Annotated in this window: 102 protein-coding genes and 5 pseudogenes (2 of these 107 only partly in view); 57 read left to right on the forward strand and 50 right to left on the reverse strand. The window is 72.1% G+C overall.

Going from position 1 to position 113405, the window contains the following annotated elements:
* Both murC and AB0F13_RS04750 read right to left on the reverse strand, forming a co-directional pair.
* Nucleotides 1-406 carry the start of a UDP-N-acetylmuramate--L-alanine ligase gene (murC, locus tag AB0F13_RS04745; protein ID WP_362075173.1) on the reverse strand. Its footprint begins 989 nt before the window's first position, so the window shows 406 of its 1395 coding nt (coding positions 1-406); it begins with the start codon at nt 404-406; its stop codon lies off the left edge, out of view.
* 90 nt (nt 407-496) lie between these two features.
* The gene (locus AB0F13_RS04750) at nt 497-1021 is read right to left on the reverse strand and encodes a helix-turn-helix transcriptional regulator (protein WP_362075175.1); all 525 of its coding nucleotides are present in this window, start codon (nt 1019-1021) and stop codon (nt 497-499) included.
* A gap of 53 nt (nt 1022-1074) precedes the next feature.
* Between AB0F13_RS04750 and AB0F13_RS04755 the strand changes: the two are divergent.
* Both AB0F13_RS04755 and AB0F13_RS04760 read left to right on the forward strand, forming a co-directional pair.
* A pseudogene (locus tag AB0F13_RS04755) lies at nt 1075-1134 on the forward strand (hypothetical protein); the annotation flags it as partial.
* Nucleotides 1135-1407, forward strand: a complete 273-nt coding sequence (locus AB0F13_RS04760; protein ID WP_362075178.1) for a hypothetical protein — start codon at nt 1135-1137, stop codon at nt 1405-1407.
* On the opposite strand, the gene AB0F13_RS04765 is transcribed toward AB0F13_RS04760, so the two are convergent.
* The gene (locus tag AB0F13_RS04765; protein WP_362075181.1) at nt 1359-1853 is read right to left on the reverse strand and encodes an indole-3-glycerol phosphate synthase; all 495 of its coding nucleotides are present in this window, start codon (nt 1851-1853) and stop codon (nt 1359-1361) included. The genes AB0F13_RS04760 and AB0F13_RS04765 overlap by 49 nt on opposite strands.
* A 159-nt stretch (nt 1854-2012) precedes the next feature.
* Nucleotides 2013-2795, reverse strand: coding sequence for a pyrimidine reductase family protein (locus AB0F13_RS04770; RefSeq protein WP_362075184.1), 783 nt, complete (start codon nt 2793-2795; stop codon nt 2013-2015).
* 129 nt (nt 2796-2924) lie between these two features.
* Between AB0F13_RS04770 and zapE the strand changes: the two genes are divergently transcribed.
* On the forward strand, nt 2925-4001 hold the full coding sequence (gene zapE, locus AB0F13_RS04775; protein WP_362076020.1) for a cell division protein ZapE: 1077 nt from the start codon (nt 2925-2927) through the stop codon (nt 3999-4001).
* A 70-nt stretch (nt 4002-4071) separates the two neighbouring features.
* Nucleotides 4072-4920 carry a polysaccharide deacetylase family protein gene (locus AB0F13_RS04780; RefSeq protein WP_362075187.1) on the forward strand — a complete coding sequence of 283 codons (849 nt, stop codon included), beginning with the start codon at nt 4072-4074 and terminating at the stop codon, nt 4918-4920.
* A 136-nt stretch (nt 4921-5056) separates the two neighbouring features.
* Here the strand turns inward: AB0F13_RS04780 and treY are convergent, their stop codons facing one another.
* Together treY and glgX are read right to left on the reverse strand one after the other, a co-directional pair.
* Complete coding sequence (gene treY, locus AB0F13_RS04785) at nt 5057-7459, reverse strand: malto-oligosyltrehalose synthase (RefSeq protein ID WP_362075190.1); 2403 nt, start codon at nt 7457-7459, stop codon at nt 5057-5059.
* A 58-nt stretch (nt 7460-7517) separates the two neighbouring features.
* A complete protein-coding gene (gene glgX / locus AB0F13_RS04790; protein WP_362075193.1) occupies nt 7518-9644 on the reverse strand; it encodes a glycogen debranching protein GlgX in 2127 nt (708 codons plus the stop codon).
* 271 nt (nt 9645-9915) lie between these two features.
* On the opposite strand from glgX, the gene AB0F13_RS04795 reads away from it, so the two are divergent.
* Together AB0F13_RS04795 and AB0F13_RS04800 are read left to right on the forward strand one after the other, a co-directional pair.
* Nucleotides 9916-11166, forward strand: a complete 1251-nt coding sequence (locus AB0F13_RS04795; protein WP_362075196.1) for an SAV2148 family HEPN domain-containing protein — start codon at nt 9916-9918, stop codon at nt 11164-11166.
* A 103-nt stretch (nt 11167-11269) separates the two neighbouring features.
* The gene (locus AB0F13_RS04800; RefSeq protein WP_362075199.1) at nt 11270-11986 is read left to right on the forward strand and encodes a 3'-5' exonuclease; all 717 of its coding nucleotides are present in this window, start codon (nt 11270-11272) and stop codon (nt 11984-11986) included.
* A 469-nt stretch (nt 11987-12455) separates the two neighbouring features.
* Here the strand turns inward: AB0F13_RS04800 and AB0F13_RS04805 are convergent, their stop codons facing one another.
* From AB0F13_RS04805 to AB0F13_RS04875, 15 genes are all read right to left on the reverse strand, one after another.
* On the reverse strand, nt 12456-13328 hold the full coding sequence (locus AB0F13_RS04805; protein ID WP_362076023.1) for an aminoglycoside phosphotransferase family protein: 873 nt from the start codon (nt 13326-13328) through the stop codon (nt 12456-12458).
* 452 nt (nt 13329-13780) lie between these two features.
* Nucleotides 13781-14239 carry a hypothetical protein gene (locus AB0F13_RS04810; RefSeq protein WP_362075202.1) on the reverse strand — a complete coding sequence of 153 codons (459 nt, stop codon included), beginning with the start codon at nt 14237-14239 and terminating at the stop codon, nt 13781-13783.
* Nucleotides 14240-14349: 110 nt separating this feature from the next.
* A complete protein-coding gene (locus AB0F13_RS04815; protein ID WP_362075205.1) occupies nt 14350-15099 on the reverse strand; it encodes a sirohydrochlorin chelatase in 750 nt (249 codons plus the stop codon).
* Between the two features lie 9 nt (nt 15100-15108).
* Nucleotides 15109-15993 (reverse strand): ABC transporter permease, encoded by an 885-nt coding sequence (locus AB0F13_RS04820; RefSeq protein ID WP_362075208.1) that lies wholly within the window; start codon nt 15991-15993, stop codon nt 15109-15111.
* Nucleotides 15980-16780, reverse strand: coding sequence for an ABC transporter ATP-binding protein (locus tag AB0F13_RS04825; RefSeq protein WP_362075211.1), 801 nt, complete (start codon nt 16778-16780; stop codon nt 15980-15982). Before AB0F13_RS04825 ends, AB0F13_RS04820 begins: the two co-directional genes overlap by 14 nt.
* A 56-nt stretch (nt 16781-16836) precedes the next feature.
* Nucleotides 16837-17946: an aliphatic sulfonate ABC transporter substrate-binding protein gene (locus AB0F13_RS04830; protein WP_362075214.1), complete on the reverse strand. Its 1110-nt coding sequence runs from the start codon at nt 17944-17946 to the stop codon at nt 16837-16839.
* Nucleotides 17947-18157: 211 nt separating this feature from the next.
* On the reverse strand, nt 18158-19486 hold the full coding sequence (locus AB0F13_RS04835) for a GTP-binding protein (RefSeq protein WP_362075217.1): 1329 nt from the start codon (nt 19484-19486) through the stop codon (nt 18158-18160).
* 2 nt (nt 19487-19488) lie between these two features.
* Nucleotides 19489-20397, reverse strand: a complete 909-nt coding sequence (gene cysD, locus AB0F13_RS04840) for a sulfate adenylyltransferase subunit CysD (protein ID WP_362075220.1) — start codon at nt 20395-20397, stop codon at nt 19489-19491.
* Complete coding sequence (gene cysC, locus AB0F13_RS04845; RefSeq protein WP_362076026.1) at nt 20394-20936, reverse strand: adenylyl-sulfate kinase; 543 nt, start codon at nt 20934-20936, stop codon at nt 20394-20396. The genes cysD and cysC overlap by 4 nt, the downstream gene beginning before the upstream one ends.
* Before the next feature lie 14 nt (nt 20937-20950).
* On the reverse strand, nt 20951-21634 hold the full coding sequence (locus tag AB0F13_RS04850) for a phosphoadenylyl-sulfate reductase (RefSeq protein WP_362075223.1): 684 nt from the start codon (nt 21632-21634) through the stop codon (nt 20951-20953).
* Complete coding sequence (locus AB0F13_RS04855; protein ID WP_362075226.1) at nt 21621-21797, reverse strand: hypothetical protein; 177 nt, start codon at nt 21795-21797, stop codon at nt 21621-21623. Before AB0F13_RS04855 ends, AB0F13_RS04850 begins: the two co-directional genes overlap by 14 nt.
* 91 nt (nt 21798-21888) lie before the next feature.
* Complete coding sequence (locus AB0F13_RS04860; protein WP_362075229.1) at nt 21889-23586, reverse strand: nitrite/sulfite reductase; 1698 nt, start codon at nt 23584-23586, stop codon at nt 21889-21891.
* A 118-nt stretch (nt 23587-23704) separates the two neighbouring features.
* A complete protein-coding gene (locus AB0F13_RS04865) occupies nt 23705-23788 on the reverse strand; it encodes a putative leader peptide (protein ID WP_362076029.1) in 84 nt (27 codons plus the stop codon).
* Nucleotides 23789-23910: 122 nt separating this feature from the next.
* On the reverse strand, nt 23911-24507 hold the full coding sequence (locus AB0F13_RS04870; RefSeq protein WP_362075232.1) for a GNAT family N-acetyltransferase: 597 nt from the start codon (nt 24505-24507) through the stop codon (nt 23911-23913).
* A 27-nt stretch (nt 24508-24534) separates the two neighbouring features.
* Nucleotides 24535-25791 (reverse strand): GAF domain-containing protein, encoded by a 1257-nt coding sequence (locus AB0F13_RS04875; RefSeq protein WP_362075235.1) that lies wholly within the window; start codon nt 25789-25791, stop codon nt 24535-24537.
* 235 nt (nt 25792-26026) lie between these two features.
* Here AB0F13_RS04875 and AB0F13_RS04880 point away from each other — a divergent pair, with 235 nt between their 5' ends.
* From AB0F13_RS04880 to AB0F13_RS04895, 4 genes are all read left to right on the forward strand, one after another.
* The gene (locus AB0F13_RS04880) at nt 26027-27211 is read left to right on the forward strand and encodes a YihY/virulence factor BrkB family protein (protein WP_362075239.1); all 1185 of its coding nucleotides are present in this window, start codon (nt 26027-26029) and stop codon (nt 27209-27211) included.
* A gap of 230 nt (nt 27212-27441) precedes the next feature.
* Nucleotides 27442-28539: a ribosome small subunit-dependent GTPase A gene (gene rsgA, locus AB0F13_RS04885; RefSeq protein WP_362075242.1), complete on the forward strand. Its 1098-nt coding sequence runs from the start codon at nt 27442-27444 to the stop codon at nt 28537-28539.
* Between the two features lie 89 nt (nt 28540-28628).
* Nucleotides 28629-30116, forward strand: a complete 1488-nt coding sequence (locus AB0F13_RS04890; RefSeq protein ID WP_362075245.1) for an AlkA N-terminal domain-containing protein — start codon at nt 28629-28631, stop codon at nt 30114-30116.
* A 1-nt stretch (nt 30117) separates the two neighbouring features.
* Complete coding sequence (locus tag AB0F13_RS04895; RefSeq protein ID WP_362075248.1) at nt 30118-30615, forward strand: methylated-DNA--[protein]-cysteine S-methyltransferase; 498 nt, start codon at nt 30118-30120, stop codon at nt 30613-30615.
* A gap of 31 nt (nt 30616-30646) precedes the next feature.
* Here the strand turns inward: AB0F13_RS04895 and AB0F13_RS04900 are convergent, their stop codons facing one another.
* Together AB0F13_RS04900 and AB0F13_RS04905 are read right to left on the reverse strand one after the other, a co-directional pair.
* Nucleotides 30647-31129 (reverse strand): DUF456 domain-containing protein, encoded by a 483-nt coding sequence (locus AB0F13_RS04900; protein ID WP_362075250.1) that lies wholly within the window; start codon nt 31127-31129, stop codon nt 30647-30649.
* A 90-nt stretch (nt 31130-31219) separates the two neighbouring features.
* A pseudogene (locus tag AB0F13_RS04905) lies at nt 31220-31852 on the reverse strand (helix-turn-helix transcriptional regulator); the annotation flags it as partial.
* Between the two features lie 207 nt (nt 31853-32059).
* Here AB0F13_RS04905 and AB0F13_RS04910 point away from each other — a divergent pair.
* Nucleotides 32060-33847, forward strand: a complete 1788-nt coding sequence (locus AB0F13_RS04910; protein WP_362075252.1) for a protein phosphatase 2C domain-containing protein — start codon at nt 32060-32062, stop codon at nt 33845-33847.
* A 30-nt stretch (nt 33848-33877) separates the two neighbouring features.
* On the opposite strand, the gene AB0F13_RS04915 is transcribed toward AB0F13_RS04910, so the two are convergent.
* A complete protein-coding gene (locus AB0F13_RS04915) occupies nt 33878-34423 on the reverse strand; it encodes a DinB family protein (protein WP_362075255.1) in 546 nt (181 codons plus the stop codon).
* 315 nt (nt 34424-34738) lie between these two features.
* On the opposite strand from AB0F13_RS04915, the gene AB0F13_RS04920 reads away from it, so the two are divergent.
* Nucleotides 34739-35194: an ATP-binding protein gene (locus tag AB0F13_RS04920; RefSeq protein ID WP_362075258.1), complete on the forward strand. Its 456-nt coding sequence runs from the start codon at nt 34739-34741 to the stop codon at nt 35192-35194.
* A 35-nt stretch (nt 35195-35229) separates the two neighbouring features.
* Here the strand turns inward: AB0F13_RS04920 and AB0F13_RS04925 are convergent, their stop codons facing one another.
* Nucleotides 35230-36288, reverse strand: a complete 1059-nt coding sequence (locus tag AB0F13_RS04925; protein WP_362075261.1) for a DUF2637 domain-containing protein — start codon at nt 36286-36288, stop codon at nt 35230-35232.
* A 193-nt stretch (nt 36289-36481) separates the two neighbouring features.
* Complete coding sequence (locus AB0F13_RS04930) at nt 36482-37339, reverse strand: (2Fe-2S)-binding protein (RefSeq protein WP_362075263.1); 858 nt, start codon at nt 37337-37339, stop codon at nt 36482-36484.
* A 117-nt stretch (nt 37340-37456) separates the two neighbouring features.
* Between AB0F13_RS04930 and AB0F13_RS04935 the strand changes: the two genes are divergently transcribed.
* Nucleotides 37457-38203 (forward strand): GntR family transcriptional regulator, encoded by a 747-nt coding sequence (locus AB0F13_RS04935; protein ID WP_362075266.1) that lies wholly within the window; start codon nt 37457-37459, stop codon nt 38201-38203.
* A gap of 126 nt (nt 38204-38329) precedes the next feature.
* On the opposite strand, the gene AB0F13_RS04940 is transcribed toward AB0F13_RS04935, so the two are convergent.
* Nucleotides 38330-39115, reverse strand: a complete 786-nt coding sequence (locus AB0F13_RS04940) for a hypothetical protein (protein ID WP_362075269.1) — start codon at nt 39113-39115, stop codon at nt 38330-38332.
* A 276-nt stretch (nt 39116-39391) separates the two neighbouring features.
* Nucleotides 39392-41071, reverse strand: coding sequence for a PucR family transcriptional regulator ligand-binding domain-containing protein (locus tag AB0F13_RS04945; protein WP_362075272.1), 1680 nt, complete (start codon nt 41069-41071; stop codon nt 39392-39394).
* A gap of 230 nt (nt 41072-41301) precedes the next feature.
* Here AB0F13_RS04945 and AB0F13_RS04950 point away from each other — a divergent pair, with 230 nt between their 5' ends.
* The 10 genes from AB0F13_RS04950 (at nt 41302) to AB0F13_RS04995 (ending at nt 55712) form a co-directional block, all read left to right on the forward strand.
* Nucleotides 41302-42192 (forward strand): xanthine dehydrogenase family protein subunit M, encoded by an 891-nt coding sequence (locus AB0F13_RS04950; RefSeq protein WP_362075275.1) that lies wholly within the window; start codon nt 41302-41304, stop codon nt 42190-42192.
* Entirely contained in the window at nt 42183-42662 is a 480-nt protein-coding gene (locus AB0F13_RS04955; RefSeq protein ID WP_362075278.1) for a (2Fe-2S)-binding protein, read from the forward strand. The genes AB0F13_RS04950 and AB0F13_RS04955 overlap by 10 nt, the downstream gene beginning before the upstream one ends.
* Before the next feature lie 3 nt (nt 42663-42665).
* Entirely contained in the window at nt 42666-45050 is a 2385-nt protein-coding gene (pucD, locus tag AB0F13_RS04960; protein WP_362075281.1) for a xanthine dehydrogenase subunit D, read from the forward strand.
* Between the two features lie 131 nt (nt 45051-45181).
* Nucleotides 45182-46642: an NCS2 family permease gene (locus tag AB0F13_RS04965; protein WP_362075284.1), complete on the forward strand. Its 1461-nt coding sequence runs from the start codon at nt 45182-45184 to the stop codon at nt 46640-46642.
* Between the two features lie 10 nt (nt 46643-46652).
* The gene (locus tag AB0F13_RS04970; protein ID WP_362075287.1) at nt 46653-47831 is read left to right on the forward strand and encodes an XdhC/CoxI family protein; all 1179 of its coding nucleotides are present in this window, start codon (nt 46653-46655) and stop codon (nt 47829-47831) included.
* A 283-nt stretch (nt 47832-48114) separates the two neighbouring features.
* Nucleotides 48115-48921, forward strand: a complete 807-nt coding sequence (locus tag AB0F13_RS04975; RefSeq protein WP_362075290.1) for an MgtC/SapB family protein — start codon at nt 48115-48117, stop codon at nt 48919-48921.
* Between the two features lie 444 nt (nt 48922-49365).
* Complete coding sequence (locus AB0F13_RS04980) at nt 49366-49584, forward strand: hypothetical protein (RefSeq protein ID WP_362075293.1); 219 nt, start codon at nt 49366-49368, stop codon at nt 49582-49584.
* 131 nt (nt 49585-49715) lie between these two features.
* Nucleotides 49716-50522 carry an HlyD family efflux transporter periplasmic adaptor subunit gene (locus tag AB0F13_RS04985; protein ID WP_362075296.1) on the forward strand — a complete coding sequence of 269 codons (807 nt, stop codon included), beginning with the start codon at nt 49716-49718 and terminating at the stop codon, nt 50520-50522.
* Nucleotides 50519-52807, forward strand: a complete 2289-nt coding sequence (locus AB0F13_RS04990) for an NHLP family bacteriocin export ABC transporter peptidase/permease/ATPase subunit (RefSeq protein ID WP_362075299.1) — start codon at nt 50519-50521, stop codon at nt 52805-52807. The genes AB0F13_RS04985 and AB0F13_RS04990 overlap by 4 nt, the downstream gene beginning before the upstream one ends.
* A 1-nt stretch (nt 52808) precedes the next feature.
* Nucleotides 52809-55712, forward strand: a complete 2904-nt coding sequence (locus tag AB0F13_RS04995) for an NHLP bacteriocin export ABC transporter permease/ATPase subunit (protein ID WP_362075302.1) — start codon at nt 52809-52811, stop codon at nt 55710-55712.
* Nucleotides 55713-55750: 38 nt separating this feature from the next.
* Here the strand turns inward: AB0F13_RS04995 and AB0F13_RS05000 are convergent, their stop codons facing one another.
* Together AB0F13_RS05000 and AB0F13_RS05005 are read right to left on the reverse strand one after the other, a co-directional pair.
* Nucleotides 55751-56920: a CorA family divalent cation transporter gene (locus AB0F13_RS05000; protein WP_362075305.1), complete on the reverse strand. Its 1170-nt coding sequence runs from the start codon at nt 56918-56920 to the stop codon at nt 55751-55753.
* Nucleotides 56921-57127: 207 nt separating this feature from the next.
* Entirely contained in the window at nt 57128-57751 is a 624-nt protein-coding gene (locus tag AB0F13_RS05005; RefSeq protein ID WP_362075308.1) for a TetR family transcriptional regulator C-terminal domain-containing protein, read from the reverse strand.
* 66 nt (nt 57752-57817) lie between these two features.
* Between AB0F13_RS05005 and AB0F13_RS05010 the strand changes: the two genes are divergently transcribed.
* A complete protein-coding gene (locus AB0F13_RS05010) occupies nt 57818-58294 on the forward strand; it encodes a DUF1453 domain-containing protein (RefSeq protein ID WP_362075311.1) in 477 nt (158 codons plus the stop codon).
* 169 nt (nt 58295-58463) lie between these two features.
* Here the strand turns inward: AB0F13_RS05010 and lysA are convergent, their stop codons facing one another.
* Nucleotides 58464-59840, reverse strand: coding sequence for a diaminopimelate decarboxylase (gene lysA / locus AB0F13_RS05015; RefSeq protein WP_362076032.1), 1377 nt, complete (start codon nt 59838-59840; stop codon nt 58464-58466).
* A gap of 8 nt (nt 59841-59848) precedes the next feature.
* Nucleotides 59849-60250 (reverse strand): SAV_915 family protein, encoded by a 402-nt coding sequence (locus AB0F13_RS05020; protein ID WP_362075314.1) that lies wholly within the window; start codon nt 60248-60250, stop codon nt 59849-59851.
* A 288-nt stretch (nt 60251-60538) separates the two neighbouring features.
* On the opposite strand from AB0F13_RS05020, the gene AB0F13_RS05025 reads away from it, so the two are divergent.
* The gene (locus AB0F13_RS05025; protein WP_362075317.1) at nt 60539-62242 is read left to right on the forward strand and encodes an AMP-binding protein; all 1704 of its coding nucleotides are present in this window, start codon (nt 60539-60541) and stop codon (nt 62240-62242) included.
* Nucleotides 62239-63888, forward strand: a complete 1650-nt coding sequence (locus tag AB0F13_RS05030) for an AMP-binding protein (protein ID WP_362075320.1) — start codon at nt 62239-62241, stop codon at nt 63886-63888. The genes AB0F13_RS05025 and AB0F13_RS05030 overlap by 4 nt, the downstream gene beginning before the upstream one ends.
* A 232-nt stretch (nt 63889-64120) precedes the next feature.
* On the opposite strand, the gene AB0F13_RS05035 is transcribed toward AB0F13_RS05030, so the two are convergent.
* The 4 genes from AB0F13_RS05035 to AB0F13_RS05050 form a co-directional block, all read right to left on the reverse strand.
* Entirely contained in the window at nt 64121-64843 is a 723-nt protein-coding gene (locus AB0F13_RS05035; protein WP_362075323.1) for a hypothetical protein, read from the reverse strand.
* Between the two features lie 173 nt (nt 64844-65016).
* The gene (gene gcl, locus AB0F13_RS05040; RefSeq protein WP_362075326.1) at nt 65017-66738 is read right to left on the reverse strand and encodes a glyoxylate carboligase; all 1722 of its coding nucleotides are present in this window, start codon (nt 66736-66738) and stop codon (nt 65017-65019) included.
* Nucleotides 66735-67622, reverse strand: a complete 888-nt coding sequence (locus AB0F13_RS05045) for a 2-hydroxy-3-oxopropionate reductase (protein ID WP_362075329.1) — start codon at nt 67620-67622, stop codon at nt 66735-66737. Before AB0F13_RS05045 ends, gcl begins: the two co-directional genes overlap by 4 nt.
* A 296-nt stretch (nt 67623-67918) precedes the next feature.
* Complete coding sequence (locus AB0F13_RS05050; protein WP_362075332.1) at nt 67919-68752, reverse strand: TIM barrel protein; 834 nt, start codon at nt 68750-68752, stop codon at nt 67919-67921.
* A 180-nt stretch (nt 68753-68932) separates the two neighbouring features.
* Between AB0F13_RS05050 and AB0F13_RS05055 the strand changes: the two genes are divergently transcribed.
* The 8 genes from AB0F13_RS05055 (at nt 68933) to AB0F13_RS05090 (ending at nt 76203) form a co-directional block, all read left to right on the forward strand.
* On the forward strand, nt 68933-69202 hold the full coding sequence (locus tag AB0F13_RS05055; RefSeq protein ID WP_362075335.1) for a hypothetical protein: 270 nt from the start codon (nt 68933-68935) through the stop codon (nt 69200-69202).
* 44 nt (nt 69203-69246) lie between these two features.
* The gene (locus tag AB0F13_RS05060) at nt 69247-69585 is read left to right on the forward strand and encodes a helix-turn-helix domain-containing protein (RefSeq protein ID WP_362076035.1); all 339 of its coding nucleotides are present in this window, start codon (nt 69247-69249) and stop codon (nt 69583-69585) included.
* 129 nt (nt 69586-69714) lie between these two features.
* Entirely contained in the window at nt 69715-70245 is a 531-nt protein-coding gene (gene uraD / locus AB0F13_RS05065; protein WP_362075338.1) for a 2-oxo-4-hydroxy-4-carboxy-5-ureidoimidazoline decarboxylase, read from the forward strand.
* On the forward strand, nt 70242-70598 hold the full coding sequence (uraH, locus tag AB0F13_RS05070; protein WP_362075341.1) for a hydroxyisourate hydrolase: 357 nt from the start codon (nt 70242-70244) through the stop codon (nt 70596-70598). The genes uraD and uraH overlap by 4 nt, the downstream gene beginning before the upstream one ends.
* A 4-nt stretch (nt 70599-70602) precedes the next feature.
* Entirely contained in the window at nt 70603-71499 is an 897-nt protein-coding gene (pucL, locus tag AB0F13_RS05075) for a factor-independent urate hydroxylase (protein ID WP_362075344.1), read from the forward strand.
* Between the two features lie 13 nt (nt 71500-71512).
* A complete protein-coding gene (locus AB0F13_RS05080) occupies nt 71513-72904 on the forward strand; it encodes an 8-oxoguanine deaminase (RefSeq protein ID WP_362075347.1) in 1392 nt (463 codons plus the stop codon).
* A gap of 196 nt (nt 72905-73100) precedes the next feature.
* Nucleotides 73101-74411 (forward strand): nucleobase:cation symporter-2 family protein, encoded by a 1311-nt coding sequence (locus AB0F13_RS05085; protein WP_362076038.1) that lies wholly within the window; start codon nt 73101-73103, stop codon nt 74409-74411.
* A gap of 268 nt (nt 74412-74679) precedes the next feature.
* A complete protein-coding gene (locus tag AB0F13_RS05090; protein WP_362075350.1) occupies nt 74680-76203 on the forward strand; it encodes a YfcC family protein in 1524 nt (507 codons plus the stop codon).
* Nucleotides 76204-76226: 23 nt separating this feature from the next.
* Here the strand turns inward: AB0F13_RS05090 and aceB are convergent, their stop codons facing one another.
* Nucleotides 76227-77825 carry a malate synthase A gene (gene aceB, locus AB0F13_RS05095; RefSeq protein WP_362075353.1) on the reverse strand — a complete coding sequence of 533 codons (1599 nt, stop codon included), beginning with the start codon at nt 77823-77825 and terminating at the stop codon, nt 76227-76229.
* Between the two features lie 150 nt (nt 77826-77975).
* Nucleotides 77976-78596, reverse strand: a complete 621-nt coding sequence (locus AB0F13_RS05100) for a nucleotidyltransferase family protein (RefSeq protein WP_362075356.1) — start codon at nt 78594-78596, stop codon at nt 77976-77978.
* A gap of 168 nt (nt 78597-78764) precedes the next feature.
* On the opposite strand from AB0F13_RS05100, the gene AB0F13_RS05105 reads away from it, so the two are divergent.
* Entirely contained in the window at nt 78765-79184 is a 420-nt protein-coding gene (locus AB0F13_RS05105; protein WP_362075358.1) for a DUF5955 family protein, read from the forward strand.
* 29 nt (nt 79185-79213) lie between these two features.
* Here AB0F13_RS05105 and AB0F13_RS05110 read toward each other — a convergent pair whose 3' ends face one another.
* On the reverse strand, nt 79214-80002 hold the full coding sequence (locus AB0F13_RS05110) for an IclR family transcriptional regulator (protein WP_362075361.1): 789 nt from the start codon (nt 80000-80002) through the stop codon (nt 79214-79216).
* A gap of 195 nt (nt 80003-80197) precedes the next feature.
* Here AB0F13_RS05110 and allB point away from each other — a divergent pair, with 195 nt between their 5' ends.
* Both allB and alc read left to right on the forward strand, forming a co-directional pair.
* Nucleotides 80198-81553: an allantoinase AllB gene (allB, locus tag AB0F13_RS05115; RefSeq protein WP_362075364.1), complete on the forward strand. Its 1356-nt coding sequence runs from the start codon at nt 80198-80200 to the stop codon at nt 81551-81553.
* On the forward strand, nt 81550-82698 hold the full coding sequence (alc, locus tag AB0F13_RS05120) for an allantoicase (protein WP_362075367.1): 1149 nt from the start codon (nt 81550-81552) through the stop codon (nt 82696-82698). Before allB ends, alc begins: the two co-directional genes overlap by 4 nt.
* A 208-nt stretch (nt 82699-82906) precedes the next feature.
* On the opposite strand, the gene AB0F13_RS05125 is transcribed toward alc, so the two are convergent.
* The 3 genes from AB0F13_RS05125 to AB0F13_RS05135 are packed head-to-tail and all read right to left on the reverse strand — an operon-like array spanning nt 82907 to nt 84343.
* The gene (locus tag AB0F13_RS05125; RefSeq protein ID WP_362075370.1) at nt 82907-83575 is read right to left on the reverse strand and encodes a transcriptional regulator; all 669 of its coding nucleotides are present in this window, start codon (nt 83573-83575) and stop codon (nt 82907-82909) included.
* Nucleotides 83576-83597: 22 nt separating this feature from the next.
* Nucleotides 83598-83738, reverse strand: a complete 141-nt coding sequence (locus AB0F13_RS05130) for a DUF6126 family protein (RefSeq protein ID WP_362075373.1) — start codon at nt 83736-83738, stop codon at nt 83598-83600.
* Nucleotides 83735-84343, reverse strand: a complete 609-nt coding sequence (locus tag AB0F13_RS05135; protein WP_362075376.1) for an XRE family transcriptional regulator — start codon at nt 84341-84343, stop codon at nt 83735-83737. The genes AB0F13_RS05130 and AB0F13_RS05135 overlap by 4 nt, the downstream gene beginning before the upstream one ends.
* A gap of 151 nt (nt 84344-84494) precedes the next feature.
* On the opposite strand from AB0F13_RS05135, the gene AB0F13_RS05140 reads away from it, so the two are divergent.
* From AB0F13_RS05140 to AB0F13_RS05190, 11 genes are all read left to right on the forward strand, one after another.
* Complete coding sequence (locus AB0F13_RS05140; protein WP_362075379.1) at nt 84495-84902, forward strand: ribonuclease domain-containing protein; 408 nt, start codon at nt 84495-84497, stop codon at nt 84900-84902.
* A 93-nt stretch (nt 84903-84995) separates the two neighbouring features.
* Entirely contained in the window at nt 84996-85460 is a 465-nt protein-coding gene (locus AB0F13_RS05145) for a TetR/AcrR family transcriptional regulator (protein WP_362075382.1), read from the forward strand.
* Nucleotides 85461-85492: 32 nt separating this feature from the next.
* Nucleotides 85493-86089: a DUF4865 family protein gene (locus tag AB0F13_RS05150; RefSeq protein WP_362075385.1), complete on the forward strand. Its 597-nt coding sequence runs from the start codon at nt 85493-85495 to the stop codon at nt 86087-86089.
* A gap of 114 nt (nt 86090-86203) precedes the next feature.
* A complete protein-coding gene (locus AB0F13_RS05155) occupies nt 86204-86839 on the forward strand; it encodes a 2-dehydro-3-deoxyphosphogluconate aldolase (RefSeq protein WP_362075387.1) in 636 nt (211 codons plus the stop codon).
* A 178-nt stretch (nt 86840-87017) separates the two neighbouring features.
* Nucleotides 87018-88229, forward strand: coding sequence for a cytochrome P450 (locus AB0F13_RS05160; RefSeq protein ID WP_362075390.1), 1212 nt, complete (start codon nt 87018-87020; stop codon nt 88227-88229).
* Nucleotides 88230-88335: 106 nt separating this feature from the next.
* Nucleotides 88336-89085 carry a GntR family transcriptional regulator gene (locus tag AB0F13_RS05165; RefSeq protein ID WP_362075394.1) on the forward strand — a complete coding sequence of 250 codons (750 nt, stop codon included), beginning with the start codon at nt 88336-88338 and terminating at the stop codon, nt 89083-89085.
* Nucleotides 89086-89409: 324 nt separating this feature from the next.
* Nucleotides 89410-90381 carry a sugar ABC transporter substrate-binding protein gene (locus AB0F13_RS05170; protein ID WP_362076041.1) on the forward strand — a complete coding sequence of 324 codons (972 nt, stop codon included), beginning with the start codon at nt 89410-89412 and terminating at the stop codon, nt 90379-90381.
* Entirely contained in the window at nt 90378-91430 is a 1053-nt protein-coding gene (locus tag AB0F13_RS05175) for an ABC transporter permease (protein WP_362075397.1), read from the forward strand. The genes AB0F13_RS05170 and AB0F13_RS05175 overlap by 4 nt, the downstream gene beginning before the upstream one ends.
* Complete coding sequence (locus tag AB0F13_RS05180; RefSeq protein ID WP_362075400.1) at nt 91427-92248, forward strand: ATP-binding cassette domain-containing protein; 822 nt, start codon at nt 91427-91429, stop codon at nt 92246-92248. The genes AB0F13_RS05175 and AB0F13_RS05180 overlap by 4 nt, the downstream gene beginning before the upstream one ends.
* 445 nt (nt 92249-92693) lie before the next feature.
* Entirely contained in the window at nt 92694-93815 is a 1122-nt protein-coding gene (locus tag AB0F13_RS05185; RefSeq protein ID WP_362075402.1) for an ROK family glucokinase, read from the forward strand.
* 5 nt (nt 93816-93820) lie between these two features.
* Nucleotides 93821-94399: a hypothetical protein gene (locus tag AB0F13_RS05190; RefSeq protein ID WP_362075405.1), complete on the forward strand. Its 579-nt coding sequence runs from the start codon at nt 93821-93823 to the stop codon at nt 94397-94399.
* Nucleotides 94400-94923: 524 nt separating this feature from the next.
* On the opposite strand, the gene AB0F13_RS05195 is transcribed toward AB0F13_RS05190, so the two are convergent.
* Nucleotides 94924-95016 (reverse strand): hypothetical protein, encoded by a 93-nt coding sequence (locus AB0F13_RS05195; RefSeq protein ID WP_362075408.1) that lies wholly within the window; start codon nt 95014-95016, stop codon nt 94924-94926.
* A 459-nt stretch (nt 95017-95475) separates the two neighbouring features.
* Between AB0F13_RS05195 and AB0F13_RS05200 the strand changes: the two genes are divergently transcribed.
* The 6 genes and pseudogenes from AB0F13_RS05200 (at nt 95476) to AB0F13_RS05225 (ending at nt 99562) form a co-directional block, all read left to right on the forward strand.
* The gene (locus AB0F13_RS05200; RefSeq protein ID WP_362075411.1) at nt 95476-96807 is read left to right on the forward strand and encodes a wax ester/triacylglycerol synthase domain-containing protein; all 1332 of its coding nucleotides are present in this window, start codon (nt 95476-95478) and stop codon (nt 96805-96807) included.
* A 5-nt stretch (nt 96808-96812) separates the two neighbouring features.
* Nucleotides 96813-97994 (forward strand): acyl-CoA dehydrogenase family protein, encoded by a 1182-nt coding sequence (locus tag AB0F13_RS05205; RefSeq protein WP_362075414.1) that lies wholly within the window; start codon nt 96813-96815, stop codon nt 97992-97994.
* 44 nt (nt 97995-98038) lie between these two features.
* Nucleotides 98039-98110: pseudogene (locus tag AB0F13_RS05210) on the forward strand (SDR family oxidoreductase); the annotation flags it as partial.
* Nucleotides 98111-98181: 71 nt separating this feature from the next.
* Nucleotides 98182-98850 carry a beta-ketoacyl synthase N-terminal-like domain-containing protein gene (locus AB0F13_RS05215; RefSeq protein ID WP_362076044.1) on the forward strand — a complete coding sequence of 223 codons (669 nt, stop codon included), beginning with the start codon at nt 98182-98184 and terminating at the stop codon, nt 98848-98850.
* Nucleotides 98766-99098, forward strand: a complete 333-nt coding sequence (locus AB0F13_RS05220; RefSeq protein WP_362075417.1) for a hypothetical protein — start codon at nt 98766-98768, stop codon at nt 99096-99098. The genes AB0F13_RS05215 and AB0F13_RS05220 overlap by 85 nt, the downstream gene beginning before the upstream one ends.
* On the forward strand, nt 99062-99562 hold the full coding sequence (locus AB0F13_RS05225) for an acyl carrier protein (RefSeq protein WP_362075420.1): 501 nt from the start codon (nt 99062-99064) through the stop codon (nt 99560-99562). Before AB0F13_RS05220 ends, AB0F13_RS05225 begins: the two co-directional genes overlap by 37 nt.
* 85 nt (nt 99563-99647) lie before the next feature.
* Here AB0F13_RS05225 and AB0F13_RS05230 read toward each other — a convergent pair whose 3' ends face one another.
* Nucleotides 99648-100616 (reverse strand): NAD-dependent epimerase/dehydratase family protein, encoded by a 969-nt coding sequence (locus AB0F13_RS05230; RefSeq protein ID WP_362076047.1) that lies wholly within the window; start codon nt 100614-100616, stop codon nt 99648-99650.
* 10 nt (nt 100617-100626) lie between these two features.
* Nucleotides 100627-101997, reverse strand: coding sequence for a glycosyltransferase (locus AB0F13_RS05235; protein ID WP_362076050.1), 1371 nt, complete (start codon nt 101995-101997; stop codon nt 100627-100629).
* Between the two features lie 1277 nt (nt 101998-103274).
* On the opposite strand from AB0F13_RS05235, the pseudogene AB0F13_RS05240 reads away from it, so the two are divergent.
* Nucleotides 103275-103434 (forward strand): annotated as a pseudogene (locus AB0F13_RS05240) (Na+/H+ antiporter NhaA); the annotation flags it as partial.
* Nucleotides 103435-103643: 209 nt separating this feature from the next.
* Here the strand turns inward: AB0F13_RS05240 and AB0F13_RS05245 are convergent.
* Nucleotides 103644-104318 (reverse strand): response regulator transcription factor, encoded by a 675-nt coding sequence (locus AB0F13_RS05245; RefSeq protein WP_362075423.1) that lies wholly within the window; start codon nt 104316-104318, stop codon nt 103644-103646.
* Nucleotides 104315-105463 (reverse strand): histidine kinase, encoded by a 1149-nt coding sequence (locus AB0F13_RS05250; RefSeq protein ID WP_362075426.1) that lies wholly within the window; start codon nt 105461-105463, stop codon nt 104315-104317. Before AB0F13_RS05250 ends, AB0F13_RS05245 begins: the two co-directional genes overlap by 4 nt.
* A 371-nt stretch (nt 105464-105834) precedes the next feature.
* On the opposite strand from AB0F13_RS05250, the gene AB0F13_RS05255 reads away from it, so the two are divergent.
* Nucleotides 105835-107124 (forward strand): glycosyltransferase family 4 protein, encoded by a 1290-nt coding sequence (locus AB0F13_RS05255; protein ID WP_362075429.1) that lies wholly within the window; start codon nt 105835-105837, stop codon nt 107122-107124.
* Nucleotides 107125-108113: 989 nt separating this feature from the next.
* A complete protein-coding gene (locus tag AB0F13_RS05260) occupies nt 108114-110513 on the forward strand; it encodes an MMPL family transporter (protein ID WP_362075432.1) in 2400 nt (799 codons plus the stop codon).
* Between the two features lie 26 nt (nt 110514-110539).
* On the opposite strand, the gene AB0F13_RS05265 is transcribed toward AB0F13_RS05260, so the two are convergent.
* From AB0F13_RS05265 to AB0F13_RS05275, 3 genes and pseudogenes are all read right to left on the reverse strand, one after another.
* Nucleotides 110540-111634 carry a ferritin-like domain-containing protein gene (locus AB0F13_RS05265; RefSeq protein WP_362075435.1) on the reverse strand — a complete coding sequence of 365 codons (1095 nt, stop codon included), beginning with the start codon at nt 111632-111634 and terminating at the stop codon, nt 110540-110542.
* A gap of 286 nt (nt 111635-111920) precedes the next feature.
* Nucleotides 111921-112484: pseudogene (locus AB0F13_RS05270) on the reverse strand (SDR family NAD(P)-dependent oxidoreductase); the annotation flags it as partial.
* Between the two features lie 2 nt (nt 112485-112486).
* Nucleotides 112487-113405, reverse strand: the 3' portion of a protein-coding gene (locus AB0F13_RS05275) for a hypothetical protein (RefSeq protein WP_362075437.1). 470 nt of this gene lie beyond the right edge of the window; the window shows 919 of its 1389 coding nt (coding positions 471-1389); its start codon lies beyond the right edge, outside the window; its stop codon occupies nt 112487-112489.

Here is a 113405-nt window from a genome sequence, read left to right on the forward strand (position 1 = left end):
CGAGGGCGTCGAGGGAGACGGCGAGCATGGACGTCGTGGTCGTCTTGCCGTGGGTGCCGGCGACGGCGATCGGGCGCAGCCCGTCCATCAGGCGGGCGAGCGCGTCCGAGCGGTGGACGACGGGGATGCCGCGCTCGGCGGCGGCGGCCAGCTCGGGGTTGTCGGCGCGGATGGCGCTGGAGACGACGACGCAGCTGGCGTCCTCGGCGAGGTGGCCGGCCGCGTGCCCGATGTGGACGGTCGCCCCGAGCTCGCGCAGGGCCTCGGCCGTCGCGGACTCCTTGGCGTCGCTGCCGGCGACGGCCGCGCCGCGCTGGGCGAGGATCTTCGCGATGCCCGACATGCCGGCGCCGCCGATGCCGATGAAGTGCGGTCGGTCCATCGTCGTGGGGACGGCCGGTGCCATGTGCGGTGCTCCCTGGGGGTTGTCCAAAGGCAGGTACCTGTTTACGCCCCTGATTGTTGCACCCGCCGCCGACAGCCCGGTCCGCGCCCGTCACACCGGACGGATCAGCCCCGCCGCCAGCCCCGCCGCGACGGCCGCGGTGCGGCTGTCGACGCCGGGCTTGCCGTAGATGTGCACGAGGTGCGTCTTGACCGTGGCCTCGCTGATGAAGAGGCGGCGGGAGATCTGCCGGTCGGCCGGCCCTTCGGCCGGCCCTTTGGCCGGCAGGCCCAGGATCTCGCTCTCGTGCGGCGACAGGGCGGGCCGGCCGCCATGACCGATCCGCTGAACGGCCCGCTGAACGGCCCGCTGAACGGCCCGCTGAACGGCTTGCTGAACCGCCCGCCCTCCGGGCCCGCCGCAGGCCCCGGCCCCGCCCTGTCGCTCCGGTCCGTCACCCTCACCTACCCCGACGGCGACCGCAGGCCCACCGCCCTGGACGAGGTGTCCCTGTCCGTGGCCCCCCGGCGAGCTGGTGGCGGTCGTGGGCCGTCCGGGGCCGGGAAGTCGAGCCTGCCGGCGGTGAAGCACTTGCGGGGCGGCCGGATGGGGTACCGCCCCTGCCGTTCGGGCCATGGGGGAGTGCCGCCGCGCGGACGCGCGCCGCGGAGCTGCTGGAGTCGGCCGGGCTGGACGGGGCGAAGCGGCGCCGCCGCCCGCGCCAGTCGTCGGGCGGCGAGCGGCAGCGCGTGAACATCGCCCGTGCGCTGTCCGGTGGTCCGTCGGTGCTGCTGGTGGACGAGCCGGCCTCGGCGTTGGACCACGAGCGCGGCGAGCGGGTCGTGGAACTGCCGGCCGACGTCACCCGGCGGCACCGGACGGCGACGGTGCTGGTCACCCACGACCGGCGGCTGCTGGGCCGCGCGGACCGGGTGCTGGTGATGAGCGACGGCCGGCTGGGCGCCGGCCCGGCTCACTCCCCGACCGCCTCCCCGGCCGGCTCCTCGTCGTTGTGGGCGTAGAGCTTGAGGACGGGCACGCCGACCTTGTGGCGGGCGCGTGAGGCCCAGTCGCGGTGGAAGAACTCCTCGACCAGGTGCGGGGCGGTCAACACGATCACCTCGTCGGCATGGGTCTGCTCGACGACGGACCGCAGCAGGTCCAGCGGATGCTTGTCGATGATCTGGCCGACGGCCTCGCAGCCCGCTGCCCGCAGGCTCTGGAGGGAGTGCTCCAGAGCGAGGGCGGCGGGCCGCAGGGCCTCCTCGCCCTCGGGCTCGTCGGCCTCGTGGACAGCCTGCTCCAGCTCGCCGAGAGCCACGTCGTCGATCGCGCGCAGCAGCCGGTCCTCGTCCCCGCGGGGACGCATGAGGACCACGAAGGACATGTCGTCGTCGTGAAGGGTCGTGACGAAGTCGACATCCGCGGCGGACAGCGGCTGCTCGATCATCAATACGCTCGTGAACACGGTCAGGGCCCTTCTCCTACGTGGGCCACCGGGCCCAACAGAAACCATCCTGCGCGTGCTCCCCATGAGCCCGCCTGTTTTGATCCTGTGCCCTCGGGGGAGCGTCTGACTCAATTCTGCCCAGCAGAAGCGAACCGGAACGGCAAATTCCGCCGATTGTCAGATCCTTCGGTAGCGGGTGAAGAGAAACCCGCCGTCCTCCAGCACGGAACCGAGAGCGAACCGTTCCGGCACCGCCAGCGGCGGACCCGCCATGATCCGCGGTGCCGCGCCCGTGGCGACCACCGGAGCCAGCGACAGGCACATCTCGTCCAGTACCCGGGCCGAGGCGAACTGTCCCAGCAGCCGGGGCCCGCCCTCCGTGAGCAGCCGCCTCAGCCCCCGCGCGGCCAGCACCTCCGGTACCCGGGCGGCCTCCACCCCGGGCCCCTCCCCGGCCACGATCACCTCGGCGCCCGCAGCGCGCGCCGCGGCCACCCGCTCCGCAGGCGCGTCCCCGCCCGTCAGCACGACCGTCGGCACGAGCGGCGAGGTGAAGAGGGGGAGTGAGAAGTCCAGGTCGAGCCCCGCGCTCACCACGGCCATGGCGGGCGCGGGCTGCTGCCCGAGCGCCGCGCGGCGCGCCGCGAAGGCCTCACGGGCCCGCGCGGGCCGGTAGCCCTCCTGCCGTACGGTCTCGGCCCCCACCACCACCGCGTCGGCGAGCCCCCGCAGGGTGCCGAAGATCCGCATGTCGGCGGCTGAGGACAGCGGCTGCGAGCGCCCCTCGTGGTGGGCGGCGCCGTCGAGCGAGGAGACCATGTTGGCCCGCAGCCACGCCCCCCCGCCGCCGGCGCCGGTGACCGCCTCCGGGTAGGCGTAGAGGTCTGCGAGCTCGTCCAGCCCCCATTCGCGGTCTTCGAGGTCGGAGGGGCTCAGCGGAGAGGGGAACAGGCGTCGCATAGGCCGCAGTGTGACATGGCTCGCCCCGCGCGCGACGGCCTCCTCCCGCTTCCCGGGCTACGCTGGACAGCTGTGTCGTCCTCCACCGCATCACCGTCCGTCGCCGCAGGCTCCGCCGCCCCCGCTCCCATGCCCGGGCAGGGCGAAGCCGTGCGGCAGCCCCTCGCGCTCACCTCGCGCGCCCCGCACGTACCGGCCGACCGCCTGGTCGCCGAGATGGTGCCCCCGCCGCGGTTCGGCTCGGTGCAGTTCGACAACTACATCCCGGACCCGAACCAGCCCAGCCAGGCCGAGGCCGTCACGGTCCTCAGCGGCTTCGCAGCCGGGCTCGGCGGCGAAAACGCGAGCGGCGCCGGCCGCAGGCGCTGGTTCCGGCGCGAGGCCGGGCCCGCCGCCCCCACCGGCCCCCGCGGCGTCTACCTCGACGGCGGCTACGGCGTCGGCAAGACCCACCTGCTGGCCTCCCTCTGGCACGCCACCGCGGCCCCGCCCGAACGGAAGGCCTTCGGCACGTTCGTCGAGCTGACCAACCTCGTCGGCGCACTGGGCTTCCAGCAGACCGTTCAGACGCTCAGCGGCCACAAACTCCTGTGCATCGACGAGTTCGAGCTGGACGACCCGGGGGACACGGTGCTCGTGTCCACCCTGCTGGGCAAGCTGGTCGACGCGGGCGTGGCCCTGGCCGCCACCTCCAACACGCTGCCCGGCAAGCTCGGCGAGGGCCGGTTCGCCGCCGCCGACTTCCTGCGGGAGATCCAGGGCCTGTCCGCCCACTTCCGCCCGCTGCGCATCGACGGCGAGGACTACCGCCACCGCGGCCTGCCGCAGGCCCCGGCCCCGTACGACGACGCCACCGTCGAGCGTGCGGCGCACGCGACCGAGGGCGCCTCGCTCGACGCCTTCCCCGCCCTGCTGGACCACCTCTCCAAGGTCCATCCCAGCCGCTACGGCGCCATGTGCGACGGCGTCCGCGCCGTGTGCCTGACAGGTGTCGAGCCGGTGCCGGACCAGTCGACGGCGCTGCGGCTGGTGGTGCTCGCCGACCGGCTGTACGACCGCGAGGTGCCGGTGCTGGCGGCGGGGCGGCCCTTCGACGAGCTCTTCAGCGAGGAGATGCTGAACGGCGGCTACCGCAAGAAGTACTTCCGGGCCATCTCCCGCCTGACGGCGCTGGCGCGCGACGCGAAGTCTCTGGTTGCGGTGTAGGGGCTTGAGCCCGTCCGGGGGCGGAGCCCCCGGTGAGGGGAAGGGGCGGGGCCGGGGGAAGAATCGGCTCATGCCCCGACCCTCGCGCGCCGCACTCACCGCGGCCCTCCTGTGCTGCGCCCTGACCGCCTGCGGCGGCAGCGGAACGGCCAAGTCCAAATCCACCGGACCGGCGAGCCCCAAGGCTTCCGCCCCGGCCCCGGCCCCGTCCGTAACCCCCGTCCCCACCCTCCCGCCCGGCCCCGGCGGCACCACCCCCGTCTTCTCGCACGGCAGGCGGGACGGCGGCAAAAGGGTGGCGCTCACCTTCGACGCCGACATGACGGCCGAACAGGGCCCGCGCGCGGCACGCGGCGAGCACTTCGACAACCCCGCGCTGATCGAGACCCTGCGCCGGCTGAAGATCCCCGCGACGGTCTTCATGACCGGCAAGTGGGCCGAGCAGTACCCGGACCAGGCCAAGTCCATCGGCACCGACCCGCTCTTCGAGGTCGCCGACCACTCCTACAGCCACCACGCCTTCTCGACGCCCTGCTACGGCCTGCCGACCGTCCCGCGCGGTGAGGCCCGCGCCGATGTGGAGCGCGCCTTCACGTCCTTCCGCCGCGCCGGGGTCGAGCGGATCGTCCCCTACTTCCGCTTCCCCGGTGGCTGCCACAACGACGCCGTCCTGCGGGAGCTCGCCCCGGCGAAGGTGACGGCCGTGCAGTGGGACGTCATAAGCGGCGACGCCTTCGCCAAGCAGGCCGCTCCCGTGGCCACCCAGGTCCTCTCGCAGGTCAAGCCCGGCTCGGTCGTGGTGATGCACTGCACGCGCAGCGCGGCGCCCACCACGGAGGAGGCGGTGAGGCGGATCGTGCCGGAACTGCGCGCGAAGGGGTACGAGTTCGTGCGGGTCTCGGACCTGATCGCACCATGAGCCCGTCCGGCGCTTGAGGAGGCAGCACAACCAGCCCGTCCGGCGCTTGAGGACATGAGGCCACCTCTCAGCGGTAACTCGGGGAGATCAAAGCCCGGGACAGGGGCAAGGCAAGGCAAGGCCCACCGGCCACGGCCTATATCCGCACCAGCAGCGCCACCGGCCACGCCGCCCCCAGCAACTCCTCCAGCGCCACCCGCTCCTCCCACACCTCACCCGTCAGCAGCTCCCGCCACGCCCCACCCCCCGGCAGGCCCAGCACCGTTTCCCGCCACCCCCCGGCCGCGGCCAGCCGGCGCGGAAGCCGCGTCGCGGCGGCGACCACCTGCCCCGCCCGCGCGAACGCCACGCAGTGCTCCGCCCCCGGCCCGGCCGCCGTCAGCGGCTCGTACGCTCCCTGCGCCCCGAACCACTGCGGATGCGCCCGTCGCAGGCGCAGCGCGGCACGCGTGAGCTGCGCCTTCCGGCCGGAAAGCTCCTCGAGGGCCTCGTCGTGGGCATCGCCGGGGGCGCTGTCGGGAGCCTCGTCCGCGCATGCGGGCGGGCGCCGGTTGTCCGGATCGACCAGCGCGCGGTACGTGCGCTCGGTGCCCATGTACACATCCGGCACGCCCGGCATCGTCAGGTGCAGCAGCGCCGCGCCGAGGACGTTGGCCCGCACGGTCGGCGCGGCCTCGCGGGCGAGGGCGGTCAGGTCGTCGTGCGCGGGCCCGCACGGGCCGGCGGCGACGAAGGCCTCGACCGCCGCCTCGTACGCGGTGTCCGGCTCCGTCCAGGTCGTCAGCAGTGCGGCCTCACGGACGCTCTTGAGCACCGCCGGGGCGAGCCGCCCCGCGTCGGGCGTGCCGAGGCCGAACGCGCTCTGCCAGGCCACCCACGCCATGTGCGGGTCGGGGGCGGTGGCCTGCGGCCACAGCCGGTCCATCAGGCCGGCCCACCGGCCCGGGTACTCGCTCAGCGCGGCGATCCGCGCCCGGGCGTCCGCGCTGCGCTTGGTGTCGTGGGTGGACAGCACGGTGCCGCCGGCGGGCCAGTCCCGCTGCAGGCGGGCGCAGTAGGCGTGGAACTCGCCCGGCGTGAGCGCCGGCCGGTCCGGGGTGCCGCCGACCTCGGTGGCCGACAGCAGGGGCGCGTAGCGGTAGAACGCGGTGTCCTCGACCGACTTGGCGCGCAGCGCGGAGGCGGTCTGGGCGAACCGCGCGCAGAAGTCCCGCTGGTCCGGCCCGTCCCCGAGCCGTCCGAGGGCCGCGTCCCGTACGAGTTCGACCGCCCGGGCCTCCTCCGGAACGGCGAAGGCGGTACGGGCCCCTTGGGCGGCCTCGTCCAGCAGCGCGGCGTCCGCCGGTGCGGAGGGACGGCCGGGCACGGCGTACGGGCGGTAGACGGGCAGCCGGACGAGGATCTCGCACAGGGCGGTGCGCAGGGTCCAGGGGGCGTGGTCGCGCAGCCGGTGGGAGGTCTCGCACAGCCGCGTGGCGGTGCGCACCAGCCGTTCGACCTCCGCCGCCAGTTCATGGGTGACCACCCGGTAGGCGGCGCGGCGTACGGTCGCCGGCCAGTCGCCGCCCCGGTCGGGTGGTGCGCCGGTGAAGGCGCGGTAGGCGGCCGTCAGTTCGGTGGCGCCCTCCGCGTCGGTGAACAGCCCGTCGAGGTGGCGCAGGGCGTCGTAGCCGGTGGTGCCGGCGACGGGCCAGCCGGCGGGCAGCCGTTCGTCGCCGCTCAGGATCTTCTCCACGACCGTCCAGCGCCCGCCGGTTGCCTCGTGCAGCCGCCGCAGATAGCCGGGCGGGTCCGCGAGGCCGTCCGGATGGTCGATCCGCAGCCCGTCCAGTACCCCTTCGCGCAGCAGCTGGAGGACCTTGGCGTGCGTCGCGGCGAAGACCTCGGGGTCCTCCACCCGCACCGCGATCAGCTCGGAGACGGTGAAGAAGCGCCGGTAGTTCAGCTCGGTGCGGGCCAGCCGCCACCAGGCGGGCCGGTACCACTGGGCGTCCAGCAGTTCGGCCGGCGGCAGCCGCTCGGTGCCGGGCCGCAGCGGGAAGGCGTGGTCGTGATAGCGCAGCACGCCGTCGGACACGGTGAAGCGGGACAGTTCGTCGCCGAGCCGTCCGGCCAGCACCGGCAGCAGGACCTTGCCCCCGTGCTCGGCCCAGTCGATGTCGAACCAGCGGGCGTACGGGGAGGCCGGGCCGTCCCGCAGCACTTGCCACAGCGGCCCGTTGAGCCGCTCGGGCGCGGGTACGGCCATGTGGTTCGGCACGATGTCCAGGACGAGCCCCAGCCCGTGCGCGTGGGCGGTGCGGGCGAGCGCCCGCAGGCCCTCCTCGCCGCCCAGTTCCGCGCGGACGGCCGTGTGGTCGACGACGTCGTAGCCGTGCGTGGAGCCCGGCACGGCCTCCAGGACGGGGGAGAGGTGCAGATGGGACACACCGAGGGCGGCGAGGCGGGGCACGGCCCGCTCGGCCGCCGCGAAGGGGAAGGCGGGCTGGAGCTGGAGCCGGTAGGTGGCGGTCGGCGGGGAGCAGCTGTCGCGCGTCACGGGAACATACGTACCCGCAACTCGCCGCCATGCCGCAGCCCGTTTCCCGTCACTGCCGTTAAGCGGGCCGCTGCAGCACCGCGAGGCTGCGGTCGGTGAGCGTGAGCCGCTCGCCGGCGTGCACCTTGGGGCCGTCGGCCGCCGCGCCGTCGGCGCAGGCGGTGTCGACGACGACCTGCCACTGCCGGCCGTGGTTCATGGGCACGACGAAGTCGAGGGGCCGGTCGTGCGCGTTGAACATCAGCAGGAAGGAGTCGTCGACGACCGGCTCGCCGCGCGGCCCCGGCTCGGAGATCGCGCCGCCGTTGAGGAAGACGGTCAGTGACCGGGCGTGGGCGGCCTGCCAGTCACCGTCCTGCATCTCCTCACCCTCAGGGGTGAACCAGGCGATGTCCGAGAGCCCGTCGTGGGTGCCCTGCACCGGGCTGCCGTGGAAGAAGCGGCGGCGCCGGAAGACGGGGTGGTCGCGGCGCAGCCACACCAGGGAGCGGGTGAAGTGCAGCATGCGGTGCGCCGGCGCGGCGGACTCGTCGTCCGGGCCCGGCCAGTGCACCCAGGAGAGCTCGCCGTCCTGGCAGTAGGCGTTGTTGTTGCCGTGTTGCGTGCGGGCGAACTCGTCGCCGTGGCTGAGCATCGGCACGCCCTGCGAGAGCAGCAGTGTGGCGATGAAGTTGCGCATCTGCCGCTCGCGCAGTTCGAGAACCCCGGGGTCGTCGCTCTCGCCCTCGGTCCCGCAGTTCCACGAGCGGTTGTGGCTCTCGCCGTCCTGGTTGTTCTCGCCGTTGGCCTCGTTGTGCTTGTCGTTGTACGAGACCAGGTCGTGCAGGGTGAAGCCGTCGTGGCAGGTGACGAAGTTGATGGAGGCCAGCGGGCGCCTGCCGTCGTGCTGGTAGAGGTCGGAGGAGCCCGTCAGACGGGAGGCGAACTCCGCGAGGGTGGCGGGCTCGCCGCGCCACAGATCCCGGGAGGTGTCGCGGAATTTTCCATTCCACTCCGTCCACAGGGGCGGGAAATTGCCGACCTGGTAGCCGCCCTCGCCCACGTCCCACGGCTCGGCGATCAGCTTCACCTGGCTGACCACCGGGTCCTGCTGCACCAGGTCGAAGAAGGACGACAGCCGGTCGACCTCGTGGAACTGCCGGGCCAGTGTCGCCGCCAGATCGAAGCGGAAGCCGTCGACCCGCATCTCGGTCACCCAGTAGCGCAGCGAGTCCATGATGAGCTGCAGCACGTGCGGGCTGCGCATCAGCAGCGAATTGCCGGTACCGGTGGTGTCCATGTAATAGCGCGGGTCGTCCGCCAGCCGGTAGTACGAGGCGTTGTCCAGCCCCCGGAACGAGAGCGTCGGCCCCAGGTGGTTGCCCTCGGCCGTGTGGTTGTAGACCACATCCAGGATCACCTCGATGCCCGCCTCGTGCAGGGCCCGCACCGCCGACTTGAACTCCAGGACCTGCTGCCCCCGGTCACCCCACGAGGCGTAGGCGTTGTGCGGGGCGAAGAAGCCGATCGTGTTGTAACCCCAGTAGTTCGCGAGCCCGGCATCCACCAGCCGGTGGTCGTTGACGAACTGATGGACCGGCATGAGCTCGATGGCCGTCACCCCCAGCTCCGTCAAATGCTCGATCACTGCCGGATGCGCCAGCGCCGCGTACGTACCGCGCACCTCCTCCGGCAGCGCCGGATGCAGCATCGTCAGACCCTTGACGTGCGCCTCGTAGATGACGGTGCGGTGGTAGTCCGTGCGCGGCGGCCGGTCGTCGGCCCAGTCGAAGTACGGGTTGACCACCACCGAAGTCATCATGTGCGGCGCGGAGTCCATGTCATTGCGCTTCTCCGGCCGCGCGAAGTGATACCCGTAGACGTCCTCGCCCCAGCCGATCCCACCGCTGACCGCCTTCGCGTACGGGTCGAGCAGCAGCTTGGCCGAATTGCAGCGCAGCCCCCGCTCCGGCTCGTACGGGCCGTGAGCACGGAAGCCGTACCGCTGGCCCGGCATGATCCCGGGCAGGTAGGCATGGCGCACGAACGCGTCGCTCTCGCGCAGCTCCACCGCCGTCTCCGAGCCGTCCTCGTGCAGAAGGCACAACTCGATGCGCTCGGCGGCCTCGGAGAAGACCGCGAAGTTGGTCCCGGCGCCGTCGTACGTGGCACCGAGCGGATACGCCTGTCCCGGCCAGACCTGCATGAGCGCAAGTCTTCCACCCCGGACGGCTCTTTCCGCAGATCTTCCCCAAAACCCCAGCAGGAAGCCGCCACCGGCCCTTCCCGGCTCCTCCAACCGGGTGACCGCCACCCTTCCGGCTATGAATCAGCTCACTCCCGCCGCCGGGCTCCCGGACAACAGGCTCGTCCAACGGCTGAGTTGGCCGGAAGGGGCTGCGGAGGCGCGTGCACCGCCTCCCGCCCGCACAGTACTCTGCCTTGATCGTTGGACGGGGGCGGAAGGCGGTGCACAGGTGAGCTCGGGCGGGCTGGAGCTGCCCCCTGGAGACGGAAGTCCCGGGGGAGACGGCTCGACCGACACGCCACCGGGCGTGATGTCCCTGACCCGCCCGAGGGAGATCGGCGCGGAACTGGACTGGGACGCCGGGGCCTGGGGCGAGGTGCGCACCCGCGCCCGCCGGGCTGGCCGGGCCTACATCTGGCTGAACCTGGTCGAACAGCGGCTGCGGGTCGTCGTGGCCGCCGTGCTGCGCCCGGTCTACGAGCCGGTGCACGGCGAGGAGGAGTGGGTCGTCGCCGCCGCCGGCCCCGCAGGCCAGGAGTGGGCGCAGCGGGCCGTGGCCGTACGCGAGGTCAGCCGCCGCAAGGGCTATCTGCTGGACCCCGCCGACGACAACGTCCTCAGCTTCCTCACCCTGCCGCAGCTGCGCGAGCTGCTCGTCCAGCACTGGCCCTGCTTCGAGCCGTACCTGGACGACCGGCGCGAACTCGAACTCGTGCTGGACGAGCTGGAGGTGGCCCGCAACGTCGTCTCCCGCAACCGCGCGCTCTCCCGGACCGTCCTGGCCCAGGCAGAACGGGCCTCGGCCCGCCTGCTGGACATCCTCGGCGGCGGCAGCGGCACCGGTGCCCCCTCCGCCGACCGGCTGCCCATCGACGCCGTCGAGGACCTCGTGGGCGACCGCTACGCCGACGTCGTCGGCGTCCACCCCGACCGGGTCCGCCTGCAGCGCCAGCTGCCCGTGGAGGACCTCTTCGGCAGCGCCCGCCGCCTGGACGCGGTCGGCATAGGCCTGAACCTTCTCGTACAGAACTACTCCGGGCGGCGCATGGTCCGCCTGGCCGAGTCCGGCTGCCGCGCCCGCCTGCTCTTCCTCAACCCGGCCAGCAGTGCGGTGCGCCGCCGCGAGCGGGAACTGGGGCTCAAGAAGGGCGAGATGAGCCGGTCGGTGGAGATGAACATCATGCACATGCGGCGGGTGCGGGACCGGCTGCGCGACACCGCCGCCTTCGAGATCCGCGTCTTCGACGAGACGCCGCGCTTCACCGCCTACCTCGTCAACGGCGACGGCTCCGACGGGCTGGCCGTGGTGCAGTCGTACCTGCGCAAGGCGCGCGGCATGGAGTCGCCGGTGCTGGTGCTGCGCGGCGGCAGCCGGGACGTGCTGCGCGAGGGCCGGCCCTGCGACGACACCGGCGGGCTCTTCGAGACCTACCGCGAGGAGTTCGAGGGCATGTGGAGCGACTCACGGCCCGTCTCGTGACCCTCTCCTGACGGCCCCTCGGGGCCGGGGCCGGCCGGTTGTCAGTGGTGCGTGGCACGCTGGGGAACCAGACGGGGGAAGCACCACCGAAGGGGGAACCGCCATGGCGTGGCACGAGGAGCTGCTGATCGGCTTCGACCTGGAGACGACGGGCACGGATCCGGCGCGGGCGCGGATCGTCACGGCGGCCGTCCTCGAGACCAAGGGCGGCGACCTCGTGCGCGGCCGGCACTGGCTCGCCGATCCCGGAATACCCATCCCCGCCGAGGCCGCCGCCATCCACGGGATCACCAGCGAGCGCGCGGCGCGGCAGGGCCGGCCCGCCCGCGACGTGGTGGAGGAGATCGCCGACGCGCTGGCCGGACACTGGTCGCTGGGCGTGCCCGTCGTCGCCTACAACGCCTCCTTCGACCTCAGCATGCTCCAGGCGGAGCTGCGCCGCCACGGGCTGCGCCCGCTCGGCGAGCGACTGGGCGGCGTGCCCGGCGGGGCCGCCCCGGTGGGCCCGGTCGTCGACCCCTACACCATCGACCGGGCCGTCGACCGCTACCGCAAGGGCAGGCGCACGCTGGAGGCGGTCTGCCAGGAGTACGGCGTGGTGCTGGACGGGGCGCACGAGGCGGGCGCGGACGCCCTCGCGGCGGTGCGCGTGGCCCGGGCGATAGCCGGCCGCCACCCCCGCATAGCGGAGGCGCAGCTGTGGGAGCTCCACCGCGACCAGGTGCGCTGGTACGAGGAATGGGCCGCGGGCTACGAGAAGTGGCTGCGCCGCCAGGGTGATCCGCGAGCGGTGGTCGAGACTGCGTGGCCGCTGCGCTGACGCGGCTGCAGGCGCCTGCGGCATGGCCGGCGGGGTCGTCGGGCGACGCGCGCCGTCGGTGCGGTGTGCAGGCCCGCCGAGTCGGCCGGGTGCTCCTGGCGGGGCGTCAGGCACCTGTGTGCTCGGCACGGTACGGACGCGGGGCCTCTCGGTGGCCGGGGGCGAACCGCTGGTGGACCCCCGCGTACTCGGCGCCCGGCGGCGCGGTGCCGGGCGACTCGGGGTGACCTCCGGCGGGGCGTCAAATGAGCCGCACTTTGGCGCCGTGTTGACCCGGGGCCCTGGGCGACCGGGGTGCACCCTTGGCCGGGGCGTTCAGGCCACGGTGTGCGCGCGGGCCGGGTGTTCCGTGTGGACGCCACGTCCGTGGTGCGCGCGGGCCGGGTGTTCCGTGTGGACGCGCGATCGACGGCCCCGTGGAGAGCCGGGCGGGGCGGCCGGCCTTGCGCAGCGGTTGCGGCCGGCCGGCTCAGAAGGGGTACCACCGCACCGCCGGGTCGCCGTCCCGTAGGGACGCCACCCGGCGGGTGAACTCCGCGCGGGCGGCGGGGTTGCCCGGCGCGTGCTGGGCCACCCAGGCGCAGCTCGCCGTCTCGCGGGCGCCGCGCAGCACCGCGCAGCCGTCCCACTCGCGCACGTCCCAGCCGTAGGTGTGCACGAAGGCGTGGTAGCCGTCCGGGTCCAGCCCGTACCGGTCCCGGCTGAGGGCCATCACCACCAGGTCGTGCTCGCGCAGGTCGGCGGCGAAGGTCTCCAGGTCGACCAGGACCGGCCCGTCCGGCCCGATGTGCACGTTGCGGGGGAGGGCGTCACCGTGGACCGGCCCCGGCGTCAGATGCGGCGTCAGGGCTGCGGCCGCCGCGGCGAAGCCGTCGCGGCGCTCCCGCAGATAGTCGGCGTCGGCCGGATCGATGGCGTCGCCGGCCAGCCGCAGCCACCGCTCGACACCCCCGAGCAGCTCGCGCCGGGGCAGCCCGAAGCCGGGTGTCCGGAGCTCGTGGATCTGCCGCAGCAGCCCGGCCAGGTCGGCGGGGCCCGCCGGGCGTACGGCCTCGGGGAGCCGGTGCCAGAGCGTCACCGGGTGGCCGTCGGCGTCCAGCACCTCGGTCTCCGCCGCCCGCACGGCGGGGATGCCGCTCTCCGCGAGCCAGGTGGCGATGCGTAGTTCACGGTCGGCGCGGTCGCGCAGCGAGGCGTCCCGGCCCACCTTGGCGACGAGGCCGCCGGCGGCGAAGACCGCGTTCTCGCCGAGGGCGAGCAACTGCGCGTCCGCCGCCGGCACCGGTGCCCCCGCCGCGGCGAGGAGCTCGCGTGCCCGCCGTTCCGTGAATGCCGCGTCCACCACGTCGTACCTTCCCTACCTTCAGGGCCGTCGTTCCCGCTGCCCGCGGCCCGCTGTTTCCCGGGCCGGTCACGGCAAGTGTCCCCTTCGGCGGGGAGGAGGCCGGCAGGGGGTCTGCCAGTGGCGCGCCAAAGACATGGAACGACACGCCTCGCCCCGCCTCAAAGCGACGGCGACGGCGCTGTGGGAGGGCCGTGCCGGCCCGCGCCGGCGACCCCGCCTGGCCGGGCGCTCGGCGGCGCTGCGGGCCGGGTCCCGGCGGAGGCAGCACTCCCCATGCGGCCGAGCCTGCCGAGTCGGAGGTTCGGTCTGCCCGGTGACCCCTGGTACGGTCCCGTGCCAACGGCCGCCGCGCCCAACCCCCACGGGGCGCGGCGGCCGGTCGCGCTCCACGGGGCCGTGCGACGGCGCCCCTGCCCGTGCACGCGCCGCCGCACGGCCTTCGCGGCGCCCTACTGGTTGTACCGCTCGACCTTCAGCACCCAGTTCTGCAGACCGGCCGTGCCGATGTTGTCGCTGGGGCTCACGCGGACCTGCGCGCTCACGTCCTTCTGGTTGAACTGCGGGGCGAACCTGATGACTCGCAGCGTGGTGTGGGACGACCACTCCGCCGAGGACGCCGCCGAGGAGAAGCGGTGGTTGTCACTGACCGGGTTCGGGCTCTCCCCGCCGAACAGGACGTCCAGCCACAGGACGCTGTTGGCGTCCGCGGAGCCGACCAGCGTCTCCGCGCTGAACGTCACCACGAAGATGGCGCCGTAGGAGGGCGAGTCCGGGCCGCCGACCTGAAGGTTGATCTTCGCGCCGGGCAGGTCCTGCCAGCCGGGGCTCTTGGTCTCCCAGCGATCGGCGTCCCATGCCCAGTACGTGCGGTCCGCCGAGCGCTGGACCCACTCCGATGCAACAGTCAACACTGTTCCCCTTTCCGTCATGCCGGTCATGGGCTGTGTTACTGCTCATAGCCAAGCAAAACGGCAGCACTGGATGGGGTGGAATCCGGGTATTGCCCTACCAAACGCCTTTATCCCGCCGAAAGCGAGACGGGCACCGACGTATCAGACGCCTCGTCGTACCGCCGCATCAGCAACGCGACCACCTCGGGCGCCGCTCCGAGCACCTCCGCCAGCACGTCCGCCCCCGCCGCCCGGGCGCCCTGCGCGATGCGGTCCGGCAGCCGTCCCGGAGCGAGGGCGTACGGCGCCACCGCCACCCGGCGTATGCCCTCCGCGCGCAGTGCGCGCACGACGTCGTCGGTGCGCGGTGGGGAAGCGGAGGCGAACGCGGGCCGCACGGCGCACCAGCCGGTGTGCCGCCACTCCCGCGCGATTTCTGCGATCACCGCGTTCGCCTCCGGGTCGGAAGAGCCCGCCGAGGCCAGGACGACCCCGGTCGAGCCCCGGTCGCCGGGGCGCACCCCGGCCTCGTACAGCCGCCGTTCCAGCGCGGCCGTCAGCAGCGCGGAAGGGCCCAGTACCCCCGCCTGGCGCACCCTCAGGCCGGGCAGCGCGGCCATGGCCCGGGCCAGGACGGCGGGAATGTCGGACTTGGCGTGGAAGGCGCGGGTCAGCAACAGCGGGACCGCCACCACCTCCCGTACGCCCTCCGCCGCCAGGCGGGCCAGCACCTGCTCCACGCCCGGCGCGCAGAAGTCCAGGAAGCCCGCCTCGACGCGCAGCCCGGGCCGCCGGGCCGCGACCCGCGCGCGCAGGGCGGCGACCGTCGCCGCGTGCCGCGGGTCGCGGCTGCCGTGGGCGATGATCAGCAGGACCACGGCCCGCCCCTACCGCGTCGCCAGGCCGCGCGTGCGCAGCACACGGCGTTCCAGCGGGCTGAAGACGATCAGGTCGATGGCGATGCCGACGAACAGGATGAGGAGGATGCCCAGCAGCACCCCCGGCATGTCGGAGTCGGTGCGCGCGTTCTCCAGGTACTGCCCCAGCCCCAGGCCCAGGTCCGGGGAGGAGGCGATGAGTTCCGCCGCCATCAGCGACCGCCACGAGAACGCCCAGCCCTGCTTGAGCCCGGCGAGGTACCCCGGCAGGGCGGCCGGCAGCAGGACGTGCCGCGCCCCGCGCACCCCGGTCGCCCCCATCGTGCGCCCCGCCCGCAGATACAGCGGCGGCACCTGGTCGATGCCGGAGACCAGGCCGTTGGCGATGGACGGCACCGCGCCCAGCAGGATCACGGCGTACATCGCCGAGTCCGTGATGCCCAGCCAGATCACGGCCGCCGGCACCCAGGCCACCGACGGCAGCGACTGCAGCCCCGACAGGATCGGCCCCAGGGCCGCCCGTACGACCGGCACCCGGGCCACCAGCAGCCCGAGCGGGGTGCCGAGCGCGAGGGCGGCGAAAAAGCCGAGCAGGCCACGCGAGACGCTGGTCCAGACGATGGACAGCAGCGTGCCGTTCAGCCACAGCTCACGCAGGCCGTGCCAGACCGCGGACGGGTCGGGCAGCTTGTAGTCGTCGGTGACCCGCGCCAGTACCAGGAGCTTCCACACGGCCAGTACCAGCACGACGGCCACGACGGGCGGCAGCACCTTGTGCAGCAGCACCTGCCGCAGCGGCGTGTGCCCGACCTGGACCGCGTCCAGCGCGTCGAGCCCGGCCTCCAGGCCCGCGAGGTCGCCTTCGGCGGCCTTGGTGGTATCAGTGCCGGCCATGGCGGCGGATCTCCCCACGCAGTTCTTCGGTTATCTCCACCGACAGATCGGCCACCGCCGCGTCCTCGATGCGGCGCGGCTGCGGAATGCCGACCTCCCACTCGCGTACGACCCGGCCCGGCCGGGACGACAGCAGCACCACCCGCTCCCCGAGCCGCACCGCCTCGCGGACGTTGTGCGTGACGAACAGCACCGACAGCCGCGTCTCCGCCCAGATCCGGGTCAGCTCGTGGTGCAGCACGTCCCGGGTGATGGCGTCCAGCGCCGCGAACGGCTCGTCCATCAGCAGCACCCGGCTGTCCTGCGCCAGCGCCCGCGCCAGCGCGACCCGCTGCCGCATGCCGCCCGACAGCTCGTGCACGCGCTTGCCGTACGAGCCGCCCAGCCGTACGAGCTCCAGCAGCCGCTCCGCCTCCGCCCGCCGTCCGGCCCGCGGCACCCCGCGCAGCCGCAGCGCCAGTTCAATGTTGCGGCCCGCCGTCAGCCACGGGAACAGCGCGTGCTCCTGGAACATCAGTGCCGGCCGGCCGCCGGGCACCTCGATGGTTCCGGCGGACGGCCGGTCCAGCCCGGCGACCAGGTTGAGCAGCGTGGACTTGCCGCAGCCGGAGGCGCCCAGCAGGCAGACGAATTCCCCGGGACGGACATCGAGCGTGATGTCGTCGAGCACCGGCCGGTCCGTGCCCGGACGGCCGTAGCTCTTGTGGACGTGGTCGATCCGGACGGCCGCCGGTATGTCGTCGTCGACGGCCGTGCCGGAGGTCGCGGTGGTCAGCGCCGGGATCATCCGGTCACCTCCTGGAATGCGGACGGGCATGCGCGCCCCTACTGCCGTGTACACGGTCACTGCCTGCCGAGCTTCGCGGCGTCGACCGCCGGCTTGCCCTCGGCCCTGAGCACCTTGTTGAGCAGGGCCAGGTCGTAGATGCCGGACAGGTCCGGCTGTTCCAGCAGCCCGGCCCTGACGGCGTGGTCCGCCTCGGCCCGCAGCGTCGTGGCCAGCGGATCGTCCGTCGTCGCGAGGGACTGCCACGCGGGGTCGAGCACGTTCGCCGGCAGTTCCTTGCCGGAGAGCTTCTTCAGCGCCGCGTTGGCCGACGCCTTCGCCTTCTCAGGGTTCGCCGCGATCCAGGCGTTGGTCCGCACCGAGCCGCGCAGCACGGCCTCGACCACGTCGGGGTGCTCGTCGAGGAACTTCTGCGACACGATCACATTGGTGATCACGAACTTCCTGTCCGGCCACAGCGTGCTCTCGTCCAGCAGCACCTTGCCGCCCTCCGAGACCAGCTTGGAGGCCGTCGGCTCGGGCACCCAGGCGCCGTCGACGGAACCGGCCCTGAAGGCATCGGGTGTCACCTTGTTGTCCGTGCGGACGACGGAGACGTCGCCCTTGCCGCTCTGCGGGTCCACCTTCCAGCCCTTGCCGGCGATCCAGTTCAGGAAGGCGACGTCCTGCGTATTGCCCTTCTGGGGCGTGGCGATGCGCTTGCCCTTGACGTCGTCCAGTGAAGTGATCTTCTTCGGGTCGACGACCAGCTTCACCCCGCCGGACGCGGAGCCGGAGATGATCCGCAGGCTCTTGCCCTTGGACTTCACATAGCCGTTGACCGCGGGCGAGGGGCCGATCCAGCCGATGTCGACGGAGTTCGCGTTCAGCGCCTCGATCTCCGACGGCCCGGCGTTGAAGGTGGTCGACCTGACCTTGGTGCCGCCCAGCTCCCTCTGCAGGATCCCCTCCTGCTCACCGACCAGGGGCGTGGCGTGCGTGATGTTGGGGAAGTAGCCGATCCGCACGGTGCCGGCCGAGAGCTTCCTGCCCTCCGCCGCGGCGTTCGCGCTGTCGTTCTTCTTCTGCGACCCGTACCCGCAGGCCCCGAGGGCACCTGCCAGCAGCGGAAGAGCGGCCGCGGCCGCGAGGACGCGGCGGCGGGCGGGATGAGCGGCGGCAGACATGAGGGGGTTCCTCTCTGCGGGCCGGGTGCGTACGGCGAAGGCACGCCCGGCGGGTCACAAGGGACTGGGGGGACGGGGAAGCGGCGGAGGTACGGACGTCAGCACGCACATCGCCCGACGCCGCCCTGGCCGCTGCCGAGGGCGCCGCTGCCGATGCGGCCGCCCTCCTTGTCGAAGGTCGAGAACACGTCCCGGATCAGGTCGGCCACGGTCAGAAGTCCCAGCCCTCGTCGTCGGCCACCGGCTCCGCGACGCCCGCAGCGAAGGCCGCGCCCGCCATTCCCGCCGTCAGCGTCGTCCCGTCGGCGGGATCGATGAGCAGGAACGAGCCGGTGCGCCGGGAGTCGGCGTACGCGTCGAGCGCCAGCGGCTCGGCGGTGCGCAGCACCACGCGCCCGATGTCGTTGGCGGCCAGCTCGCCCGGGTAGGGGTGCTGCGACAGGTCGTCCAGGGTCAGCCGGGACGGCAGCGCCTTGACGAGGGCCTTGACCGTGCGGGTGGTGTGCTTGAGCAGCACCCGGTCGCCGACGCGCAGTGGCCGGTCCGCCACGTGGCAGACGGTCGCCTCGACGTCCCGGGTCGTGCCCGGCGCGCCCGCGGTGGGGGCGATGAGGTCGCCGCGCGAGACGTCCACGTCGTCGGTGAGGCGGACGGTCACCGACTGCGGCGCCCAGGCCACGTCCACCGGTTCGCCCAGCGCGTCGATGCCCGCGACCGTGCTCGTCCGCCCCGACGGCAGGACCGTCACGCTCTCGCCGACGCGCAGCACGCCGGAGGCCAGCTGGCCCGCGTAGCCGCGGTAGTCGGGGTGGGCGGCGGTCCGCGGGCGGATGACGTACTGGACGGGGAAGCGGGCCGGGTCGCCGGTGGGATCGGCGACCACGGGGACGTTCTCCAGGTGCTCCAGCACGGTCGGGCCGCCGTACCAGTTCATGTGCGCGGACGGCGTCACCACGTTGTCGCCCGCGAGCGCGGAGACCGGAATCGCGGTGACCTCCGGCACTCCGAGCGAGGCGGCGTACGCGGCGAACTCCTCGGCGATCGGGGCGAAGACCTCCTCCGCGTAGCCGGCCAGGTCCATCTTGTTGACGGCCAGCACCACGTGCGGGACCCGCAGCAGCGCGGCGACGGCGGCGTGCCGCCGGGTCTGCTCCACGACGCCGTTGCGTGCGTCGACCAGCACCACGGCCAGCTCGGCGGTGGAGGCGCCGGTGACCATGTTGCGGGTGTACTGCACATGGCCGGGCGTGTCGGCCAGGATGAACCGCCTGCGGGGGGTGGCGAAGTAGCGGTAGGCGACGTCGATGGTGATGCCCTGCTCGCGCTCCGCGCGCAGCCCGTCGGTCAGCAGGGCGAGGTCGGGTGCCTCGTGGCCGCGGCTGCGCGAGGCGTGCTCGACCGCCTCCAGCTGGTCGGCCAGGACGGACTTGGAGTCGTGCAGCAGCCGGCCCACCAGCGTGGACTTCCCGTCGTCGACGGAGCCGGCGGTCGCGAAACGCAGCAGCGAGGTCGCGGACGTATCAGGGATGGCGCTGGTCATGGCTAGAAGTACCCCTCGCGCTTGCGGTCTTCCATAGCGGCTTCTGACACCTTGTCGTCGGCCCTCGTCGCACCCCGCTCGGTGAGCCGGGACGCGGCGATCTCGGCGATGACGGCCTCGATGCTCACCGCGCCGGAGTCGACGGCACCGGTGCAGGACATGTCACCGACCGTGCGGTAGCGCACCAGCCGTCTCTCCACCCGCTCCCCGTCCCGCGGGCCGCCCCAGTCGCCGGGTGCGAGCCACATGCCGCCCCGGGTGAAGACCTCGCGTTCGTGCGCGTAGTAGATCGAGGGCAGTTCGATCTTCTCGCGGGCGATGTACTGCCACACGTCCAGTTCGGTCCAGTTCGACAGCGGGAAGACGCGGACGTGCTCGCCGGGGGAGTGGCGGCCGTTGTAGAGCTGCCACAGCTCGGGGCGCTGGCGGCGCGGGTCCCAGCCGCCGAACTCGTCGCGCAGGGAGAACACCCGCTCCTTGGCCCGGGCCTTCTCCTCGTCGCGCCGCCCGCCGCCGAAGACCGCGTCGAAGCGGTGGCGTTCGATGGCGTCGAGCAGCGGCACGGTCTGCAGCGGGTTGCGGGTGCCGTCGGGACGCTCGCGCAGCTCGCCCCGGTCGATGAAGTCCTGGACGGAGGCGATGTGCAGGCGCAGGCCGTGCTCGGCGGCCGTCCGGTCGCGGTAGGAGATGACCTCGGGGAAGTTGTGACCGGTGTCCACGTGCAGCAGCGCGAAGGGCACGGCCGCGGGGGCGAACGCCTTCAGCGCCAGGTGCAGCATGACGATGGAGTCCTTGCCGCCGGAGAAGAGGATCACCGGCCGCTCGAACTCGCCCGCCACCTCGCGGAAGATGTGCACCGCCTCCGACTCCAGCGCGTCGAGGTGGGACAGCACGTACGGGCTCTCGCTCACGGTCGCACCAGCCCCTTCTCACTCAGCAGCGCGTACAGCGCCGCCGCCGACTCCTCGACGCTCTGCTCGTGCGCCGCGATCCGCAGGTCGGGGCCGGCCGGGACCTCGTACGGGTCGTCCACGCCCGTCAGCCCCGATATCTCCCCCGCCGCCTGCCGGGCGTACAGGCCCTTCACATCGCGTACGGAGCACACGTCCACCGGAGTGGCCACATGCACCTCCACATAACCGGTGCCCCGTGCCTGGTGCCGCTTGCGCACCGCCTCACGGGAGTCCGCGTACGGCGCGATCACCGGGACCAGCACCGTCACGCCGTGCGAGGCCAGCAACTCGGCCACGAAGCCGATGCGCTGCACATTGGTGTGCCGGTCCTCGCGGGAGAACCCGAGCCCCGCGGAGAGGAACTCCCGGATCTCGTCCCCGTCCAGCACCTCGACCCGGTGTCCCTCGCCGTGCAGCCGCCGCGCGAGCGCGCGGGCGATCGTCGTCTTGCCCGCGCTCGGCAGGCCGGTGAGCCACACGGTGGCGCCCACGCTCATGTCCGTCTCCCAGGTCATCCGTGCAGTCCGCACTCGGTCTTGCCGCTGCCCGCCCAGCGGCCGGCGCGCGGGTCCTCGCCGTCGAGAACCTGGCGTGTACATGGAGCGCATCCGATGGAGGCGTAGCCTTCCGTCAGCAGCGGGTTGGTGAGCACACCGTGCTCGGCGACGTAGGCGTCCACGTCCTGTTGCGTCCAGCGGGCGATCGGCGAGACCTTCACCTTGCGCCGCCCGGCGTCCCAGCCCACGACCGGGGTGCCGGCCCGGGTCGGGGACTCGTCGCGGCGCAGGCCCGTCGCCCAGGCGTCGTATGAGGCGAGCCCCTCCTCCAGCGGCCGCACCTTGCGCAGCGCGCAGCACAGGTCCGGGTCCCGCTCGTGCAGCCTCGGCCCGTGCTCGGCGTCCTGCTCGGCGACGCTGCGGCGCGGGGTGAGCGTGATGACGCGGACGTCCATCACGGCCTCGACGGCGTCGCGGGTGCCGATGGTCTCGGGGAAGTGGTAGCCGGTGTCCAGGAAGACCACGTCAACGCCGGGCCGTACGCGGGAGGCGAGGTGGGCGACCACCGCGTCCTCCATGGAGGAGGTGACGCAGAAGCGCTCACCGAAGGTGCCGGCCGCCCAGCGCAGGATCTCCAGCGCCGGGGCGTCCTCCAGTTCGCGGCCCGCCCGTTCGGCGAGCTGCTCAAGTCCGGTCATCGGCTCCGCCCTTGGTCAGGCCGCGGGCGAGGAGCCCGAGGAACGACAGTGTGAAGGCCCGGTTGCAGGCACCGCACTCCCAGGCGCCGTGGCCCGCCTCGCCGGGGCGCAGGTCCTCGTCGCCGCAGTACGGGCAGTGGAAGGGCGCGGCACGCTCACTCATGCCCGCTCCTCCTTGTTCGCTTCTCCGCCCGCGCGGCGCGGAGGTGCGGCCATCGTCGTCGTCCGCGGCCCGGCGGCCGCGCGTGCGTCGCTCATGACAAGTCCTCCTCGCTCGCCCGGGACGCCCACTGCGCGAACCGTTCGCCGTCCGCGCGCTCCCGCTGGAAGCGCCGCAGCACCCGTTCCACGTAGTCCGGCAGCTCCGCCGATGTCACCTTCAGCCCCCGCACCTTGCGGCCGAAGCCCGCCTGGAGGCCCAGCGCGCCGCCCAGGTGCACCTGGAAGCCCTCGACCTGGTTGCCCTCGTCGTCGACGACCAGCTGGCCCTTGAGGCCGATGTCCGCGACCTGGATGCGGGCGCAGGCGTTCGGGCAGCCGTTGACGTTGATGGTGAGGGGCTCGTCGAAGTCCGGGAGACGGCGCTCCAGTTCGTCGATGAGAGAGGCGCCGCGCGCCTTGGTCTCCACGATCGCGAGCTTGCAGAACTCGATGCCCGTGCAAGCCATCGTGCCGCGCCGGAAGGGCGAGGGGGTGACCCGCAGGTCCAGTGCCTCCAGGCCCGCCACCAGCGACTCGACCTGCTCCGGCGGCACATCCAGCACGATCATCTTCTGCTCGGCGGTGGTTCGCAGCCGGCCGGAGCCGTGCTCCTCGGCCAGTGCCGCGATCTTGGTGAGGCCGGCGCCGTCGACGCGGCCGACGCGCGGGGCGAAGCCGACGTAGAAGCGGCCGTCCTTCTGCCGGTGCACGCCGACGTGGTCGCGCCAGCGCTCCACGGGCTGCTCGGGGGCCGGGCCGTCGGCGAGCCGGCGCCCCAGGTACTCGTCCTCCAGCACCTGCCGGAACCGCTGCGCGCCCCAGTCGGCGAGGAGGAACTTCAGCCGGGCGCGGTTGCGCAGCCGGCGGTAGCCGTAGTCGCGGAAGATGCCGATGACCCCGCCGTAGACGTCGGCGACGTCCTCCAGCGGCACCCAGGCGCCCAGCCGTACCCCGATCCTGGGGTTGGTGGACAGGCCGCCGCCCACCCACAGGTCGAAGCCCGGGCCGTGCTCGGGGTGGTGGACGCCGACGAATGCCACGTCGTTGATCTCGTGCACCACGTCCAGCAGCGGGGAGCCGGACACCGCCGACTTGAACTTCCGGGGCAGGTTGGAGAATTCCGGGTTGCCGATGAAGCGGCGGTGGATCTCCTCGATGGCCGGGGTGCCGTCGATGATCTCGTCCTCGGCGATCCCCGCGACCGGCGAGCCGAGGATCACCCGGGGCGTATCGCCGCAGGCCTCGGTGGTGGACAGGCCGACGGCCTCCAGCCGCCGCCATATCTCCGGCACGTCCTCGATCCGGATCCAGTGGTACTGGATGTTCTGCCGGTCGGTGAGGTCGGCGGTGCCGCGCGCGAACTCCTGGGAGACCTCGCCGATGACGCGCAGCTGCCCGGTGGTCAGCCGGCCGCCGTCGACGCGCACCCGCAGCATGAAGTACTCGTCGTCCAGCTCCTCCGGCGCCAGGATCGCGGTCTTGCCGCCGTCGATGCCGGGCTTGCGCTGGGTGTAGAGCCCCCACCAGCGCATACGGCCGCGCAGATCGCTGGGGTCGATCGAGTCGAAGCCCGCCTTGGAGTAGATCGTCTCAATGCGTGTCCGTACGTTGAGACCGTCGTCGTCCTTCTTGAACTGCTCGTTGGCGTTGAGGGGGGTGAAGTGGCCGACGGCCCACTGGCCCTCGCCGCGGTGGCGGCCGGTTTTGCGCCGTGGTGGCGCGGCAGGGGAGTGAGAAGCGGGGTCAGCCATGGCGAAATGTCCTTAAAAGTCCGCATGCGTGCGTGGGAAGGGCATGGGAAACGGTGCAGGAGACGCCTCGTCGGCAGCGGCGGCGACGAGGGGAGGAACGGCGGTGGTGCTGTGACTGTCAGCCCGCCGGACAGATGGCGCTGGACATGCGGCAGAAGTCGACGTGACGCCGACTCACCAAGGCGATTCCAGCACGGGACATGGGGGAAGCGTGGCACGGCGCTCTTCGGCCAGTCCAGAGCCGTCCGTATTATGAGACATGCCGTCCCATGAAATGGGACGGCATGTGGTCTCTTGCGGGAGCGCCGCGCGCTGGGGCCGGCGCTACCGGGCGCCGCCGGGGTGGGCACCGGGCCAGGGGCCGGGCGCGGGGGTGTCCGGCTCCTCGGCGACCTCGGTCCCGCACACCCGGAAACCGCGCCGCTCGTAGTTGGCCAGCGCGTGCGGCCCGTCCTTGCTGCAGGTGTGCAGCCACACCCGCTCGGTCGGCTCCCGCTCCGGCCACCGCTCGGCCAGGTCCCAGGCCCGTGCCGCCCCGTACGTCAGCAGGTGCCCGCCGATGCCGCGGCCCTGGAACTGCTTGATCAGGCCGAAGTAGACGATCTCGACGGTCCCCTCCGGCTGGGGGTCCAGCTCGAGGTACCCGGCCGGCGTCCCGTGCTCGTACGCCACCCACGTCTCGACACCCGGCCGCTCCAGGTGCGCGCGCCACTGTTCGTACGACCACGGCAGCCGGTCGGTCCACGTCACGTCCCCGCCCACGGCCGTGTAGAGGAAGCGGCTGAACTCGGGCGAAGGCACCTCCGCCCGTTCGATCCGGATCCCGGACGAGGCGTCCGGAACGCGGGCGGGGAGGAGATCGGCGGGTGAGGTCTGCTCCATGGACCACGTGGTCACGGTCGTCGTCGCACAGTTGCTCATGGCCGAAAGCCAATCACGAACCGCGCCCTAGCCGTCCGGCAGCCCCCGCCGTGCGGCCACCACCACCGGTGCCGTCGAGGCGGGCAGCAGATCCCCCGCGTGGTGCGGCGCCAGCAGCCGGACCTCCAGGTTGTCGGCGAAGCGGTACGGGCGATGGCTGAGCACCCCCGCCAGCGTGCGCCGTATCCGCGACAGCTCCGCCCGCACCGTCACCGTGCGCGTGGGATCCCCGAAAAGATCCGCCGCCAGCTCCGCGGCCGTGCGCCCCGCCGGGTGCCGGGCCAGCACGTACAGCAGCTCGGCATGGCGCGGGCTGAGCTCGTGCGACCAGTCACCGGCGGCGCCGGAGACAGTGACCGTCCAGCTGTGGGGCAGGCGCAGGTCCAGCACCAGCCGGCTCGGCGGGGCGTCCTCGCCCCGGCCCTCCTCGATCCGCACCAGCCAGCCGTCCGGCAGCGGTTCGAGCATGCACGGCCCCAGCGACGGCAGCCACGTCCGGCCCGGCCGCACGGCCCGGGGCAGCACCACCCGGCTCACCGGTGCCATGCCCGTCACCGCCGCCGTCCAGCCGTCCCGGTCCACGGCCAGCGCCCGGCCGCCCAGCCGCGCCAGCATCGGCGCGGCCACCGTGCGCAGCCGGTCGACGGACTCCCAGTGCCGGGCGCGCAGCTCCGCCTCGGAGACCTTGGCGACGGCGGTCACCAATGCCAGCGTCGCCGGGTTGAACGCCGGCGCGGGCCCGCTGACGTTCAGCACCCCCAGCAGCCGCCCGTCCCGCGGGTCGTGCAGCGGGGCCGCCGCACACGTCCAGGCGTGGTGGGCCCGTACGAAGTGCTCGGCGGAGTGCACCTGCACCGGACGGCGCTCCACCAGCGCCAGGCCGATGCCGTTGGTGCCCACCATCTCCTCCGTCCAGGAGGCCCCCACCTCGAAGCCCAGCCGGTCGGCGCTCCTGCGCACCCCCTGGCTGCCCTCCCGCCACAGCAGCCGGCCGTCCGCGTCCGTCACCACGATCAGATGGCGCACGGCGTCGGCCGCCTCCAGCAGGCCCTCGCGCAGCTGCGGCAGCAGCTCGCCCAGCCGGGACGTGTGGCGGCGGTGCTCCACCTCCTCGGCCGAGATCAGCGGAACCGGCCGGCCGCTGTCCGGATCCACCCCGTGGCGGCACGCGCGGTGCCACGACTCCCCGATCACCGGCCGCGGCCGCGCCGGAGGCCGCGCGCCGGCGAGGGCCGCCTCCCGGATGGCGGGAAGCAGCCCCGCATCGATTGGTATGCGCTTCACGCAGCAATGGTGCCTGGCGGAGGACCCTGTGCGCCGGGGCATCGAGGATATTGCAACGCCTTGCAACCATTGCGAACACCCCGGCGCCCGGCGGAAAGTGACGGTGAGCGGCCGGAGGGTGGTGCCGAGTCGGCGCAGCACCACCCTCCGCGGCCTCCCCACCAGCGGTGTCCGCGCTCCCGCCCGCCCGAACCGCGGGATGAACCGACCCGCCCGCGGCCGATACGGTTAGGGCGTGCAGGCAGCAAAAGAACATTCGGCCCGGCAGGTCGGCCGGCTCCACAGGGCCAGGGCCCTGTACCGGAACGTCTCCAAACGCAGGATGACGTGGCTGCTCCTGAAGGACACGGTCAACTCCTGCATGGAGTACCGCGTCACCGGGCTCGCCGCGGAAGCCGCCTTCTTCACCCTGCTGTCGCTGCCGCCCCTGCTGCTCGGTCTCCTCGGCCTGCTCCGCTACCTGGACGACTGGACCGACACGGACACCATCGGCAGCATCCAGCAGAACATCCTCACCGCCTCCGCGGCCGTCCTGTCGGACAAGGGCACCCAGGAGATCGCCCAGCCACTGGTGCGGGAGGTCATCAAGCTCGGCCGCCCGGACCTGATCTCGGTCGGCTTCGCCGTCGCCCTGTGGTCCGGCTCCCGGGCCGTGAACGTCTTCGTCGAAACCATCACGATCATGTACGGGCTGGAGGGCAAGCGCGGCATCGTCAAGACCCGGCTGCTGGCCTTCCTCCTCTATGTGGCGGCGCTCGTCGTCGGAGCGGTGGCGCTCCCGCTGATGGTGGCCGGACCCGAAGCCGTGGTCGACATCGTGCCGTGGAGCGCTGACGTCGTGCGGTTCCTGTACTGGCCCGTCGTCATCGTCCTGTCCATCGCCTTCCTCACCACGCTCTACCACGTGTCCGTGCCGGTGCGCTCGCCGTGGGCCGAGGACATCCCCGGAGCGCTCATCGCCCTCGCGATGTGGGTACTGGGCAGCTTCCTGCTGCGCCTGTACCTGACGCACACGGTCGAAGGCGTGACGATCTACGGCTCCCTGGCCGCCCCCGTCGCCGTGCTGTTGTGGATCGGCGTCTCGGCCTTCGCGGTGCTCGTCGGCGCCGCGGTCAACGCCGCCCTGGACCGCGTGTGGCCGTCCGTGGCCACGGCCGCCGCCCGCGCCGAGGTCGACCGGCTGCGCGAGGCCGCCGCCGCCCAGGCGGCCGCCGAACGTGCCGCGATGGCGCTGGTGCACGAACTGGAGGACGACCCCTTCGAGGAGCCGGAGGACGACGGCCCCATCGGCCGGGACCGCGAGCCCCCTTCGGAGTTCCCCGAGCGCTGGGCCCAGTTCCTCCCCCACGCGGACGTCCGCTCCCGCATCCACAAACCGGAGGCCGGACCGAAACACGCGAAGCACAACCGGCGCGACTAGGGGTCCTCAATCGCCGGACGGGCCGGGTCTTCCCAGCCCGTCCGGGATACGGGAAGGGGCGGGGCGGGGTAAAGAAAACCCTTGGCGGCCCGGCACCCGGAGTGCCTACGATCGCCCCGCAGACGCACAAAGGTCCCCCACAGGAGGTGAGTACGCGATGACTGCCACAGCAACGGGCACCGCCCGCACTCGCAAGCAGATCCATCCCACCCTCCTGAAGGACCCCACTCTTGTCCGAGCTCACCACTGCTCACCCCCTCTCCGGCTACGGCTGGGACGCCGGCTTCGCTGACAGCTTCGCCCCGCACGCCGCCCAGGGGCTCGTCCCCGGCCGGATCGTCCGCGTCGACCGCGGCCGCTGCGACCTCGCCGTCGCCGATCGCGCCGGGGTACGGACCGTCCTGGCCGACACCTCGCTCGTCACCACCGGCGACCCGCTGAACATCATGTGCACCGGCGACTGGGCCGCCGTGGACCTCGCCGGGGGATACGTACGGGCGCTGCTGCCCCGCCGTACCGCCTTCGTACGGTCCACGTCCTCCAAGCGCTCCGAGGGCCAGGTCCTGGCCGCCAACGTCGACCTCGCCGTCGTCGCCGTCTCCCTGGCCGTCGAGCTCGACCTCGGCCGGATCGAGCGGTTCCTGACCCTGGCCTGGGAGAGCGGCGCCGAGCCGCTCGTCGTGCTCACCAAGGCCGATCTCGTCCCCGGCCCGGAGGTCCTGGTCCACCTGACCGCCGACACCCGGGCGGCGGCGCCCGGGGCGCGGGTGCTGGCCGTCAGCTCGCGGACCGGGCAGGGCGTCGGCGCCCTCGGCGCCGCGCTGGCCGGCGGCACGGCCGTCCTGCTCGGCCAGTCCGGCGCCGGGAAGTCCACGCTCGCCAATGCCCTGGTCGGCGCCCGCGTCCAGGATGTCAAGGAGGCGCGCGACCGCGACGGCAAGGGGCGGCACACCACCACCACGCGCAACCTGCTGCCGCTGCCCGGCGGCGGCGTCCTGATCGACACCCCGGGCCTGCGCGGCGTGGGCCTGTGGGACGCGCGTGGCGGCGTCGCGCAGGCGTTCTGCGAGATCGAGTCCCTCGCGGCGGACTGCCGCTTCCACGACTGCGGCCACGAGGCCGAGCCGGGCTGCGCGGTCCTCGAAGCACTTGCCGGAGGCGAGCTGTCGCAGCGCCGCCTCGACAGCTACCGCAAGCTGCTCCGCGAGAACGCGCGCACAGCGGCCCGTACGGACGCCCGCATGCGGGCGGACATGCGCCGAGACTGGAAGCGGAAGCAGGCGGAAGGACGGCACATGGCGGCCCGCAAGCGGGGCGGCGCCCGCTAGCCGCACTCCCGGACACGGCCCCCGCCGCCGCGAGGGCCATGTCCGTTTTCCGCCAGTCCGGCGCCCGCGCGTGCCGCAGACTGGAACGCATGACGGACCTTGCGGTACAGCTCGAGGACTCCCGCTACCAGGCGGTGAGCAGCCGGGACGCGCGCTTCGACGGAGTGTTCTACTTCGCCGTGGCGACGACCGGCATCTACTGCCGGCCGAGCTGCCCCGCCGTCACCCCCAAGCGCGTCAACGTGCGTTTCTACCCCTCGGCCGCCGCGGCCCAGGGGGCCGGCTTCCGCGCCTGCCGCCGCTGCCGGCCGGACGCGGCCCCCGGCTCGGCGGAGTGGAACGTACGGGCCGACCTGGCCGGCCGCGCGATGCGGCTGATCGGGGACGGCGTCGTCGACCGCGAAGGCGTCCGCGGCCTCGCCGACCGCCTCGGCTACAGCTCCCGCCAGGTGCACCGCCGGCTCACCGAGGAACTGGGCGCGGGCCCGGTCGCCCTCGCCCGGGCCCAGCGCGCCCACACCGCCCGGGTGCTGCTGCAGACCACGGACCTGCCGGTCACGGAGATCGCCTTCGCGGCGGGCTTCGCGAGCGTCCGGCAGTTCAACGACACCATCCGCGAGATTTACGCGCTCACCCCCCGCGAGCTGCGGGCCCGCCCCGCCCACCGGCGCGGCGGCACACCGGGCGGCATCCCGCTGCGGCTCGCCCACCGCGGCCCGTACGCGGCCCGCGAGGTCTTCGGCTTCCTCCAGCGCCGGACCATCACCGGCATCGAGGAGATGCTCGGCACCCCCGGCGTCCGCCGCTACCGCCGCACCCTGCGGCTCCCGTACGGCACGGGCATCGCCGAGGTCCGCGAACCGCGCCCCCGGCACGGCGACTGGCTCGACTGCCGGCTCCACCTCACCGACCCGCGCGACCTGTCGACGGCCGTGCAGCGCCTGCGCCGGCTCTTCGACCTCGACGCGGACCCCTACGCCGTCGCCGAGCGGCTCGGCGCCGACCCGCGGCTGCGGCCGCTGGTCACGACCCGTCCGGGGCTGCGCTCACCGGGAGCGGCGGACGGCGAGGAGCTGGCGGTACGGGCCGTCCTGGGCCAGCAGGTGTCGGTGGCCGCCGCCGCGCGGCTCGCCGGCACGCTGGTGGCCGCGTACGGAAAGCCACTGGCCGCACCGGACGGCGGGCTCACCCACGTCTTCCCCGAGCCCGGCACCCTGGCCGCCGCCGCCCTGGACGAGCTCGGCATGCCCGATGCGCGCAGGCGCGCCCTGCGCACGCTCGCCGCCGCGCTGGCCGACGGCACGGTCCGGCTCGACGCCGGCGCCGACCGGGACACCGCCGAGCGCGACCTCCTCGCCCTGCCCGGCATCGGCCCCTGGACGGCCGGCTACATCCGGATGCGCGCGCTCGGTGACCCGGACGTCTTCCTGCCGGGCGACGCGGGCGTACGCCACGGGCTCGCCGCGCTGGGCGCCACCGCCGGCGACGCGGAGGCCTGGCGGCCCTGGCGCTCGTACGCCCTGCACCATCTGTGGAACGCCCCCGGCCACACGCCGGATACCCCGAAGGACATCTGACATGCTCTACACCGACATCGACAGCCCTCTGGGACGGCTGCTCCTCACGGGCCGGCCCTCGGCCACCGCACCCGGCGGCACCGCCCTCACGTCCCTGACCGTTCCCGGACAGAAGAACGCCCCGGCCGTAGGGCCGGACTGGCGGCGCGAGCCGGCCGCATTCGTGGAAGCGGAGCGCCAACTGGCGGCCTACTTCGCGGGGCAGGCCACGGACTTCACGCTCGAATTCGCAGTCGGGGGAACCGAGTTCCGCCGCAAGGTGTGGGACGCTCTGGACGACGTCCCGTACGGCGGGACCACCAGCTACGGCGCGCTGGCCGCCGTCATCGGCGCACCCCGTGCCGCCGTTCGCGCCGTGGGCGGGGCGATCGGAGCGAACCCGCTGCTCGTCCTGCGCCCTTGCCACCGGGTGATCGGCGCGGACGGCTCCCTGACCGGTTACGCGGGCGGCCTGGAGCGCAAGAGGATGCTGCTGGCACTGGAGGGCTCCGCGGCCTGAGTGCGCGCCCCCGGCCCCGCCCACGGCCACCTCACCCCGCGACAGCCGCACCGATCCACGCCCCCACCACCAGCAAGCAGGCGAACAGCTCGACGAGCACACTGGTCCCCAGGGCCCGCATCACGCTCCGCGTGGACGCCCACGCGTCGCCGCGCCCGCCCAGCCGCTGCCGTTCCACGCCGTAGATCCCGGCCAGAAACCCCGGCACCGCGCCGACCAGCGGAACGACGAAGAAACCCGCTATCCCGGCCGCGCCGGCCACGAGGAACGCACGGCGGGTGACCCCCGCGCCCTTGCGCCGGCGGGGTGGCAGCAGCCAGATGACGGCCTGGTTCAGCAGAAGGATCCCGCTCGCCCCGGCGAGCACCGCCCAGGACAGGGCGGTACGCGCGGCCGTCGACCACCACAGCACCCCGGCCCAGACGATCAGCGGCCCGGGCACGCCCGGCGTCACCACGCCGAGCAGGCCGAGCAGCATCACGAGGCCGACGAGGAGCAGCTGCCACGTCCCCATGGACCAAGGTTGCCCGAACCCGGGCAGCCGCGCTTCCGGACGATTCCGGCCACGCGGGCCGGTACCTTTCGCCGGCGTCCCGGCCGCCCGTCAGCGGTGGCAGCGCGTGGTCCAGCCGCGCTCGGCCGCGTGCCAGCCCAGCTGGAGGCGGGTGGTCACCCCGGCCAGTTCCATCAGCCGCTTGACCCTGCGCTGCACGGTCCGCAGGCCGAGCCCGAGCTGCTTGGCGACGCTCGCGTCCGTCAGCCCGGCCAGCAGCAGGCCGAGTACTTGGAGGTCGGTGGCGTCGGGCCCGGCCGGCTCGCCCGCGTATCCGGCGGCGGGCGCGGCGGGGCGCAGGGGGCGGCCCTCGTGCCAGACGTCCTCGAAAAGGTCGACCAGAGAGTCCAGCAGCCCGCCGCCGTGGACGACGAGAGCCGCGGATCCGTCGGCGCCACGGGCGGCCAGCGGCAGCAGCGCCACCCGGCGGTCGGCTATGACCAGCTCAGCGGGTATGCGGTCGACCACCCGGAACTGTCCGCCGCCGGCCGGCCGGACGGCGACAGGGTGTTCGACGACGGTCCGGTGGGGGGCCGCGCACTCCTCGTCCGCGGCGGCAGCCCAGAGTCTCTCCGTCAACGCCCCGGGCCCGCCCGTCAACATGGCGCACACCTCTTCCGCCGCGCCCAACCGCAGTCGCAGCAGCCGCCGGGCGACCGCTCCGGCGCCCGTCACCACCTCCACCGGGCTCTGTCCGACGGGCCGCCCGGCCCGCCTTTCCCCGTGTGCCGTCTGCCGGATGGCGTCCACACCCATGGAACCGAGCACGCGCGACTCCCCTCCCCATCACCGCAACATCCCCGCAACCGCGTTGCGACTCGGGACATCATCCCTGGGGTGGTGTTCGCCGTGCACTCTTCCCGTATGCCCCGCAGTGTGGACAATAAGGGCATGAGTCAGCAGGGGGACCATTACGCCGAACAAGAGGACGCCTGGTGGCGCGAGTTGTACGGCAGGAGTGAACCCGACACGGGATCCGTCGCCGGGGGCGACAGCCTCGACGAGAGGTTCTCCTCCGCCTCGGCGGTGGTCGGACCGGAACCACGGCCGAGGGCGGAGCCCAGGCGGCCGAGAGCCGCCGAGCCGCCCGCCCGGCCCGACCAGCGCGTGCTGCCGGGTCCGCCGGCGGCCTCTTCGTCCGGGCTCTCGCCCGCGCTCTCGCGCGGGGTGCCGCGGCAGACCAAGCGCTGGGTGGCGCCCGGCAACGGCTCCCTGCCCGTCCCCGCCGACCCGGCCGGCCCGCAGCCACCGTCCCCGCCTCCCGGTGATGCGGGTGCCCCCGAACTGCGCCCGCCCGTCGGCCCGGCACGGATGCCCGAGGGCCCGCCGCCCCCCGACCCCCGCACCCGGGTCTCGCCACCGCCGCCCGCCCCGGCAGCCGCGGACGTGCCTGACGCGCCGGAGGTACCTCAGTCCCCCGAGCCTGCCGGCCTCTCGTCGCGCGCGGACATCGCCGGGATCGCAGACCTGGCGGACCCCGCAGCGGCCAGCGACACCACAGCGGTACGCCGGGCAAGGGACGCCGCAGGGATCCGGGAGGCCGCAGAGATCAGGGAACTCGGGGAGGTCACGGACGTCGTAGACGTCACCGGCTTCCCCGAGGTCACCGACCTCGCCGATTTCTCCGAGGCGCCCGGGACCCCCGGCGCCGCCGAGATGTCCGAGGTCCCCCCACCGGTGCCCGGGCACCGCCCCACGCCCGCGCGCAGGAACGGGACGCGGCTGCGCGCCGCCGACTTCGTCGGCCGGCGTCCCCCCACGTACGAGGCCGAGCCGACCGCCTGGCCGCCCGCCGACCCCGGTGCCCTCCAGGACCTCGTGCCCGACACCGTGCTGGACGGCGCGCGGTACGGCGCGATGATCCTGCGGGCCGTCTCACTGCGCGGGGACTCCGCGCGCTACCGGGGCGAGCCCAGGCGGGACGCCCTGCTCACGGCCCGGTTCGGGACAGGTGAGGACGCCCTGCTGCTGGTCGCCATGGCGAGCGGGGCCCGCGCCGCGGAGGGCGCCCACCGCGCCGCCCGCGAGATCTGCGAGTGGATCGGCGGCGCGGTGGGGCGCAGCCACGCCCGGCTGGCCGAGGACATCCACGCGGGCCGCCGCGACGAGCTGAAGTCCGGCCTGCACCGGCTGACCGACCGCACCTACGGGCGGCTGCGCGACCGCGCGGCCGACCTCGGCATGCGCCCGGCCGAGTACACCGCGGGCCTGCGCTGCCTGCTGCTGCCTGCCGATGTCCGCTGCCGCACCCGCGTCTTCTTCGGCGTCGGCGTGGGCGGCCTCTTCCGGCTGCGCGACGGCGCCTGGCAGGACCTGGACCCGGAGCCGCACGAACCGGACCCGGCGGGCGAGCCCGCCGCCGGCTACGGCACCGGGGACCGCATCACCGTCGATCTCGGCATCCCCACCCCCGGCACCACGCCGGTCATAGACCCGGCCGAGGTGCCCAGCGAGCCCTTCCGCTTCCGGGCGTCGGTCGCACGGCCCGGCGATGCCCTGCTGCTGTGCACCGCGGGCCTGGCCGACCCGCTGCGCGGCGAGCCGGAGCTGGGCGTCCGGCTCGCCGAGCGGTGGGCGCGTGAGGAGCCGCCGGGGCTGGCCGAGTACCTCGCGGACGTGCAGCTGCGGGTGAAGGGATATGCCGACGACCGCAGCGCGTGCACCGTCTGGGAGGGATAGCCGGCCGCGCCGCCGCGGGCGCACCCGCGCTCAGTACCCCGTGGCGCCGTCGATGCGCTCGCGCAGCAGGTCCGCGTGGCCGTTGTGGCGGGCGTACTCGGCTATGAGCCTGACCAGGACGACCCGCAGCGAGATGGGCTCCCCGGTCCGTATCACCCGGCCGGTGTCGTCCAGTGAGGGTGTGGCGGCGACGATCTCGCGGGCCCGCTCGCACTCCGCCCGCCATACCGCCAAGGCCTCGGCGGGGTCGCCGTCCAGCGAGGCGAAGTCCTGGTCCGGGTCGTCGTCCGAATAGTGGAGAACAGGCACGTCCTCACCCGCGAACTGCATGCGGAACCACCAGCGTTCCACCGCGGCCAGGTGCCGGATCAGGCCGTGCAGGCTCATGCCGGAGGGCGGCACGCCCTTCTCGGAGAGGCGCTCCCGGGGGACGCCCGAGCATTTGAGCGCGAAGGTCTCGCGGTGCCAGTCGAGGAAGGCGGTCAGGACCTCGCGCTCGTCGCCGACGGTGGGCAGGGCGGCCCGTGAGTCGTCCGTCCAGGCCGGGGCATAGTTCTCTGCGGGAATCTCCGTCATGCGGCCAGTCTCGCAGTGGGCACTGACATTCGACGCCGGCGGCCCGTGGGCGGATCCCTGAAGCCCTTCGCGGAGGGCGCGAGACGCACTCCCCATCCGGTCGTATAAACATGTTGATACGTCAACAGGCGTCGATCCATCGGGCGTTGGGCATGCACTTGCCGTGAGCGTGTTCGATGCCGGGGCGCCGGGGAGGGGTCGGGGCGGCAAAGGATGAAGCGGCGGACTGCACACTGGGCGGGCGCGGAGCGGCATGAGGAGAGGGGAGGATCCGCGGACGGCACCGCCCGGGAGGGTACGGGGGAGAGCGGGCCGGTGACCCCGGAGCCGTGCTGGGAGAGACGCCTGCGGCGCAACGAACTGGCGGCCGTCGCGGACGTGCGTTCCGAGCTGCGCGAACTGCTCGCCCAATGGGGCGCGCCCGGGCGGGCGGAGGCGGCCGAACTCCTGCTGAGCGAGCTGGTCACCAACGCGCTGGTGCACACCGACGGCGGCGCGGTGGTCACGGCCCGGCTCGGCGGCGGCTCCGCGGCATCGGTCAAGGGACGGCTGCACGTGGAGGTACGGGACCTCCTCTCACGGCACCCGACGCTGCGCCCGCCCCCGGCCGGTACCCGGCACGGCGACGGCCCGGGCGCTGCCGGGCCGGAGGCGGCCGCCACGTCGGGACGAGGACTGCTGCTCGTCCACGCCCTCGCCGACGTCTGGGGCGTCCGCGCCCACGGCGTGGGCAAGGCCGTGTGGTTCGAGCTGGACGCGCAAGAGCCCTGAGCCGGTCGTGTGCGACGGCTCAGGGCTCTCGGGCGTCAGCCGAACTGGCGCTCGATCTGGGCCAGTTTGGCCTCCAGCGAGTCGAGTCGCGGGATGGCCTGGGTGTCGTCCTCGGCGGTGAGGTCGATGGGGTCTGGCTTGCCCACCGCCTGGAGCGGGCGGGAGCGTACCGGAAGCTGACCCGGCTCGACTATGGAGGGCTCCGACCCCGCCTGCGAGCCGATCTGGGCCGGCTGTGCGGCCGACGGCATGGCGGGCCCGGTCACTTCGACCTGGCGGCCGCCGCGGGCCCGGCCCCACACGCGGTGCTGCCGGTTGTAGGCCTTGATGCGGGCCCGTTCCAGCTTGCCCGCCTCCCGGCGGCGCATCCGGTGCTGCGCCTGCTGGCGTTTGTCCTCGCGTACCTCCTCCACTGCTTCGTCCAGCGTGCGCACGCCCTCCAGGAGCATCAGCGACCAGGCGCCGAAGGTCTCGCGGGGCGCCCGCAGCCAACGCACTATCCGGATCTGGGGCAGCGGGCGGGGCACGAGTCCCTGCTCGCGCAGTGCCGCCCTGCGGGTCTGTTTGAGCGCCCGGTCGAAGAGCACCGCCGCCGACAGCGACATGCCGGCGAAGAACTGCGGCGCCCCGGCGTGGTCCAGGCCCCGCGGGGCGTGCACCCAGTTGAACCAGGCGGCCGCGCCCGCGAACGTCCACACCAGCAGGCGGGAGCCGAGCGCCGCGTCACCGTGGCTCGCCTCGCGCACCGCCAGCACCGAGCAGAACATCGCGGCGCCGTCGAGGCCGAAGGGCACCAGGTACTCCCAGCCGTCCGTCAGGCCCAGGTTCTGCTGGCCGAATCCGACCAGGCCATGGAAGGACAGGGCCGCGGCGACCGCGGCGCAGCAGAAGAGAAGTACGTACGATGCGCTGCCGTAAATGGCCTCCTTGCGGCGTCTGCGCTCCTCATTGCGCTCCCAGGAGTCCGTGCCGGCCGCCGTGTCCTCCGAGCCGGATTGCCGGCCGCGCGCGTACACCGTCACCGCCACCACTGCCCCGATGAGTGCCACGGCACTGGGGAGCACCCAATTCAGCGGTATGTCGGTCACTCTCATCTTGCGTCCCTTGCGTGCAGTACGGTTTCGCGCGCCATCCTTACGGAATCGCGCCGGACGCCAAGGGGTTTCGCGGCAACTCCCGCGAATGGACGGCAAGGATATACGGAGAGCGACGATGTATTTCGAACGCCCTTCATCGAAAAGGTGCTTGAGTTCTATTCAATCCACCCGATCGGGTGGCTTAGGTGATTCACTGCGCTGACAGCCGGCCGATGCGGTCGGAATCGCTGGTCCGGGGGCAGGTGACGCAGGTGTCCTCGGGGCGCAGGGTGTAGAGGAAACAGCAGCTCGCGCGGTCGCGGGTGGGCCACGAACCGCCCTGGGGGCCGCTCAGTTCGCGGAAGGCGGCGCCCCCGGCGAACGGGGCCGTGGCCCCCGGCAGCAGCAGCGCCAGCTCGTGCCGGGCGCGCCGCTCCTCGCCGAGCAGCCGACCCACGTGCCACAGCCCCTCGGCGGTCTCGTCCGTCGCCATGCCCCACAGGGCCCGCGCCCCGCGCCGCATGCGCGGCCGGAAGCCCTCCAGCACGGGCGTCAGGTGCTCGGCCACCGCCGAGCGCACCCGTACGCGCAGCCCCTGCGCGTCCGCCACCGGCCGGGCCCCCGGCAGCGCCGCGGCCGGGTCCTCGGGCAGACAGGCGAACTCCGGGACGTCGGCGGTCATCCGGCCCGTCTCCCGGTGGAACGAAACGGCCTCCGCCGGCAGCCGTGGCACGCGACGCGCCAGGAACCACGGAACGGTGATCAGCAGGCACGCGTGCCAGGCGTAGCGGTGCAGGCCGAACGTGGCGACGACGTCCGGGCGGGCCCGCTGCCCGTACTCGCGCAGCACCTGTTCGTCGTCCCACGCCAGGAAGGCGTCGAGCCCGGGGCCGCCGGCCGCGAGCTCCGCCCCCGTCACCCAGCCCGCACCGTGCCGCGGCGGACCGCAGAGGACGGTCAGCGCCGGAAGGGCCTGCGTGAGCCGGGCGTACGTATCCGCGAAAGGGCCGGCGGCCGGGGGGACCGCGGGGAGACCGTGCGAGAGCGGGGCAGCCGAGGCAGCGGACATGCGAGGACCACCGAATCCCGATCGTCAACAGGTAAGGCTTACCTTGCCCAGGCTGCCCGGGGTTTGAACTGCCGGAGGCGCCGCCTATGGTTCCGATGGACACCAGGAGGAACCCCAATGGAGCAGGGCAGATCCCACGGCGCGGTATCAGGGCCGGGCGCCGCGGTACCCGCGCAGGCCACGCCGTCCGCACGGGGGGAGCACACCCACGACGCGAGCGAGTACGACTACGGTCGCCCGGCCGGGTCACGCCGGGTGCCGCAGCGCTACTCCGTTCGGGGGCAGGTGCTCGACGCGCTGCGCAAGGCGCTCGTCAGCGGGGAGCTCGTACCGGGCGAGGTCTACTCCGGCCCCGCGCTCGGCGAACGGTTCGGCGTCTCGGCCACGCCCGTGCGCGAGGCCATGCAGCAGCTGGCCCTCGAAGGCGCGGTCGAGGTCGTCCCCAACCGCGGCTTCCGCGTCACCAGCCGTACCCCGCGCGACCAGGCCGAGCTCGCCGAGGTCCGCGCCCTCATCGAGATACCCGCCCTGCTGCGGCTGGCCCGTACCGTCCCCGCCGGGCGCTGGAGCGAGCTGCGGCCGCTCGCCGAGACCGCGGCCGTCGTGGCGGCGGGCGGCGACCGTGCGGCTTACGCGGAGGCGGACCGGGCCTTTCACCGGGCGCTGCTCGCTCTCGCGGGCAATCAGCAGCTGGTGCTGGTTGCGGATGAACTCCACCGGCGGGCGCAGTGGGCTGCGCCGGTGCGGGCCGACGGGCTTGTGGCCGATGCGGCCGAGCACTTGCGGCTGCTCGACGCGCTAGGCGCGCGGGATGCTGCCGAGGTTGAGGCCCTTGCCCGCAGGCACTGTGGTTCTTGCCCCTGACCCGCCCTTTCACCTTTTCTTGTCCTCAAACGCCGGACGGGCTGGATGTTCCAGCCCGTCTGGGGGCACCTCCCAGCGGTAGCTGGGGGAGTTTGAGGACCGGGGTCCGGGGCGGAGCCCCGGGGGTCAGCGGAGTCGCTCCGCCAGCCAGGTGGGCACTCCGCCCAGGAGCCGTACCAGCCGGCCCGCCTCCTCGCACAGGCGGTCCGCCTCCGCCGGGTCGTCCACCACCGCCGCGAGCGAGACCAGGGCCGGGGCCATGCCGACCAGGTAGCCCAGTTCCTCCCGGATGCGCAGGGACTCGGCGTAGCCGTGCCGGGCCTCGGCGGGCCGGCCGTCGTGCTCGGCCATCGCCGCGATGTGCCGCCAGGTGAAGGAGAGCAGGAGCTGGTGTCCCTGGGCGGTGGCGCCTGTGTGTGCCCGCTGGAAGGCGGCGGTCGCGTCGGAGGGATTGTCGGACAGGTGCTGGGCGATCAGGCCGCGCCGGAAGTCCAGCAGGGGCCGCGTCGGCGAGTGCGGCGTGAGCAGGGCCGCCGCGCGCCCGAGGGCGGAGCGTGCCTCGTCGGCCCGGTCCTGTACCCCCAAAAGAGTGGACGCGTACGCGAGGTGACCACGCTCGCACGCCGCCGCCCCGCGCTCGTCGTCCTCCGTGGCCAGGGCCTCGGTCGCGCGCAGCGAGTCCTCGGCCGCGCCCCAGCCCCCGGCGGTGAACACGCACCGTTCGATCAGCACCGCCGTCCGCTGCAGCGCCGCGCCCGGCTCGGTCGCGGCGCGCGGGGCGAGCAGCGCCGCCGCGTCGTCCCAGCAGGCCCGCGAGCGCAGCCGCCAGACGGCCTGGTCGAGCGGATCGTCCCCCTGCGGGTCCAGTGGTTTCCGTGGTCCTGGTGGCTCCGACAACCCAGAATTCCGCATGGCGGTATCCGCCACAGTGCCCTCCCCAAGCGCGCCGTCGAGCTGGAAGCCTGCTCCGATCACAGCACGAAGAGGCGGGCGCGGCCAAGGGGCAGGTGTGAACCAATTCACAAACCCGGAACCCGTGCGGGGGGCGAGCCGATGCGTGCGAAGTGGGGGGTGAGCGCCGACGCGGCCCGCGACTCCTGCTGGTGGGCGCACATTACCCAAGAGCGAACTGCCTCATGAGTGAGCGCAGCGCCCGCTCATGAGGTGCGCGCGAGGTTCCGACGGCCGTCAGCTCATGCGCAGCGCAAGGAAGAAGTCCAGTTTGTCCTCCAGGCGGGACAGGTCGCGCCCCGTCAGCTGCTCGATGCGGCCCACCCGGTACCGCAGCGTGTTGACGTGCAGATGCAGCCGGGTCGCGCAGCGCGTCCAGGAGCCGTCGCAGTCCAGGAACGCCTCCAGCGTCGGGATGAGCTCCGCGCGGTGGCGGCGGTCGTAGTCGCGCAGGGGGTCCAGGAGGCGGGCGGTGAAGGCGCGCCGGACGTCGTCGGGGACGAAGGGCAGCAGCAGGACGTGGGAGGCCAGCTCCTGGTGGCCCGCCGCGCACACGCGGCCCGGACGGGCGGCGGCCACGCGACGCGCGTGCCGGGCCTCCTCCAGGGCGCCGCGCAGGCCCTCCGCGGAGTGGACGGCGGCGCTGACGCCGAAGGTCAGGCGTCCGTCGTCGGCGAGGCCCTGCGCGAGCGGGTCGCGCACGGCCGTCAGGAGCGTGTCGGCGTGCAGGCTCGGGACGGTGGGCTCCTCGGCCCCGGTCAGCAGGGCCGGCAGCGGCACGAGGGCCACGGCCTCGTCGCCCGTATGGGCGACGGCGATGCGGTCGGAGGGCTCGGGCCCGGACGCGTCCGGGTCGACCAGCACCTCCTCCAGCAGCGCCTGGGCCACCGGGCCGCCGGGGATGTCGCCGCCCTCCCACTCGACGCGGGCCACGACGACCTGCCAGTGCGGAGCCGTGCCCAGGCCGGGCAGCAGCACGGGCGCGGCCACCCGCAGCCGGGCCGCGATCTCGGCGGGCGCGGCGCCCGCCTGGACCAGTTCGAGGACCTCCTGGGCGAGGCGGCGGCGCACCGTACGGGCCGCGTCGCGCCGGTCGCGCTCGACGGCGATCAGCTGCGTGACGCCGTGCAGCAGGTCCAGCCGCTCCTCCGGCCATTCCCCGGCGTCCGCCTCGACGGCCAGCAGCCAGTCCGACAGCACCGTCTCGCGCACGTCCCGGGCGGACGCGGCGCGGCCGCTGCTGCGGATGGGGAACAGCGAGTACGTGCTCCCGGCCACCGTCACCCGGTGCGGGCCGCGCCGGCCCGTGCGCGAGGCCGCCAGGTGCTCGCCGGCCAGGGCCGCGCCGGCCGCGGCGGGCAGGCCGGGCCCGGCGTCCGCAAGCGACGAGCCGGCGATCTGCCGGCCGGTGGGGGACAGCAGCCAAGCGCGCAGGTCCAGGTCGGAGCCGAGCAGGTCCAGGACGACCTCGGGGCCGCCGCCCGCCGGGCCGCCCGTCATCAGGCGGCGGTGCCGGTCCACGACGGCCGCCAGGTCCCCGGCCCGCTCGCCGGAGACCTGCCGCACGACGTGCTCGGTGATGGAGGCGAAGGAGACCTTCTCGTTCACCGAGAACAGCGGCATCCGGTGCCGGGCGCAGGCCTCGATCAGGTCGTCGGGGGTCGAGGCGATCTCCGCCTCGCCCGCGGCGAGCCCGGCCACGCCGGCGGCCGTCAGGATGCGGACGAACCGCTCGGAGTCCGCCGGCTCCCGCCGCCAGGCCAGGCCGGTCAGGACCAGCTCGCCGCCGGAGAGGTAGCGGCTGGGATCGCGCAGGTCGGTGGTCATCACCCCGCGCACGGTGCGGTCCAGCTCGTCCTCGCCGCCGAGCAGCCGAAGGCCCAGCGCATCGGTCTCCAGCAGTGCGCGCAGCCGCATCGTCGTCGCCGCCGATCTGTCTTCTTGTAACCAGTGGAATGCAGTGAGGTTTCTGAACCCCGTCTTTCGTTCGAATCTACAAGACATGGGCCCTGGCCAGCCAACCGCTTCATGGTTTCGGTGACTGCACCGGTGGGTCCATACGTCGCTCTACTGGCCCCACGCCGCGAGAAACCGTCCCGGAACCGCCATGAACGACCCGCCGCAACCCCCCTCGAGAAGAGACATTCATGGACTTCCTGCGCCCCGCCAGCTGGGAGGAGGCTCTGGCCGCGAAGGCCGAGCACCCCACGGCCGTGCCCATCGCGGGCGGCACGGACGTGATGGTCGAGATCAACTTCGACCACCGCCGGCCCGAGTACCTGCTGGACCTCAACCGCATCGGTGAACTCCACGACTGGCAGACCGGCGAGCGCGACGTCCGCCTCGGCGCCGCCGTCCCGTACTCCCGCATCCTCGACCACCTGCGCACCGAGCTGCCCGGCCTCGCGCTGGCCGCCCACACCGTCGGCTCCCCGCAGATCCGCAACCGCGGCAGCGTCGGCGGCAACCTCGGCGCCGCCTCCCCGGCCGGTGACAGCCACCCGGCGCTGCTGGCGGCCGGCGCCGAGGTGGAGGCGGAGTCGGTGCGCGGCACCCGCCTCATCCCGGTCGAGGAGTTCTACACCGGCGTCAAGCGCAACGCCCTCGCGCCCGACGAGCTGATCAGGGCCGTGCGCATACGCAAGGCCACCGGCCCGCAGCAGTTCTCCAAGGTCGGCACCCGCAACGCCATGGTCATCGCCGTGTGCGCCTTCGGCATCGCCCTGCACCCCGGCAGCCGCACCGTCAGGACCGGCATCGGCTCGGCCGCGCCCACGCCCGTACGGGCCCGCGCCGCCGAGGAGTTCCTCGGCGCCGCGCTGGCCGACGGCGGCCTGTGGGACTCCGGACGGCCCGTCCCGCCTTCCGTGGCCGGACAGTTCGCCGACCTCACGGCCGGCGCCTGCAGCCCCATCGACGACGTGCGCGGCAGCGCCGCCTACCGCAGGCGCGCGGTCGCCGTCATGGCCCGCCGCACCCTCGGCTGGGTCTGGGACGCCTACCGAACCGGTGAAGGGAGGGAAGCACTGTGCGCGTGAACTTCACCGTCAACGGCCGGCCCCAGGAGGCCGACGACGTATGGGAAGGCGAGAGCCTGCTGTACGTCCTGCGTGAACGCATCGGCCTGCCGGGCTCCAAGAACGCCTGCGAGCAGGGCGAATGCGGCTCGTGCACCGTCCGTCTCGACGGCGTCCCGGTCTGCGCGTGCCTGGTGGCCGCCGGCCAGGTGGAGGGCCGCGAGGTGGTCACCGTCGAAGGGCTCGCCGGTCCGCAGGAGGGCGCACTCTCCGGCGTGCAACAGGCGTTCGTCGACGCCGGCGCCGTCCAGTGCGGCTTCTGCACCCCCGGCCTCCTCGTCGCCACCGACGAGCTGCTGGAGCGCAGCCCCGCACCCTCCGACGCCGACATCCGCGAGGCCCTCTCGGGCAACCTGTGCCGGTGTACCGGCTACGAGAAGATCCTCGACGCCGTGCGCCTGGCCGCGGCCCGCGCCGGAGAGGCGGGCTGAACGATGCGCGACATCTCCCGCACCCCCACCGGCCTCACCCAGAGCAGCGGCACCAAGGGCGGCATCGGCGAATCCACGCTGCGCCCCGACGGCACGCTCAAGGTCACCGGCGAGTTCGCCTATGCCTCCGACCTGTGGCACGAGGACATGCTCTGGGGCTTCACTCTCCGCAGCCCCCACGCCCACGCCCGCATCCGCTCCGTCGACGTCTCCGCCGCCCTGGCCACGGCCGGCGTCCACGCCGTGCTGACCCACGACGACCTGCCCGCCGCGACCCGCTACGGGCTGGAGATCCAGGACACGCCCGTCCTCGCCGACGGCGTCGTCCGCCACCACGGCGAACCCGTGGCCCTCGTCGCCGCAGACCACCCCGAGACCGCACGCCGCGCCGCCGCCAAGATCAAGGTCGACTACGAGCAACTCCCCGTCGTCACCGACGAGGAGAGCGCCACGGCCCCCGAAGCACCGGTGCTGCACCCCGGCCGGACCGACGACCACGCGGCTCACGTCCCGCACCCCAACATCGTCCACCGCCAGCCCGTCGTCCGCGGCGACGTCGCCGCCGCCAAGGCCCGTGCGGACGTCGTCGTCACCGGCGAGTACGAAGTCGGCATGCAGGACCAGGCCTTCCTCGGCCCCGAATCGGGTCTGGCCGTGCCCGCCGAGGACGGCGGCGTCGACCTCTACATCGCCACCCAGTGGCTCCACGCCGACCTGCGCCAGATCGCGCCCGTCCTCGGCCTGCCCGAGGACAAGGTCCGCATGACGCTCTCCGGTGTCGGCGGCGCCTTCGGCGGCCGCGAGGACCTCTCCATGCAGGCGCACGCGTGCCTGCTCGCGCTGCGCACCGGCCGGCCCGTGAAGATCGTCTACAACCGCTTCGAGTCCTTCTTCGGCCACGTCCACCGCCACCCCGCCCGGCTGCGCTACGAACACGGGGTCACCCGCGACGGCAAGCTCCTGTACATGACGTGCCGCATCGTGCTGGACGGCGGCGCCTACGCCTCCTCCTCCCCGGCGGTCGTCGGCAACGCCGCCTCGCTCTCCGCCGGCCCCTACGTCATCGACAACGTCGACATCGAGGCGGTCGCCCTCTACACCAACAACCCGCCCTGCGGCGCGATGCGCGGCTTCGGCGCGGTGCAGGCGTGCTTCGCCTACGAGGCCCAGATGGACCGGCTCGCCGCCGCGCTGGAGATGGACCCGGTGGAGTTCCGCCGCCGCAACGCCATGTCGCAGGGCTCCACCATGCCCACCGGCCAGGTCGTCGACTCGCCCGCGCCCGTCGCCGAACTTCTGCGCCGCGTCAAGGCGATGCCGCTGCCCCCGCAGCGGCAGTGGGAGAGCGCGGGCGGCGCCCCGGACATCCGCGCGCTGCCCGGCGGGCTGTCCAACACCACCCACGGCGAGGGCGTGGTGCGGGGCGTCGGCTACGCCGTCGGCATCAAGAACGTCGGATTCTCCGAGGGCTTCGACGACTACTCGACCGCCCGCGTACGCCTGGAGGCCGTGGGCGGCGAGCCCGTGGCCACCGTGCACACCGCGATGGCCGAGGTCGGCCAGGGCGGCGTCACCGTGCACGCCCAGATCGCCCGCACCGAACTCGGCGTGGACCACGTCACCATCCACCCCGCCGACACCCGCGTGGGCTCCGCCGGCTCCACCTCCGCCTCCCGCCAGACCTACGTCACCGGCGGCGCGGTGAAGAACGCCTGTGAGGCGGTGCGCGAGAGGGTGCTGGAAAGGGGGCGGGCCAGGTTCGGCACGTACCACCCGGCGTGGGCGTCGGCCGAACTCCGCCTGGAGGCGGGCAAGGTGGTCACCGACGGCGGCGAGGTCCTCGCCGACCTCGTGGACGTCCTCGAGGACAGTTGCGTCGACATCGAGCTGGAGTGGCGCCACCGCCCCACCGAACCCTTCGACCTGCGCACCGGTCAGGGCTTCGGCCACGTCCAGTACTCCTTCGCCGCCCACCGCGCGGTCGTCGAGGTCGACACCGAGCTGGGCCTGGTCAAGGTCGTCGAGCTGGCCTGCGCCCAGGACGTCGGCAAGGCCCTCAACCCGCTGTCCGTCGTCGGCCAGATCCAGGGCGGCACCACGCAGGGCCTGGGCCTCGCGGTCATGGAGGAGATCGTCGTCGACCCGGTGACCGCGAAGGTCCGCAACCCCTCCTTCACCGACTACCTGATCCCCACCATCCTGGACACCCCCGCCATCCCCGTGGACGTCCTCGAACTCGCCGACGACCACGCCCCGTACGGCCTGCGCGGCGTCGGCGAGGCGCCCACGCTCTCCTCGACACCGGCCGTCGTCGCGGCCGTACGCCAGGCCACGGGCCTGGCCCTGACGCGCGTACCGGTCCGCCCCGAACACCTCACGGGCACCTGACGCGTACGCCCGCACGCGCACCCGCCGCGCACCGGCCGCGCGCCCCCCAGCCGCCGGTGTCGCGGACACCACCGTCTCGGGCCGTCCCCCGGGTCCTGCAGCCCTCACCCGCGATTCCTGGAGCAGGCACCATGACCCATGCATCCGTACGGCCGGAGACCACGGCGGACGACGCGGGCGCGGGCTCGCGTCCGCCCGCCGGACGGTCCCGGCTCGACCGGTACTTCCACATCGGCGACCGGGGGTCGACCGTCGCGCGCGAAGTGCGCGGCGGCATCACGACCTTCATGGCCATGAGCTACATCCTGCTGCTCAACCCGCTGATCCTCTCCGGCCCCGACGTGGCGCGGCACACGCTCGACCGGCCCGGGCTCATCACCGCCACCGCCTCCGCCGCGGCGGCCTCCACGCTGCTGATGGGGCTGGTCGGCAAGGTGCCGCTCGCGCTCGCGGCCGGGCTGGGCGTCTCGGGTGTGGTCTCCACCCAGGTCGCGCCCCACATGACGTGGCCGCAGGCGATGGGCATGTGCGTGATCTACGGGGTGGTGATCATGCTGCTGGTCCTCACCGGGCTGCGCGAGCGCGTCATGAACGCCATTCCGCTGGAGCTCAAGCACGCCATCACCATGGGCATCGGCATGTTCATCGCCCTGATCGGCCTGGTCAAGGCCGGTTTCGTGCACGCCTCGAAGGCCGGTGGCCCGGTCACGCTGGGGCCGGCCGGCGAACTGGCCGGCTGGCCGGTGCTGCTCTTCTGCGTGACCCTGCTGCTGATCTTCATGCTGCAGGCCCGCGAGGTTCCCGGCGCGATCCTCATCGGCATCGTGGCGGGCACCGTCCTCGCGGTCGTCGTCAACGCCGCCGCCGGCCCGGGCCCCGGCACCTGGCAGAACGGCGCCCCCGAACTCAAGGGCAGCGCGGTCTCCATGCCGGACTTCTCGCTCTTCGGACAGGTCGAGTTCGGCGGCTGGGGCGCGGTGGGCGGGATGACCGTCGCAATGATCGTCTTCACGCTGGTGCTGGCCGGCTTCTTCGACGCCATGGCCACCATCATCGGCGTGGGCACCGAGGCGGGCCTGGCCGACGGGAAGGGCCGCATGCCCGGGCTGAGCAGGGCCCTGCTCGTCGACGGCGCCGGCGGCGCGATCGGCGGCGCGGCGGGCGCCTCGGGGCAGACGGTCTTCATCGAGTCCGCGACGGGGGTGGGCGAGGGTGCCCGCACCGGCCTGTCCTCCGTCGTCACCGGCCTGTTCTTCGCCGCGTGCCTCTTCTTCACCCCGCTCACCCGGGTCGTCCCCGGCGAGATCGCCGCGGCGGCGCTGGTGGTCATCGGCGCCATGATGATGAGTCACGCCCGGCACATCGACTGGACGGACCGGGCCGTGGCGATCCCGGTCTTCCTCACCGTGGTGCTGATGCCGTTCACCTACTCGATCACCGTGGGCGTCGGCGGCGGTGTCATCGCCTACACGGCCATCAAGGCCGGACAGGGCAAGTGGCGCGAGCCGGGCGCCTTCATGTGGGCCCTGAGCGTCGTCTTCGCGGGCTACTTCGCCCTGCACCCCATCGAGCACTGGCTCGGCGTGAAGTGAGGAGAGCACTGTGCTGGACATCGCCGAGGACCTGCACCGCTGGTGCGCGGAGGGACGCGACTTCGCCGTCGCGACGGTGGTGACCGTCAGCGGCAGCGCCCCCCGGCAGCCGGGCGCCGCCCTCGCCGTCGACGCGGCCGGCACAGCCGTCGGCTCGGTCTCCGGCGGCTGTGTGGAGGGCGCGGTCTACGAGCTGTGCCGGGCGGCCCTGGAGAGCGGGGAGCCGGTGCTGGAGCGGTTCGGGTACTCCGCCGACGACGCCTTCGCTGTCGGCCTGACCTGCGGCGGCGTCATCGACGTCCTCGTCGTGCCGGTCCGCGCGGGCACCCCGGTACGGGCCGTGGTGGCGGCCGCTGTCGCCGCGGCCGTCCACGGGGAGACGGCCGCCGTCGTCCGCGTCGTGTCCGGCCCGCCCGGGATGCCGGGCCGCACCCTGCTCGTGCGGCCCGACGGCACGTACACCGGCACCCTGGGCGGGCACGGCACGGCCCTGGACCGCACGGCGGCCCGTGAGGCGGCCGCCCTGCTGGACGCCGGCCGCACCGCCACCGTGGAGACCGGGTCGGACGGCGCGCGGTGCGGGGAGCCGGTGGTGCTGCTGGTCGAGTGCAGCGTCCCACCGCCCCGCCTGATCGTCTTCGGGGCCGTCGACTTCGCCGCCGCGCTGGTACGGGCCGGCAGGTTCCTCGGCCACCACGTCACCGTCTGCGACGCCCGGCCCGTCTTCGCCACCCCCGCCCGCTTCCCCGGGGCGGACGAGGTCGTCGTGGACTGGCCGCACCGCTACCTCGACTCCCAGTCCCTGGACGGCCGCACAGCCCTGTGCGTCCTGACGCACGACGCCAGGTTCGACGTGCCGCTGCTGGAACGCGCCCTGCGGCTCCCGGTGGCCTACGTCGGCGCGATGGGCTCACGCCGCACGCACGAGGACCGGCTGGCCCGCTTGCGGGCCGCGGGCCTGACCGAGACCGAACTGGCCCGCCTGCATTCCCCGATCGGGCTCGACCTGGGAGCCCGCACACCGCAGGAGACGGCCCTGTCCATCGCCGCCGAGATCGTCGCGGTACGCCGCGGGGGATCGGGGGTCCCGCTCTCCCGGGTGCGCACACCGATTCATCACGACGCCGGGAGCATGCCCCGCTTCCTTCCATGCCCCGTGCCCGTGTACGGCGGCCACCCCAACGGGTAACCGCCGAACCTCCTGTTCGGCTCCGGGAGGCCGTCTCCTGCGCCGAGCCGGTCGGTCTCCTACGCCGAGCCGGTCGGTGCGGGTGGCCGGCGCTCCAACGCCCCCGGACGTGCCGTAACTGTGCGCCCTCCGCATGGCTTCGCGCCGCCCGTACGGTTTCAGGACGTCACAGCGGTGGCTGCCGGGACGCCGCCGGCGTCCGGGAACCGGTGCGTCCGCCGGTTCAGCCCCCGCCTGTGACCGGCCGATAGAGAACGAGACACAGGTACCAGGAGGGTGCGGCATGGTGAGGGTGAACGAATGGCACATGGCGGCCAACATCGGGGCCGGCCTGGGCTTCGGCGCGATCATCGGGCTGGAGCGCCAGTGGCGCGCGCGGATGGCGGGGCTGCGGACGAACGCGCTCGTGGCCGCCGGTTCCGCCCTCTTCGTGCTGCTGTCGACCTACGGCTTCGCCGACGCCACCAGCTCCGCGGGCTATGACGGCTCGCGCGTCGCCGCGCAGATCGTCTCCGGCATCGGCTTCCTCGGCGCGGGCGTCATCATGCGCGACGGCCTGAGCGTGCGAGGCCTGAACACCGCCGCCACACTGTGGTGCTCGGCCGCCGTCGGCGCCCTTGCCGGCACCGGCCTGTACGTGATCGCCATCCTCGGCACGATCGGTGTGGTCGGCGCCAACACCCTGCTGCGCCCGCTGGCCCGGGGCCTGGACCGGGGACCGCACGGCGGCGCGGAGGTGGTCACCGACTACCACTTCGAGGTGGTGTGCACCGAACCCGAGGAGGCCCACGTCCGCACCCTCGTGGTGCAGGCCGTCACCCGCCCCGGCTTCCGGCTTCGCTCGGTGGACAGCCGCGACGCGGAGACCGCGGGCAAGGTGACCGTATCGGCCGAGCTCACCACCGAGCGCCGCGACGACAGCCTCCTGGAGGAGGCCGTCAGCAGGCTCTCCCTGGAACCCGCCGTCTCCGCCGTCGGCTGGACGGCGCTGCACGGCCCGGACGACGACGACAACGACGATCCGGACGAGGACTTCCGCGCCGGCCGACGGGCACGCCGGCGGGTACGGAACCTGTTCACAGGGCGGTGAGGGGTGCGGCGCCTCACCATGCGTCCTGACGCGGTCACGCGGCGTCGCTGCAGAAAATCTTCACACTGTGCGGGCAACGGTGGCGCCCTTCCTGCGCCGGTCCTCGATATGCCGGTTATGCCCCGGGCGCTTGATGGGCGTGTGTCCATTTATCTTCCCCGGGCGCGGTGGGCCCCTCATATCTGTTACTCGATCCTGTGAAGAAGTTGTAATGATCAGGTGAATGAATCGGAAAGCCAGTCGCTTCCGAGGCCACCTCATGCGCCCTGAGGCGTCAACACGGTTGGCTGCGTAACCCGTTCGCATGCTTATATCTGCGCACCGCAGCGGTCCTAAGAACGGTGGTCGATTCCGGCCGGGCCGCCGCGGTACTGGATGGGCTGTTTTGTTGCGGCCTGCCCGACCTCTTGATAAACAGTCAGACAAACGAAGGGTGCGCACATAATGCGTGACAACCTCGAGACCCGTGAGATCGCCGACGCCGAGCTGGACGCCGTTTCCGGCGGTGTCAGCCTTTCCGGTGGCCTCCTCGGCGCCGTGACCGGCGACGTCCACCACGTGCTGGGCACCGTGACCTCGCTGCACACGGTCCAGGCCGCCACCGCCCTGCCCGGTCAGGTCGAGGGCATCGTCGGCGTCCACGCCGGTGTCGCCGGTCTCTGAGCGATATCTGCTGCCCGTGAACCCCGGAACTCCTTCGTTCCGGGGTTCACGGCTGCCCACGGCCCGGCCGCGCGGGATTTCGGCCGCACAATTCAGCACCCGTGTCACGAATGCAGTCGAAGGAATAGTTCGTGCAGTTCCGCCAAAAGGCGCTTTCCAAGCTGCAATCGCCCGAAGAGCTCGACCTGCCCGTACGCTTCGCGCGCCCGCAGGGCCGGCTGGTCCTGGCCGTCACGGTCGTCGTCATGGCCGCCGCGAGCTTCTGGGCCTTCACCGGATCCGTGTCCTCCAAGCTGAACGTACCCGGCGTCCTCACCCACGCCGAGGGCAGTTACATGCTCCAGAGCCCCTTCGCGGGACAGGTCACCGGCGTCCACGCCAAGGAGGGGCAGCTGGTGACCCCGGGCGCTCCCCTGCTCGACGTCACTACGGACCGGGGTGTGCGGGTCGTGCGGGCGGTGGCAGGGGGGCGGGTGACGACCCTGGTCGCGAAGACGGGTTCGGTCGTCACGACCGGTGCGGACGTGGCGACCGTGGAACGCGTGCAGGATCCGGACGACCCACTGGTGGCCATGTTGTACGTGCCCGGCGGCAGCGGCTCGGCGATCCCCGTGGGCGCCCTTGTCGACCTGAGCGTCCAGTCCGTGCCCCAGCGGCGGTTCGGCGTGCTGCGCGGCCGCGTCAAGGCAGTCGGCCGCGCGCCCCAGACGCCGGCGCAGATCGGCGGTTTCCTCGGCGACAACCGGCTCGCCGCCCAGTTCTCCCGGCAGGGGAACCCCGTGGCGGTGCTCGTGCAGCTGGAACGTTCCTCCGCCACCAGGTCCGGCTACCGGTGGTCCTCGGCGGACGGGCCCCCGTACGCCGTCGACTCCACGACGCCGGTCACCGGATCCGTCCACCTCTCCGCACAGCGCCCCGTCGACTGGCTGCTGCCATGACCGCGCCGCAGCGACACGCCCCGGAGCGGCCCCAGGCCCCGGCCCTCCGGCTCCCGCCCGCCGGACGCCGGCGCCACCGCCCCGCGCCCCAGGGCGGAGCGCGCCGACGCTCACCCGCGCCCCGAGCCGGCAGGCAGAAGACCGTACGCACCCCCACCGTGCTGCAGATGGAAGCGGTGGAGTGCGGCGCCGCCGCGCTGGCCATGGTGCTCGGCCACTACGGCCGCTTCGTCCCCCTGGAGGAGCTGCGCATCGCCTGCGGCGTCTCCCGCGACGGCTCCCGTGCCAGCAACCTCCTCAAGGCCGCCCGCTCCTACGGGCTGACGGCCAAGGGCATGCAGATGGACCTGGCCGCGCTCGCCGGGGTGAGCGCCCCGGCCGTCCTCTTCTGGGAGTTCAACCACTACGTCGTCTACGACGGCACGGGCCGCCGCTTCGGCCGCCGCGGCGTGTACATCAACGACCCGGCCAAGGGCCGGCGGTTCGTCCCCATGGAGGAGTTCGACAGCAGCTTCACCGGCGTCGTGCTCACCTTCGAGCCCGGCGAGGGCTTCCGCCGCACCGGCCGCAGGCCCGGCGTCATGGGCGCCCTGCCCGCCCGCCTGCGCGGCACGTCGGGCACCATGCTCGCCGCCGTGCTCTCCAGCCTCCTGCTGGTCGCCGTCGGCGCTGCGGTGCCCGCGCTGAGCCGTACCTACATCGACATGTTCCTGATCGGCGACCAGACGTCCGCGCTGGGCGTGCTCTTCGCGTCGATGGCGGTCACCCTGGTGCTCACCGCGACGCTCACCGCGCTGCAGCAGGCCAACCTGCTGCGCGGACGCATCATCTCCTCCACGCTGGGCAGCGCCCGCTTCCTGCGGCATCTGCTCAGACTTCCGGTCACCTTCTTCTCCCAGCGCAACCCGGCCGACCTGGTCCAGCGGCTGCAGTCCAACGACGCGGTCGCCGAGACGCTGGCGAGGGACCTCGCGGCCGCCGGTGTGGACGCGGTGGTGGTGGTCCTCTACGCGGTGCTGCTGTGGACGTACGACCCGCAGCTCACCGTCGTCGGCATCGGCATCGCGCTGCTCAACGTGGTCGCCATGCGCATCGTGATCCACCTGCGGGCCACCGGCACCCAGAAGCTGCGCGCCGAGAGCGCCCGGCTCACCAACACCTCCTACAGCGGCCTGACGCTCATCGAGACGATGAAGGCCACCGGCGGCGAGAACGGCTTCTTCCGCCGCTGGGCCGGACAGCACGCGATCACCCTCGACGTGCAGCAGCGGCTCGGCGTGCCCAGCGCGTGGCTGGCGGTCGTCGCGCCCACGCTGGCCGCGCTCAACAGCGCGCTCATCCTGATGATCGGCGGCCTGCGGGCGGTGGAGGGGCACCTCTCGGTCGGTCTGCTCGTGGCCTTCCAGGCCCTGGTGACCAGCTTCACCGCGCCGATCACCCGGCTCAACGGCGTGGCCGGACGGATCCAGGACTTCGCGGCCGACGTCGCCCGCCTCAAGGACGTCGAGAACTTCCCCGTCGACCCGGTCTACTCGCGGCGCGAGCCCGCCGCCGGTACCCGCCGCCTCAAGGGCCACGTGGAGCTGGACGGCGTCACCTTCGGCTACAGCCCCCTGGACGCCCCGCTGCTGAAGGACTTCTCGCTCTGCGTCGGCCCCGGGCAGCAGGTCGCGCTCGTCGGCGGCTCCGGCAGCGGCAAGTCCACCGTCTCCCGGCTGATATCCGGCCTCTACGCCCCCTGGGAGGGCACCATCCGCATCGACGGCATGCGGCTGGAGGACATCCCGCGCGGCGCGCTGGCCGCCTCCGTCTCCTTCGTCGACCAGGACGTCTTCCTCTTCGAGGGCACCGTCCGCGACAACGTCGCACTGTGGGACCCCTCCATCCCGGACGAGGACGTCATCGCCGCCCTCCAGGACGCCGCCGTCCACGACGTGGTCGCCCGGCGGCCCGGCGGCATCCACAGCCGCGTCGAGCAGGACGGCCGCAACTTCTCCGGCGGCCAGCGCCAGCGCCTGGAGATCGCCCGGGCGCTGGTGCGCCGCCCCAGCGTCATGGTCCTCGACGAAGTGACCAGCGCCCTGGACGCGGCGACCGAACAGGTCGTCATCGACAACCTGCGCCGCCGCGGCTGCGCCTGCGTGGTCATCGCCCACCGGCTGAGCACGGTGCGCGACAGCGACGAGATCGTCGTGCTCGACCGGGGCACGGTCGTGGAACGCGGCCGGCACGAGTACCTGATCGCCGCGCAGGGCGCGTACGCCGAACTGGTCAAGGAGCACTGAGGTGACGTCCCCTTCCGTTTCGAATTCTCTTTCGAATGCCCATGCTTCGGCTCCCGATTCGGTCGTGGCGGCCCTGGGCGGGCTCGGCTCGGCCGTCGACTGCACGGGCCTGCGCAGCCTGTCCCTGGAGGGCCCGCTCGTGCTGTGGCTCGTCGAGGACGGCGAACTGGACCTGTTCGCCGTCGACGCCGCGCAGGTGGGGCACTGGCACTTCCTGGGCCGGCTGGAGGCGGGCACGCTGCTGCTGGGCCCGGCCGAGGGCCCCGCGCACACCCTGGTCGGCCGGCCGGTGCAGGGCTGCCGGCTGCGCCGCATCGAGCTGCGCGAGCTGCACCGGCCGGAGCACGGCGACCAGTCGTACGAGGGTCAGTGGTACGAGGGTCAGTGGTACGACGGCCAGTGGTACGACGGCCAGTGGCAGTCCGGTACCGCCGACGGAGCGCTGAGCCCCCTGGAGGGCGCCTTCGCCCTCGGCATCGGGCGGGGCCTGCGCGTGCTCTACCAGGCACCGTTGGAGAGCCGGGCCACCACCGGCCGGGGCGGGGCCGACGACGACATCCTGTGGATGCAGATCACGCCGGGCAGCGTGCAGTACGGCGCCGTGTACGAGGGGCACCAGGCGGGAACAGCCGGCACCCTCCTCGTCGACCCGGCGATGTGGCAGGGCATGGTCGACCAGCAGTACCGGTTGCTGTACGCCCTGGACCACTGGATCGAGCAGCTCGAGCGCGCCCACGAGGACCGCACGGCAGCCGGCATCGAGGCCGGCGAAGCCGCCCGTACCCAGGCGGACCGCGCGTTGCTGGCCTCCATCGGCCGCTCCGGCAAGGACTCCCGCCGTGGCGCGAGCGACGACGCGACCCTCGCCGTGTGCCGCCTCGTCGCCGACGAAGCGGGCATCACCCTGTCCGAACCGGGCGGAACGGGCGACGCCGCACGGATGGACCCCGTCGAACGCATCGCGCTCGCCTCGCGCGTGCGCACCCGCACCGTCAGGCTCGGCGGGCGCTGGTGGCGGGAGAACGCCGGGCCCCTGGTGGGCCGGCGCGAAGAGAGCGAGGCGCCGGTCGCACTGCTGTGGCGGCGCGGCGGATACGAGGCCGTCGACGCCACCGGCGCGCGGGAGCGCATAGGCAAGGACAACGAGGCCGCCTTCGCACCCCGCGCCGTCATGTTCTACCGCCCGCTGCCGGACCGGAAGCTGGGCCTGCTGCCACTGCTGCGCTTCAGCCTGCGCGGCACCCGGCGGGAGCTGGGCGGCCTCGTCCTCGGCGGGCTGGTCGCGGTCGGCCTGGGCGCGCTCGTACCGATCGCCACCGGCAAGGTGCTCGGCCAGTACGTACCCGACGCCGAGAACAGCCTCATCGTGCAGACCGCCCTGGCGCTCATCGCGACCGGTGTCGTCTCGGCGGCCTTCATGCTGCTGCAGAACATCTCCATCCTGCGCATGGAGGGCCGCATCGAGGCCACCCTGCAGCCGGCCGTGTGGGACCGGCTGCTGCGGCTGCCGGTGAAGTTCTTCGCCGGCCGTTCCACCGGCGAACTGGCGAGCGCGGCCATGGGCATCAGCTCCATCCGCCGCGTGCTGTCCGGCATCGGCTCGGTGTCCGTGCAGGCGGGCACCGTCGGCACGATGAACCTCGTCCTGCTGCTCGTCTACAGCGTGCCGCTGGCGATGGCGGCGGTCGCCATGCTGCTCGTCATCGCCGCGGTCTTCCTGGGCCTGGGGCTGTGGCAACTGCGCTACCAGCGGCAGCTGATCAAGCTCGGCAACAAGCTCAACAACCAGGCGTTCCAGACCCTGCGCGGACTGCCCAAGCTGCGCGTCGCCGCCGCCGAGAGCTTCGCCTACGCCGCCTGGGCACGGGAGTTCGCCCGCACCCGCGAACTGCAGCAGCGCATCGGCCGCATCAAGAACGTCATCACGGTGCTCAACGCGGTCTACCTGCCACTGTGCACGCTCGTGATGTTCATGCTGCTGGCCGGACCGGCCCGGGGCAGCATGTCCGCCAGTGAGTTCCTCACCTTCAGTACCGCCGTGACGATGCTGCTCTCCTCCGTCACACAGCTGACCGGCGCACTCCTGTCGGCCGCCGCCGTGCAGCCGATGTTCGAGCAGGTCAAGCCGGTCTTCCAGGAGATCCCGGAGGTACGCGGCTCCAGCGCCCAGCCGGGCGAGCTGAGCGGCGGCATCGAGGCCCGGCAGCTGTCCTACCGGTACACCGACGACGGCCCGCTGGTACTCGACGACGTCACCTTCCAGGTGCGGCCGGGCGAGTTCGTCGCCGTCGTCGGGGCCAGCGGCTGCGGCAAGTCGACACTGCTGCGGCTGCTCATCGGCTTCGACAAGCCCCTTTCCGGCAGCGTCCTGTACGACGGCCAGGACCTGGCGGCACTCGACCAGGCGGCCGTGCGCCGCCAGTGCGGCGTCGTCCTGCAGAACGCCCAGCCCTTCTCCGGCTCGATCCTCGACTGCATCTGCGGCACGGGGATGTTCTCGCTGGAGGAGGCGTGGGAGGCCGCCGCGATGGCGGGCCTGGCCGAGGACATCAAGGCCATGCCCATGGGCATGCACACCATGCTGTCCGACGGCGGCGGCACCGTCTCGGGCGGCCAGCGCCAACGCCTGATGATCGCCCAGGCCCTCATCCGCAAGCCGCGCGTCCTCTTCTTCGACGAGGCCACCAGCGCACTGGACAACGAAGCCCAGCGCGTGGTCATCGAGTCCACCCGCGCCCTGCGCGCCACCCGCATCGTGATCGCCCACCGGCTCTCTACGGTCATGGACGCCGACCGGGTGATCGCCATGTCGGAAGGCCGGATCGTCCAGCAGGGCCGGCCCGCCGAACTGCTCGCCGACACCAACGGCCTCTTCCACGAGCTGGTCCGCCGTCAGCTGAGGTGAGCGAGCGCGTGCATTGCCCGCCGCCGTCCCCTTCCGCCTCAGAGCCAGTCGCGGCGCTTGAAGACGAAGTACAGGCTGACGCAGACGACGGCCATCAGCAGGATCGCGAAGGGGTAGCCGAAGGCCCAGTGCAGCTCGGGCATGTGGTCGAAGTTCATGCCGTAGATCGTGCCGACGAGGGTGGGGGCGAAGAGGATGGCGGCCCAGGAGGAGATCTTCTTGATCTCCTCGTTCTGCTCGAAGCCCGCCTCCGCCAGGGCTCGCATCTCCGCGTTCTGTTGCTGGGTGACGAGGGTGGCGTTGACGGCGAGGATGTCGGCCAGGGCCGACCGGAAGCCGTCGACGCGTTCGCTGGTGTGGGTGACGTGGTCGGCGACGTCGCGGAGGTAGCGCTGGAGCTCGTCGTCGGTGCCGTACTTGGTGAAGCCCGCCATGAGGCCGTGGAGCATGCCGACCAGGGGACGGGTGGCCCGCTGGAATTCCACCATTTCGCGGGCGAGTTCGTAGATGCGGCGGGAGACGGCGGGGTCGCCGCCGAAGACCTCGGTCTCGATCTCGTCGATGTCGTTCTGCACGCCCGCCACGACCGGGGCGTAGCCGTCGACGACGGCGTCGAGGATGGCGTAGAGCACGGCCTCCGGGCCCAGGGCCAGGAGTTCCGGTGTGGCTTCCATGCGGCTGCGTACGGCCGAGAGGTCGGGAGCCGCGCCGTGCCGGACGGTGATGAGGAAGTCTGGGCCGACGAAGACGTGCAGTTCGCCGAAGTCGACCTCCTCGGGGGCGTCCAGGTAACGGGCGGCGCGCAGGACGACGAAGAGGGTGTCGCCGTAGCGCTCCAGTTTGGGGCGCTGGTGGGCCTCCAAGGCGTCCTCCACGGCCAGCTGGTGGAGGTCGAACTCGTCGGCCAGGGAGAGCAGTTCCCCCTCGGTGGGGCGGTAGAGGCCGATCCACGCCATGCTCTCCGGGTGCTCGCGCAGGTGCCGATACGTTTCGGCGAGGGAATCCGGAGTGGCGACGCGGTGCCCGTCGCGGTATACGGCGGCGCGGACGACGCTGCCCTGGGTGCCGGCCGGGTCGCCGTCCGGATCGCCGGTGGGACCGGGGGCGCGGTCCGGGGGAGTGGGCGGGGTGGCGGTGCGGCCGTTCGGGGGACGCAGCCACGAGTGCTTCCTGGGCGCGGACCGGTGGCGGGGAGGGCGCTCGGGCATGTTCCTCTTCCCTCTCGCTCGGCACTGGACCGCAGAACAGGATATACGGCCTCATATGAAACGTCCGGGGCGTCGTGGGGCGCTGTCAGTGCCCGCCCGTACCGTGAGGGCATAGCCACCATCGCGGCAGCGGCGCCCGTAGTGACCGGGCGCGAGCTCAATCGCGCCCTTGCTGGAACGCCGGCTGCTGCTGCGCCGGTGCAAGGCCTAGTGCCTCTTCGGCCGCAGCGAATCCAGGTGCCCGCGCAGCACCTTCCGCATGGTGTCCGGGCGGACGGCGTCGGGGCGTAGCACGGCCTGCAGCGCCAGGCCGTCGAGCAGTGCCGACAGGCGCAGCGTCTCCACCGCGATGTCCAGGCCCTCGGCCAGCCCGCCCGCCCGCTGTGTCTCGTTCAGTACGCGGGTGAGCAGTTCGTGCATGCCATCGTGCAGCTTCTCCGCGCGGGGCCGCAGCTCGGGCCGTGTGCGGGCGGCCGTGGTGAAGGTCAGCCAGAGCGCGGCCTCTTCATGGCGTGCCCGGTCGAGCGGCAGGAACTCGGCCAGCAGCTCTTCGACGCTGTCGCGGCGGTCCGCGACGTCCGTGGCCGGGTCCAGGATCCTCCCGGCGTGGTCGCGGACCCGCCGGTCGATGCGGCGGGCCAGCTCGTCCATGGCGAAGAGCATCATCTCGCCGTGGCCGGCGAAGTAGTGCCGGACCGAGCCGATGGCCAGCCCTGCCTCCTCCGCGACGTTGCGCAGCGAGGCGTTCTCCAGGCCGCCCCGGCCGGCCACGCGCAGGACGGCGTCGGCCACTGCTTCGCGGCGCGCCTCGCGGTCGACGATCTTCGGCATGTTGCCGTTTATAGCACGGCTCGGCTAAATTCTATTTAGCACGATCGAGCTATTTAAGGGGTCCGAATGAACGTCTGGCTGCTGGGCGCTGTCATCGCGGTGGTGGCCGTCGCCGTCGTGATCAAGCGGCTGATCGGTGAACCGCTCAACGCACGCGACCTGTTCGTGCCTCCTCTCGTCCTTACTGGACTCGGCGTCTGGACCCTGACCGAAGCGCAGGACCTCACCGGAGCGGATCTTGCCTGGGTGGTGGCGGGAGCTGCCCTGGGCATCGCCCTCGGGATGCTGCGGGGCACGACCGTCCACGTCTTCGAGAAGCGGGGTGTGCTGTGGCAGCGCTATACCGGCCGCACGTTTCTTGTTCTGGTCGTGTCGGCGGTTGTGATGGTGGGTTTCGGTCTCCTCGCGGTGCACATGGGGATGCGGGAGGAGGCCCGGCCGGTGCAGCTGTCGATCGGGGTCGGGTTCCTTGGTGAGGCGCTGGTGATAGGGCGGCGGGGGCTGGTCAGCGGGGTGCCGTTCGCGCCGGAGCGCTTCCGCTAGGCGCTGGGCGGGGGAGTTCGCCCCTGTCCCGCCCTTTCACCGTTTCCTGTCCTCAAGCGCCGGACGGGCTGTTGGTCCCGGGCAGGCTGTGTGCGCCCGGACGGCCTGGCTGCGCCCGGACGGCCTGGCTGTGCCCGGACCGGCTTGTTGTGCCCGGACGGGCTGTCGTTCACTCCCCGACGTCGCGGCTCCGCAGGTCCGCCAAGGTCTCGCGGCGTACGAGCAGACGGGCCCGGCCGTCGGACACCGCGGCCACCGGGGGGCGGCCGACGAGGTTGTACGCCGAGGCCATCGAGACGTGGTACGCCCCCGACGCCGGGACCGCCAGTACGTCGCCCGGGCGGATGTCGCCCGGCAGCGCCACGTCCTCCGCGAGGATGTCGCCCGCCTCGCAGTGGCGGCCCACCACGGTCACCGGCCGTGCGGGCGCCGCCGAGGCGCGGCCCACCAGGCGGACCGTGTAGCGCACGCCGTACAGCGCGGGGCGCGGGTTGTCGCTCATGCCGCCGTCGACGGCCACGAAGACGCGGTTGCCCGTGGACTTCACGGCGAGCACCCGGTACAGCGCCACGCCCGCCGGGCCCGCGATCCAGCGGCCGGGCTCGACCGTGAGGCGGGGGACCGGCAGGCCGGCGTGGGCGCACTGCAAGGAGAGCTCGCCGGTGATCCGGGCGGCGTAGGCGTGCGGGTCCAGCGCCGGATCGCCGTCGCGGTAGGCGATGGCGAAGCCGCCGCCCAGGTCGAGTTCGGGGAAGGTCACGCCGTGCAGGTCGCGGAGGCGGGCCAGCAGCGGGACCAGGCGCCGCACGGCGGTGACGTAGGGCTGCACGGAGGCGATCTGGGAGCCGAGGTGGCAGTGCAGGCCGACGAGTTCGAGGCGGGGCTGGCCCAGGATGCGGGCCACCGCGTCCTCCACCTCACCGCCCGCGATCGGCAGCCCGAACTTCTGCCCCTCGACCCCGGTCCGTACCGCCGCGTGCGCGCCGGCCTCGACGCCCGGCACCACGCGGACCAGGACCCGCTGGCGGGCGCCGGGCGGGACCAGGGCGGCGAGCCGGGGGATCTCGCCGGTGCTGTCGACGACGATCCGGCCCACGCCCAGCCGCAGCGCCGTGCGCAGGTCGTCGGGGCTCTTGGCGTTGCCGTGCAGGACCACGCGCTCGGCGGGAAAGCCCGCGAGTGCGGCGAGTTCGAGTTCGCCGGCCGAGCAGACGTCGAGGCAGAGCCCCTCCTCCTCGATCCAGCGGATCATCGTGCGGGACAGGAACGCCTTGCCGGCGTAGGCGACGTCGGCGTCCGGCAGGGCGGTGCGCCAGGTGCGGGCCCTGGCCCGTACCTCGTCCTCGTCGACGACGTAGGAGGGGGTGCCGAAGCGGTCGGCGAGCTCGGCGAGGGCGACGCCGCCGACGGCCAGGTCGCCCGAGGGCAGGGCGCGGGTGGAGGCGGGCCACACGGGGCCGGGCGAGGGCTCCTCGGGCAGAGGCGGGAGGGCGGCGGGGGCCAGGGGAAGGGACACGGATGACCTCCTTCGAGGGAACGATCGGATGCGAGGAGTCAGCCGGGGAACGTCGGCAGGAGGGGCGTGGTGTCCTCGGGGAAGGGCCGCACGGGCGGCGCGGTCAGCTGGGGGTCGACGGAGACCAGTGCGACGCCGAGCGGCGCGGCCAGGGCCCGGACGGCCGGCAGCGCGAGACGGACCGATGTGACGTCCGGGCCCAGGCAGTCGGAGAGCCGCCGCACGGTGGTGAAGGCGACGACCGCGCGGGTGCCGAGCGGGGAGCGGTAGACGCGCAGGGCGAAGCCGGCGGGGCAGGGCCGTACGGGTACGTACAGCAGGTTCGCCCGGACCGGATGGGAGGGCTCTCCGTCGTCGGCCGGGTGGCTTTCGAGGCTGTTGGGACTGTCGTGGCGGGTGACAGCGGCAACGGCCGCAGCTTCGGCGGGGGTACGGCTCACATGCATGACGGTCCTCGGAAGGTGTCGGGAGGGAGATGCGTCGGTCACGTTATGCCCGGCGCACGCCCCCGCGAGCGCCTCCTTGACAGCATGTTGACCCCTCCCGACGGTCCCTTGACGGCTCGTTGACGGGCGCGACCTCCGCGCGCCCCCTTCGTCCCCCCCCCGCACCCCCGGCGCACGCCGTATCTTCACCCCGCCGCGCACCACGGCCCGCACACCCCTGGCCCCGGCCCGCCGACTTGAGATATTGGGAAGTATCGCGAACCAGGGTCAACCGGAGGACAGATGACGGCAACGAACCCGACCGGAACGGCGGCCACGGCCGGTCAGGCGAGCGGATTCCGGGCGGCCCGGGACTTCCTGCTCGCGCACCGTGAGGACTACGAGAGGGCGTACGAGGGCTTCGACTGGCCCCGGCCCACCACCTTCAACTGGGCGCTGGACTGGTTCGACGAGATCGCCCGGGACAACGACCGCACCGCCCTGTGGATCGTGGAGGAGGACGGCAGCGAGACCCGCCTGACCTTTGACGCACTGCGCCGGCGCTCGGACCGGCTCGCCAACTGGCTGCGCGTCCGGGGCGTACGCCCCGGGGACCGCCTCCTCGTCATGCTCGGCAACCAGACCGAGCTGTGGGAGACCGCCCTCGCCGCGATGAAGCTGCGTGCCGTCGTCATTCCGGCCACGCCGCTGCTGGGCCCCGCGGACCTCGCCGACCGCATCGGGCGCGGCCGGGCCCGCCATGTGCTCGTACGGGCCGAGGACACCGCCAAGTTCGCCGGCGTACCCGGTGACTACACGCGCATCGCCGTGGGCGGCACGGACGAGGCGGGCTGGCTCGCCTACGAGGACTCCCAGGGCGCCGACGAGGTCTTCACCCCCGACGGGCCCACCCTCGCGGACGACACCCTCCTCCTGTACTTCACCTCCGGTACCACCGCCCGCCCCAAGCTCGTCGAGCACAGCCACATCTCCTATCCCATCGGTCACTTGTCGACCATGTACTGGATCGGGCTGCGGCCGGGCGACGTCCACCTCAACATCTCCTCTCCCGGCTGGGCCAAGCACGCCTGGTCCAACCTCTTCGCGCCCTGGAACGCCGAGGCCACCGTCTTCGTCCACAACTACACGCGCTTCGACGCGGCCCGCCTCATGGCGGAGATGGACCGCTGCGGCGTCACGACCTTCTGCGCCCCGCCCACCGTGTGGCGGATGCTCATCCAGGCCGACCTCGGGGCGCTGCGCACCCCGCCGCGCGAGGCCGTGGCGGCCGGCGAGCCCCTCAACCCCGAGGTCATCGAGGCCGTCCGGCGCTCCTGGGGCGTCACCGTCCGCGACGGCTTCGGGCAGACGGAGACCTCGGTGCAGGTCGCCAATCCGCCCGGCCGGCCGCTCAAGACCGGTTCCATGGGCCGCCCCAGCCCCGGCTTCACCGTCGTCCTCCTCGACCCGCACACCGGCCGGCCCGCCGAGGAGGGCGAGATCGCCCTCGACCTGACCGAGCGGCCCGTCGGCCTGATGACCGGCTACGCGGGCGACCCCGAGCGCACCGCCGAGGTCATGGCCGGCGGCTACTACCGCACCGGCGACATCGGCTCCCGCGACGCCGACGGCCACATCACCTACATCGGGCGCGCCGACGACGTCTTCAAGTCCAGCGACTACAAGATCTCTCCCTTCGAGCTGGAGAGCGCCCTCCTGGAACACGAGGCCGTCGCGGAGGCCGCCGTCGTCCCCGCCCCCGACCCGCTGCGGCTGTCCGTGCCGAAGGCGTACGTCGTCCTCGCCGAGGGCTGGGAGCCGGGCCCTGACACCGCCAAGGCCCTGTTCGCCCACTCGCGGGCCGTGCTCGCCCCGTACAAGCGCGTCCGCCGGCTGGAGTTCGCCGAGCTGCCCAAGACCGTGTCCGGCAAGATCCGCCGCATCGAGCTGCGCGAGCGCACCGCACAGGGCGGCGGCGCCGAGTACCGAGAGGAGGACCACCGGTGAGCGCACCTTCCCCCGCCTACGCGGCCGGCCCCACCGACATCCCGCTGCTCGACGACACCATCGGCGCCAACCTGGCCCGTACGGTGAGCCGCTTCGCCGGCCACGAGGCGCTCGTCGACGTGCAGAACGGCCGGCGCTGGACGTACGCGCAGTTCGCCCGGGCGGTGGAGGAGGTCGCGCTGGGGCTGCTGGCCAAGGGCGTGGCCAAGGGTGACCGGGTGGGCGTCTGGGCCGTCAACTGCCCCGAGTGGGTCATGGTGCAGTACGCCACCGCCCGCATCGGCGCCATCATGGTCAACGTCAACCCGGCCTACCGGGTGCACGAACTGGAATACGTCCTGCGTCAGGCGGGGATCGGCGTGCTCGTCTCCTCCCTGAGGCACCGCACGAGCGACTACCGCCGCATGGTCGAGCAGGTCCGCGCCACCTGCCCGGCCCTGCGCGACGTCGTCTACACCGGCGATGCCACCTGGGACGGGCTCGTGCGCCTCGGCGCGGCCACCGACCCGGAGCGGCTCGCCGAGCGGGAGGCCCTGCTGCACTGCGACGACCCGGTCAACATCCAGTACACCTCCGGCACCACCGGCTTCGCCAAGGGCGCGACGCTCTCCCACCGCAACATCCTCAACAACGGCTACTTCGTGGGAGAGGCCCTCGGCTACATCGAGCGGGACCGCATCGCGCTGCCCGTGCCCTTCTACCATTGCTTCGGCATGGTCATGGGAAACCTCGCAGCCACCTCGCACGGCGCGTGCGTGGTCATCCCCGCCCCGGCCTTCGACGCCGCCGCCACCCTGCGCGCCGTCGAGCGGGAGCGCTGCACCTCGCTCTACGGCGTGCCCACCATGTTCATCGCCGAGCTGGGCCTGCCCGACTTCGCCGGGTACGACCTGTCCTCGTTGCGCACCGGCATCATGGCGGGTTCGCCGTGCCCGTCGGAGGTGATGAAGCGGGTCGTGACGGAGATGCACATGGCCGAGGTGGCCATCTGCTACGGGATGACCGAGACCTCCCCGGTCTCCACCCAGACCCGGCGCGACGACGACCTCGGCCGCCGCACCGGCACCGTCGGCACGGTGCTGCCGCACGTCGAGGTGAAGATCACCGACCCGGCGACGGGCGCCACGGCCGGCCGTGGCGAGCCGGGCGAGCTGTGCACCCGGGGCTACTCGGTGATGCTCGGCTACTGGGACGACGCCGAGCGCACCACCGAAGCCGTCGACGCCGACCGCTGGATGCACACCGGCGACCTCGCGGTGATGGACGAGGACGGCTACGTACGGATCGTCGGCCGCATCAAAGACATGATCATCAGAGGTGGGGAGAACGTCTACCCGCGCGAGATCGAGGAATTCCTCCACTCCCACCCCAAGATCTCCGACGTGCAGGTCATCGGCGTCCCCGACGAGAAGTACGGCGAGGAGATCATGGCCTGCGTCATCCTCCACGACCCCGCCGCCACCCTCACCCGCGACGAGCTCGCCCGCTACTGCCGTGGCCGGCTCGCGCACTACAAGGTGCCGCGCCATCTGCGGGTGATGGACGCGTTCCCCATGACCGTCAGCGGCAAGGTGCGCAAGGTGGAGCTGAGGCAGGAGGCGACGGCCCTGCTGAGTGCCGGGGCGGCGGCGGTGACCCAGCCGTAGGGGCGGCGGCGGTGACCCGGTCGTAGGGGCGGGCACGCAGTGGGGGGAGGGCCGCCTGCGGCCCTCCCCCCACGACCCCCCGTGCCTTGTCCCCCGTTGTTTCCCCCGTGGACGGGCCCGCGTTCCCCCGTGTCTCGCGGGCCCTGCGCACAGTCTCCGCCCGTTCAGGGCCAAGTGGCCATGTTCTGCGGGCAGTTCAGAGCAAGAATTGAGCTTCGCGGTGCCTGCGGGCTCAGCCCTTGCCGTGCCGCACCAGCTCGTCGGCCCAGTCGTTGAGGGCCTGGGGCGTGCCGGTGAGGTCCATCACGAACAGCGGCAGTCGCAGGTCGTCGGCCCGGCAGCGGGCGTCGCCCGCGTAGCCCGCCAGGGAGAAACAGGCACTGACCGCAGCGTCGAGCAGCCCGTGCAGCCACAGGCACTCGATGTCGCGCAGGGTGGTCGGCAACGTCGTCGGGTCGACGCGGGCGACCAGGCCGGTGGCGCGCAGGTCCACGCCGGACGCGGCGGGCGCCGGGCAGTTCGCGGGGCGGCGTACGTCGGTGAAGCCCAGCCACCGCAGATAGCGCTCGGCGGCCATGACCGCGTCGCGCTCGGTGCGGATGGTCACCGGCCGGAAGGCCGGGCGCGGGGCCGGCCGGGGCGGCCGCGCCGCCTCCTCCGCTTCGGTGGCCGGCCGCTCGGGCGCCGGCTCGCCCGCGGGCTGCACGGGCAGTCGTACGACCGTCCCGCAGGAGCAGCCGAACTCCGGACGCGGCCACTGGCCCTGGCGGTCGCAGGACGGGCAGCGCACCGCCACCCAGGAGTCGCGCCAGGTCCGGCGCGCCAGTAACTCCGGTGTGGCATCGGCCCGTACGGGCACGGTGAGCGGGGCACCGCACGCGCAGGGGAAAGTGGGCGGGGTGAAGGAGTGCTCCCGGCGGCACGTGGGGCAGTGCACCGGCACGCTCTTGGCCATCTTCGGCTCCAGCGAGGGGTCCGTAGGGGTCGTGGGGTACCCCATCGTCCACGATGCGGGGGCGGCCGGGGAGTGAATCGCCAAGGCGGGGGTGAGTGAAGGCCGGACGGCGGCGCCGGGGGGCGCGACAGGACAGGTACCGGCGCCGCCGCCCGGGGTCTGTGGTGCGGCCGTTACGGGAGGGGCTCGTACTCGCGCACGGCGTCGATGTCCGGTCCGTGCGGGGTGTTCGCCTCGCGCTCGATCATGATTTCGACCAGCACCGGGCGCGAGGTCGAGACGGCCTCCTTGCGGGCCCACTCGATCGCCGGCCGGATGTCCGCCGGATCGACGACGCGCCGCCCCGAACAGCCGTACGCCCGCATGAGGGTGACGTGGTCCGTACCCGTCTCGTCGTAGTGGATGTCGACCTGGTAGTTCATGTCGTACCCGGCCGAAGCCTGCCGGATCAGGCCCAGGTACTCGTTGTTCAGCATGATCAGCACGTACGGGACGTCGTACTGCGCCGCGACCGCCAGCTCCTCGACCATGTACTGGAAGCCGTAGTCCCCGACGACGGCGACCACCTCCGTCCCGCCCCGGCCCATGCCCTGCAGCGCCTTCTTCACGCCGATCGCGGCCGGGACCTCCCAGCCGAGCGGGCCGGCCTGGCCGCACACCTGGTAGCGGCGCGGCAGGTGTGCCTTCTGATGCTGGCCGCCCCAGATCTGGTACAGGCCGATGGCGGTGACGAAGTAGGTGTCCGGGGCGAAGGCCTCGTTGATCTCCTTGTAGATCCGGGGGGCCTTGATGGGCACCGTGTCGAAGTCCTCGCGCCGGGTCAGGCTCCTCTTCAGCTCCCGGCAGCGCGCGACCCACGGCGCGATGTCCGGCGCGACGCCGCGCGTCCGGGTGGCCTCCAGCAGCGCGGCGAGGAAGAGCCGGGCGTCGGAGACGACACCGAGGTCGGGTTCGATGACCCGGCCCAGCTGGGTGGGCTCGATGTCGACGTGCACGAACGTCCGCCCGCCCTTGTACGTGGCGGTGTCGGCGCCCGTGTGCCGGTCGCCGAAGCGGGCGCCGACCGCGAGCACGAAGTCGGACTCCAGGAACGAGGCGTTGGCGTACCGCTGAGAGGTCTGGATGCCCGTGGTGCCCATGTTGAGCTCGTGGTCGTCCTCGATGGCGCCCTTGCCCATGAGGGTGACCTGGAAGGGCACACCCAGATGCTCCACCAGCGCGCGCAGTCCGCCCGCGGCCCCGGCGAGGATCACCCCGCCGCCGGCCAGGATCAGCGGCCGTTCGGCCGCCAGCAGCAGATCCAGGACGGCCTCCACACGGGGCGGATGGGGCTCGACGGCCCGTGACGGCAGCGGCGCGTCCGTCGCGGCGTCGTAGCGGATCGACTGCTGGGCGATGTCGACCGGGATGTCGATCAGTACGGGCCCGGGCCGCCCCTCGCGTGCGGTCCGGAACGCCTCGCGGAAGATCCACGGAATCTGCGCCGCTTCCTTGACCTGGACCGCCCACTTGGTGACGGGACGGGCGATCGCGACGATGTCGACCGCCTGGAACGCCTCCTGGTGCAGCTTGCCGGAGACCGCCTGGCCGGTGACGCAGACCATGGGGATCGAGTCGGCGAACGCGGTGTACAGGCCGGTGACGAGGTTGGTGCCGCCGGGCCCGGAGGTGGCGATGGCGACACCGGCACGGCCGTTGGTGCGGGCCCAGCCGTCGGCCATGTGGGTCGCGCCCTCCTCGTGGCGGACGGTGAGGTGCTCGATGCCGCCGACGACCTCCATCGCCTTGTACAGGGGCAGGATCGCGGCTCCGGGACAGCCGAAGGCGATGTCGACGCCCTCGTCCTTCATGATGTGCACGGCCGCCTGCATGGCGGGCATGGTGACCGCGCTCATGACGCGATCCCCGACAGCCCCTCGACGCCCCGCAGGAGCGCCGAGTGGTCCAGGTCGCCGTCGCCCCGGTCGCGGGCTGCTGCGACCAGGGTCGCCACGACGGCGCCCAGCGGTAGCGCGGCACCCACCTCGCGGGCGGCGGCGGTGACGATGCCCATGTCCTTGTGGTGCAGGTCGATCCGGAAGCCGGGGGCGAAGTCGTGGGCGAGGAAGTTGTGCTGCTTGCGGGCCAGGACGGCGGAGGCGGCGAGGCCGCCGCCCAGCACCTCCAGCGCGGCGGTGAGGTCCACGCCCGACTTCCGCAGGAAGACGACGGCCTCCGCGCAGGCCTGGATGTTGGCGGCGACGATCAGCTGGTTGGCGGCCTTGACGGTCTGGCCCGATCCGTGGGGCCCGCAGTGGACGATGGTCGCGCCGAGCGCCTCCAGGAGCGGCCTGGCCTCGGCGAAGTCGGCTTCGTCGCCGCCCACCATGATCGACAGGGTGCCTTCCACGGCTCCGGCCTCGCCGCCGGACACGGGTGCGTCCAGGACGCGTACGCCGTGCGTGGCGGCGGCGCGCGCGAGGTCGGCGGAGGTCCGCGGGGTGATCGAGGACATGTCGATGAAGAGGGTGCCGGGTGCGGCGTTGGCGAGCACGCCGTCGTCGCCGTAGGCGATGGCCGTGACGTGGGGGTCGGCGGGGACCATGGTGACGACGACGTCGGCGCCGCGGACCGCGTCCCGCACGGATGCGGCGGGGGTGCCGCCGTTTGCCGCGAGGCGGTCGAGCTTGTGCGGTTCGAGTGTGTACCCGGTGACCCGGTACCCGGCCTTGAGCAGATTCCCGGCCATGGGTGAGCCCATGATGCCGAGGCCTATCCAGGCGATGCGGGGCAGTGCCATTGCGTTCCTTTCGGGGTGGGATCGGGGGTGCGGGTGGGGTGCGGTGCCCTTGCGTTGCGTTGCGGGTGGTGGATTTTGCCCCTGACCCGCCCTTTCACCGTTTCTTGCCCTCAAGCGCCGGGCGGGCTGGAGGTGGCACACCGGGCGGGGTGGAGACGGGAAACCCTGGCGGAGTGGAGGTGGCGCGGATGCAGCCCGTCCGGCGATTGAGGACCGGGGCCGGGGCGGAGCCCCGCACCGCGGTGGCGCCGCATGTCCGGGGCGGAGCCCCGCACCGCGGCGGCGCCGTATGTCGGTCACCGCGGCGCCGCACCCGTCAGCCAGCCGAAGCTGTCCGCGCTCGCCGCGGCCGGGCGGTATTCGAGGCCGATCCAGTCGTCGTAGCCGGCCTCGCGCAGGCGGTCGAGGAGGGCGGTGAGGCCGAGGTCGCCGGTGCCGGGGGCGCCGCGGCCGGGGACGTCCGCGATCTGGACGTGGCCCGTGCGGCCGGCGTAGAGGTCGATGGCCCGGTTCACGTCCTCGCCGCCCATGGCCACGTGGTAGAGGTCCATGAGGAGCCGGGCGTTGCCCAGGCCAGTAATGGCGTTGACCTTGTCGACGACCGTCACCGCGTCCGCCGCCGTCACCAGCGGATACCGCGGTGACTCAAGGGCGTTGAGCGGTTCGATGAGGAGCACCGCCCCCGCCCGGTCCGCGGCCCGCGCCGCGAGCGCGAGGTTCTCCAGGGCGAGCGCGTCCTGCAGGCCGGGCGGCACGCCCTCGACGCGGTTGCCGTACAGCGCGTTGAGCGCCCCGCAGCCCAGCGACCGGGCGAAGCCGGCCGCGACGTCGACGTTGGCGCGGAAGCGCTCCGATTCCGCGCCCGGCACGGACAGCGCGCCCCGGTCCGGGCCGGGCAGGAGGCCCGCGTAGAAGTTCAGCCCGACCAGTCGCGTCCCGGCACGGTTCAACGCATCCCGCAGCGCGGCGAGTTCGCTGTCGTCCGGCACCGGTGAGCCCGGCCAGGGCCACCACAGCTCGACCGCGGTGAAGCCAGCCGCTGCCGCCGCCGCAGGCCGCTCCAACAGGGGCAGCTCCGTGAAGAGGATCGAGAGGTTCACATCGAAGCGGTGATCGCAGAGGCCCGTCACAGCAACCCAGCTCCTTTCCCTGTCTTCCGGGATACGGAAAAACTATTCCGCGATAGGAAAAGGCTGCCGCCGCCTCGTGGACCCTGTCAAGAGTCTGGTCCGACCTGCGTTCCCGTCCGTGTTCCGGCCCGCGTTCCGGTCCGCGTTCCAGTCCCCGCTCCCGCGCAGTACGTTGACCGGGTGCGATTGAGAGTGGAGTTCACGACCGAGCCGTTCGACCTCGACGAGCCCCCGCCCCACGCCGTGGCGGCGCGCGAGGTCGTCCAGGGCGCAGAGCTGGACGCCGTCGACGTCGGCCCGTTCGGCAACACCGTCGAAGGCCGCGCCGACGCCGTGCTGACGGCCCTGGACGCGCTGCTGCGCGAGTCCCTCAGGGCGGGCGCCACCCGGGTGTCGTTGCAGGTCAACGTGGTCGGCGCCGCCAACGGCGCCGTGCAGGACGACGCGTGAGCGAGGAACTCTTCCGCGCAGCCGTCAAGCCGCTCGTGGACGCCATGGGCGGGCACATGCTCGCACCGGAGCAGGCCGGGGGTGACGACGTCGTCCTCTCGTGGGAGGGCCGCGCCGTCGTCGCCGTACGGCTCCCGCACCTGGCCGACTCGCTGGAGCGCATCCTTGCCGACCTGGAGCGCAGGCACGGCAGGCCGCTGGCGGAACTCGACCGCCGCGCCAAGCAGTCGGTCGTCCGCAGCCTGGAGACGCGCGGCGCCTTCACGCTGCGGCACGGCGTGGAGACGGTCGCCGCCGCGCTCGGCGTCAGCCGCTTCACCGTTTACAACTACATCAACGCCCAGGACGAGAAGCGTGCCCGGGAGAGTGAGGGCGGGTCCTAGCGTGAGGTCCTGGTGACCGCAGGGCGGCGGCGCGAGCAGTTTTTCAACAAACTGTTGACGCGGTGTTCGTCAGGGCGTTAGCTATGCGCAGCTCAACCGAGCGCAGCGAGAAGCGCCACGGAGGTTCCCGTGACTTCGAGTTCGACGCCGGGACTCGCCCGGTTCAACGCGGCCGGGGAGCAAAAAGCCCGGTCCGCCCTGCACGAGATCTGCGCCAGCACCGCGTGGGCGAACGACATCCTCACCGGCCGCCCGTACCGCGACGCCGAGGAACTGCTGACGGCCAGCGACGCCGCCGTCGCCCGCCTCGGCGCGGCGGACCTGGCGGAGGCGATGGCCGGGCACCCGCCGATCGGGCGCCCGGCGCCCGGGGACCTCGTCTCCTCCCGCGAGCAGCGCGGCATGGCGGGCGCCCCCGAGGAACTCAGAGCCGAGATGCTCGGCCTCAACCTGGCCTACCAGGAGCGGTTCGGACACGTCTTCCTGATCTGCGCCACCGGGCTGACGGCCGCACAGATGCGTGATGCCATCCGTAACCGGATCGACAACAGCCCGGAACGCGAGCGCGAGATCGTTCGCGGGGAGCTGGGCAGGATCAACCGCATCCGGCTGGCCCGGCTCGCCGTACAGCACGCAGGGGAAGGAGCGGGCCGCCCATGAGTACCGCAACGACCGCGTCGGTCTCCACGCACATCCTGGACACCTCGGCCGGGCTCCCCGCCGCCGGTGTGGCCGTGGAGCTGTCCGTACGCGACCGCGGCGGCTGGCGCCTGCTCGGCGCGTCGAAGACCGACACGGACGGCCGCTGTGCGGACCTGCCCGCGCTGCCGCCCGGTGGCACCCACGCGCGCCTGCGCTTCGACGTCGGGCACCGTCCGTCAGCAGCCCAGCCGGCCGCGGGCGCAGCCTTCTTCCCGGAAGTGACGGTGACCTTCTCCGTCGCCCCGGGCGAGCACTACCACGTGCCCCTGCTGCACAGCCCGTTCGGCTACTCCGTATACCGAGGGAGCTAGCACCGTGATCCTGGGGCAGAACCAGTACGGCAAGGCCGAGAACCGTGTCGTGAGAGTCGTCCGTGACGGCGCCACGCACCACATCAAGGACCTCAGCGTCTCCGTCTCCCTCTCCGGTGACATGGAGGACGTCCACCTCTCCGGCTCCAACGCCAACGTCCTCACGACCGACACCACCAAGAACACCGTCTTCGCCTTCGCCAAGGAACACGGCATCGCCTCCGCCGAGCAGTTCGGCATCCACCTGGCCCGGCACTTCGTGACCAGCCAGGAATCGATCCGGAGCGCCCGTATCCGCATCGAGGAGTACGCCTGGGAGCGCATCGGCGTTCCCGGTCCCCAACAGCACTCCTTCGTCCGCACGAACCAGGAGACCCGTACCGCGCAGATCACCTTCGACGGCGGCGCGTGGCAGATCGTCTCGGGGCTGAAGGACCTCGTCGTGCTGAATTCCACCGACTCCGAGTTCCACGGTTACGTCAAGGACCGCTACACCACCCTCCCCGAGACCCGCGACCGCGTCCTCGCCACCCAGGTGCACGCCCGCTGGCGCCACGCGTGGACCGGTGACGCGGCCCCGGAGCCGCCGGGGGACTGGGACCGCTCCTACCGACAGGCCCGCGAGCACCTCCTGGCCGCCTTTGCCGGAACCTATTCGCTCTCCCTGCAGCAGACGCTCTACCAGATGGGGTCGCGCGTCATCGACCACTGCCCGGGGATCGACGAGATACGGCTCTCCCTTCCCAACAAGCACCACTTCCTGGCCGACCTCACGCCCTTCGGCCTGAAGAACGACAACGAGGTCTACTACGCGGCGGACCGCCCGTACGGCCTCATCGAGGCGACCATCCTGCGCGACGGCGCCGAGCCCGGCATACCGGTGGACATGACGAACCTCTAAGGACACAGCAACCATGGCAGCACCCCCCTCACCGGTCACCCGCGTCGTCGTGGAGAACTGCGCCATCGCGACCGTCGACGCGAACGACACCGAGTACGCCCGCGGCCACATCGTCGTCGCCGGCAACACCATCGAGTCCGTCGGCCCGGGAGCGGCGCCCGCCGGCCTCACGGACGTCGTCCGCCGCGTCGACGGCACCGGGCACCTGGCCACCCCCGGCCTCGTCAACACCCACCACCACTTCTACCAATGGCTCACCCGGGGCCTCGCCCAGAACTCCAACCTCTTCGACTGGCTCGTGGCCCTCTACCCCACGTGGGCCCGCATCGACGAGACGATGGTGTACGCGGCCGCGCGCGGCTCCCTCGCCATGATGGTGCGCGGCGGCGTGACCACGGCCATGGACCACCACTACGTCTTCCCCCGGGGCGCGGGCGACCTCCTGGGTGCCGAGATCCGCGCGGCCCGCGAGATGGGCGTGCGGTTCAGCCCCACCCGCGGGTCCATGGACCGCGGCGCGTCGGCAGGGGGGCTGCCCCCGGACTTCGCCGTGGAGACCACGCAGGCCGCGCTCTCGGCCACCGAGGAGGCCATCGACACCCATCACGACCCCTCCTTCGGCTCGATGCTGCGCATGGGCGTCGCGCCCTGCTCGCCCTTCTCCGTCTCCACCGAACTCCTGCGGGAGTCCGCCGCGCTGGCCCGCCGCAAGGGCGTACGGCTGCACACGCACGGCTCGGAGACCGTGGAGGAGGAGCACTTCTGCAAGGAACTGTTCGGCATGGGGCCGACGGACTACTTCGAGTCCACCGGCTGGCTCGGCGAGGACGTATGGATGGCCCACTGCGTCCACATGAACGACGCCGACATCGAGGCGTTCGCCCGCACCGGTACGGGCGTGGCGCACTGCCCCTCCTCCAACGCCCGGCTCGGCGCGGGCACCGCCCGCGTCCCCGGCATGCTGCGCGCGGGCGTCCCCGTCGGCCTCGGCGTCGACGGCACCGCCTCCAACGAGTCCGGCGAGCTCCACACCGAGCTGCGCAACGCCCTCCTCGTCCACCGGCTCGCCGGCGGGGAAGCGGCCCTCGACGTCCGGCAGGCGCTGCGCCTGGGCACGTACGGCGGCGCCCAAGTCCTGGGCCGGGCACAGGAGATCGGCTCGCTGGAGGCCGGCAAGCTCGCCGACCTGGTGCTGTGGAGGCTCGACGGCCTCGGCCACTCCACCATCGCCGACCCCGTCGCCGCCCTCGTCCTCGGCGCTCCCGCGCCCGTCACCCTCTGCCTCATCAACGGCGAGCCCGTCGTCGAGGACGGCCGTCTGCTCACCGCGGACGAGGACACCATCGCCCGCGAGGCCCGTGCCGAGGCCCGCCGCCTGGCGCGGATCGCGGCCGGCGCGGGCTGAACCGCCGCACTGCCGGACCCGCCGAGGGGGACGGCCCTCGGCCGGGCCGGGCCGGGGCGCGGCTCGTGACGCGCGCCCCGGCCCTTCTCCGCCCCCACTGACAGGAGGAACCGCCGTGGTCACGGTGGACAGCATCGGCGGGCGGCCCGCCGACGGGCCGGAACCGGCTGCCCGGGAGGGGAGCGGCGTCCATCCAGTGGACCGGCTGCCCCGGCCCGGAAGGCTCCTCGCCGGCGGCTTCCAGCACGTGGCCGCCAGCTACGCCGGAGTGGTCGCCCCGCCCCTCGTCGTAGGCGCCGCCGTCGGGCTCTCCCCGGTGGAGGTGACCTTTCTGGTCGGGGCGGCCCTCTTCACGGCGGGCATCGCGACGCTTCTGCAGACGGTGGGCTTCTGGAAGGTCGGCGCCCGGCTGCCGTTCGTCAACGGCGTCTCCTTCGCTGGCGTCGCGCCGATGCTGGCCATCGCCGCCGCCCAGCCCGACCGCCGGGACGCTCTTCCCGTCATCTACGGAGCCGTCGTCGTGGCGGGCGCGCTGGGTTTTCTGCTCGCCCCGTCCTTCTGCAAGCTCGTCCGCTTCTTCCCGCCCGTCGTCAGCGGCACCGTGATCACCCTCATCGGCATCACCCTCCTGCCCGTCTCCTTCGGCTGGATCCAGGGCGGGCACCCCGAGCGCCCGGCGTCGCTCACCAACCTCGCTCTCGCCGCGGCGACCCTGGCCATCGTGCTGATCCTGCGCCGGCTGCTGACAGGGTTCCTCCAGCAGATCGCGATCCTGCTCGGCCTGGTCGCCGGCACGCTCGTCGCCCTTCCGGCCGGGGCGGTCGACACCACCGCCACCCGGCACGCGGCCGTCGTCGGCTTTCCCGTCCCCTTCCACTTCGGCCACCCGCTCTTCGAGCTGCCGGCCATCGTCTCGATGTGCGTCCTCATGCTCGTCTGCATGACCGAGAGCACCGCCGACATGCTGGCCCTCGGCGAGATCGTCGGCCGCGACGCCGACGAGAAGGTCATCGCCGCAGGCCTGCGCGCCGACACCCTCGGCACCGCGCTCAGCCCGCTCTTCAACGGCTTCGCCAACAGCGCCTTCGCGCAGAACATCGGCCTGGTCGCCCTCACCCGCGTCCGCAGCCGCTTCACCGTGGCCGCGTGCGGGCTGATGTTCGTCCTGCTGGGCCTGAGCCCGGTGTTCGCCTCGCTGATCGCCCTCGTGCCGCGGCCGGTGCTCGGCGGGGCGGGCATCGTGCTCTTCGGCACGGTCGCCGCCAGCGGCATCAACGTCCTGCTCAAGGCCGGCCTGGACCATGGCGACAACCTGCTGATCGCCGCCACGTCACTGGGCGTGGGCCTCATCCCGGTGGTCTCGCGGCCCTTCTACGACAACGCGGCCATTCCCGGCACCCTGAAGATCATCCTGGACTCGGGCGTCAGCGCGGGCTGCCTGACGGCGGTCCTGCTCAACCTCGCCTTCCACCACGTGGGGAGGAAGCGACGGCCCGGCCCGCCCTGAGAGCCCGCCGACGCTCGCGCACCCACGCGACGGCGGCGCCCGCCGCCGGCAGGGCCAGGCACACGGACGCGGCGGGCAGTTCCCAGTGCAGGACCTGGACGAAGAACGTGAGCCAGGGCAGCGCGGCGAGCGCGGTGCCCGTGGCCGGATGCCCGTGGCCGGATGCCCGTGGCCGGGCGGCTGCCCCGGCTGCGCGCCTCAGCCGCCCTGGTGGACCACTGAGTCACAATCGGCGCAAACACTGTCAAGTCCGGCCGAGAGGTGTGCCGTGGTCGAGCAGCAACCGCCGGAGGCGGATCACGAGGAGAAGGGGAAGCCCCGCTTCGTCTTCCCCAGCGCGCTGACCGTCCTCGCGGCCGTCACGCTGATCGTCTGGGCACTCACCTTCGTCATCCCCTCCGGCGCCTACCGCCGAGACGCCGACGGGAACCCGGTCCAGGGCACGTACCACCACGAAGCCGCACCCGGCGGCTTCCTGCACCGGCTCGGCGACCTTTTCCTGTCGCCTGTCAACGGGCTCTACGGCGTGCGCGACCTCACGACGGGCGAAGTGGCGCCGGACGCGGTGGGCGCGCTCTACGGCAGCGCCGGAGTCTTCCTCTTCGTCCTGGCGATCGGCGCGTTCATCACCGTCGTCTTCGCCACCGGCGCCCTGGACCGCGGCATCGAACGGCTCGCCCACCGGCTCCGCGACCGCGGGGCGCTGCTCATCGCCGGCGTCATGACCGTCTTCTCCCTCCTGGGCACGGTGGAGGGCTTCGCCGAGGAGACGCTCGGCTTCTACGGGCTGCTGGTGCCGTTGATGCTGGCCCTCGGCTACGACCGCATGGTCGCCACCGGCACGATCATCCTCGGCGCGGGCACCGGCGTGCTCGCCTCCACCGTCAACCCCTTCGCCACCGGCGTGGCCTCCTCGGCCGCGGGAATCTCCCTGGGCGACGGCATCGTGCTGCGCTTCGCGATGTGGGTGGTGCTGACCGGCGTGACCATCGCCTACGTCGTGCGGTATGCGAGCAGGGTGCGGGCGGACCCGGGCCGTTCGCTGGTCGGCTTCCGCGAGGGGGACCGCGAGCTCGCCGCCCAGGCGGTCGAGCCGCCGGAGCTCACGGGCCTGCAGAAGGGCGTGCTCGTGATGGTCACGCTGGTCTTCGCCTTCATGATCTTCGCGGTCATCCCCTGGGCGAGCGCGCTCACCGGCAAGGCCGACGCGACCCCCTACGGCTGGGAACCGGGCTGGTCCTTCGCCCAGTTGGCGGCCCTGTTCATCGTGGCGGCCCTGCTGGTCGGGCTGGTCGCCCGGCTGGGGGAGCAGCGGCTGAGCGCCATCTTCGTGCAGGGCGCGGCGGACTTCATCGCGCCCGCGCTGGTGATCGTCCTGGCCCGGGGCGTCACGGTCATCATGACGAACGCGAAGGTCATCGACACCGTCCTGCACGCCGTCGAGGGCGCGGTCTCCGGCACCCCGCCGGTGGCCTTCGCGATTCTCGTCTACGTCGTGAACCTGCCGCTGGCCTTCCTGATCCCCTCCACCTCCGGCCACGCCACCCTCGCGATGCCGATTCTCGCGCCGCTCGCGGAGTTCGCGGGCGTCTCGCGAGCGGTGGTGGTCACGGCCTGGCAGTCGGCGAGCGGCTGGATGAACCTGTGGGTGCCGACCACCGCCGTGGTGGTGGGCGGGGTGTCCCTGGCCAAGGTGGGCTACGACCGGTACCTGCGGTTCGTGTGGCCGCTGCTGGCCGTTCTGGCCGTGCTGATCTGCGCTTTCGTGGCGTTGGGCGCGGCCCTGACGTGAACGGGCCGCGCCCGTGCGGCCTTTCAGCCGAGGAGCTCGTACGCCGGCAGCGTGAGGAAGTCCGCGTAGTCCTCGTCCAGGGCGACCTTCAGCAGCAGATCGTGGGCCTGCTGCCAGGCGCCCGTCTCCGTGCGGACGGCCGCGAGCTCCCCGGCCGCGACCTCGCGGACCAGCTGCGCCGTGACCTTCTCGCCGTCGTCGAGCACGACGCCCGCGTCGACCCACTGCCAGATCTGCGAACGGGAGATCTCCGCGGTGGCCGCGTCCTCCATGAGGTCGAAAATGGCCACCGCGCCCAGCCCCCGCAGCCACGCCTCGATGTAGCGGATGCCGACCTGGACGGCGTTGCGCAGGCCCGCGCGGGTAGGCCTGGCCTCCAGCGTGTCGACGGCGATGAGCTGGTCGGCCGTCACCCGCACGTCCTCGCGCAGCCGGTCCTTCTGGTGCGGCCGGTCGCCGAGTACCGCGTCGAAGCAGGCGCGCGCGACCGGCACCAGGTCGGGGTGGGCGACCCAGGAGCCGTCGAAGCCGTCACCGGCCTCGCGGTTCTTGTCGGCCCGGACCTTCTCCAGGGCGACCTCGTTGACCCCGGGGTCCCTGCGGGAGGGGATGAACGCCGCCATGCCGCCGATGGCGTGGGCCCCGCGCTTGTGGCACGTACGCACCAGCAGCTCGGTGTAGGCGCGCATGAACGGGGCCGTCATGGTCACGGCGTTGCGGTCGGGGAGGACGAACCGCTGCCCGCCGTCACGGAAGTTCTTGATGAGGGAGAAGAGGTAGTCCCACCGGCCCGCGTTGAGCCCCGAGGCGTGCTCGCGCAGTTCGTAGAGGATCTCCTCCATCTCGTACGCGGCGGTGATCGTCTCGATCAGGACGGTGGCGCGGACGGTCCCCCGCGGAATGCCCACGTAGTCCTGGGCGAAGACGAACACCTCGTTCCACAGCCGGGCCTCCAGGTGCGACTCCGTCTTGGGGAGGTAGAAGTACGGCCCCTTGCCCAGGCCGAGGAGCCGCTTGGCGTTGTGGAGGAAGTAGAGGCCGAAGTCGGCGAGGGCGCCGGGGACGGGGCGGCCGTCCACGGTGATGTGCCGCTCGTCGAGGTGCCAGCCGCGCGGGCGCATGACGACCGTGGCGAGCTGTCCGGCGGGCCCCAGCGCATACGCCCTGCCCTCGGGGGCCGTGAAGTCGATGCGGCGCTCGTAGGCGTCGATGAGGTTGAGCTGTCCGTTCACGACGTTGCGCCAGGTGGGGGAGGAGGCGTCCTCGAAGTCGGCGAGCCAGACGCGGGCACCGGAGTTGAGGGCGTTGATCGTCATCTTGCGGTCGTCGGCGGGGCCGGTGATCTCCACGCGCCGGTCCTCCAGCGCGGCGGGGGCGGGGGCCACCCGCCACGCGGGGTCCGCGCGGATGCCGGCCGTCTCGGTGAGGAAATCCAGCCGGCCGGTGCGGGCGATCTCCGCGCGGCGCCCGGCACGGCGGGCCAGCAACTCGTCGCGGCGCGGGGTGAAGCGGCGGTGCAGAGCGGCGAGGAAGGCGAGCGCCGCGTCGGTCAGCACTTCCTCCTGCCGCTCGACGGGCGGGGCGTCGACGACTGCCAGCGGGGACGGCGCTGGTGCGGACATGGGCTGTCACTCCTTCAGCGGGCGGTGCTTGCCCGGCGGCGGGCCGCCGGGGTGGACCGGTCACGGCAGGCGCGACCCGTGGACACGGCGCGTGGCACGCGGTGCCGCGCAAAGTGGAGACTATTTTCCTCATGGTGGAAGTACAAGGGCTCATTCCAGCAACGCGAGATCCCCGGGGGTGTCGATGTCGTCCGGTGCGGCGACGTCCGAACACTCCACCAGCCGGACGGCGTCGGCATGGCGGCGCAGATACGCCCGCGCCCCCTGATCGCCGGTGGCCGTCCGCGCGACGCCCTCCCAGTGTTCCCGCCCCAGCAGCACCGGATGCCCCCGCTCGCCCCCGTACGCCGCCGCCACCAGCCCCGCCCCGCCCCGGTGTGCGGCCAGCACCCGCGCCACCGCCCGTGCGCCGATGCGCGGTTGATCGACCAGCATCACCAGTGCCGCCGTCGCGTCCGGGACGGGCGCCAGCGCGCCGAGGCCTGCCCGCAACGACGAACCCATGCCCTCCGCCCAGCCCGGATGGTCCACCAGGGCCGTGCCCGGCGGGAGTTCACCGAGCCGCGCCCGTACCTCCGCCGCCCCCGCGCCCAGCACCACATGGACCGTCGCGCACCCGCCCTCGCGCATCACCCGTACCGCGCGCTCCACCAGGAGGTCGCCGCCCCGGCACTCCAGCAGCGCCTTGGGCCGCCCCCCGAGCCGTCGTCCGCCACCCGCCGCCAGCAGCAGGCCCGCGACCGGCACCCGCTGCGCACTCGTGTCCGCCATCGCCGCCATACGCCCTGCATACCGCATACGCGTCCTGACGTGCACAGGACGCCAGTTCGTCACCCGAACGTGAACGCGCAGCCCCGAATTTCGCTGTGCGTGTAGCGCGTCGCACGGAAAGTGGCGTTAACTGATCCGCGCGAGCGAGCATGTGGGAGGGGGCACGTCGTGGCGGAAGGCGCCGTAGTGGTGGAAGAGGAGCGAGCGGACCGTTCTGCTCAGGAGCCGGGCCCGGGACCGGGCGAGCTGGGCGCGGCGGTGTCCCGGCTGCGCCGGGCGCTGGCCGGACACCCCGCTCCCTTACCGGACAGGGATGCGGCCGAGGACGAACTGGCCGCTCTGGACGCGATGGCGCGCGCCGGCGCGACGGACGTCTCCCGGCTGCGCCGCTCCCTTCTCCTGGTGGCGGGCGCCGTGGGATCCGTCAGCGCCCTGGCCCCCGCGCTCGGCGACGTCCGCGCGGCGGTCGACCGCATCGGCGGACTGCCGTCCGAAGCGCCGGACGGCGTGGGCGAGGGCGCATCCGGCGGCGTGTGCGACGAGGCGCCGGGCGCGGCCGGGTTCCCGCGCCCCCGCGAGGGCGCCTGACGCCCCGTGACCGGGGAGGCCGCCGCCCCTCAGGAGGGGGTGGCCGCGCCGGCGAGCGCCGCCGACAGCTGGGCCGCGACCTCGCGCAGCAGCGGGACGATGAGATCGGTGGCCGCTTCCGTGACCCGGCCCGCCGGGCCCGAGACGGAGATGGCCGCCGAGGTGGGGGAGTCGGGCACCGGGACCGCGAGGCAGCGGACGCCGATCTCCTGCTCGTTGTCGTCCATCGCGAAGCCCGCGTCGCGCACCCGGGCGAGCTCCTCCAAAAAGTCCTCCGGCGTGGTGATCGTCTTCTCGGTGGCGGCCGGCATGCCCGTGCGCGCCAGCAGCGCGCGGACCTCGTCGTCGGGCGACTGGGCCAGCAGCGCCTTGCCCACGCCCGTGGAGTGCGGCAGGACGCGCCGGCCGACCTCGGTGAACATCCGCACCGAGTGCCGTGAGGGCACCTGCGCCACGTACACGACCTCGTCGCCGTCGAGCAGCGCCATGTTGGCGGTCTCCCCGGTCTCGTCGACCAGGCGCGCGAGGTGCGGTCGGGCCCATGTGCCCAGCAGCCGTGCGGAGCTCTCGCCGAGCCGGATCAGCCGGGGGCCGAGCGCGTACCGCCGGTTGGGCTGCTGGCGGACGTAGCCGCAGGCCACCAGCGTGCGCATGAGCCGGTGGATGGTGGGCAGTGGCAGTCCGCTGCTCGCCGACAGCTCGCTCAGCCCGACCTCGCCACCGGCGTCGGCCATCCGCTCGAGCAGGTCGAAGGCGCGCTCGAGGGACTGGACGCCGCCACTGTTCGGGGCGGTTCGGGGCTCGGCGGACGGGGGCACGGCGCTCCTTCCGGGATGGGTGGCAGCAGCCTACCGGCCGCCGTCGCTGCTCCATGCCGGTTTCTGTTGCGTGAAATCCGTATTCCGTGCTGTGAAAGGGGCTTGACGAGACCGGGTGGTGACTGAAGACTGCCCGCAGCGCGCTTCAACAGACTGTTGAATACCCAGTGATCCGGGCCGGCGGGAGGGCACAGCGTGGACCGAGGCGGGGCGCACCGGAGCGTGGACCTGATCCTGAGATCGAGGAGGGTCGTCGTCCCCGAGGGCATCCGCCCCGCGGACGTCGCCGTCGCGGACGGCCGGATCGCGGCCGTCCTGCCGCACGGAGGACCGCCCCCGGCCGCAGCCGCCGTCGAGGACCTCGGGGACGACGTACTGCTGCCCGGGCTGGTCGACACCCATGTGCATGTGAACGACCCCGGCCGCAGCGAGTGGGAGGGCTTCGGCACTGCCACCCGGGCCGCGGCCGCCGGAGGCATCACCACGCTGATCGACATGCCCCTCAACAGCCTGCCGCCCACCACGACCGTGGCCGGCCTGCGGGCCAAGCAGGCCGCCGCCCGCACCCGTGCGCACATCGACGTCGGCTTCTGGGGCGGTGCGCTGCCCGCCAACCTCGCCGACCTGCGGCCGCTGCACGAGGCCGGGGTCTTCGGCTTCAAGTCCTTCCTCTCGCCCTCCGGCGTCGAGGAGTTCCCCCACCTGGGCCGGGCCGACCTCGATGCCGTGGCCCGCGAGATCGCCGGCCTCGGCGCTCTGCTGATCGTCCACGCCGAGGACCCCGGCCACCTGGACCGCGCCCCCCGGCACGGTGGCACGCGCTACGCCGACTTCCTCGCGTCGCGCCCCCGCGCCGCCGAGAACGAGGCCGTCGGTGCTCTCGTGGCCGCCGCCCGCCGGCACGGCACCCGCGCGCACGTCCTGCACCTGTCCTCCGCCGACCCGCTGGCCGCGCTCGCCGCCGCCAGGGCCGGCGGCGTGCAGATCACCGTCGAGACCTGCCCGCACTTCCTGACCCTGACCGCCGAGGAAGTCCCCGACGGCGCCACCGAGTTCAAGTGCTGCCCGCCCATACGCGAAGCGGCCAACCAGGACCCGCTGTGGGCGGGGCTGGCCGCCGGGACCATCGACTGCGTCGTCTCCGACCACTCGCCCTGCACCACCGACCTCAAGGTCCCCGACTTCGCGACCGCGTGGGGCGGCATCTCCTCCCTCCAGCTCGGCCTGTCCGCCGTGTGGACCGAGGCCCGGCGGCGCGGGCACACCCTCCACGACGTGGCCCGCTGGATGGCCACCGCCCCCGCCGCCCTGGCGGGGCTCGGCGCCAAGGGTGCCGTCGAGGCCGGCCGCGACGCGGACTTCGCCGTCCTCGCCCCCGACGAGACCTTCACCGTCGACCCCGCCGCGCTCCACCACCGCAACCCCGTCACTGCCTATGCCGGCCGCACCCTGCGGGGGGTCGTACGGTCCACCTGGCTGCGCGGCCGCAAGATCGCCGATCACGGCACCCCCCTGACCGAGCCCACCGGCCGACTCCTGGAGCGCGCATGAGCACGAGTGGCACACCCGGCACCTCCCCGTTCGCCGGCGCCGCGAGTCCCTACCCCGGCGGCGACCCCTACGCCGACTACCGCAGCACCGGCTTCCCCTTCACCCACCTCCCCGACCTCGCGGACCGCCGGCTCGGCGCCGCGGTGATCGCCGCCAGCGACGAGTTCTTCGCCGAGCGCGAGAACCTCATCGAGCCGGGCCCCGCCCACTTCGACCCCGCGCACTTCGGGCACAAGGGCAAGGTCATGGACGGCTGGGAGACCCGCCGCCGGCGCGGGACGTCCGCCGACAGCCCGCACCCCGCGGACGGTGACCACGACTGGGCGCTGATCCGGCTCGGCGTGCCCGGCACCGTCCACGGCGTCGTCGTCGACACCGCCCACTTCCGCGGCAACCACCCGCAGGCCGTCGGCATCGAGGCCACCTCGCTGCCCGGCACCCCCTCTCCCGGGGACCTGCTCGGCGGCGACGTGCGGTGGACGCCCCTCGTCCCGCGCACCCCCGTCGGCGGCCACGCCGCCAACGGCTTCCGCGTGGAATGCGGCCGGCGCTTCACCCACCTGCGGCTCAGCCAGTACCCCGACGGCGGCATCGCCCGGCTGCGCGTCCACGGCGAGGCCGTCCCCGACCCGGCCTGGCTCGCGGTCCTCGGCACCTTCGACCTCGCCGCCCTGGAGAACGGCGGCCACGCCGAGGACGCCTCCGACCGCTTCTACTCCCCGCCGGTCAACAGCATCCACCCGGGCCGCTCCCACAAGATGGACGACGGCTGGGAGACGCGCCGCCGCCGCGACAAGGGCCACGACTGGGTGCGCTACCGCCTCACCGGGCAGGCCGTGCTGCGTGCCGTCGAGATCGACACCGGCTGCTACAAGGGCAACGCGGCGGGCTGGGCGGCCCTGTCCGTACTCGACGCCACCACGGGCGCCGACCCCGCCGACCACACCACCGGCTGGAGCGAGGTGCTGCCCCGCACCCGCCTCCAGCCCGACACCGTCCACCGCTTCCCGCTCGACCGCACCCCGACCGCCACCCACGTACGGATCGACATCCACCCCGACGGGGGCATCGCCCGTCTGCGCGTGCACGGCTCGCTGACCGACGAGGGCGCCGGACGGCTGCGCCTGCGGGCGGGCCGGCCCTAGGCCGTGCCCGTGAAGTCCCGCCTGGCCCGCGGCGCCCGGCACCGGGGCACCTCCCAGCGGCAGCCGGGGGAGCTCGCCGCGTTGTCGGGACCGCCCGGGTACGCCCGGTACGAGGGCGACCCTCCGCCTCGCGATCGCTCGCACCGGACGCCGCAGGCCACGCCCTTGGGGACCATGGCGCTGCTTCGCGGACACGCCCCAGCCGGTGTCACGCGCCGGACGGGCCGGCCAGCGTGTCCCAGAACATCGACTCGTAGTCCTGCAGCAGCCGGCCGTAACGGTGTGCCAGTGGCTCCGACAGCCGGCCGTCCGCCAGTCCGGACGCCACCGCGGCCAGTGCCTTCGCGTCGCCCTCCGGGTCGGGGCCGGCGAAGAAGTCGAAGAAGCCGCAGGCCTCCTCTGCGAAGCCGTAATGGGCGCGCAGCGCACGGCTGACAGTGGCGCAATAGCCGCCCCAGGCAGCGAAGTTGGCGGTGAGGGCCACCACCACGTCCACGGGCTCGGCGCCCAGCGCCAGCCAGGCCGCGTACGCCGGGTAGGCCTGGCAGCCGGCCTGCGGCTCGTAGGCCGCCGCCTCGTCCTCGCCCAGCCCGCAGGCGGTGGCGAGCGGCGGCAGCAGCCCGAGCGCGAGGCTCTCGCCGTGGGCGAGGTGGGCGAAGAAGGCGGCGACGGCGGGCTGCCGCAGGCCGGTGGCGCGCGCCGCCAGGTGTTCGAAGCTGCGGCGGTCGCCGGTGATGATGTGGCGCTGCTCCAGGGCAAGGGTGGCGAGGGCCGTGCGCGGGGCCCGGCCGGCATGGATCAGGGGGACGAGGCGGTTGGCGCCGGGCGGCAGACGGCGGACGGCGTCGTCGAGGACTTCCCGGGCTGTGCGAGCCATGCACTCAGGGTAGCGACGGCGGCTACTCGGCCCCGCCCAGATAGAAGAGAAGGAAGAAGAAGGCCACGATGAAGTGGACGGCGACGAGGTAGATGAAGACCCGGACCGTCATGCCCATCGGGGCCCGGTCCTCCTCCAGGTAGTTCTTGGCGTTCTCGCTCATGGCATTGCCCTCCGGGTCGGTGCCGTGCCGCCGAGACACAGCTCGGCGGCACCGCTCTGCATCAGCGTGTGCATGAACAGCAGGTCCACTCCGCCGCGCGACGCCGCAGCGATGCGGTGCGGGGTGAGCGAGTCGAAGTGGGCGGCGTCCCCGGCGTCGAGCAGGTGAACACTCCCGCCCAGGGTCAGCCGCAGCCGTCCGCCCGTGACGTACAGCCACTCCTCGCCCGGGTGCACCCGCACCAGCTCCTCCTGGCTGCCCCGGCCCTGCGGCACGTGCAGCCGCAGCGCCTGCATGGCCCGGCCCGAACCGCCGGCCCGCCAGTACGTCCAGCCGCCCGCCTCCTGCGCCTCCATGCGGTCGGCGCGGACGATCGGATCACGCTCCTCGGGCACCTCGCCCAGCAGGTCGGATACCGTGGTGCCGTACGTGCGCGCCAGCGTCAGCAGCATCGGCAGCGACGGGGTCCGCTGCCCGGTCTCCAGCCGGGAGAGGTGGGCGGGCGACAGCCCGGCCCGCGCCGCGGCGGCCTCCAGGGTCAGCCCGCTGCGCCTGCGCAGGGCACGCAGCTGCGGGGCGACCACGGGCAGATCGTCTGCACTCATGTGTCCGGTATAGCCGGGACCGTGCCACAGGGGCAAAAGTTTTGCCTGTGAGGCAAATCCACCGGGCGATCCGGGCGGTCGTGGTTAACGTCAGGCAAACATTAAATATTGGCATTGACATGACATGCGCTACGCGCGTCATGCTGGACTCATGACAACCCCCCATCGTCTGAGCCGTTTTGCGGCCCTCGCCGCCCTGGCCTCCACTCTCCTGGTCGGCGGCCCCGCCGTCGCCGCCACGCCGTCCGCCTCCCCGGCGGCGGCCGTGAAGAGCGCCGGAGACATCTGCTACTCCGACCTGCCCTCGCAGGCCCACGACACCCTGAACCTGATCGACAAGGGCGGCCCGTACCCGTACCCGAAGGACGGCACCGTCTTCACCAACCGCGAGGGCGTCCTGCCGAAGCACGCGGGCGGCTACTACCACGAGTTCACCGTGGTGACCCCCGGCTCCCCCGACCGCGGTGCCCGCCGGATCGTCGCCGGCCAGAAGGCGCACGAGGACTACTACACCGCGGACCACTACGCGACCTTCGACCTGGTCGACTTCACCTGCTGACCCCGGGGCGGCACCACGCGGGTGCCCCCGGGTGAGCCCGCACGGCGGTACCGGTGTCCCGGTGCCGCCGTGCGGCGTACTCGGCAAGATCGTTTGTACCTGCTGGTATGTACGCCGAGAGGCAAGCCGGACCTCGCCCTGGCCGCGGTCGGACGCACGGCACAGGAGCTGCGGGCCGCCGCGGAGGAACAGTTCGCCGGGCCCGGTACGGCCGTGGAGCGGATCACGGCGTATCTGCGGCGCGAGCGGGACGTGCTCAAGGGCTGTCCGGTCGGCCGGCTCACCCAGGACCCCGACGTCATGGCCGACCCGGTGCTGCGCCGGCCGGTCGACGCGACCTTCGCGTGGCTGCGGTCCCGGCTGGCCGAGCTGCTCACCGAGGGCCGCGACCGCGGCGAGCTGGACGCCGCGCTCGACCCCGGGGCCACCGCGTCGACCGTCGTGGCGGTGCTGCAGGGCGGCTACGTCCTGGCCCGCGCCGCCGGCTCGGCCGAGCCGTTCCACCAAGCCGTCGACGGTGTGCTCGGGCTGCCGGCCGGGCGCGCCGCCGCCGAGTGACCGTCACCACCGAGCTACAGGAGCCTTTTTCCGTGTACGCCATGCAGTACGAGATCACCCTGCCCGCCGACTACGACATGAACATCATCCGCAAGCGGGTGGCGACCCGCGGCCACGCCCTCGACGACCGCGCCGGACTGGGCCTGAAGGCCTACGTCATCCGCGAACGCGGCGTCGATGGCTCACCGGTCCACCAGTACGCCCCCTTCTATCTCTGGGGGGACGCCGGCGCGATGAGCGAGTTCCTGGTCGGCGGCGGCGGGTTCCAGGGCATCATCGGTGACTTCGGACGGCCCGCCGTCCAGCACTGGACCGGCATCGCCTGCGAGGCGGGACCCGCCCGGGCCGTCGCACCGCGGGCGGCGACCCGGCATCTGACGCCGATGCCGGCCGGGGCCGACCCCACGGCCCTGGTCGCGGACGCGCTCGCCGGGCTGGGCGAACTGGCCCGCACCGAAGGCGTGCACACGACCGCCCTGGCCTTCGATCCCCGGCACTGGCAGCTGCTGCGGTTCACGCTGTGGGAGACGGCCGTACCGCAGAGCGCCGCCGCGGGCGCCGAGCGCTATGAAGTGCTGCACCTGTCCGCGCCGCACCTCGACGAGATCCCCGCGGGGCGCCACTGGTAGGCGGCCGCCGCTGTCGCAGCGGGGCCGATTGTCGGTGCCTCCCGCTAACGTTCTGGGGGAACGACGTCCGGGGAGGCACGACACCCACGCACTGCGAGAAGGGGGCGAACTTCCGTGTACCGCTGGGAGATCACCCGGGCCGCACTGGCCCAGCGCATCCTGGCCCAGGTCCGTGGCGACAGCTACGACCAGGCCGCGTCGACGGCGGGCACCCTGCTCTCCGCCGGAATCACGAGCCTGGAGATATCCCTCACCACCCCCTTCGCCCTGGAGGCCGTCACCACCCTCTCCCGCGAGGTCGGCGAGGAGGGCGTCGTCGGCGCGGGTGCGGTCCTCGACGCCCCCTCCGCCCGCATGGCCATCGACGCCGGTGCCCGCTTCCTGGCCTCGCCGGGCCTCGACGCCGGCGTCATCCGCACCGGCCACCGCTACGGGGTGCCGGTCTTCCCCGGCGTCGCCACCCCGACCGAGCTGGTGCGCGCCATGGAGCTGGGCGCCGACGCAGTCAAGATCTTCCCCGCCGTGGGCCGGCACCCCGACTGGATCGAGGCGGTACGCGCGGAGTTGCCGCAGGCGGCGCTGGTGCCCACCGGCGGGATATCCGTCGACAGTGCCCCCGACTGGATCGCCGCCGGGGCCGTGGCCTGCGGCATGGGCGCCGAACTCTCCGAGGGGGACCGGGACTCGGTCGCCAAGCGTGCCGGGGAGCTGCTCGGCCGCCTGGCGGAGGCAGGCCGGCGCTCCGGCTGACGCCCTTCCAACTCCCGCAGCACCTACCGGCCCTGCAAGTCGTCCTCACGGCCGATGCCCGCAACCGTACGCCGCCGTATGGTGGAGGTGAGTCGACGGGTGACCGGGCGCGCGGTCCACTGGACCCGCCGCGCCCGGGGCCCTGTCGAGTGATCTTCGACGACCAGGGGGTCGTGCCATGGTGGCCATAGCGGGTGCGAAGGACGGGACAGTCGATCTGGCGGCGATGGGCGGCGAGTTCGCCCGCGACCCGTACAGCGTCTACGCCAAGCTGCGCGAGCAGGGACCGGTGCACCGCGTGCGGATGCCGGAGGGCGCCCTGTGCTGGCTGGTGGTGGGCTACGACGAGGTGCGGGCCACCTTCAACGACCCCCGGCTGTCGAAGGACTGGGCACAGGCCTCGCACGATCTGGGGCTGCCCGTGATCGCCTCCGGCCCGCACATGCTGATCCTCGACCAGCCGCACCACGGCCGGCTGCGCAAACTCGTCGCCAAGGAGTTCACCGCGCGGCGCGTCGAGGCCATGGCGCCACGCGTCCAGGAGCTCACCGACCGCCTCCTCGACGCGATGCTCGCCGGCCCGGACCGCCGCGCCGACCTCGTCGACGCCCTGTCCTTCCCGCTGCCCATCGGCGTCATCTGTGACCTCCTGGGCGTGCCGGACCTCGACCAGGAGTCCTTCCGCCACTGGTCGAACACCGCCATCGGCTCCGCCCCGGCCAAGGTGAAGGCGCAGGCGGCCGGGGAGATCGCCGCCTATCTCGCCGAACTCGTCGCCGCCAAGCGCGAACGGCCCGGCGACGACCTGCTGAGCGCGCTGATCCGCACCACGGACGAGGACGGCGACCGGCTCTCGCCCGAGGAGCTCCTGGGCATGGCGTGGATCCTGCTGGTCGCGGGCCACGAGACGACCGTCAACCTGATCTCCAATGGCGTCCTCGCACTGCTCCGCCACCCCGGCCAGCTGGCCGAGCTGCGGGCCGACTTCGGGCTGCTGGACAACGCCGTCGAGGAGATGCTGCGCTACGACGGGCCGGTGGAGACCTCCACGTACCGCTTCACGACCGAGCCCATCGACATCGGCGGCACGGTCGTGCCGGGCGGGGGCGAGCTGGTGCTCGCCGTCATCGCCGACGCCGACCACGACCCGGCCCGCTTCCCGGAGCCCGGCCGCTTCGACATCCACCGCGACGCGCGCGGTCACGTCGCCTTCGGACACGGCATCCACTACTGCGTGGGCGCGCCCCTGGCCCGGCTGGAGGCCAAGATCGCCATCCGCTCCCTGCTGGAGAGCTGCCCCGACCTCGCTCTGGACGCCCATCCGGCGGCCCTGACCTGGCGCGAGGGCCTGCTGATGCGTGGCCCGCACCACTTGCCCGTCCGGTTCTGACCGTCCCGCAGCCCCCGCGACCACGCGCCGCGGGGGCACCTGACCATGTCAGGACAACCGGACCTCCGGACTTCCCGTCATCAGGTCCTGGGGCTACGCTCCCTCCGTGGCGAAGCAGCAACCCCTCCAGTTCTCCCTCGACCGGAGCAGTCCGGTCCCGCTCTACTTCCAGCTGTCCCAACAGCTGGAGGCCGCCATCGAAAGGGGTGAGCTCGCCCCCGGAAGCCTGCTCGGCAACGAGATCGAACTCGCCGGACGGCTGGGGCTGTCCCGGCCCACGGTCCGGCAGGCCATTCAGTCGCTGGTCGACAAGGGCCTGCTCGTACGCCGCCGCGGCGTGGGCACCCAGGTCGTGCACAGCCAGGTCAGGCGCCCGCTGGAGCTGAGCAGCCTCTACGACGACCTGGAGGCGGCCGGCCAGCGGCCCGCCACCCGCGTGCTGCGCCGGGCCGTCGAGCCCGCCACCGCCCACGTCGCCGCGGCCCTCGGCGTCGCCGAGGGCGCCGACGTGCTGCTCGTCGAGCGGCTGCGCCTCTCCCACGGCGAGCCCATGGCCCGGCTGACCAACCACCTGCCGGTGGGCCTGCTCGACCTGGAGGGCGAGGTGCTGGAGACCACCGGCCTCTACCGCCTGATGCGCACCGCCGGCATCACCCTGCACAGCGCCCGGCAGACCGTCGGCGCCCGCGCCGCCACCGCCGCCGAGGGCGAGCTGCTGGCGGAGCCCGAGGGTGCGCCGCTGCTGACGATGGAGCGGACGACCTTCGACGACACGGGTCGCGCGGTGGAGTTCGGATCGCATCTGTACCGTGCTTCGCGGTACGCCTTCGACTTCCAGCTGCTGGCCCGTCCGTGACGGTGCGGCGATTGTCATGGCGTAAGAATGTTCTGACAAAGCCTTGACGTGATGTGGCGCGCGCCACTACAAATCCACACACGCCGTGAGCGGAGAAGCAAGCGGAGAGGCAAGCGGAGAAGCAAACAGAAGGGCAAGGAGCGCGGAAGGACGGGAAGCGGACCCGTACGGCACTGCCGACGCCCCGGCCGACAGCGGTGACGGATGGTGACGGATACTTGGGCGGTTGGGCCTGCGGGAGCGGGTCCGGCCGCACCGTGACAGACAGTGGAAGGGCAAGTCCTCGTGGCAAGGGTTCGGACAGGCGTACGTGCGGTGAGCGCCGTGCTGGCAGCGGTGCTCGGCGCCACACTGGCGGGGTGCAGCAGCACGGGCGGCAAGCGCGCCGAGGAGCGGGCCGCCAAGACCGCCCAGGGGCGCGCGGCGGTCGACACCCCCCGGTGGACCTTCGCGATGGTCACCCACTCGGGCGATGGCGACACCTTCTGGGACATCGTCCAGAGCGGTGCCAAGCAGGCGGCCGCCAAGGACAACATCAAGTTCCTCTACGCGCACGACGTGGAGGGGAACAAGCAGGCGCAGAACGTCCAGGCCATGATCGACCAGAAGGTCGACGGCCTGATCGTCACGCTCGCCAAGCCCGACGCCATGAAGGACGTCGTCGCCAAGGCGAAGAAGGCCGGCATCCCGGTGATCACCGTGAACTCGGGCTCCGACAAGTCCAAGGACTTCGGGGCGCTCACCCACATCGGCCAGGACGAGACGATCGCCGGCGAGGCCGTGGGCGAGCAGCTCAACCAGCGCGGGAAGAAGAAGGCCGTCTGTGTCCTGCACGAGCAGGGCAACGTCGGCCACGAGCAGCGCTGCGAAGGTGTGAAGAAGTCCTTCAAGGGCGAGCTGCAGAACCTCTACGTCGAGGGCACCAACATGCCCAATGTGCAGTCGTCCATCGAGGCGAAGCTGCAGTCCGACCGGGACATCGACGCGGTCGTCACCCTGGGTGCCCCCTTCGCCCCCACTGCCGTCAAGGCCGCCGAGCAGGCCGGCAGCAAGGCGGAGGTCGACACCTTCGACCTCAACGCCAAGGTCGCCGAGTCCCTCCAGTCCGGCAGCCTCGGCTTCGCCGTCGACCAGGACCCGTACCTCCAGGGCTATGAGGCCGTCGACCTCCTGTGGCTCTACAAGTACAACCGCGACATGCTCGGCGGCGGCCGCCCGGTCCTGACCGGCCCGCAGATCGTCACCAAGGACGACGCCAAGACCCTGGCCGAGTACACCAAGCGGGGCACGCGATGAGCGCACCCGCCACAGCCCCCGCCAAGAACCCGCCCGACGAGCGCCTCGTGAGCCGCTCGTACCTGCGCCGCACGCTCGGCCGCCCGGAGCTGGGCGCGGTCGTCGGCGCCGCGGCGGTCTTCCTCTTCTTCTCGTTCGTGGCGGACAGCTTCCTCCAGGCCTCCAGCCTCTCCACCGTCCTGTACGCGTCCTCGACGATCGGCATCATGGCCGTGCCCGTCGCGCTGCTGATGATCGGCGGCGAGTTCGACCTGTCCACCGGCGTCATGGTGACGACGTCGGCCCTGGTTTCGTCGATGTTCAGCTACCAGATGACCGCGAACGTCTGGGTGGGGACAGGAGTCTCCCTCCTCGTCACCCTGGCCGTCGGCTTCTTCAACGGCTTCATGCTCACCCGCACCAAGCTGCCGAGCTTCATCATCACCCTCGGCACCTTCCTGATGCTGACGGGCCTGAACCTGGGCTTCACCAAGCTCATCAGCAGCACGGTCTCCACCAAGACCATCGGCGACATGGAGGGCTTCGAGTCCGCCCGGACGGTGTTCGCCTCCCACCTGACGATCGCCGGAGTGGACCTCCAGGTCACGATCCTCTGGTGGCTCGGCCTGGTCGCACTGGCCACCTGGATCCTGCTCCGCACCCGCGTGGGCAACTGGATCTTCGCGGTGGGCGGCGGCGCCGACGCGGCCCGCGCGGTCGGCGTCCCGGTCAACCGGACGAAGATCGGCCTCTACATGGCGGTGGCCTTCTGCGCCTGGATCTCGGGCCAGCACCTGCTCATGTCCTACGACGTCGTCCAGTCGGGCGAGGGCGTCGGCAACGAGTTCCTCTACATCATCGCGGCCGTCATCGGCGGCTGCCTGATGACCGGCGGCTACGGCTCGGCCATCGGGTCCGCGGTCGGCGCGTTCATCTTCGGTATGACCAGCAAGGGCATCGTGTACGCGCAGTGGAACCCGGACTGGTTCAAGTTCTTCCTCGGCGCCATGCTGCTCCTGGCGACCCTGCTGAACGCCTGGGTCCGTAAGCGCGCGGAGGCGACGAAATGAGTGCTCTCGTCAAGCTCACGGACGTGAGCAAGTTCTACGGCAGCATCCGCGCGCTCGAGGGCGTCTCCCTGGAGGTCCACGGGGGTGAGATCACCTGCGTGCTGGGCGACAACGGCGCCGGCAAGTCCACGCTGATCAAGATCATCGCAGGCCTGCACCAGCACGACGCCGGAAGCTTCGAGCTCGAGGGCGAGGAGACGAAGCTCGCCTCGCCCCGGGAGGCCCTCAACCGTGGCATCGCCACGGTCTACCAGGACCTCGCGGTCGTCCCCCTCATGCCGGTCTGGCGGAACTTCTTCCTCGGCTCGGAGCCGACGAAGGGCACGGGCCCCTTCAAGCGCCTCGACGTCCAGCAGATGCGCGAGACGACCCGCGCCGAGCTGCTGCGCATGGGCATCGACCTCCGCGACGTCGACCAGCCCATCGGCACGCTCTCCGGCGGCGAGCGCCAGTGCGTGGCGATCGCGCGCGCCGTCTACTTCGGTGCGAAGGTCCTCGTGCTGGACGAGCCCACGGCCGCGCTGGGCGTCAAGCAGTCCGGCGTCGTGCTCAAGTACGTGGCCGCCGCGCGGGACGCGGGCCTGGGCGTGGTGTTGATCACGCACAACCCGCACCACGCGTACCTCGTCGGTGACCGCTTCATCCTCCTCAAGCGCGGGGCGATGGCGGGCAGCCACACCAAGAACGGGATCGCCCTGGACGAGCTGACCCGCCAGATGGCGGGCGGCAGTGAGCTCGACCAGCTCAGCCACGAGCTGGAGCGGGCACCGGGCCCCGATGTGATCGGCGGCAAGCCGGTGGACTCCGTCGAGGGCTGAGAAGTGCCGGTGCCGGGCAGTGGGGCGCCGCTCTCGGGTTGCGGCCCAGTACCCCGCACCGGTGGCGCCGCCTTGGGTGCAGGTTTGCTGTCCGGTTGCGATTGCCCACCAGCCGGGCGGCAGCCGTCGAACCGGCGGGAGGGGCCGGGGCGGGACGGGTCCTGGCAGGGGCGTAAAGCGTGATTTGCGGCGGCATCGGGGGCGCCGAAACAGGGAACCGCACCCGCCGTAAATCATGCAGCCCCCAGAAGGATCCGTCCCGGTCCGGCCCCGCCCCACGAGGCACCGTTGTGCAGCGCACCGCACCCGTGAGGCACAATCGGCGACGACCACAGATACGAGGCCCCGGCCTCCCGAGACCACTGCAGGGACACCGACTCGTGCGAGCACGCACCCGCAGCGCCCGTAGACCCGCCAGGCCCCACGCAGTGGTGGGGGTGCCGCGATGAGCATGTACCGCGAGCGGGTGTACCGGGGCACCGGAAGGGCGACCGTACTCCGCACGGTGGGCACGCGCGAGCGCCGCTCCCATCTCACCGCACCCCGCGTCCCCACCGTCGGCATCGACATCGGCGGCACCAAGGTGATGGCCGGCGTCGTCGACGCCGACGGCAACATCCTGGAGAAGCTCCGCACGGAGACCCCGGACAAGTCCAAGAGTCCCAAGGTCGTCGAGGACACCATCACCGAACTGGTCCTCGACCTCTCCGACCGCCACGACGTCCACGCCGTCGGCATCGGCGCGGCCGGCTGGGTCGACGCCGACCGCAACCGGGTCCTGTTCGCCCCCCACCTGTCCTGGCGCAACGAGCCCCTGCGCGACCGCCTCGCCGGCCGCCTCGCCGTCCCCGTCATGGTCGACAACGATGCCAACACCGCCGCCTGGGCGGAGTGGCGCTTCGGCGCCGGCCGCGGCGAGGACCACCTCGTCATGATCACGCTGGGCACCGGCATCGGCGGCGCGATCCTCGAGGACGGCCAGGTCAAGCGCGGCAAGTTCGGCGTCGCGGGCGAGTTCGGCCACATGCAGGTCGTGCCCGGCGGCCACCGCTGCCCCTGCGGCAACCGCGGCTGCTGGGAGCAGTACAGCTCGGGCAACGCCCTGGTCCGCGAGGCCCGTGAGCTGGCCGCCGCCGAGTCTCCGGTCGCGTACGGGATCATCGACCGCGTCGGCGGCAGCATCCCCGAGATCACCGGTCCGCTGATCACGGAGCTGGCCCGCGAGGGCGACGCCATGTGCGTCGAGCTCTTGCAGGACATCGGCCAGTGGCTGGGCGTGGGCATCGCCAACCTGGCCGCCGCCCTGGACCCGTCCTGCTTCGTCATCGGCGGCGGGGTCTCGGCAGCCGACGACCTCCTGATCGGCCCGGCCCGGGACGCCTTCCGCCGCCACCTCACCGGCCGCGGCTACCGCCCGGAGGCCCGTATCGTCAAGGCACAGCTGGGCCCCGAGGCCGGCATGGTCGGCGCCGCCGACCTGGCCCGCCTCGTCGCCCGCCGCTTCCGCCGCGCCAACCGGCGCCGCGTCGAGCGCTACGAGCGGTACGCACAGGCGGGCCGGGGATGAGCATCATGGAGCACACCGAACGCACCGCCCACGCGGAGGAGCCCGGCGGCCCGGCCGCCGACGGGACCGCCGGCCGGCCCCGCCGCCGCTGGGTCAAGCCGTTCATCATCTTCCTGCTCGTGGCCATCCCCGCCGGCTACCTCTACATCTCCGCGGTGCAGAGCCGCGGCGGCAGCGCCACCAAGCGGGAGGAGGCCGTCTCCAAGGGGCTGGAGGAGGGCTGGCCCTCCAAGGTCCAGCGGCGCATCTATGGGATGACGGTGCCGGCCTACGCCACCGACGTCGCCCACTACGAGACCAACTCCTGGCGGTCCAGCTCGCTGTACCTGCAGTTCTCGACCACGCGTAAGAAGTTCGACAAGTGGCTCAAGCAGGTCGGCACCAACCCCGCCGCCCTCAAGGACGGCCGGATCACCATCGACGAGGACGAGGCGGCCGTCGTGGGGTGGAAGTTCGGCAGCGGCCACCACTGGAAGGGCACGGTCCGGGAGCAGGACAAGCCCAAGCCGAATTTCCAGATCACCGCCAACATGGACAACCCGGACCGCCCCGAGGTGTTCGTCATCTCGACGACGACGCCCTGACGGCGACCCCCTGAAACGGGCCCGACGGACCCGAGGACGGCCCCGTCCTCGTCCTCGGTCCCGCGCTGGGTACCACCTGGCACAGGCTGCAGATGGCGTCTCGCACGGTCCAGATGGTCCAGGTCAGGGGTGTGCGCGCAGGTCAGGGCCTTGTGGTCCGGGAGAGTCGAGACAGTTGGTGAGACCTGTGTGAGACGAGGAGCCCTCGCTGGTGCACTCCGGCGGGGGCTCTGCGTGCGGCTGCAAGACGACGTGTGTGCTCACGGCCGATGCCGCAGCACAAAGCAGGGGACCCCCCGCGGCGAACCAGGCCGTAGCCGTTCGCCCGAGAGAACCCGAACGCTTCGGACGCTTCTTCCCCACGCTTCCCCGGCCGAGACCAGGCAGCGCCACCGACACGCCCTCGCGGCACGGCAGAGTACCCCGGCGAGTGCTGCCGGGGACCTCTCACTGACTCAAGATCAAGTGCTTGGCGTTACTGGCTGTTCCGTTGGTCCCCACGGCCGAAGCGCGCGAGCGCGAGGTCAGAGGAGGTGGTCGGCGCGACCGTCGTGGGTGAGGCGCTCACGGAAGTCAGCCAGCACGCTGTGGTGGAAGCCGGGATCGTCCAGCTCCATGGCCGGGGAGTATGTGAAGTCGATGCGGCAGCGGACCGCTTCGGCCGCTGCCGGTCCGACAGGTCGAGCAGGAACTGCAGGACACAGATGGTGGCCAGTTGGGCGGGTGAGAGCCCGGGACGCGCGTCGCGCGGGTACCAGTCGGCGAAGTCCTCGTCGCACCACAGTCCGTTCAAGCGGTCTCTCACCCACATGGCCGTCGTACCGTCTGGGTTGCTCGCCCGTGCGATGCCAAGCGGCGGGAGCGCCGAATTACAGGTACTCCCTGGTCGTCTGCCGCGTGGGGCTCATCGTCAACCGCTGTCACCGAGATGGCGCTTCCGTGTCACCGGCTGAGCTGTACAGGTGAATGACGTATTGGGCTTCCGCCCGCCTCTTGCATGCTGGGGCGGTCCTCGCACGCTCACATCCGGGCCGGAGCTTGCCATCGGGCGGATTGAATGAAGGAAACCAGCCACTGTGAACTCGCCATTTTCCCTTCGTGCTTCAGCTCTGGACCGGGCTTTTCTTGCGTTCGGGAGCAGGAACCCGGATGCACGTCTGGATGTGGGAGCCATCCTGTATGCGGAGGGCGAAGCGCCGACCGTGGCCGACCTGAGGTGTCTGGTCGACGGGGCGCTGCACGAGTTGCCGGTGCTGTCTCACGCGCTGCGCGGGTCGGCCTCGGCCGTCGCCTGGGCGCCCGTTCCCGATTTCCAGGTGGTTCGGCATGTGGTGGAGACAGTCGTGGCGGGCGAGGGGCGTACATGCGTGGAGAACGAGGTCCAGCGGTTGTGGGCCGGGCCGCTTCCTTCCGCACTCGACTGGGAGATGCGGCTGGTGCGGCCATCCTCGGGGCACGGTTGGGCTCTGTCTTATCGCGTGCACCACGGCCGCCAGGACGGTGTGGCGATCGCGCAGATGTTGCAGATCCTTGTCACTCCAGCAGGACCGGGGCCGGTCCCGCGACCGGCCGCCGGCAAAGGGGTCGGCACGGGCATGGGACGGTTCCTGCGGGCGTTGGGTACGGGTGCGGCGATGTATGCCGGGTATCGGCGCTTCCCGCCGACCGGGCTGGGGGCGGAGTGGGAGCTCTCGGGCAGGCGTCGAATTTCGACCGCCGCGACCTCGCTGCCCCGGTTGCGCTCGGTGGCGCACGCGGCCGGAGGAACGGTCAACGATGTTCATCTGGCCGCTCTGGCGGGAGCGGTGCGCGCCTGGTGCCTGGAGACGGGCAGAACTCCCGCGCCGCTGGCCGTCGCCGTCCCGCTCAATGTCAGGCGCGCCGAGGAGTCATCGACGTGGGGCAATAGGTGTTTTTTGCGTCGGGTGTGGCTGCCGTGCCAGGAAGGTGACCCGCAGCTGCGCCTGCTGCAGACCGTGAAGGCGACCACCGTGCTCAAGTCGGCGCGCGTGCGCCAGACCGCACAGGACCTGCTGCACGGCTCGCCGGCCTGGCTGGTGAAATTCGCACTCCACCGTGTGCTGGATGCGCGCTACGCCCCGGTCATCTCGTCATACGTGCCGTGCGGGGAGGACGAGGCGGCGGTGCCGCCGTCACTGACTGACGTGGTGCCGATGACCCTGCTGCCTCCCGGGCATCCGTTCAATGTCGGCCTGACGACCTACGGCACGACCGCCCAGATCGCCGTGATCAGCGATGTGGCGGTTCCCGGCGTGGACCGGCTCCCGGTGCTGTGGCAGCAGGCCGCCGTACAGCTGTGGGAGGCGATCCTGTCATCTCCCCCCGCTCCCAGGCACCCGGCCGACGGCCGGGTGGGTGTCCCGGCAGGGGGGCGTGCTCGTTCATGATGCCGATGTCACGAGCAGCTGCGGACGGGTGCTCCATCACGCTGGGCGGTGAGGAGCGGTCCGGTCTTCGCCGTGCTGTCGCACAAGTGGGGCGCGACTACGGGATGGCGTACTTCCTGCAGGAGGTACGCGCGGGCAAGCGGTGCGAGGACCTCTGGGCCGACCTGGGACGCTGCGGTTTCACCGGGGTACACCTGCCGGAGGCTTACGGGGGCGGCGGCGCCGGTATGGCCGAACTGTGCGTGGTGGCCGAGGAGATCGCCGCCCACGGCTGCCCCCTGCTCATGCTCATGGTGTCCTCGGCGGTGTGCGGGACCATCCTGGCCCGCTTCGGCACGGAGGAACAAAAGCGCCGGTGGCTGCCGGGCATCGCGGACGGCAGCGGGACCATGGCCTTCGCGATCACCGAGGCGGACGCCGGCTCCAACAGTTACCGCATCGCCACCACGGCCCGGCGCGACCGGCACGACTGGGTGCTGTCCGGCCGTAAGGTCTTCACCTCCGGTGTCGACACAGCTGCGGCCGTCATGGTCGTCGCCCGCGCCGAACTCCCCTCGGGCGAGGTGGCCCCGGGGCTGTTCGTCGTCGAACGCGACGCTCCAGGCTTGGAGTGGCACCCCATTCCCATGGACGTCGCGCTGGCCGAAGAGCAGCACGCCCTGTTCTTCGATGACGTCCGGGTACCGCACGCGGCAAGAGTGACGGCCGGGGAGGGCGGGCTCAAGCCGCTGTTCGCCGGGCTCAACCCGGAACGACTGGTGGCCGCGTCCCTGGCCACCGGGCTCGGCTCACTGGCTCTGCGCCGCGCTGTCGACTACGCCCGCGAACGCACGGTGTGGCAGATGCCCATCGGGGCCCATCAGGGCATCGCTCACCCCCTCGCCAAGGCCTCGATCGAGACCGAGCTGGCCCGGCTGATGACCGCAAAGGCCGCGGCGCTTTGCGACCTGGGACAACACAAGATCGCCGGTGAAGCGGCGAACATGGCCAAGTACGCCGCGGCCGAGGCCGCCGCCCGGACCGCCGACAAGGTACTGCAGGTCTTCGGCGGGAACGGCATGTGCACGGAGTACGGTGTCGCCCCTTTGCTCGGACTGTCCCGGGTCATCCGCGTCGCACCGGTCAGCCAGGAAATGATCCTCAACCACATTGCCCACGGATCGCTGGGGTTGCCGAAGTCGTACTGAGGCAGCCATGGCGGGTTGCCGACCACACGAAGGGACACGGGCGTATGCTCATCGCCCTGACCGGTGCAACCGGCTTTCTCGGCTCCCATCTGCTGGCCCGCTTCCTGGCCCAAGGGGCCGATGTCGTCGCGCTCGTCCGGGACGACGGGCCCTCGTCGCCGCCCGCGAGGCCGTCACGGACGCGGGCCTGGCGGGCGGCACGTGGGATCCGGCCCGTGTGGCAGTCGTCATCGGCATCGGGACCTGCAGCTTCGACCAGTACGAGAGCGAATTCGCCAAAATCGCCGAAAACCGCTCCGAGCTCGTCTCCCCGCTGGCGATCGTCCGCAGTGTGCCGAGCATGATCGCCGGAGAGATCGCCCTTGACCTGCAAACCCAGGGCCCGACCCTGGCAGTCTCCACAGCGTGCGCGTCGGGCACGACCGCCCTGGGCATCGCGCGCGACCTGCTGCGCGCGGGCAGCTGCGACATCGCCCTCGCCGGTGGAGCCGAGGCCAACCGTACGCGCATCCCCGCTGCCTGCTTCTCCCAAATGCGAGCCCTTTCACGCCGCTGCCACGCACCTGCCGCCGCATCGCGCCCCTTCGACCGGGATCGGGACGGCTTCGTCCTGAGCGAAGGCGCCGGCCTCATGGTCCTCGAACGCGCCGCCCACGCCCGGGCCCGAGGCATCGTTCCGCGGGCCCACCTCGCCGGCTACGGTGCCTCCTGCGACGCCCACCACATCGCCGCCCCCACCCGCAGGGCCGAGGCGCCGCGCAGGCTCTGCGCATGGCCCTCCACGACGCCGGCTTGTCCCCCCAGGACGTCGGCTTCATCAACGCCCACGGCACCGCCACCCGTGAGAACGATCTGATGGAATCCCACGCGCTCCACGAGGTCTTCCCGCACGTACCACCCGTCACCTCCCTGAAGGGCACACTTGGCCACTCCCTGGGAGCCACCGGCGCCATCGAGGCAGTTTTTTCCTGGAGTCCCTGGTGCGGGCACGCCGGTCCGCCGGTCTGCCGGGCTCGGCACTGGCATGGGGAGGCATCGGTGAGACGGGATACGTCGTACGAAGCATCATGTCGGACACCATCGCCGGCTCCGGTATCGGACTGATTCCGCCCGCTACCGCGTGCGAGGCGTTGAGCCGCTTCCTGAGCCGCGGCACGCAGACGGCCGTGGTCGGCTGCATGGACTGGGCGCGACTGGCCAAGGTATTGCCCGCCCTGCACACTCCGCGGTTCGCCAAGCAGCCGGAGGACACAGAAAGCCTTTCCGGCCACACAGGAGCGGAGGACTTCAGGAAACGGCTGGCCAAGGCGGACAGTGCGGAGCTGCGCACGACTCTGATCGCCGACACCCTTACGGAACTCACGGCCACCGTTTTGCAGACCACCCGGGATCGCATCGACCGCACGGCGAACCTCGCGGACCTCGGCCTGGACTCGCTGATGAGCACCCAACTCAAGGTCTCTATGCACCGGGTGTTCGGCCGCGACCTTCCCATCATGGAGCTGATGGCCGCAGGCAGCATCGACGGGCTGACTCAACGCCTCGACAGGGCACTGAGCGGTTCCTGAGCGTAGTGGCGGCCGCGGACCGTCCAACGCCGGACGGTCCGCGCGGTCCACCGCCGCTCACCGTGATGTGCTCCCGGCGACACGGTCACGCACCGGCCTGCGGTGCGCCGACGAGTTCTCCGGCCATCCACTCGGCCGTGATCGCCAAACCCGCCTCAAGGGGGACGGCGGGGGCCCAATCCAGGATTGCCGTCGCGAGAGAGATGTCCGGACACCGGACCTTGGGGTCGTCGACCATTGCGGCAACGGACTCGATCGGTGAATCGGATCGCGTCACAACGCGCACCATCTCCGCGATACACCGTACGGTCAGCTCGCGCGGACTGCCGAGGTTCACCGGTCCCGAATGTTGTGAGCGGGCGAGCCGCATCAACCCTTCGGTCGTGTCGTCCACGTAGCACAGCGAGCGTGTCTGCCGGCCATGGCCATGGACGGTGAGAGGACTTCCGCTCAGAGCCTGCCGGATGAAGGTGGGCACCATCCGCCCGTCGTCCGCCTGCATCCGCGGACCATACGTGTTGAAGATCCGGACGATTCCGGTGTTCATTCTGAAGGTTTGCCGATATGCCACCGTTAGCGCTTCTGCGAAGCGCTTCGCTTCGTCATAGGCACTGCGCGGACCCACCGGGTTGACATGCCCCCAATACCCTTCGCTCTGCGGATGGACCTGCGGGTCACCGTAGACCTCGCTGGTGGACGCCAGGAGAAAACGTGCGCCTTTGCTCCGAGCCAGCTCAAGCAGACTCCGCGTCCCATGGGATCCCGCCATGAGTGTTTCCACCGGCTTGGCTGAGTATGCGGCCGGGGACGCGGGCGAGGCGAGGTGAAGCACGAGGTCCACGTCGCCGTCGACGGTGAAGCGATCCGCGGCCACGTCCGCGCGGAGGAAGGAAAAGCTTGCGTGCTCCAGCAGGTGGCGGACATTGCTCTCCCTGCCCGTGCTGAGGTTGTCTACGCAGAGGACTTCGTAGCCGTCGGAGATGAGGCGCTGACACACGTGGGAGCCGAGGAATCCGGCCCCGCCGGCAACCACTGCTTTCGGATGTGCGGTCATCAAGGTCATCTCACTCAGCAGCCGTTCCCCTACCCGATGTTTGATGGAGCGTGCTTTCGATGATGTCGCAGGCTCTGTGAATTCCGGTTTCTGCACGCAGCTGCTGCCCGAGCTCGGCAGCCGTACGGCGCATCGAGGCGTCGCCGAGAGCCGCGGACACAGCATCGGCGAGACTGTGAGCTGTCAGCTCACGGGCGGGCAGCGGCCGAGGCCCCGCGCCCAGAGCGTGCACCCGGGCTCCCCAGAAGGGCTGATCGAGGAAGTGCGGGCAGACGATCGTAGGGATTCCGGCAGTGAGGCTCGCACCGACGGTGCTCGCTCCCCCATGGTGCACGGCGGCAGCGATCCGTGGGAAGAGCCATGTGTGCGGCACATGCGGGACGACCTGAACAAGGTCGTCAGATTCCAGCTTCTTCGGGTCACCGAGAAACACACCGCGCGCGCCGGCTTTCCTGAGTGCGGAGCGAATCAAGCGGTAACGCTGTTCGGGAGCACCTGAGACCATGCTTCCGAACCCGACGTACACGATAGGGGCCGTGTCGGCTTCCATGAAGTCGGCAAGAGGCCCCGGAGGCTGCCATCCCGTGGGTGGATTAAGCTGCCAATACCCCGTGACGTGGGCACACTTTGGCCAGTCGTGAGGAACCGCAAGAACGGAAGTGCTGAAGCAGTAGAGCGTCGGACGAGACATCTGCCGCGCCTCTTTGAACGGACCTGTGAACGGCCACGGGGGCAGCCCGAGGGTTTTCCCGCGCCATGCGTTGACCCGCTTTCGGAACACCTGCCAGAAGGCTTGTTCTGTAAGCCGGAGACTGAGCCTGTTACCGATGTCTCCCAATGAACGGTGGAACCCGATCGCAGGAAAGTCCCGCGTCGGGTGAGCCGGCATGAAGGAAGCCATGACCGACGGCACGCCCATGCGTTCCGCGAAGCTCGCAGCCGGGAGAGCGAAAGGAGAGTAGACGAAGCAGTCACTCTCCTGCACGGCTGCGGCCGTCTCTTCGAGTAGCTGGTCCACCGCGGGCCCGACGACCCGCTTCATCCACCGCGCGAACGGCACCGCTCCCTGCCCTGCAGCAAGCCACCGCTGCCCGTCGGGGCTGGCGATCAGAGATTCGATGTCGGGCTCGACGGACGAGAACTGCACGCCGGTGCCGGACAAGAGGTCCGCATAACGTGGCGAGCCGACAAGGTGGACGTCGAGGCCCCTCTGCCGCAAGGCCCCGCCCAATGCGACGTACGGCTGGGTGTCGCCTCGCGCCCCCAGCGAAATGATGCTGATTCTCTGCGGCATGTCCGTCCTCTGGTGGGTGGTGCGGACCCAACTGTTCCCTGCCCGGCGCAGGCGCTCGGCCAGGCCGCCGACACTGGCGGCGTGCATCAACTCCACGACGAGCAGATCGCATCAGAACGCCCGGTTCACCGTGGGTTCTCAACTCGGGGGCCGTTAGCGAGTCCAGTTCCAGGTCACGATTAAGCGAAACGTCCGACCGTGTCCGGCAGGGTCTACAACTGCCGCCAGCGCCGCACGTGCACCGGCGCGGAGCAGCTGATGGGTCCCCGGCCCAGTGGCGCGACCACGGGGGACAAGAGGCCGAGGAGAATCCTCGAACCCGGAAAATCAGCGACACCGGTGAGCGGCATGATCACCTGCCCAGGATGGGGGGACAGAGGTAAGGGGACAATCCCTCGGAGGAGTGAATCGGCTGAAGGCCTGACTGCCCGCGCCCCCATTGGCCGGCCGGTGGTTGCGGTGTGGCGTCCCCGGTTGGCAAGCTCAGTGAGCCATTTTCAACCTGACGATGCCAGGCATCTGGCAGCGCGCCGGAGCCTGCCGCAACCGTTCCGGTCCTCATCGCCTGGCAGGCCCGCCACGACCGCGACGCCGCCTACCCCTGGCTCCGACTCCTGATCGTCGGCACCCTCAAGGCCGCCGGTGGGGGCCCAAATCTCGTAGCGGAACCCAAGCTGCCTGGTCGGCTGACGGTTCATCGGGCACGCCGTGAACCGTCACCCCCTCGCCCCGGCCGACCGGTACTGCCTTCCGTGAACTCGCCGTAAGTGCAGGCGACGTGTGGCACGACGCGGACTTGTTCGCTGCCAGGCGGCCTTCGACGTCTTCTCGCCTGCGGAGGCCGGTGTCGATGGGGGCCGCGGTGCCGCGGGCGCAGGGTGCTTCAATCGCGCGCCCAGAGTTCTGGGAATGGACCTGCGGCGTGCAGGGGACTGAGAAGCGGTGGGTGCTGTCCCGGGCCGCCGGGTCTGGCTCATGAGATTTCTGACCGGGGTGTCTTGTCTCAGCTGTGTCGACCGCTGACCAGGGATGGTGCGTGCCGAACACCGGGCGGGCGGGGCGTGTCCCGATAGGGGCCTGCCGTTCAGCCAGGCGTCGTCACGGTTCTGACCGGCGGCGCGAGATTGTCCGATGCCTCAAGCGCTACGTCGCTCGAGACCAGGCAGCGCCACCGACACGCCCTCGCGGCATAGAGATCGAGTGTCCAAGATCATGGCGACGCTCCAGGCGGTTCGGCGATAGCCGCCGGAGGCGAGGCGGTCGACCTCGGCTTCCAGGGATTCGGTGGGTTCACTGGCAATAGCGCCTGCGCCTGCGTGGCTGGTGGTGGTACGTACCGCTCGGCATCGCCGTCTGGGCCCTGCCCTAAACCGCTCGGCGTCGTCCTCGGCCTGGTCACGGGCGAGACCCTCGGCCTGTTCCTGGGCACCTGTCTCGCCGCCCGCTTCACCCCGCCCGACTCAACCCGACCTCGCCTGGGCTGATGTCCTCGGCCTCGCCGTTCTCACCGGAGTCGGCTTCACCGACGCCTGGGAAAGACCGTCGACGCCGATGCCGACGGTATCCCCGACATCTATCAGCACACCTCGGCGGCGCCGGCAGGACCTTCGGCCGATCAAGCCCATGCGAAGCAGCGCGGCCAGAGATGGACGGCCGAGATGGCGACGGCGGCGCGGGCGCCGTATCCGGTGAAGTGCCAGGAGCTGACGGTTTCGGTCGGCGAACCCGCGATATCACACTCTGCCGGAACGGTAGACCAACAGGGCGATCTGCACGCGGTTGTTCAAACCGAGTTTGGCCAGGATATGCGAAACATGGGATTTGACGGTGGGCACGCTCATATAGAGGTCGGACGAGATCTCGGCGTTGGTCTTTCCTTGGCCGATGGCGACTGCGACCTCCTGCTCACGGTCTCCGAGGAGGCCGAGCAGCCGCTGGGCTTCACCTTCCCGTACCGATGCCGGTGCCGGTACGGGGGTGCCGGGCGGGCCGGTCGTCACCGTGCCGATCAGCCGGCCCAGAGCTTCGGGCGACATGACCGGCTCGCCGGCCGCGGCCCGGCGTACCGCGTTGATGATCCGGTCGGGGTGGGTGTGCTTGAGCAGGAAACCCGCAGCTCCGGCCTGTAGAGCGCGCAGGACGTAGTCATCGCTGATGAACGTGGTCAGCACCACGATCTCCGGCGCTCGGCGGCGGGCCCGCAGGAGGCGGGTGGCCTCCAGGCCGTCGACGGTGGGCATCCGGATGTCCATGAGGACGAGGTCGGGGGTGTGCTGATCCACCAGTGCCTCGACTGCACCGCCGTCGGCGGCCTCGCCGACGACCTCGATGTCGTCGGCGGAGGCGAGCATCATGCGCAGGCCCGCGCGGACGAGGGCATCGTCGTCGACGAGCAGGACCCGGATCATGCGGGCCACGGCAGCCGTGCCTGGACCCGGTGGGTCTGTCCATGACGACCGTAGGTGAGGGCACCGCCGACCAGAGCCGCGCGCTCTTGGAGGCCGATGAGGCCGAGCTCGCTCCCGGGGACGCAGGGCCTGGTGCCTTCGGGCACCGGGTTGGTCACCTCCACGGTCAGTCCCGCACCTGGTGCTCCGTGGACCGTGATCGTCACAGGTTGGCCGGGGGCGTGCTTGCGGGCGTTGGTCAGGGCTTCCTGTACGACCCGGTACGCGGTCCGCCCCGTGGCACCGGGTGCTTTCGCTCCGTCGGTGACCGACTCGTCCAGGTCGATCCGCATGCCGGCCGTACGCGACTCCTGCACCAGGTGGACCAGATCGGCCAGCACCGGCTGGGGCGGTTCGGACCGTGTCGTGTCGGTCAGGGGGGCGCGCAGCACGCCGAGAACCTCCTGCAAATCCTCCAGAGCCTGATGAGCACTGGAGCGGATGACCGCTGCTGCCTGCCTGACCTGGTCAGCGGGCGCGCCGGGGTTCACCTCCAGTGCTCCCGCGTGCAGGCTCAGCAGGGACAGGCGGTGCGCGAGGACGTCGTGCATTTCGCGTGCCAGTGATTCGCGCTCGCGCTGACGGACGTGGTCGGCGCGCAAAGCCGCCTCCCTCCTGGCGTGCTCGGTGCTCTCGCGCGATACGCGTACGAACATGCCCCAGCCGACGGCCGCGCTCACCAGCACGCCCACCAGGACACTCCCCGTGGGCGCCGCCGCCGGCATCTTCACCCCGACGAGTTGCGAATGCAGCGCCAAATACAGCGCAAAGGGCAGCAGCGCGGACGCCGTGACAGCGAGCGTGGTCCGCCAGGGGCGAATGGCGGCCGCGGTGAACAAGGCGACGAGGGCCGCGGGGATCAGCGGCCAGATGGTCGACAAGAGCGCCAGCACCACCGCGATGGGGACCGGCCACCGGCGCCGCCACCACAACAGCGCACTGGCCGCCAGCGGCACCAGCAGATCCGTGCGGCCCTTGAACGGCGGCGGAAGGACATGGTCCAGTGCCAGGGGGACGACCGACGTGAGCCGCGGGTACAGCCACACACCCCGCGCCCGGGCGTAGCCCACGGCCATCGAAAGACCCGCCGCCCCGATCACGACCATCGCATCGGTGATGCGACCACGACGGACAGGGGAAATTTCCTTCCAGCTCACAACGGCGAAGCATACGTCGCCGACTGGCCCGGCATACCGCTACAGGACGCAGCGTGCTTACCTATGTGCCTGATTCTGTACCTAAGTATATTCCGCCGCGGTGACTCATCCTTTCGTCACCGCACACCATCGACTTTCTGCCGATGCCTCAGCGGCTACCCGCTTTTAACATTTCTTTGGTGAGTCGTTCCGGGAATTCCCGGTTGCTTGATTTCCGGCAGCCCCGGAAGTGCGCGACTTGCGGCCCCGGACGCGCGCGAGCTTCGGCACGCGCCCCGAACCAGAAGCCAAGACAGAGAAAAGCTGAGGATGGCATCTCCATGCGCATCGCGTTTCTGCTGCACAACGCCTATGCCATCGGTGGCACGACCAGAACGACCTTCAACCTGGCCGCGTCCCTCGTCGAGCGGCACGACGTGCGCCTCGTCTCCGTCTTCCGGCACCGGGCGAGACCGCAGCTCGACCCGCCACCGGGAGTGCCCCTCACCGCTCTGGTGGACCGCCGCAGCTCCGCGTCGGACATGGCGGATCCGCGCGCCGGACAGCCCGGCGTCCATTTTCCCGCGGGCGAAAGCCGCGCCGGCCAGTACCACCGCCTCGCCGAGCAACGGATCATCGACTGGCTGGCCACAACCGACGCGGAGGCCGTGATCAGCGCCCGCACCGGACTCAACGTCCTGCTAGCCCGCTTCGGTCCTCGCGACGCCCTGCGCATCGGCCAGGAGCACCTCACGCACGACAGTCACCCGCACCGCCTGCGTCGCGAACTGCAACGCTGGTACCCGCGTCTCGACGCACTGGTGACGATGACGCGGGCCGATGCCCGGGCGCACCGCACCGGCCTGCGCCTCCCGCACGACCTGATCACGGCCATTCCCAACAGCGTGCCCAGCACCCCGGCGGCCGCAGCCGACCACACCGCCAAGGTCATCGTGGCCGCCGGACGCCTGACCCGGGTGAAGCGGTACGACATGCTCATCGAAGCCTTCGCCCGGATCAGCGCACAGCGCCCCGACTGGACCCTGCGCATCTACGGTGGAGGCCCCGAGAAGGACCGCCTTGCCGCCGACGTCGAACGCCGCGGCCTGGGCGACCGGGTGCGGCTCATGGGGGCCGTGACCCCACTGGACCCGGAATGGGCCAAAGGATCCATAGCGGCGATCACCTCGGCGCAGGAGTCCTTCGGCATGACCATCACGGAGGCGATGCGCTGCGGACTGCCTGTGGTCAGCACGGACTGCCCGCACGGCCCACGCGAGATCATTCGCGACGGCGTCGACGGTCTCCTGGTACCGCGCGACAACGTCCGCGCCTACAGCGCCGCTCTGCTGCGACTCATGGACGACCAGCAGCTGCGCGCCCGGATGGGGGCAGTCGCCCGCGAACGCGTCGCTCAAGCCTTCGCACCCCAGGACGCCGCCCGTTGCTACGACGAACTGCTCACCGCCTCACTCGCCCGTCGCAACGCTCTTCCCCCGGGTGCGACCGGATCACGCGAGGGCAACCCGCTCCTGGGGACGGTGGCGCTGCACCGGGCCACCGGCACCCTCCTGGCACGCGGAGCGGTGCGCCGCCTGCGCCGCGGCGCGCTGACAGCTCGCATGCGGTGATGACAACACCCCAGCACTGCGGCTGGTCCTCACCTAAAGGCCCCCTGGCACAGGAGGTCCCTGCGAGGCGGGACTTTCAGAAGCACGCCGTCGTAGGGCGGCTGTGGGGCAAAATCGACGGGTGCTGTCCCGCGTCGGGGTCTGACTCGTGTGAGAGTGGGCCGGGTGCCTTGTTACGGATGTGTCGATCTTCGGGTGTGGGGCGGTGCGTGCCGGCACCGGGCCGGTGGGGGGCGTGTCCCGATAGGGGCCTTGCCAACTACAGCGCAGTCACGGTTCCGACCGCCCGCCCGGCGCAACCGGGAGTGCGACCTTTGATCCCCCGCGGGTGAGGCGGCGGGGAGCGACCAGAGTCGGCGAGGCCGACGGACGGGTTCTGAAGGCACGGCTTTCGGCGTCGTCCCGGGGGCGCCTTGACCATGACCGGGACTGGGGGCCGGCAATGGGGCCGAGGTGCGGGCCACGACGCCCTTGAACCAATGAGTAGGGCTTCGGCGTTCCCGCGTCGGCACTTGCTGTGGCCCCCTTCACCGCCCAGCCCGCCTGGAGCCGGCCGACTGGCTCGGGCAGGGCTGCCAAGCGGCGGTCATACTAGTCATCCGGCAACCACAGTGGTGCCTGCGCAGGTGCCCGCCTTTCCGGTGATGGTGATGAGTTGCGTATCCCTTCGCCGGCTGGCACCGCCGTCAATCCGATTCCAGCATGGTTGTGGCCGACGCCATGACGAGAGGCACACCTCCGATCGCCGCTTCTTTTTAAGAAGCCCCCGTAGCCGATCTTCTGGGTGGCAAGCCCCCGGCAACCCGGCGAACCAGCTCACTTCACAACCGAAGCGAACCATCCCATCGGGTAGTTGCGCCACTCGTCAGGGCACCACCGAGCAGTCGGCCCCTCGGCCGTCGGAATTGTCCTGTTCGCCTGAACGTGGGGGATCTCTGTGCCTTTTCAGGTATGCGGTCCGATGAGCACCGATGATGTCGCCAGGGCCGGTGTACCCGAAATTCGATTTACGACTGGGGTCGTTGATGCTGGTGACGCGGGAAAACGTGGTTAATCGCCCCGCAGCTGGCGAATCGGAGCGGCATTGGGCTGTGGTTCGACGGTGGCCGATCGTGCTGTTCTCTGCACTCGCCGTACTCATGAGTCTCCCGCTGTCGCTCGGTCTTGGCGACCGGCTGGTCGATGGGGGTTATCTGGATCCCGCCGCCGAGTCGAGCCGCGCCGAGCGCCTGCTGGCCGACCGCTACGGGGCCGTACCGGCCAAACTTCGGCTGACCGCCCGGTCCACGCAGTCGGTTCAGGAGGGCGCAGCGCGCGACGCGGGCCGGGACCTCGTACGCCATGTGGCCGCTGTACCGGGGGTGCTGTCGGTGGCATCCCCGTGGACCGTGCCTCAGCAGCAAGCCGACGCACTGCTGTCGCGGGACGGGCGCTCTGCGCTGCTGGAGGTAGGGATCCGCGGTGACGACGAGCAGGCCGGGCGGACTGCGTCCCGGGTCATCGAGCGGTACACCGGGGATCTGGGACCGCTGCGGATTGAAGCGTCTGGACGGCTCGCGGTCAACCGCTACGCGGAGGAGCGCAGCCAGCGGGATCTGATTACCTCGGAGATGATCGGAATTCCGTTGGTGGCGATCGCGCTGGTACTCATCTTCGGTTCGTTTACCGCCTGTTTGCTGCCGTTGGCCATGGGGCTGGTGAGCATCTCGGGGGCGCTGGCGGTGCTGTCCCTGCTCGCCGACCGACTCCAAGTGTCCGTCTTCGCCCCGAATATTGTCACCGCGCTGGGCTTCGGCCTTGCCGTCGACTACAGCCTGATCATGGTCAGCCGGTTCCGGGAGGAGGTCACGAGAGGCGCGGGGACGGCAGAGGCCGTCGCCTCGACCGTGCGCACGGCCGGGCGGACCGTTGTGGTCTCCGCCGCCGTCGTCGGACTCTCGCTGTCTGCCTTGCTGTTTTTCCCCACCCCGTTCTTCCGGTCACTGGGCGCCGCGTCGATGGCGGTGGTCGCGCTGGCCGGAGTCGGCGCTCTGGTCCTGCTACCGGCGCTGCTGGCCTTGCTGGGGAACCGCCTGGGCACAAGGGGTGGGATCCTGCGCCGGCGCAGTCCGGTCCGCGAGCAGCGTTCGTGGGAGTGGCTGGCAGGACAGGTGCTGCGCCGCCCCGTCGCCGTGGCTACCGTCGTGTCCGTCGTGCTGCTCGCGCTGGCTGCGCCCCTCGCGGGGGCGCGATCCGGTTTCATCGACGAGTCATGGCTGGCCCGCCAGGCGCCGCCGCGGGCGGCGGCCGAACGCGCCGCTGAAGACTTTCCCGCGCTGCGGGGCTCCACCGTCACGGTGCTGTTCCCGAGCCTGGGACCAGGCACAGCTGCGGCCGCCGGGTTGGACGAGAGGTTGTCAGAATTCGACTCCGTAACCGCAGTGCTGGGGCCGTATCCAACCACCAAGGTCGACGAGCACACGACTGGCGTCGGCCAGGCGGAGGTCTCGAGTCGTGACCCCGCCAACAACGACGTTCCCAGTAAAGTCCCCGGCTATGCCGACGCTCACGCTCAAGCGGAGACTCCAGAGCGTAAAGAGGCCCCCGGCCATGCAGCCGCCCCCCATCGCGTAGCAGGGGGTGCCGAGCGAGCTTCGCAAACCGGCGTCTGGTACACCGTCACCACCTCCGCCTCCCCGTACAGCGGCCCGGCACGGGACCTCGTCGCCGTGGTGCGCACGATGTCTGCCCCTGGGCCCGTGATGGTCGCGGGCGAGACGGCTGCGCTGGTGGACATGCGGCGCAGCCTGGCCCTGCACCTGGGCTGGGCCGCCGTGTTGATCACGCTCGCAGTCGGCGTGCTGCTCTTCCTGTACAACGGAAGTCTGCTCGTGCCGGTCAAGGCCATCTTGATGAACCTGCTCACCCTGGCGGCCACCATGGGCGCGATGGTCGTGCTGTTCCAGGACGGGGAACTGTCGGCCCGGCTGGGAGGGTCAGCCACCGGGCATCTGGACCCGATGATCCCGGTGGTCGTGTTCTGCGTGGCGTTCGGGGTGTCCATGGACTACGAGGTCTTCCTCGTGGCCAGGATCCGCGAGGAGTACCTGAGCTCGGGAGACAACGGCGCGGCCGTCGCCGAGGGGCTGCGCCGCACCGGTCCGCTGATGACCGCAGCAGCCCTCACCTTGATCATTGTGATGGGTGCCCTGGTCTCCTCATCCCTGACAGTGCTTCAGCTGCTGGGGGCGGCGCTTGCCCTTGCCGTGGCCATCGACGCCACGCTCGTACGCTGTCTGCTGGTGCCGGCCGTGATGGGTCTGGCAGGACGGTGGAACTGGTGGGCACCCGCTCCCCTGCTGCGGGGCCGCGCGGTGCTGCTGCCTCGGGACCGCGCGGGCCACGGGTAGACGCATGCCCGAGATGTCGTGGAGACTCAGGCCTCGGAACCTCGTTCGACGGCTTCGGCCACCTCCTTCCGTCGCGCGGCTTCCTCACGCTCGAAGCGGGCCCGGTCCAGTCGCTCGGCCCGGTCCTCGTCGTCGGCCATCAGCAGCTCCAGACCGGTGCCGCCGAGGTCGAGCACGCCCAGGTCGACGAAGGCCCGCCGCAGCCTTTCTCCCAGCAGCCCGATGTCCTTGACACAGGGCACGATCCGCCGGAACAGCAGCTTGCGGAAGAAATGCGTGAACTCGGACTGCTCGGTCAGCCGGACGGCCTCCTGCCGGGGAATCCCGAAGTTCTCCAGCACTTCGAGCCCCAGGAAGCGGTCCCGCATCAGATAACAGCCCTCGACGACGAAGTCCTCCCGCTCGCGTACCTCGGCCTGACTGAGCTGGGCGTAATGGTCGCGCAGGGCCATCCTGCCGAAGGCAACATGACGGGCCTCGTCCTGCATCACAAAGGTGAGGATCTGGCGAGGCAGCTCCTTGTCCGTGGTGTCACGCAGCATGCCGAAGGCGGCGAGGGCCAGGCCCTCGATGAGGACCTGCATGCCGAGGTACGGCATGTCCCAGCGTGAATCGCGGAGCGTGTCACCGAGGAGCGACTGGAGGTTGTCGTTGATGGGATAGACCAGGCCGACCTTCTCCCGGAGGAAGCGGCTGTAGACCTCCGCGTGACGTGCCTCATCCATGGTCTGGGTGGCGGAGTAGAACTTCGCGTCCAGGTCCGGGGCCGCCTCCACGATCCGGGCCGCGCATACCATCGCACCCTGCTCACCGTGGAGGAACTGGCTGAACAGCCAGGACGCGTAGTGGCGGCGCAGTTCGGCGCGCTCCCGCTCGTCCATGCGCCGCCAGTGATGGGTGCCGAACAGCGGGATCAGTTCGTCCGGAGTGCCGAGCGCGTCGTGGGGATCGACGTCAATGTGCCAGTCGATCCGCAGATCTGAGTCCCACTGCCTGTCTTTGCCCTTCTGGTACAGCGCCAGCAGCCGCTCCCGGCCCTGGCCGTACTCCCAGTTGAAGCGAGCCGCGCCGGAGGAGGGGACCTCCCAGGTGGACGGGGGATGCGCATCGGTGGCCGTCATGGCTTCTCCTCCTGTAAGGGCCGAGTGGGATCGCCGCAGCCCGGTTGGTCGGTGCCGGCATGGCCCAGGTCCCAGGCGGTCGTACGACTGAGGTCCCAGCACAGCGGCAGCACCAGGGCGCGCGGCAGGTGCCGCATGGCCCGTACGACCGCCCGGTACCGGCGTCCGGGCACGGATACCACCCGGCCGCGCCGCAGGTCCGCAGGGCCGTGGCGGCGATCCGGTCGGCGGGCAGCCACATCCAGGACGGGAAGTGCGCGGTGTCGATGGCGTTGCGCTCGTGCAGGGCTGTACGGGTGTAGCCGGGCAGTACCGCGAGCACGCGGATTCCCGCCTGGCGCACACCCTTGGACCGGCCGATGGACTCACTGAAGGCGATGACCCATGCCTTGCTGGCCGGATAGCTGCTGGCCAGCCATGAGGGCCCGCACCCGGCGACCGAGGCGACGTTCACGATCGCTCCGCTGCCGGCCCGGAGCATGCGCGGCAGGGCGGCGTGGGTGAGCCGCATCACGGCCCGGATGTTGAGGTCGAGCAGGGCGCTTTCCTCCACGACGGACGTGGTGGGGAACGGGCGGCCCAGCGCCGTCCCGGCGTTGTTGACCAGGACGTCCACGGGTGGGCCTGAGCGCAGTCGCTCCTCCACCGCGGCGCAGCCCTCTGCGGTGGCGAGGTCGGCGGGAAGGACATCGACGTTTCGGCCGGTGGCCGCCCGCAGCGTGCGGGCGGTCCGTTCCAGGGCGTCCGGGGTGCGGGCGACGAGGACGAGGTTGTGCCCGTCCCGCGCGAGTTGGTGCGCGAAGGCCTCCCCGATTCCCGAACTCGCTCCGGTGACCAGTGCGAGGGCCATGGTCAGACCGGCTGTTCGATGTGGTCGGGACGGAAAACCACGGAGCCGGCGAAGACGTCGAGCAGCCCGCTCAGTGGCTCGGCGGGCAAGCCGGGTTTCCACAGCTCCACGGCCATCTCACCGTGGTAGAGCATCGGCCAGCGCACGTAGAGCCGGGCATCGTCGGCGTCGTGTACGGCCCGGGAGCGGTGTACGGTGTCGGCCGCGACTTTGCCCATCAGGTCAGTGCCGCACCCGAAACCGTACGGATAGCGTTCCCGATCGGGCGGCACCGTCTCGATGTGTGCTGCGTCGGCCCGCTCGACCCCCACATGGGCGTGGATCCCGGCCCGGATCAGGGGCACTTCACGCTCGCCGTCCGGTCGTGGCTCCCACCCCCCCGACGTCGTACGGCTCACCCGGACTTTGGGCACCGCGTGCAGGAAGGCGCGTACCTCCCATGCCTCCACCGAGGGGCCCAGCGGGCGACAGCCTTCCGGCGCGAGGACCCGTAGGGGACTGTCAGGAGGGTCGAGCGCCACAATCGTGACGTCGTTGCGGCCCAGCGTCCGCTTGTCGACAACCCAGCTACCGGATGCGCTCACGACCAGGGCGTCGAGTTCGGGGTCGACGAGGAAGAGCATGCCTTCACTGAGCCGCTTCCAGCCCATGTACGCCTCGTACATGCGGGCCAGTTCGGATGATACGTACCGGCCGATGTCGACGGGCTCGGGCAGCAGGTTCAGTTCCCCCATGATCCGGCCCGCGCGGGCGAGCTGCCCGGGCACAGGACTGGCGTCCCAGACGCGGGCCGGTACGGCGTCGGGCACCACCTCGCAGGCATCGGCCACCTCGCGGGCGCAGGCCGCGGTCACGAGGCGGTCGCGCATCCGGTCCGGGATGCGCTCGGTCTCCGTCGGGTGCCCGCCTTCGAGCGTGCAC

This window comes from Streptomyces sp. NPDC026206 (assembly GCF_040638465.1).
Taxonomy (GTDB): domain Bacteria; phylum Actinomycetota; class Actinomycetes; order Streptomycetales; family Streptomycetaceae; genus Streptomyces.

Bases quoted from the DNA above. Each gene is read 5' to 3' on its own strand.
- AB0F13_RS04830 (WP_362075214.1), bottom strand. From the start codon at position 17,946: ATGTCTGCCGCCGCTCATCCCGCCCGCCGCCGCGTCCTCGCGGCCGCG.
- AB0F13_RS04865 (WP_362076029.1), bottom strand. From the start codon at position 23,788: ATGTCCCGTGCTGGAATCGCCTTGGTGAGTCGGCGTCACGTCGACTTC.
- AB0F13_RS05180 (WP_362075400.1), top strand. From the start codon at position 91,427: ATGAGTGCTCTCGTCAAGCTCACGGACGTGAGCAAGTTCTACGGCAGC.
- AB0F13_RS04895 (WP_362075248.1), top strand. From the start codon at position 30,118: ATGCTCTACACCGACATCGACAGCCCTCTGGGACGGCTGCTCCTCACG.
- AB0F13_RS05205 (WP_362075414.1), top strand. From the start codon at position 96,813: ATGTCACGAGCAGCTGCGGACGGGTGCTCCATCACGCTGGGCGGTGAG.
- AB0F13_RS05010 (WP_362075311.1), top strand. From the start codon at position 57,818: ATGAACGTCTGGCTGCTGGGCGCTGTCATCGCGGTGGTGGCCGTCGCC.
- AB0F13_RS05190 (WP_362075405.1), top strand. From the start codon at position 93,821: ATGGAGCACACCGAACGCACCGCCCACGCGGAGGAGCCCGGCGGCCCG.
- AB0F13_RS05185 (WP_362075402.1), top strand. From the start codon at position 92,694: ATGAGCATGTACCGCGAGCGGGTGTACCGGGGCACCGGAAGGGCGACC.
- AB0F13_RS04780 (WP_362075187.1), top strand. From the start codon at position 4,072: ATGCCCCGACCCTCGCGCGCCGCACTCACCGCGGCCCTCCTGTGCTGC.
- AB0F13_RS04980 (WP_362075293.1), top strand. From the start codon at position 49,366: ATGCGTGACAACCTCGAGACCCGTGAGATCGCCGACGCCGAGCTGGAC.
- AB0F13_RS04990 (WP_362075299.1), top strand. From the start codon at position 50,519: ATGACCGCGCCGCAGCGACACGCCCCGGAGCGGCCCCAGGCCCCGGCC.
- zapE (WP_362076020.1), top strand. From the start codon at position 2,925: ATGCCCGGGCAGGGCGAAGCCGTGCGGCAGCCCCTCGCGCTCACCTCG.
- cysC (WP_362076026.1), bottom strand. From the start codon at position 20,936: ATGAGCGTGGGCGCCACCGTGTGGCTCACCGGCCTGCCGAGCGCGGGC.
- AB0F13_RS05245 (WP_362075423.1), bottom strand. From the start codon at position 104,318: ATGATCCGGGTCCTGCTCGTCGACGACGATGCCCTCGTCCGCGCGGGC.
- AB0F13_RS05255 (WP_362075429.1), top strand. From the start codon at position 105,835: ATGCGCATCGCGTTTCTGCTGCACAACGCCTATGCCATCGGTGGCACG.
- AB0F13_RS05080 (WP_362075347.1), top strand. From the start codon at position 71,513: ATGGCAGCACCCCCCTCACCGGTCACCCGCGTCGTCGTGGAGAACTGC.
- AB0F13_RS04935 (WP_362075266.1), top strand. From the start codon at position 37,457: ATGGAGCAGGGCAGATCCCACGGCGCGGTATCAGGGCCGGGCGCCGCG.
- AB0F13_RS05140 (WP_362075379.1), top strand. From the start codon at position 84,495: ATGACAACCCCCCATCGTCTGAGCCGTTTTGCGGCCCTCGCCGCCCTG.
- uraH (WP_362075341.1), top strand. From the start codon at position 70,242: ATGAGTACCGCAACGACCGCGTCGGTCTCCACGCACATCCTGGACACC.
- pucD (WP_362075281.1), top strand. From the start codon at position 42,666: ATGCGCGACATCTCCCGCACCCCCACCGGCCTCACCCAGAGCAGCGGC.
- AB0F13_RS05230 (WP_362076047.1), bottom strand. From the start codon at position 100,616: ATGACCGCACATCCGAAAGCAGTGGTTGCCGGCGGGGCCGGATTCCTC.
- AB0F13_RS04770 (WP_362075184.1), bottom strand. From the start codon at position 2,795: ATGCGACGCCTGTTCCCCTCTCCGCTGAGCCCCTCCGACCTCGAAGAC.
- AB0F13_RS04940 (WP_362075269.1), bottom strand. From the start codon at position 39,115: ATGCGGAATTCTGGGTTGTCGGAGCCACCAGGACCACGGAAACCACTG.
- AB0F13_RS05130 (WP_362075373.1), bottom strand. From the start codon at position 83,738: ATGAGCGAGAACGCCAAGAACTACCTGGAGGAGGACCGGGCCCCGATG.
- AB0F13_RS04910 (WP_362075252.1), top strand. From the start codon at position 32,060: ATGAGTCAGCAGGGGGACCATTACGCCGAACAAGAGGACGCCTGGTGG.
- AB0F13_RS04965 (WP_362075284.1), top strand. From the start codon at position 45,182: ATGACCCATGCATCCGTACGGCCGGAGACCACGGCGGACGACGCGGGC.
- aceB (WP_362075353.1), bottom strand. From the start codon at position 77,825: ATGTCCGCACCAGCGCCGTCCCCGCTGGCAGTCGTCGACGCCCCGCCC.
- AB0F13_RS05005 (WP_362075308.1), bottom strand. From the start codon at position 57,751: ATGCCGAAGATCGTCGACCGCGAGGCGCGCCGCGAAGCAGTGGCCGAC.
- AB0F13_RS05195 (WP_362075408.1), bottom strand. From the start codon at position 95,016: ATGGAGCTGGACGATCCCGGCTTCCACCACAGCGTGCTGGCTGACTTC.
- AB0F13_RS04860 (WP_362075229.1), bottom strand. From the start codon at position 23,586: ATGGCTGACCCCGCTTCTCACTCCCCTGCCGCGCCACCACGGCGCAAA.
- AB0F13_RS05135 (WP_362075376.1), bottom strand. From the start codon at position 84,343: ATGAGTGCAGACGATCTGCCCGTGGTCGCCCCGCAGCTGCGTGCCCTG.
- AB0F13_RS05235 (WP_362076050.1), bottom strand. From the start codon at position 101,997: ATGCACGCCGCCAGTGTCGGCGGCCTGGCCGAGCGCCTGCGCCGGGCA.
- AB0F13_RS05035 (WP_362075323.1), bottom strand. From the start codon at position 64,843: ATGGCCAAGAGCGTGCCGGTGCACTGCCCCACGTGCCGCCGGGAGCAC.
- AB0F13_RS05125 (WP_362075370.1), bottom strand. From the start codon at position 83,575: ATGGCTCGCACAGCCCGGGAAGTCCTCGACGACGCCGTCCGCCGTCTG.
- AB0F13_RS05060 (WP_362076035.1), top strand. From the start codon at position 69,247: ATGGGCGGGCACATGCTCGCACCGGAGCAGGCCGGGGGTGACGACGTC.
- AB0F13_RS04820 (WP_362075208.1), bottom strand. From the start codon at position 15,993: ATGGCCGGCACTGATACCACCAAGGCCGCCGAAGGCGACCTCGCGGGC.
- AB0F13_RS05175 (WP_362075397.1), top strand. From the start codon at position 90,378: ATGAGCGCACCCGCCACAGCCCCCGCCAAGAACCCGCCCGACGAGCGC.
- AB0F13_RS04835 (WP_362075217.1), bottom strand. From the start codon at position 19,486: ATGACCAGCGCCATCCCTGATACGTCCGCGACCTCGCTGCTGCGTTTC.
- AB0F13_RS04855 (WP_362075226.1), bottom strand. From the start codon at position 21,797: ATGAGTGAGCGTGCCGCGCCCTTCCACTGCCCGTACTGCGGCGACGAG.
- AB0F13_RS04930 (WP_362075263.1), bottom strand. From the start codon at position 37,339: ATGTCCGCTGCCTCGGCTGCCCCGCTCTCGCACGGTCTCCCCGCGGTC.
- AB0F13_RS04925 (WP_362075261.1), bottom strand. From the start codon at position 36,288: ATGAGAGTGACCGACATACCGCTGAATTGGGTGCTCCCCAGTGCCGTG.
- AB0F13_RS04975 (WP_362075290.1), top strand. From the start codon at position 48,115: ATGGTGAGGGTGAACGAATGGCACATGGCGGCCAACATCGGGGCCGGC.
- AB0F13_RS05160 (WP_362075390.1), top strand. From the start codon at position 87,018: ATGGTGGCCATAGCGGGTGCGAAGGACGGGACAGTCGATCTGGCGGCG.
- AB0F13_RS04800 (WP_362075199.1), top strand. From the start codon at position 11,270: ATGGCGTGGCACGAGGAGCTGCTGATCGGCTTCGACCTGGAGACGACG.
- AB0F13_RS04900 (WP_362075250.1), bottom strand. From the start codon at position 31,129: ATGGGGACGTGGCAGCTGCTCCTCGTCGGCCTCGTGATGCTGCTCGGC.
- glgX (WP_362075193.1), bottom strand. From the start codon at position 9,644: ATGCAGGTCTGGCCGGGACAGGCGTATCCGCTCGGTGCCACGTACGAC.
- alc (WP_362075367.1), top strand. From the start codon at position 81,550: ATGAGCACGAGTGGCACACCCGGCACCTCCCCGTTCGCCGGCGCCGCG.
- AB0F13_RS05025 (WP_362075317.1), top strand. From the start codon at position 60,539: ATGACGGCAACGAACCCGACCGGAACGGCGGCCACGGCCGGTCAGGCG.
- AB0F13_RS05265 (WP_362075435.1), bottom strand. From the start codon at position 111,634: ATGACGGCCACCGATGCGCATCCCCCGTCCACCTGGGAGGTCCCCTCC.
- AB0F13_RS04945 (WP_362075272.1), bottom strand. From the start codon at position 41,071: ATGCGGCTGCGCGCACTGCTGGAGACCGATGCGCTGGGCCTTCGGCTG.
- gcl (WP_362075326.1), bottom strand. From the start codon at position 66,738: ATGAGCGCGGTCACCATGCCCGCCATGCAGGCGGCCGTGCACATCATG.
- AB0F13_RS05100 (WP_362075356.1), bottom strand. From the start codon at position 78,596: ATGGCGGACACGAGTGCGCAGCGGGTGCCGGTCGCGGGCCTGCTGCTG.
- AB0F13_RS05250 (WP_362075426.1), bottom strand. From the start codon at position 105,463: ATGGTCGTGATCGGGGCGGCGGGTCTTTCGATGGCCGTGGGCTACGCC.
- AB0F13_RS05000 (WP_362075305.1), bottom strand. From the start codon at position 56,920: ATGCCCGAGCGCCCTCCCCGCCACCGGTCCGCGCCCAGGAAGCACTCG.
- AB0F13_RS05225 (WP_362075420.1), top strand. From the start codon at position 99,062: ATGTCGGACACCATCGCCGGCTCCGGTATCGGACTGATTCCGCCCGCT.
- AB0F13_RS05045 (WP_362075329.1), bottom strand. From the start codon at position 67,622: ATGGCACTGCCCCGCATCGCCTGGATAGGCCTCGGCATCATGGGCTCA.
- AB0F13_RS04870 (WP_362075232.1), bottom strand. From the start codon at position 24,507: ATGAGCAACTGTGCGACGACGACCGTGACCACGTGGTCCATGGAGCAG.
- AB0F13_RS04750 (WP_362075175.1), bottom strand. From the start codon at position 1,021: ATGGCCCGAACGGCAGGGGCGGTACCCCATCCGGCCGCCCCGCAAGTG.
- AB0F13_RS04825 (WP_362075211.1), bottom strand. From the start codon at position 16,780: ATGATCCCGGCGCTGACCACCGCGACCTCCGGCACGGCCGTCGACGAC.
- AB0F13_RS04950 (WP_362075275.1), top strand. From the start codon at position 41,302: ATGGACTTCCTGCGCCCCGCCAGCTGGGAGGAGGCTCTGGCCGCGAAG.
- AB0F13_RS05220 (WP_362075417.1), top strand. From the start codon at position 98,766: ATGGCCCTCCACGACGCCGGCTTGTCCCCCCAGGACGTCGGCTTCATC.
- AB0F13_RS04890 (WP_362075245.1), top strand. From the start codon at position 28,629: ATGACGGACCTTGCGGTACAGCTCGAGGACTCCCGCTACCAGGCGGTG.
- AB0F13_RS04850 (WP_362075223.1), bottom strand. From the start codon at position 21,634: ATGACCGGACTTGAGCAGCTCGCCGAACGGGCGGGCCGCGAACTGGAG.
- AB0F13_RS04915 (WP_362075255.1), bottom strand. From the start codon at position 34,423: ATGACGGAGATTCCCGCAGAGAACTATGCCCCGGCCTGGACGGACGAC.